The organism is Tsukamurella pseudospumae (assembly GCF_001575195.1).
Taxonomy (GTDB): domain Bacteria; phylum Actinomycetota; class Actinomycetes; order Mycobacteriales; family Mycobacteriaceae; genus Tsukamurella; species Tsukamurella pseudospumae.
The window spans coordinates 1-112,519 of record NZ_LSRF01000012.1 but is presented as its reverse complement, the minus strand read 5'-3'; the positions used below and the strand labels follow the sequence as shown (position 1 = coordinate 112,519).

Here is a 112,519-nt window from a genome sequence, read left to right as displayed (position 1 = left end):
CCCGAGGAGAGCCGGTAGGCGGGGATCGGGTCCTCCGCGCCCACCGCCCCGAACAGCGCCGAGCCCACCGCCAGGCGGGCGTCCGCCTTCGCGCGCTGGGCCTTCGTCAGTCCGCGCACGTCCAGTGCGTCGTAGAGCACGCCCGTGTACTGCTCGATCGCCGGGCGCGTCGGCGCGGTGCGCAGGGCGCGGTTGCGCTCCAGCTCGTCGGTCTGGCCCTCCGACAGGCCCAGCGCGGCGCGGGCGGCACCGTCGTCCTGCGAGAGCGCGACGAGGGCGTCGAGAAGGCGCCCGCGGGTCGGTGTCAGCGACGGGAAGGTGAGCGTCTCGAGGTCGAGGGGCGCACCGGAACCGCCACCGGCCTTGGTTTCGGACGGGGGAAGCAGGATCAGCACACCGGACACACTAAGCTGTGGCGTCGTGATCACCCGATTCTCCCAGCTGTTCCTGCGCACGCTCCGCGACGACCCGGCTGACGCCGAGGTCCCCAGCCACAAGCTGCTCGTCCGCGCCGGCTACGTGCGCCGCATCGCCCCCGGCGTCTACTCGTGGCTGCCGCTGGGCCTGCGGGTGCTGCGCAACGTCGAGCAGGTCGTGCGCGAGGAGATGAACGCGATCGGCGGCCAGGAGATCCTGCTGCCCGCGCTGTTGCCGCGTGAGCCCTACGAGACCACCAACCGGTGGACCGAGTACGGCGACAGCCTGTTCCGACTGCAGGACCGCAAGGGCGCCGACATGATGCTCGGTCCGACCCACGAGGAGATCTTCGCCCTCACCGTGAAGGGCGAGTACAACTCGTACAAGGACCTGCCCGTCATCCTGTACCAGATCCAGACCAAGTACCGCGACGAGGAGCGGCCCCGCGCCGGCATCCTCCGCGGCCGCGAGTTCGTGATGAAGGACAGCTACAGCTTCGACACCACCGACGAGGGGCTGTCGGAGGCGTATGCGAAGCACCGCGCGGCGTACCAGCGGATCTTCGACCGGCTGATGGTCGAGCACGTCATCGTCTCCGCGACATCGGGTGCCATGGGCGGCAGCGCGTCGGAGGAGTTCCTCGCGGTGAGCCCCGTCGGTGAGGACACCTACGTGCACTCGACCGAGTCGGGCTACGCCGCGAACGTCGAGGCCGTCGTGACGCCCGCGCCGCCCGCGATCCCGCTCGACGGCCTGCCCGCCGCGCAGGTCTACGACACCCCGGACGCACCCACGATCGACTCGCTCGTGGCCTGGGCCAACGAGGGCGCCGACGGTGCCTCCGTCCTCGGCCGCGAGGTAGTCGCGGGGGACACGCTCAAGAACGTCATGGTCAAGACCCGCGCCCCGGGCGGCGACTGGGAGCTCCTCGGTGTCGGCGTCCCCGGCGACCGCGAGGTCGACGTCAAGCGCCTCGAGGCCTCGCTGGAGCCCACCGAGGTGGCGCTGCTCGAGGCCGAGGACTTCGCGAAGTACCCCTTCCTCGTCAAGGGTTACATCGGCCCGAAGGCGCTGCTCGCGAACGAGGTCCGCTACCTCGTCGACCCGCGTGTCGTCGACGGCACCGCCTGGATCACCGGCGCCGACGCGCAGGGGCAGCACGTGGTGAACCTCACCGCGGGTCGTGACTTCGTCGCCGACGGCACCATCGAGGCCGCCGAGGTCCGCGACGGCGACGCCTCGCCCGACGGCAAGGGCGTGCTGAAGTCCGCACGCGGCATCGAGATCGGCCACATCTTCCAGCTGGGCCGCAAGTACACCGACGCCTTCGAGGTCGACGTCCTCGGCGAGAACGGCAAGCCGGTGCGGCTGACCCAGGGTTCGTACGGCGTCGGCGTCTCGCGGCTGGTCGCCGTCATCGCCGAGCAGCGGCACGACGACAAGGGCCTGCGCTGGCCCAAGGGCATCGCCCCGTTCGACGTGCACGTCGTGATCGCGAACAAGGACGAGGGCGCCTGGTCCGGCGCGGAGGAGCTGGCGGGCGCGCTCGACGCCGCGGGCCTGCAGGTGCTGCTCGACGACCGCAAGGCCTCGCCCGGCATCAAGTTCAAGGACTCGGAGCTGCTGGGTGTCCCGACGGTGGTCGTGGTCGGTCGCGGCTGGGCCGACGGGGTCGTCGAGCTCCGCGACCGCCTCAGCGGCGAGGCCCGGGAGATCCCCGTCGCCGACGCCGCCGCGGAGATCACCGCCGCCGCGCGCTAGATCGTCACCAACAGCGAAGGCCCGCACCGGAAGTCGGTGCGGGCCTTCGCCGTTGCGCGCCGCTCAGCCGAGCAGGCCGAGCACGTAACCGGTGGACGAGGTGTCGGCGCTGATCCCGATGATGATCAGAATCAGGATGGCGAGGCAGACGAGGATGCCGATGCCACCCGTGATGATGCCGGCCAACGCCATGCCGTGCCCCTGTTGGCCGGTCACCTTGATCTTGTTCATCGCGATGACACCCATGACCACGGCGGCGATGCCGGGAACGATGCCGATGCCCCAGGCGCAGAACATGGCGATCGAGACGATGCCGCAGACCATGGCCGCGATCGCGAGGCCGTTGGTCCCGGCGGTCGGCTGGCCGTAACCGGGCGCGGGGTAGCCGGGCAGGTTCTGGCCCGGGTACGCGGGGAACCCGGGCTGCTGCCCGAACTGCTGCTGGCCGTAGGCGTTCTGCCCGAACTGCGGGTCGCCGGGGTACACCGGCGGGGCGGCGTACGGGTCCGCGCTCGGCGCGGCGTAGGGGTTCGACGGTGCGGCGTAGGGATCGGCCGGCGCGCCGTAGGGGTTCGGGACCGCGTAGGGATCGGCGGGCGGCGCGTACGGGTTCGACGGTGCCGCGTACGGGTCCGGCTGCGCCGTCGGGTGCACCGTGGTCGCCGCGTCGGGATCGCCGCCGACGTCCGACGCGGTGTCGCGCTTGGTGAGGTCCGGGCTGGAGGAAGCCGGCTCAGCGGGACGGATCACCGTCGGATCGTAGGTCCCGTCGCCGGGCTGCTGCGGATCGTTGGACGTCATGCTGCGAGTGTAAAGGTCTCGCAATCCGCGGTGCCGCGGCCGAGCGCACCGTCGAACGGAACGCTACGTGCGGATCCCCGGGAACGGGGCGGTCACCGGCGCGACGCCGAGCGCGGCGCGCCATCGTGCGCCGCGCACGGCGGCGCCGCCGAGACCGGTGACGCCGAGGTGACGCACCCCGTCGCCGTCGCCGTGGGTGAGCACGCCGCGGTGGGCGGCCGCGCTGTCGTCCTCGGCGGCGGCCGCCACCTTCGCGGCGCTCACCGGGTCGGTCACGGGTTCCGGCGGGTTGTACGCGGCCGCGGCGACGGGCACCTCGACGCCGGCGGCGCTGAGCACGCGGGCCAGGGCGTCGCGCTGGGCGCGGTGCTCCGCCGCGTACGTGGCGATCTCGGCGCGGCGGGTGGGCGCGGCGAAGGCCTCGACCACGCCGTACAGGTACACCGCCGCGTGTTCCGAGGTCAGCGCCGCGGCGACCGCCTCCTGTGCGGGCGTCATCCGAGCACCACCTCGGCATGCACGCGGGTGGCCGCGGCGACGGAGCCGAGCAGCGCGGCCTGATAGCCGGACGCGGCGACGGCGGCATCGCCCGCCTCCCGGGCCGACCGGGTCAGCTGCGCGCGCAGCGACTGCCGGGTCACCGGGGCGGGTGCGGCCGCGGTGGACGACGGTGCCGCGGTCACCGAGGTGGGGCGCTCCACGTAGCGGGAGAGCTCGTCGGCGAGGGCGTTGGCGTGCTGGCCCCGCTGGTCGGCGATGAGGCTCAGCTGGGGGCCGGCGGCACCGTCGAGCACGGCGAGTCCGCGTGCGAGGTCGGCGTCGGCCTGGGCCCGGGCGGCCGCCGCCTGCAGGCGCACGGCCTGCGGATCGTCGGCGCGGTCCTCCGGCGTGGTGCACCCGGCCAGGGCGGCACCGCCCACCAGGGCGCCACCGGTGACCAGCGCGGATGTCAGGGCGGTGCGCCGGTCGATGCCGCGGCGCGCGCGGTGGGGTTGGTCGATCACGGGCACGAGTCTATGGGGTCCGGCTTCCGACCGAAGGCGCGGCGGTCGGCCCGCGCGCCATGAGTACACTGGTCGCAGCGTTCGACACCGTGGGCGAGGTGCCCCGGGACAATTTCACAGGGAGGCGCGTATGGCATACGACGAAGCGGCGGTGAGAGCCGTCATCACGCCTCACCTGGAAGCGGCGGGCCTCGATCTCGAGCAGGTGAAGATCAACAACGCCGGCCCGAAGTCGTCCATCGCGGTGGTGGTCGACAGCGACGCCGGCCCCACGCTCGACGGCCTGGCCGAGGTCGCCCGGGCGCTGTCCGCGGCGGTCGACGAGGCGGACGAGGTCTTCGGCGGCCAGGCGTTCACCCTCGAGGTCACCACGCCGGGCGCGGAGCGCCCGCTCGCCGAGCCCCGCCACTGGCGCCGCGCCCGCGGCCGCCAGGCCGCGATCGAACTGCGCGACGGCACGACCCTGCTGGCGCGCGTCGGACCGCTCGCGGACGACGGGACCACGGTCACCGTCGTCCTGCCCGGGGCGAAGGGCGCCGCCCCGACGACCCGGGACCTCGACCTCGGGGACGTGGCCGCGGCCACCGTCCGGGTCGAGTTCCGCAGGCCCAACCCGCAAGAGATGGAGCTCTCGGGCATCACGCCCGGGCGCGTGGAGTCGGGCGCCGAGCCCGAGGATCTGACCGGCGACGACGCCGACGAGGAATGAGGACGTAGATGAACATCGACATGGCGACCCTGCGGGCGATCGAGGCGGAGAAGGACATCTCCGTCGACACCGTGATCGAGGCCATCCAGGTCGCGCTCCTCACCGCGTACAAGCACAGCGAGGGACACGAGCCGCACGCCCGGATCGACGTCGACCGGCGCACCGGCCAGGTGAAGGTGCTGGCGCAGGAGCTCGACGCCGACGGCAACATCATCACCGAGTGGGACGACACCCCCGAGGGCTTCGGCCGCATCGCCGCGGACTCGGCGCGCCAGCTGATCATGCAGCGCCTGCGGGACGCGGAGAACGACCGCACGTTCGGCGAGTTCGCGGTCTACGAGGGTGAGGTCGTCTCGGGCGTCGTGCAGGCGGACGCCCGCGCCGCGGCCCGCGGCTTCGTCGTGGTCCGGATCGGCAGTGAGCGCGAGGGCCACGAGGGTCTGCTGCCGCCGGCCGAGCAGGTGCCGGGGGAGAGCTACAACCACGGCGACCGGATGAAGTTCTACGTCGTCGGCGTCAGCCGCGGCCAGCGCGGCACGCAGATCACCCTGTCGCGGACGCACCCGAACCTGGTCAAGAAGCTGTTCGCGCTCGAGGTCCCGGAGATCGCCGACGGCAGCGTCGAGATCACCTCGGTCGCGCGGGAGGCCGGCCACCGGTCCAAGATCGCCGTGCGCACCTCCGTGCAGGGTCTCAACGCGAAGGGCGCGTGCATCGGCCCGATGGGCCAGCGTGTGCGCAACGTGATGAGCGATCTCGAGGGCGAGAAGATCGACATCATCTCCTACGACGACGATCCGGCGGTGTTCGTGGGCAATGCGCTCTCGCCGTCGTCCGTGGTTTCGGTCACAGTGGTCGACGCCAAGGAGAAGGCCGCCCGCGTGGTGGTCCCCGACTTCAAGCTGAGCCTCGCGATCGGCAAGGAGGGGCAGAACGCCCGCCTCGCGGCCCGCCTGACCGGCTGGCGCATCGACATCCGCTCCGACGCGGAGAGCAGCGAGCCGCAGTGAGCGAACCGGTCCGCACCTGCATCGGGTGCCGGGGCCGGGCCCCCGCGGGGGAGCTGATCAGGGTCGTCGCGGTTCCCCGGGCCGACGGTGCGCCGCACGTCGTCGTGGACGACCGGCACCGTCTCCCGGGGCGGGGCGCCTGGCTCCACGACGACCCGCGGTGCCGCGAGCTGGCGCGGAAGAAGAACGCGTTCCGCCGGGCGCTGCGGGTTTCGGGCGCACTGGAGGAGTCCCTGGGGTGAAACGACTTGCCCGACGCGCTACTATTATGAGCGGTCTGAAGACGGTTGGTCTTTCCCAAGGCCCACCCACTCGGAGATGAAGGAATCGAGCTGAAGACATGAGCACACCGTGAAGCACCAGCGATGAACGGCAATCGGAGTAACTAACCGAGGTCGGCGGGATGAGCAATGCCCTCGACCTCACATTTGAGGAGAAGAGTGGCAGGCAAGGCCCGCGTGCACGAGTTGGCTAAGGAACTCGGTGTCACCAGCAAGGAAGTTCTCGCACGTCTCAGTGACCAGGGCGAGTTCGTGAAGTCCGCGTCGTCGACGGTGGAAGCACCCGTCGCGCGACGCCTGCGCGAGTCGTACGGACCCAAGTCCGACGGCGGCGCGAAGTCCGAGAGCGGCGCGAAGCCCGGTCCGGCGCGCAAGCCGGCCGCACCGGCCGCTCCCGCGACCCCCGCGGCGAGCACCCCCGCAGCGTCGGAGCCCGCGGCCCGTCCGGCCGCTTCCGGCGCACGTCCGGGCCCCCGCCCGGCCGCCCCGGCGGCGCCCGAGCCCACCCCGGCTCCCGCTGCGCCGGCCGCTCCTGCCGCCCCCGCGGCGAGCGCGGCACCGTCGGCCCCCGAGGCTGCAGCGCCGTCGGCACCGTCGGCCCGCCCGGGCCCGCGTCCGGCCGGTCCGAAGCCCGGCCCGCGCACCCCGAAGGTCGGCAACAACCCGTTCTCCTCGCAGGCTCCCGTCGAGCGTGCGCCCCGCCCGCAGCCGGGTCCCGGTGGCCCGCGCCCGCAGGGCGGTCGTCCGGCTCCCGGCCAGGGTGGCCCGCGTCCGCAGGGCGGCGCCCGTCCGGCTCCCGGCCAGGGCGGTCCCCGTCCGCAGGGCGGCCGTCCGGCCGCCGGTCCCGGCGGTCCCCGTCCCACCCCGGGCAGCATGCCCCCGCGCCCGAACCCGGGTGCGATGCCCGCGCGCGCCGCGCGTCCGGCCGCACAGGGCCGTCCCGGCCCCGGTGGTCGTGGCGGGCCCGGCGGTCGTCCCGGTGGCGGTGGCGGCGGCTACCGCGGTGGGCCCGGCGGCGGTGCCGGTGGTGGCACCGGTGCACCCGCAGCGGGTGGTTTCCGCGGTCGTCCCGGCGGCGGCGGTCGTGGCCGTCCGGGTGGCACCGCGGGTGCCTTCGGTCGTCCCGGTGGCGCTCCGCGTCGTGGCCGTAAGTCGAAGCGCGCGAAACGCGCCGAGTACGAGAGCATGCAGGCGCCGATCGCCGGTGGCGTGCGGTTGCCCCGCGGCCAGGGCGAGACGATCCGTCTCGCCCGGGGCGCGTCCCTGAGCGATTTCGCCGAGAAGATCGACGCCAACCCGGCGTCGCTGGTCCAGGCGCTGTTCAACCTGGGCGAGATGGTCACCGCGACCCAGTCGGTGAACGAGGAGACCCTCGTCCTGCTGGGCGAGGAGATGAACTACGTCGTCCAGGTCGTCAGCCCCGAGGACGAGGACCGCGAGCTGCTCGACAGCTTCGACCTCACCTACGGAGAGGACGAGGGCGACGAGGACGATCTCGAGCAGCGTCCGCCGGTGGTCACCGTCATGGGCCACGTCGATCACGGTAAGACCCGACTGCTCGACACGATCCGCAAGGCCAACGTCCGCGAGGGCGAGGCCGGCGGCATCACGCAGCACATCGGTGCCTACCAGGTGCTCACCGAGCTCGAGGGCAACGAGCGCCTGATCACGTTCATCGACACCCCGGGTCACGAGGCGTTCACCGCCATGCGTGCCCGCGGTGCCAAGGCCACCGACCTCGCGATCCTCGTGGTCGCGGCCGACGACGGCGTCATGCCGCAGACGGTGGAGGCCATCAACCACGCGCAGGCGGCCGACGTGCCGATCGTCGTGGCGGTGAACAAGATCGACAAGGAGGGCGCGCAGCCGGAGAAGATCCGCGGCCAGCTCACCGAGTACGGCCTGGTCCCCGAGGAGTACGGCGGCGACACGATGTTCGTCGACATCTCCGCGAAGCAGGGCACGAACGTCGACACGCTGCTCGAAGCGGTGCTGCTGACGGCCGACGCCTCGCTGGACCTGCGGGCGAACCCCGACATGGACGCGCAGGGCGTGGCCATCGAGGCGCACCTCGACCGCGGTCGCGGCCCCGTGGCCACCGTGCTCATCCAGCGCGGCACCCTGCGGGTCGGCGACTCGATCGTGGCCGGCGATGCGTACGGTCGCGTCCGCCGCATGGTGGACGAGAACGGTGACGACATCACCGAGGCGTTCCCGTCGCGTCCGGTGCAGGTCATCGGCTTCACGTCGGTGCCCGGCGCAGGTGACAACCTGCTCGTGGTCGACGAGGACCGCATCGCCCGGCAGATCGCCGACCGGCGCGCGGCGCGCAAGCGCAACGCCCTGGCGGCACGGTCGCGCAAGCGCGTCTCTCTGGAGGATCTGGACGCCGCGCTCAAGGAGACGAGCCAGCTCAACCTCATCCTCAAGGGCGACAACTCGGGCACCGTCGAGGCCCTCGAGGAGGCCCTGCTGGGCATCGAGATCGACGACGAGGTGCAGCTGCGCGTCATCGACCGCGGTGTCGGTGGCGTCACCGAGACCAACGTCAACCTGGCGTCCGCGTCGAACGCGATCATCATCGCCTTCAACGTGCGGGCCGAGGGCAAGGCCACGGAGCTCGCCAACCGCGAGGGCGTGGAGATCCGGTACTACTCGGTGATCTACCAGGCCATCGACGAGGTCGAGGCCGCGCTCAAGGGCATGCTCAAGCCGGTCTACGAGGAGAAGGAGCTCGGCCAGGCCGAGATCCGCGCGATCTTCAAGTCGTCCAAGGTGGGCAACATCGCGGGTTGCATGGTCCAGTCCGGCATCATGCGTCGCAACGCCAAGGCGCGGCTGCTGCGCGACTCGACGGTCGTGGCCGAGAACATCACGGTCACCTCGCTCAAGCGCGAGAAGGACGACGCGACCGAGGTCCGCGAGGGCTACGAATGCGGTCTCACGCTCTCGTACTCCGACATCAAGATCGGCGACGTGATCGAGACCTACGAGCTGGTCGAGAAGGCCCGCGATTAGTCAGGGGTCACCGCCCGGGTGCCGATGCGCCCGGGCGGTGGCTCCCCAAGCCCCTGGGCCGGGTGGCCCGCACGATGTTCATAGGAGCTCTGGAGTTCGATCTCCTGCTGGGTGACGTCCATTCGCTCAAGCAGAAGCGATCCGTCATCAGGCCCGTCCTCGCCGAGCTGCGGAGGTTCTCCGTCAGCGCGGCCGAGGTGGGCGAACAGGACCTGCACCGCCGGGCGACGCTCGGCGTCGGCGTGGTCGGACCCGATCACGCGCACGTCGTCGAGGTCCTCGACCGGTGCGAGCGCACCGTCGCCGCGCATCCCGAGACCCAACTGCTCTCGGTGCGCCGCAGGCTGTTCGGCCCGGAGGACTAGCGGGACTTGAGCGAGGTCGGCGCAGGACACATGTCCTTCGCCGCCGACCGGGATATGCTCGCTGTCCACCGATCGTTCGCGGCGCGCGAGGTGTCGCCGATCGATCGTCAGAGGTTTTTCAAGGGAGGGAAGAGGCCATGGCCGACCCGGCACGGGCAGCTCGGCTCGCCAAGCGGATCGGCACGATCGTCGCGACGGCGATCGAGCACGACATCAAGGATCCGCGTCTGGACCACGTGACCGTCACCGATACGCGGGTGACGAACGACCTGCACGACGCGACGGTGTTCTACACCGTGATGGGGCCGACGCTCGACGTCGAGCCGGACTACGAGGCCGCCGCAGCGGGCCTGGAGAAGGCCCGGGGCCAGCTCCGCAGCAAGGTCGGCGCGGGCACGGGTGTGCGGTTCACGCCCACGCTCCGGTTCGAGCTCGACGGGGTGCCCGCCGCGGTCGCGAACATGGAGGCGCTGCTGGCGAAGGCCCGCGAGCAGGACGAGCGGGTCGCCGCCGTGGCGGCCACCGCGCAGCCGGCGGGCGACGCCGATCCGTACAAGCACGACGAGGACCCGGACGACGAACCGGGCGAGGACCCGCGGTGACCGACGCCCTCGCGGCCGTCGCGGCCGCGCTCGACGGTGCGCCCCGCGTGGCGGTGTACTGCCACGTGCGGCCCGACGCCGACACGCTCGGCTCCGGCCTGGCACTGGCTCGGGTGCTCCGTGCCCGCGGCGCCGAGGTGTCGGTGAGCCATCCCGGCCCGGACCTGCCGTCCGGCATCGACGGTCTGGCGGGCGCCGACGGTTTCTCGGCCCCGATCGATGCCGAGGTCGCGGTCGCCGTCGACTGCGCCAGTGCCGAGCGGCTCGCCGGACTGGAGGACTCGTTCCGGGCGCACCCGGTACGGGTGGTGATCGACCACCACGCCACGAACGGCGGGTTCGGCACCGTCGACCTGATCGACGCGGCGGCCAACAGCACCACGGAACTGGTGCTGGCGGTGATCGACGCGCTGGGCGCCGAGCTCGACGCGGAGACCGCGGACTGCCTGTACGCCGGTCTGGTCACCGACACCGGCTCGTTCCGCTGGGCCTCGCCCGCGGGGCACCGGATGGCGGCCCGGCTGCTCGACGCGGGCGCGCACGGCCGTGAGCTCACGCGGGAGCTGCTCGACAGCCATCCCCGCGCCTGGTTCCCCATGGTCGCCGCGGTACTCGGTTCCGCGACGGCCGTGCCGGAGGCCTTCGGCGGCCGCGGCGCGGTCTACGCCGTGTGCCGCGCCGTCGATCGCGGGCCGCTCGGCTGGGACGCCGCGGAGTCGCTCATCGACCTGCTCCGCACGGCGGACGACTGCGAGGTCGCCGCGCTGTTCAAGGAGAGCGACGGCGGCGAGTGGTCGGCGTCGCTGCGGGCCCGTACGGACGTGGACGTCTCGGCGCTCGCGCGCGGCTTCGGCGGCGGCGGGCATCGGCTCGCGGCGGGCTACTCGGCCATCGGCACCGCCGAGGACGTGGTGGCCGCCTTCCTCGCCCGCACATGACGGAGGCCGTCGCCGCCGTACCGTCCGGTCTCGGTAGGCGGATCGTCGGACAGGCGCTGCCCGCCCTCGGCGTCCTCGCCGCCGAACCCCTGTATCTGTTGTGGGACACGGCGATCATCGGTCGGCTGGGCGCGCTCCCGCTGGCCGGCCTCGCCGTGGGCGGGCTCATCCTGGCGACGGTCTCGACGCAGCTGACCTTCCTCTCGTACGGCACCACCTCGCGCTCGGCGCGCCGCTTCGGCGCGGGGGATGCCGACGGTGCCGTCACAGAGGGCGTGCAGGCAACCTGGCTCGCGCTCGCGGTCGGCGGTGTCCTCCTGTCCCTGGTGCAGATCTTCGCGGGGCCGGTGACGCGGGCCCTCGCCGGTCGCGACGAGATCGCCGTCGCCGCGGAGTCGTGGGTGCGGGTGGCCTCCTTCGGCATCCCGCTCATCCTGGTCACGATGGCCGGCAACGGCTGGTTGCGCGGCGTGCAGCGGCCCCGGGCCCCGCTCGTGTTCGTGCTGGCGGGCCTGGGCCTGTCGACGGTGCTGTGCCCCGTGCTCGTGCACGGCTGGCTCGGCGCGCCGGAACTCGGCCTGGTCGGCTCGGCGTGGGCGAACCTCGCCGGGCAGGTCGTCAGCGGCCTGCTCTTCCTGGGTGCGGTGATCCGTGCGGCACCGGCGGGCGGACTCCGGCTCCGGCCCGCCCTGGTGCGGGCGCAGCTCGTGCTGGGCCGCGACCTGATCGTGCGCAGCCTGTCCTTCCAGATCTGCTTCATCTCCGCCGGTGCGGTGGCGGCCCGCGCGGGCGCGCAGTTCGTGGGGGCGCACCAGATCGCGATGCAGCTGTGGAACTTCGTGGCCCTCGTCCTCGACTCGCTCGCGATCGCCGCGCAGACGCTGGTGGGCGCTGCGCTGGGCGCGGGGAACACCGCCGCGGCGCGGACGCTGGGCCACCGGGTGACGGCCTGGTCGACGGCCTTCGCGATCGCCATCGCCGCGGCGCTGGCGGGCCTGGCCGGCATCCTGCCGCACGCCTTCACCTCCGACCCGCAGGTCCTCGACGCGCTGACGGTGCCGTGGTGGTTCCTGGTGGGGATGGTGCCGATCGCCGGGGTCGTGTTCGCGCTCGACGGTGTGCTGCTCGGCGCCTCCGACGCGGCGTACCTGCGTACCGCGACCATGTTCTCGGCGCTGGTCGGGTTCCTGCCGCTGATCTGGCTCTCCTACGCCTTCGACTGGGGGCTCACGGGTATCTGGTCGGGCCTGGCGGCGTTCATGGTGCTGCGCTGCGCCGCGGTCGCGCTGCGGTTCGCCGGGAGCCGGTGGGAGCGGGTTGGGACCGCTCCGGCGTGACGGCTTGCATTGCGCGGCCGAATACGATCGGATGTTGCATATGGCATTCACTGTGATTACGCGCACGTCCGCGTTCCGCCGGATCCTGGCCGGCACCGCCGTCGTCGCCGGGCTCGGGGCGATGGTGGCATGTGCACCGTCCGATTCGGGTTCGGTGCCCTCGTTCACCGTGAACCCGAGCGCGGGCTCGGGCCCGTCGTCGGCACCCTCGTCCGCGCCGTCCGCGAGCGCCTCGTCGTCGGCCGCCGCGACCACCACGACCGCGCCCGGCCAGGCGGGCACGCCGGAGCAGCCCTACGTCGCCCCGTACACGCCGGAGACCACCACCACCACCACGAACCCCGCGTACGGCACGACGGCGGACACCACCGCCCCGCAGACGACGCAGCCCTACCCGACCACCGTCGTGATCCCGCCGGGCATCGACGTGCCGCCGGGCGTGCCGCGCACCATCACCATCCCGCCGAACCTGCCCTTCCCGCGCTGACCGAGCCCTCTGCACGACCCGGCCCCGGGACCCGGCGACGGAGATCCGTCGCCGCGTCCCGGGGCCGAGATGTCGGTCGGGGCCGGTCAGCGTGACGCGCGCGGCGCACCCTGACCGGGATCGATCTGCACCGGCCCGTCCTTGCCGGGCGTCACGTCGAAGTCGAAGATCGACGTCGGGATGTACACGGTGGCACACGAGTTCGGGATGTCGACGACGCCCGAGAGGCGGCCCTCGATCGGCGCGGCACCGAGCAGCAGGTAGGCCTGCTCCGGGCTGTAGCCGAACTTGGTGAGGTAGTCGATCGCGTGCAGGCAGGCCCGCTGGTACGCGAGATGGCTGTCCAGGTACCGCTGTTCGTCGTCGAGGGTCACCGACGTGCCCGAGAAAGCGAGGAACTGCTCGTACCGCGGGCCCACGTCGCCGCCGGGCAGGAAGATCGCGTTCTCGCTGACGCCGTAGGTCTCCATGCCGCCCGAGATGATGTCGACGTGCAGGTCGATGAACCCGCCCATCTCGATGGCGCCGCAGAAGGTGATCTCGCCGTCGCCCTGGCTGAAGTGCAGGTCGCCGACCGACAGGTTCGCGCCGTCCACGAACACCGGGTAGAAGACGCGGGTGCCGCGGGTGAGGTTCTTGATGTCCTGGTTGCCGCCGTTCTCGCGCGGCGGGGCGGTGCGCGCGGCCTCGGCGGCGGCCGCGGTGAAGGCGGCGCCCGTGAGGGTGCCGAGGATGGCGTCGTTCGGCTCGGGCGGCAGCGCCAGCGGCGGCACGCGGTCGGGATCGGTAGCGATGAGCGCCGCCTCGCGGGCGTTCCACCGGGCGAGCAGGTCCTTCGACGGTGCCGTGCCCATCAGGCCCGGGTGGATGATGCCGGTGAAGCTCACGTGCGGCACGTGGCGCGAGGTGGCGGTGTGGCCGGTGAAGTCCCAGATCGCCTTGTAGGCGTCGGGGAACTGGTCGGTGAGGAAGCCGCCGCCGTTCTCCTTGGCGAAGATGCCCGTGTAGCCCCAGCCCTGGCCGGCCAGCGGGCCGCTGTCCTCCTGCGGGATCGGGCCCACGTCCACGATGTCGACGATGAGCAGGTCACCCGGCTTCGCGCCCTCGACAGCGATCGGCCCCGACAGCGTGTGCACGGAGGTCAGCGGCGCGTTGAGGATGTCCTCCGCCGAATCGTCGTTGTGGATCGCACCGTCGAACCACTCCCGGCAGTGCACCCGGAAGGTGTCGCCCGGCTTGACGGTGACGGCCGGCGGGATGGCGTAGTGCCACCGGTTGTGGCCGATCTTCTCCTGATCGGTGAACTTCTTGCTGGAGTCGAGCGGAAAGACGACTTCGGGCATGGAACTGGCCTTTCTTCTACGGTGAACGATCGGGGGATTCAGGGGCGGGGGAGACCCGCGTGCCGGGGGTTCGACGGTGCGCCGCCCCCGCCTCCGCGCGTCCGCCCGGTCGGGGCGGAGACGACGGCCGGCTTCTCGGCGGTGGCCTTGGTGGCGTCGAGCAGCTTCATCGCCCCGGACGCGCCGCTGCCCAACCGGGGCGCGGTGATCCCGCGACGCGCCGGGGACCCGCAGCGACACGGCGTCGCCTCGGGGACGTCGCGCATGCTGAAGACGGCGTCGAAGGGTCCGCAACTGCTGCAGCGGAATTCGTAGGTGGGCATGACTGGACCGTATTCCTTTCGTCCGGTTCCCGGGCGGAAACTACCGAATCGGTATCGTTTTCGGTGGGTAACGTGTGCCCGTGCCCCCGAAGTCGACTGCGCCGCGCGCGCAGACCCGCAAGGCCCGGGTCGCCCGCCGCCGCGCGCGTCGGGTGGCCGCCGCCGACAACGACCTCACCGTGCCCGAGTGGGACGAACTGGTCGCCCTGTGGGGCGCGTGCGCGTACTGCGGCGGGGCGGGCCCGTTCCAGAAGGACTGCGTCCTGCCGATCTCGCGGGGCGGCCGTTACACGCAGACCAACGTGGTGCCGGCGTGCCGCTCCTGCAACGCCAGCAAGTGCAACTCCGAGGTCACGGGGTGGATGCGCCGCAAGAAGCTCGACGAACGGGCCTTCCTGCAGGGGCACGCCGAGATCCTGATGCACCTGCGGGAGCGGAACGCGGACGACGGTGCGCCGGCCCCGGAGGGCGGCGCACCGTCGGATCCGGTGGGGTGAGGGGTGCGCCTAGCGCACCGGCGGGTCCGCGGGCAGGACGTGCGCGCCGGACCTGTCCGTCGAGAGTGCCAGCGAACTGATGTACTGATTCTCGCCCTCGGGGCCGGGCACCGCGGAGGCCACCATGTCGGGCCGCTCGAACTCGACGCCGGTCACGCAGCACAGGAGCTTCTCGCCCGACGGGTTGCCGTACTCGTCGAACATCGGCAGGTCGATGCCGTCGTCGGAGCGGCGCAGGTAGTACCTGCCGCGGGTGGCGAGAGCGAGCACCGGCGGCAGCACCAGCGCGAGGACCAGGGCGACCAGCGGCGAGTAGGGCTGCAGGCCCGAGCCGAGGAGCCCGAAGAACGCGGCGATGGACAGGCCCGCCGCGACGATCACCGAGACGAAACCGACGGGGTTGACGTCGTAGAGCATGCCGCGGCGGAACTCCGGGACCTTCGGCGAGATCTTCAGGAAGTACTTGTTGATCGCGATGTCACTGGCCACCGCCACGATCCACGCGATGCCGCAGTTGGCGTAGAAGTTCAGCAGGTTGTTGAGGAAGCTGAACATGTCGGCCTCCATCAGGACGATCGCGATGACGACGTTGAACACGAGGAACACCAGGCGGCCCGGGTAGGTCTTCGTGACGCGGGTGAAGCTGTTGGTCCACGCCAGCGAGCCCGAATAGGCGTTGGTCACGTTGATCTTGATCTGGCTGATCACCACGAGGATCACGGCGAGCGTGAGCGCGAGCCAGTGCGGCAGGAAGTCCTGGTAGATCTCCACGAACTGGTGCACGGGCTGGTTGGCGATGCCGGCGTTGTCGATCGTGATCCCGATCAGGTAGACGGCCAGGAAGAGGCCGACGATCTGCTTGACGGCGCCGAAGAAGACCCAGCCGGGGCCCGCGGTGATCACGGCGGTCCACCAGCGGCGCGAGTTCTCGGGCGTCTTGGGCGGCATGAACCGCAGGTAGTCGATCTGCTCGGCGATCTGGGCGATGAGCGACAGGCACACGCCTGCGGCGAGCATGGTGCCGGCGAAGCTGACGCCCTTGTGCAGGGGCTCCCCGGTGGCGGTGTCGATGCCGCCGAAGGCGAAGAAGTCGCCGATCGCCTCGGGGTGCTTCAGCAGCAGGTAGCCGAAGGGCAGCACCATCATCACGAGCCACAGCGGGGTGGTCCACACCTGCAGCTTGGCGAGTGTGTTCATGCCGTAGACGACCAGCGGGATGATCAGCACGGACGAGAGCAGGTAGCCCAGCCACAGCGGGATGCCCAGGCCGAGCTGGAGCCCCTGCGCCATGATCGATCCCTCGAGCGCGAAGAAGATGAACGTGAAGGACGCGAAGATCACGTTCGTCAGGACCGAGCCGTAGTAGCCGAAGCCGCTGCCGCGCGTGATGAGGTCGAGGTCGATGTTGTACCGCGCGGCGTAGTAGGCGAGCGGATATCCGGTCAGCACGATGACCAGCGCGAAGAAGCCGATGCCCCAGAGCGCGTTGCCGGTGCCGTTCGCGATGCCGATGTTCGCGCCGATCGCGAAGTCGGCGAGGTAGGCGATGCCGCCGAGCGCCGAGGTGGCGACCACTGCGGGGCCCCACTTGCGGTAGCTGCGGGGCGCGAACCGCAGGGTGTAGTCCTCGAGCGTCTCGCGGGAGGCGCTGTCGCGGAGCGGGGTCGACGGTGCGGTCGTCGCCTCCGGGGGTTGCAGTGCGGTCACGAAAGATCCCTTCCGGCCCGGCCGTGCGGCGCGGGGTTGGAAGGAATCGTGCTGGGGAGGCGTTGGGCGGCGGTGTCCGAGCCGTAACGGGTCGGTTACGGGACCGGGTGCGGTGTGACGGCCGTGTTGCCCGCCTTCGTCCGTGCCGCCGCGTCCTCCTTGCGCTTGACGGAATCCCGGATCTGGTCGATGTTCTCGCGCAGCATGTCGGAGACCAGCTCGTCGGTGCGCTCGTCGGCGAGCACCTGCAACACCATGCGGAACGAGGTGTCCACGATGAGCTGGATGATCTCGTCGTGGAAGGGGATGTATTTGACCGCCTTGGTCTGCGGATCGTTCTTGACCATCTCCTGGATCATCCCGCTCATCTCGGGCCGGTTCTCCTCGAGTGCCAGGGCGATGTTCTTGGTGTAGTGGCCGGTCCTGAGAACCTCGGTCACCTCGTCGAGCACGGCGACGGTGATCGGCCGTTTCACCGCGTCCACCACGGCGTCGGTCGCGCGTCCCACGACGACCGCGGTGATCCGGTCGCCGTAGGCGCGGTCGATCGCGGTGGCGAGCCGCGCGATCACCAGGACGAGGCGGAGGAACTTGAAGGCGGACGGCAGCGCCATCGTGACCACGAACGCGGGCACCATGCCGAGCAGCTCGTACCAGTTGAGCAGCAGGAACCTGCGTGACCAGTGCGCCGCGCGCCAGCGGGCCAGGAACTCCAGGAAGAAGATCAGGCAGATCCCGGCGTCGATCCACAGCGCGGTGATGTAGAGCCCGCGCGGCAGGTGCACGAAGGTCATCACCGTGATCAGGACGAGCGAGACGATCGCCAGGGCGATCATCGCCCAGTCCATCCAGTCGACGGGACGGCGGCGGCCGGTGGTGGCCGCGGGGGCAGTGGGCTCAGTCATCGTCCTTGAGACTACTGAGCCGCGGCCGCATCGCCCCGGATTCAGCCCTTCGGCTTCACCAGGCGCTGAACGTCGTCGATGATCCGCCCCGCGCCGATCACGCCGATGCCGACCATCCAGGTCTCGTCGTCCACGGCGAAGGCGCGCCCGGCGGCGACGGCGGGCAGCGCGCCCCAGCGGTCGGTCACGGTCTGCTGCGTGGCGGTCGAGTTGGCGCCGGGCGTGTGGAAGACGTAGTCGCCGTTGATCTCGCCGAAGTGCTCCAGGGAGGGCTCGATCATCGAGTACTCGCTCCACGGCTTCGACGGGATGGTGAAGCCCATCGCGGTGATCACGCTGCCCGAGAACGTGCCGGGCCCGTAGATCCGGAAGGTGCCGTTGGCGCGCCACCGCACGATCGAGACCGACGTGCCGGCGGCCCCGACCTTCCGGCCCACCTCGGCGGCCCTGGCGTCCAGCTGCGCGAGCTGCTCGGTCATCTGCGCGGAGCGGTTCACCGACAGTGCGGTGATGTTCGCCTGCTCCTTCCAGTTGGTGCCCGTGTCCACCGAGTACACCGTCGGGGCGATGGCGGAGAGCTGCTGGTAGAGCTTGGCGTGCCGGACCTTCGATCCGATGATGAGATCGGGCTTGAGCTTCGCGATCTCCTCGATGTCGGGGCTGGCGATCAGGCCCACGTTCGCGGTGCCGTCGAGCTTGTCGCGCAGGTAACCGGGGAAGCCCTCGTTCGCGGCGGCGACCGCCGCACCGACCGGCTTGATGCCGAGCGCGACCAGGGCGTCCGTGTGCGGAGAGTCGATGACGACGATGCGCTGCGGGTTCGCGGGCACCGTCGTCTCGCCCATGGCGTGCCGGACGACCCGGGTGTCCGCGGCCGAGCTGTCGGTGTCGCCCGACCCGCAGGCCGCGAGCGTGGCGGCGGTGGCCACGGCGAGGGTGGCGGCGAGGAAGCGGCGGCGGTTCGGGGGCGGTGCGATGGTCATGGCGGTAGACGCTAGCAGGTTAGGTTAGGGTTACCTGTCCTAAGGTTCGTCGTGTTCGCGACGGGCGAGATCGGCGACCGTGACCGACCGGTAGCGTGGAGGGGTGGCGAACCTCTGGGCGATCAGTGACCTGCACGTGGGGCACCGGGGGAACGAGGGCGTCGTCGACAAGGTGTGGCCCACGTCCCCGGACGACTGGCTGATCCTGGCCGGCGACGTCTGTGAGCGCACCGACCAGCTCGATGAGGTGCTCACGGCCCTGGCGCCGCGGTTCGAGAAGGTCATCTGGGTCCCGGGCAACCACGAGCTGTACACCACGTCCAAGGACCCGATGCAGGTCTTCGGCGAGGCTCGCTACGACCACCTGGTGGAGATCTGCCGGCATCACGGCGTGCTCACGCCCGAGGACCCGTTCCCGGTGTTCGACGACCCGGACGACCCCGAGACAGCGCCGGTCGCGATCGTTCCCATGTTCCTGCTCTACGACTACACCTTCCGCGACGAGGGCCTCACCACGCTGCAGGCGCTGGCCCGTGCGAAGGAGAAGAGCGTCGTCGCCACCGACGAGTTCCTGCTCTCACCCGAGCCCTATGCGACCCGTGACGCGTGGTGTCGGGCGCGACTGGAGTACACGCGCCGTCGGCTCGCCGCGCTGCCGGCCGGCACCCGGACGGTGCTGGTGAACCACTGGCCGCTGCGCCGCGAGCCCACCGAGGTGCTGTTCTACCCGGACTTCGCGCTGTGGTGCGGCACCGTCGAAACGGCGGACTGGCACCGGACCTACAACGCCGAGGCGGCCGTGTACGGGCACCTGCACATTCCCCGTACCACCTGGTACGACGGCGTCCGGTTCGAGGAGGTCTCGGTGGGCTACCCGCGGGAGTGGCAGGAGCGCGGCCTGCCCGAGCCGCTGCTGCGGCGGATCCTCCCGGCGCCGGCGTACACGGAGGAGTCGTTGGGACACTACGGCGTCCACTTCGAGGTGGACCCGAAGTACCGGGACGATCCGGAGCGGTTCGCCGCGGAACGCGCTGCCGCGCAGGAGCGGCTGAGCGACCGCCGCGTGGCGGCGCGGGAGCGGATCGCCGAGCGTCGAGCGGCGCGGGAATCCGGTGCCGGACCCGGACGGGGCGGCGGCCCCGGGGATTCCGGCCGCGCCGCTCGCGAGAAGGAGTCGGAGAAGTGATCCTGCAGTCCATGCTCCCGCGCGGACTCGTCGCGCGGGAGGCGCACGGCGATGTCGACGCGCAGCTGCACCCGCGCGAGGCGGCGCAGATCGCGCGGGCCGTGCCCAAGCGGCAGGCGGAGTACGCGACGGTGCGCCACCTCGCTCGGGAGGCGCTGGGGGAGTTGGGCATCGACGACGCCGTGCTCGTCAAGGGCGAGGGCGGCGGGGTGGACTGGCCGCGCAACGTGGTGGGCGCGCTCACGCACTGTGACGGCTACCGCGGCGCGGTGGTCGGCTACCGGATGGGGGTGCGCACCGTCGGCATCGATGCCGAGCCGCACCTTCCCCTGCCGGACAAGGTGCTGCCCACCGTCTCGGTGGAGTCCGAGCGGGAGGTGCTCGCCGCCCGCGACGCGGACGGCCTGCACTGGGACCGGCTCCTGTTCTGCGCGAAGGAGGCCACCTACAAGGCGTGGAATCCGATCACGGGCCGCTGGCTCGGCTTCGAGGACGCGGAGATCACCTTCGGCCTCGAGTCGCGCACGGACGATTCCGCCGAGGGCACGTTCCGCTCCCGCATCCTCATCGACGGCAGGACCACCGACGGCGGCCCACCGGTCGCGTCCTTCGACGGCCGGTGGCGGATCACCGACGGCCTCATCGTGACCTCGATCGCGGAGGTGTGAGATGACCGTTCCCCACCGGGGCTTCCTCGAGCCCGACGGTGCCGGGCTGATCATCGTCGACAAGCCCGCCGGACTGACCAGCCACGACGTGGTCGCCCGCTGCCGCCGAGCCATGAGCACCCGCAAAGTCGGTCACGCGGGCACCCTCGACCCGATGGCCACCGGCGTGCTCGTCATCGGGATCGAGCGGGCCACGAAGCTGCTGGGCCACCTCGCTCTGACCACGAAGGCGTACTCGGCCACCGTCCGGCTCGGCGCCTCCACGACGACCGACGACGCCGAGGGCGAGATCACCGGCGGCGCCTCCGCCGCAGGGCTTTCCGACGACGCCGTCCGCGCCGCCATGCTCCCCCTGACGGGTGCGATCGAACAGGTCCCGTCGACGGTGAGCGCCATCAAGGTCGACGGTAAGCGCGCCCACCAGCTGGTCCGCGAGGGCGCCGAGGTCCAGCTCAAGGCGCGCCCGGTCACCGTCGACGAGTTCGCGGCGCACGCCTTCCGGCGCGAGGGCGAGTACCTCGACCTCGACGTGACCGTGGAGTGCTCGTCGGGCACGTACGTCCGGGCGCTCGCCCGGGATCTCGGCGCGGCGCTCGGCGTGGGCGGGCACCTGACGGGCCTGCGCCGCACGCGGGTCGGGCCGTACGGACTCGACCACGCGATCACGCTCGACGACCTCTTCGAGGCTCCGCGCCTGTCGTACGGCATCGACGAGGCGATCGCCACGGGATTCGCGACCCGGGAGATCACCCAGGCGCAGGCCGTGGATCTGTCCCTGGGCAAGTGGCTCGACCCGATCGGGATGGACGGCGTCTACGCGGCCGTCACGCCGGACGGGCGCGCGTTCGCCCTCCTGCAGGAGAACGGCAAGCGCGCGAGCTCGGTCTTCGTGGTGCGGCCGTCGGCCTGAGCGGCGCTCACCGCTCCAGGACGAGGGTCCAGCTCTCCCGGGGCGTGGATTCGTCACCGCGGGTCGGCAGGGTCGCGCCCTCGGACGCGAAGCCCAGCGCGGCCAGGTCCGCGGCGGCGCCCGCATGGCGGTCCGCCAGCGCGATCGTGAGCCGCCGGGTCCGCTGACCCTCCGCGACGGCCCGGCAGACGGCGACGACGGCCGCGGTCGCGCCGTCGACGTCCACATCGCGGTCCAGGCGATCGATGATCTCGGTCGTCGAGCTGCCGCCGTCGACGTGAACGTTGATCGCGCCGATGGGCCGACCGTCGACGGTGACGGTGTGCTCGCCGGCACGGGTGGGGAGGAAGCCGATGTCATGGCCTCCGACGGCGCGGGCGGCGCCGAACGTCGTGTCCGCAGCCGGGGTGGCGCGGGCGGCGCGCGCCCGGGCGCGCAGCCGGCGGACCCCGTGCCGGGCCAGCCCGAGGGCCGCGCCGAGTGACGGCCGGTCCGCGGGCCGAGGCGGCAGCGGCTCGGCGCCGATCGAGGCGAGGACCGCGGCCAGTTCGGCACGCGCCGCATCGGTGTTGTGCCGGACGTGGATCGAGTGATCGGTCGGCCGGCCGTCGTACTCGCGGAGCCCGCGGAGCGTCTGCAGGTACGTGAAGCCGACCGATTCGGCGAGGGCGATCGGCGGTCGGTTGTGCACGGCCATCGGCGCGACGACGACGGGGAGGTCGGGGTGCGCGGTGAACACGTCGAGGACGCACGCGGCCGTGAGGAAGGCGGTGACCTCGTACGAGTGCGGCAGCCCGGCGACCCACGTCGACGCCTCGGCGTGCCCGGTGCGGGGATCGCGACCCGCCCACACCTGGTAGCCGACCACCCGGTCCTCGGCGCCGTCCTCGACCGTGAGCACGCGCGCGATGCGCACGTTCGGGTCGTGGGTCGCCGCCCACCAGGTCTCCGCCCATGCGGCCGCGGAATGCTCCTCGTCCCAGTCCGTGTCGGGGCTGCCGAACGCCGGCCGCAGGCGCTTCTCGTGCTCGAGGTTGGTGCGACGCCACGATTCCGCGTCGGAGAGCCGTGGTGCGCGGAACTCGACGACGTGCTCCCCGATGCGGTAGCGGCCGACGTTCGACTGGGTGGTCACTGCACGATGCTACTGCAAAATTTCCCCGACGTAGCGGGCCGACGGCCGGATGATCTTGCCCTGGTGGACCTGCTCGAGGATGTTCGCCGTCCAGCCCACGACGCGGGCGACGCCGAAGGTGGGTGTGAACATGGACGGCGGCAGTCCCGCCTCACTCATCACCACGCCCGCGTAGTACTCGACGTTGGCGTAGAGCCGCCGGCCCGGCTTGAGCTCGTTGATCGCCGCCTCGATCTCCGATTCCACCGCGAGCGCCTGCCGGACCAGCGGCGAGTCGTACCGCCGTGCGACGCCCTTGAGCAGTTCGGACCGCGGGTCGTGCGTGCGGTACACGGCGTGCCCGAAGCCCATGATCTTCTCGTCGCGGGAGATCTTGCCGCGCACCCATTCCCGGGTGTTCGCCGGGTCGCCGATCTCGTCGAGGGCGGCCAGTGCCCGGCTGGGAGCGCCACCGTGCAGCGGCCCGAGGAAGGCGCCCAGGGCGCCGAGCAGGCACGACGCCATGTCCGACCCGGTGGACGCGATCACCCTGCCCGCGAAGGTCGAGGCGTTGAAGCCGTGGTCGATGGCGGCCACGAGGTAGGTCTGCAGCGCCGCGGCGTCGTCGCCATCGGTGTTCCCCGTGGCCATGCGGAGGTAGTCGGCGGCGTGGCCGGCGTCCGGATCGGCCTCGACGGGTTCCTCGCCCCGGGTCAGACGGTGTGCCGCCGCCAGGATCGTCGGCGTCACCGCGGCGGATCGCAGCGCCGCTGCGGTCCGTTCGTCCTCCGGCAGGTCCATGAGGGGGCGGTCGCCGAGGCCCTGGGCGGCGAGGGCCACGCGCAGCGCGTGCATGGGCTCGGTCCCGGGCCGGACGGTCGCCCGCAGCAGGTCGACGGTGCCGCCGTCGAGCGCCCGGAGCGCGCCCACCTGCCGGCGGAAGGTCGCCGCCGCTGCAGGCCCGGGGAGCGAGCCGAACAGCATGAGGTGCCACGCGTCCTCGAAGCCGACGGTCGCCGCGAGGCGCGCGGCGTCGTGGCCGCGGTAGTGGAAGCAGCCCTCCTCGCCTCGGACATCGCCGAGTTCGGTGTCGGTCACGATGACGTTCTTGAGCCCCGCCGGGGCGATGAGCGGTGTGGTCATGAGCCGAGTGTGGGCGATGTTGATCAACATCCGCAATGTTGATTGAATCAAGGTCGTGGACAGATGGATCACGACCTCCGAGGCGGCGGAACGGCTGGGCGTCAAGCGCGGGACGCTGTACGCGTACGTCAGTCGGGGAGTGCTGCATTCGCGGCGCATGCCGGGGCAGGCCGAGTCGCTGTTCGACCGCACCCAGGTGGACTCGCTGGCCGCCGGCAAGCACGACGGCCGGCGCGAGGCCGACCGCCTCCTGCGGTTCCGGGCCGTGACCACCCGGGTCTCGGCGCTCCGCGGGGATTCGCTACGCCTGCGCGGCCGCCCGATCGCGCAGGTGTGCGCGGAGATGGACTTCGCTGCGGCGGCGCGCTTCACCCTCGAGGTCGACGGTGCCGTGCCCCCGCCGCGGGTCGACCTCGGCCCGGCGCGGGGCGTGGCGCTCGAGCGCCGGATCCCGCTGGCGGTAGCGCTGCTCGCGGCGTGGGATCCGTTGCGCGCGGACCGGTCCGCGGTCGCTGAACGCACGCTGGGCCTCCTGCCGGTCCTCGCCGATCTCGTGCCCGAGGTGCGCCTGGAGCATCCGTGGGTGCAGGCCCAGGCGACGTGCCTCATCGACAACGGGCTCGCGGCGTCGACCACGGCCGCGCGGGTCGCGGCCTCGGCCCGGGCGGGGCTCTACGACACGCTGCTCGCCGGGTACGGCGCGATGGCCGGCGTGCTGCACGGCGGGGCTCCCGCCGCTGCGTACGCCATGCTCGGGCGGATGCTCGAGGGCGGGGATGTGGACGCGGCGATCGCGGACGCGTCGTGGGGCGGCCACCTCGCCGGCTTCGGGCACATCGTGTACACGGGTGAGGACCCGCGGGCCACCGTCGTTCTCGACCTCCTGCGCGCCGACCGGCCGGACGCGCCCGCCCTGCAGGCGGTCGCGGAGCTCGCGGATCGGGTCGGGCGTGCGGTGAACATCGACCTCGCCGGCGCCGCGGTCGCGCACGAACTCGGCCTGCCGGCCCGCTCGACGGAGGTGCTGTTCCAGTACGGGCGCACCGTCGGGATGGCGGCGCACATCGCCGAGGAGTACGAGGAGGCGCCGCTGCGCTGGCGCGGCGCGAACAGTGGCGGCGTGCGGTGAGGGCTGTGGTTCACTAGGTTAGCCGAACCTTAGGAGCTGTCGCATGTCCATCGTCCTTCCGACGGTCCGCCGTACCACCCGTCGCGACCTGTTCCGCGGGTCCGGCCTGCTCGGCGCCGCAGTGCTCGCCGCTGCGTGCGGGACCGACGGCGGCGCCACCGAGTCGGGGCGGCGCACCGTCGAACACGTGCGGGGGAGCACGGCCGTCCCCGACGACCCGCGGCGGATCGTCACCGTCGGCTTCAGCGACCAGGACCCCGTACTCGCGCTCGGCGGGCGGCTCGTCGGTGTCACGGACTGGTACGGGGACTACGAGTACGCGACGTGGCCGTGGGCGCAGAAGGCGCTGGGCGATCAGAAGCCCGCCGTGCTGAACAAGGGGAAGTTCACCGGCACACCCGATTACAAGTACGAGGAGATCGCGGCGTTGAAGCCCGACCTGATCCTCGGGTTGTACACGAAGATGAGCCCGGACCAGTACGAGCAACTCTCGCGGATCGCGCCGACGGTGGGACCGCCCCGCCGGGCACAAGGAGTTCACGGCGCCCTGGGACGTGGCGACCCGGCTCACCGGCGACGCGCTGGGGCGGCGCGACGTCGCCGACCGGGCGATCGCCGCGGTGAACGAGAAGATCGCGCAGGCCCGCGCCGCGCATCCGGAGTTCGCCGGGCGCACGGCCCTCGTGGTGGAGCGGTTCAAGCAGGGATCGAGCTTCGTGCGCTCGCCCGGCGACCCGCGGTCGCGCCTGCTCGCCGCGCTCGGCTTCACGGTGCCGGAGGTCGAGGGCAGCGCGGGCAGCGGCAACGACGGCGTGGACCTCGCGGACGAGCGGATGGCCGAACTCGACCAGGACGCGCTGGTGTGGAACGTGGGGAGCAAGCCCTCGCGGCGGGCCGAGATCGAGGCCCTGCCGATCTACCGGACGGTGCCCGCGGTGCAGGCGGGCCGCTCGGTCTTCGTCGACGATCCACTGGTGTCCGGGGCGTGGACCTGGGGAACCGTGCTGAGCATCCCGACGGTGGTGGACGCACTCGCGAGTAGCATCGCGCCCGTGATGAAGCGATGACGGATCTCGCCGCGGCGATCCGTGCCGAGTTGCGGGCCGCGGCGGACCCCGAGCGGGCGCCGAAGATGCAGGCGTACATGAAATCCGCGATGCCCTTCCTCGGCGTGCCCTCACCGGCCGTGCGCACGATCACCGCAGCCGTCCGGCGCGAGCACCCGCCCGCTGACCTCGACGAGCTGCGGGCGGCGGTGCTGGAGCTGTGGGACCACGCGGCGTACCGCGAGGAGCGCTACGCCGCGCAGAACCTGCTGCGCTACCGGCTCGGCAAGGGCGATCCGGCTCTCCTACCCCTGCACGAGCACATCGCCGTGACCGGCGCCTGGTGGGACCACGTCGACGAGACCGCCCGCCACATCGCCGATCTCCACGATGCGCACCCCGAGGACACCGCGGCGGTGGTGCGGGCGTGGAGCCGGGGCGAGGACCTCTGGCTCCGCCGCCTGGCGATCATCTCCCAGCTCGGCCGGAAGGACCGGCTCGACACGGACCTCCTGACGGACGTGATCGAGCCGGCCCTGGCATCGTCGGAGTTCTTCCTGCGCAAGGCGATCGGCTGGGCCCTCCGGGAGCACGCGAAGACCGATCCGGACTGGGTGCGCGCCTATGTCACGGCGCACGAGGACCGGCTCAGCGGGCTCTCGCGGCGCGAGGCCCTCAAGCACCTGTGAGGCAGTCCTCCGGGTGATCCGCAGCGGTGCGACGCGCGGCGCGGGCGGCAGCGCTGTCCCGCACCGCGAGCGCAATGGCGACGACGGCCAGCGCGGCCCCGGCGAGGGGGAGCGCACGGTAGGAGGCGCCGAGGTCGAGGAGCGTCCCACCGAGCCAGGGGCCGATGGCGATCCCCGCGTTGAACGCCGCCACGGTGAACGCGGGGGCGAGCGTCGGTGCGCCGGGGGCGAGCATGAAGACCCGCGAGTTCAGTGCCGGGTTCGTGACGAAGCCGGCCGCGCCGAGGAGTGCCGCGGCGGCGCCGGCGGCGCTGGGATGCGGTAGCGCCACCGCGAGCGCGGTCGATGCCACGGCCAGGGTCGCGGTACCGCCCACCAGCACCGATGCGGGTCTCGTGTCGGCGAGACGGCCGCCGACGGCGATCCCCGCCACCGCGCCCGCGCCGTAGAGGGCGAGCACGATCGGCACCGTCGACGGGGCGGCGTGCGAGGTCTCCAGGAGCATCGCGCCGAGGTAGCCGAACGAGATGAGCAGCGCGGCGATGGAGAACGCCGTGATCGCGTACGACACCCACAACCGGCCGGTCCGCAGCGCGCGCACCTCCTCGCGCGGACGGGTGACGGCCCCCGTCGTGACGTGTGCGGGCACCGTCGTCGCGATCGCGGCGCCAGCCACCACCGTCGCGATCGCCACCGCGACGAAGGTCGCGCGCCAGCCCGCGTGCTGGCCGAGCAGGGTCCCGAGAGGGAGACCGATGACCGTCGCGAGGGTCAGGCCACCGGCGACGACACTCATCGCCCGGCCGCGGCGGTCCTCCGGGACGAGCGCGATCGCCGTCGTCGCGGCCACCGACCAGAAGCCGGCGTAGACGAAGGCCCCGACGAACCGGGTCGCGAGGAGGACCGCGAACGAGTCGGTGGTCGCGGCCACGAGATGCGTGACGGCGAACACTCCGGTGAAGACCAGCAGCGCACGGCGTTTCGGCCAGCGCAGTGTCGCGAGCGCCAGCACGGGTGCACCGACCATCATCCCCAGCGCGAAGCCGGAGATGAGCAGGCCGGCCTGCGGCACGGAGACGTGCAGGTCCGCCGACACCTCCGGAATCAGCCCCGCGAGCATGAGCTCCGAGGTGCCCTGCGCGAAGATCCCGAAGCCGAGGACGAACACGGCGAGCGGCATCACAGCAGCGACCCGCCGCTCGCGTCGATCCACTGGCCCGTCACCCGGCCGGCCGCGTCGGAGACGAGGAAGCCGACCACGCCCGCCACGTCCGCGGGCTGCCCGATCCGCCCGAGCGGCGAGTCCGCGGCCATCGCGGCGCGCCCCTCCTCGGTGGCCAGCCGGGCCGCGTTCATGTCCGTCGCCGTGCCGCCCGGCCCGACCGCGTTGACGGTGATGGCGCGGGGCGCGAGCTCCTTGGCCAGGGCGAAGGTGAGCGCGTCGATCGCGGCCTTGGACATCGAGTAGGGGAGCAGCGCGGGGTTGTAGGAGCCGTGGGTGAACCGGGTCGAGATGTTCACCACCCGGCCGCCGTCGGTCAGCCGCGGGAGCCCGTGCTGCAGCACGAAGAACGGTGCGCGGGTGTTGACCGCGAGCACGCGGTCGAAGGTCGCGGCGTCGACCTCGGTGAACGGCGTTCGGCCGCCCAGGATTCCGGCGTTGTTGACGATGATGTCGGCGTGCGGCGCGTTCCGGTCGTACTCCTCCCACAAGCGCGCGGGCGCGTCCTCGGCCGCGAGGTCGGCGGCAAGGGGGAACGCCCGTCCGTCGCGCTCCTCGATGGCGCGGACCGTCCGCTCCGCGGCGTCGCGGTCCGCGCCGTGGATCGCCACCGTCGCCCCGCGGTCCGCGAGGCCGTCGGCGATCGCCCTGCCGATGCCGCGGCTCGCTCCCGTGACCAGTGCGTACTTGCCTGCCAGATCGTCGTGCACCGTGTTCCTCCTGAATTACGTAGTGATCGCTACAGAAAAACGGTAACACTGATCCGTAGTGATCGCTATACAATGAGGTCATGGCGATCGGTACCCGCGGCAGGCCGCGCTCCTTCGACCGCGACGCGGCGCTGGACGCCGCCGCGCGCCTGTTCTGGGAGAAGGGATTCGAGGCGACCTCGATCCGTGATCTCACAGACCGGCTCGGCATCGAGGCGCCCAGTCTGTACCGCGCGTTCGGCGACAAGCGGCGGCTCTTCGAGGAGGCCGTCGGCGAGTACGACCGCACCTACGGCGGATTCATCGACGACGCGTTCGCGGAGGAGTCCACGGCGCGCACGATCGCGCTGCGGCTGCTCGCGGAGGGGCCCGCGCGGTACACCCGCGCGGGACTGCCGCGCGGCTGCCTGGTGGTGAGCGGCGACGCCGGCACCACGGACGCCGAGGTCATCGGCTACATGATCGCGATGCGCTCCGCGAACGTCGCGCGCCTGGCCGACCGCATCGGCCGCGACGTGGAGTCCGGGGTGTTGCCCGGCACCGTCGATCCGCTCGCGTTGGCGCGCTTCACCTTCGCGACCCTGAACGGGCTCGCCGAGGCCGCCCGCGAGGGCGTGCCGGTACAGGAGTTGGAGGCCGTGGCCGCGGTCGCCGCGGGCGCCTGGCCCGTCAGCTCCTGACCCAGATCGCCTGCGCGGCGATGTCGCCCAGGTCGAGGGGGGCACCGTCGTCCACCGTGACGGCGACGGTCCCGAGGAACTTGCGCAGCTCCACGACCTCGATCCGGGCGTCGGGCGCGATGCCGACCTCCTGGAAGTAGCGCAGCATCTCGGGGTCGGAATCGGAGATCCGGGCGACGGTGCCGGACTGCCCGGCCTCGAGTTCGGACAGCAGGCACGCGTCGGGGGTGGGCACGGTGCCGTCGGGCTGCGGGATCGGGTCGCCGTGCGGGTCGCGAGAGGGGAAGCCGAGCCGCTCGTCGAGGCGCGCCAGGAAGCGCTCGGAGACCGCGTGCTCGAGGACCTCCGCCTCGTCGTGCACCTCGTCCCAGCCGTAGCCGAGCTCGGAGACGAGGAACGTCTCGAGGAGCCGGTGGCGGCGCACCATCGCGGTGGCGGCGGAGCGGCCGTCGTCGGTGAGCGTGACCGCACCGTACTTCTCGTGGTCGACCAGCCCCTGGTCGGCCAGCTTGCGGATGGCCTCGGAGGCGGTGGACGCGGAGACGCCGAGCGCATCGGCGAGCGACTTCGTGGTGACCTTCACGTCGGACCACTCCTGCGCGGTCCAGATCTGCTTGAGGTAGTCCTGCGTGACCGCGGACAGCTCGCTCACGGGGCGCGGCGAATCGGGCAGGGGAGGCTTACTCACGCACCCACCATAGGCCGTCCGATAGGGTGAGTGCGTGCTTCGCTGGCGAGGGCTCGATGACGTTCCCGCGGACTGGGGACGCTGTGTGGTGACGATCGGCGTGTTCGACGGTGTACACCGTGGACACGCCCAATTGATCGCACGCGCGACCGCGGAGGCCCATGAACGTGGGCTCCCGGCGGTCCTGATGACGTTCGATCCGCATCCCGCCGAGGTGGTGCGCCCCGGTTCGCATCCTCCGCAGCTCACGACGCTGACCCGGCGCGCCGAGCTGGCCGAGGAACTGGGCATCGACGTCTTCTGCGTGATGCCCTTCACCGCGACCGTCATGGCGCAGCCGGCCGAGGACTTCGTCCACTCGATTCTGGTCGAGCGGCTGCACGCCGCGGCCGTCGTCGTCGGCGACAACTTCACCTTCGGCTACCGCGCGCTCGGCAACGTCGAGATGCTCGGCCAGCTCGGCCAGAAGTTCGGCTTCTCCGTCGACGCGGTCCCGCTGCTCACGGAGCACTCGGTCACCTACTCCTCGACGTACATCCGCTCGTGCGTCGACGCGGGCGATGTGGCCGCCGCCGCCGAGGCGCTCGGCCGGCCCCACCGGGTCGAGGGCGTCGTCGTCCGCGGCGACGGTCGCGGTCGCGAACTGGGCTTCCCGACGGCGAACGTCGCGCCGCCGATGTTCGCCGCGATCCCCGCCGACGGCGTGTACGCCGCGTGGTTCACCGTCCTGGGGCCCGGTCCGGTCGTCGGGCAGGTGACGCCGGGGGAGCGGTATCCGGCCGCGGTCTCGGTCGGCAGCAACCCGACCTTCTCGGGGCGCACGCGCACCGTCGAGGCCTTCGTGCTCGACACGTCCGCCGATCTGTACGGCCAACACGTGGCCGTGGACTTCGTGGACCGGGTGCGCGGGATGGAGCGGTTCGACTCGATCGAGGACCTGCTCAAGGCGATGGGCGGCGACGTGGACAAGACCCGCGCGATTCTGGGAATCGCCTGACTCCTGGTAGCGTGGCCTCTCGTGCCTGCTGCGGTTCGCGGTGGCGGCACGGATCCATGACGACGCGATACTGAGAAGGAGCTCATCCATGTCGCTCACCACCGAGCAGAAGAAGTCCATCCTCGCCGAGTACGGCCTCCACGAGACCGACACCGGTTCGCCCGAGGCGCAGGTCGCGATGCTCACCAAGCGCATCACCGACCTCACCGAGCACCTCAAGCAGCACAAGCACGATCACCACAGCCGCCGCGGCCTGCTGCTGCTGGTCGGCCGTCGTCGCCGTCTGCTGAAGTACGTCGCCTCGGTCGACATCAACCGCTACCGCACGCTCATCGAGCGCCTCGGCCTGCGTCGCTAAGAGCTTTCGCCAGCGGCCCGCTTCCGGATTTCCGGGGGCGGGCCGCTCGCGTTTGTCGGGTTCGACGGTGCGCCGCCCGTCCGGTGGGGGTGCGGACCCGGGTGCGGGGTGTGTCGCTTCCGCGAGCGATGCGCGCGGCGCATACCGCTCTGACCTGCGACGATGCGGCGCGGGTTATGCGGCGCGCGGATACCCTGGCGGTTCGGTAGACGGGGCGAGCCGTCCCTCATCCAGCGGACCGCGGTCCAGCCATCACGTCAGACGCGGTCAGCCGTGGATTCACAGATCACTGTGGGCGCGGGCGCAGGACACCGTCGCCCTGCCGAGGCCGGGGGTATGCGGCGCGCGTATAGCCCCGTCGGGAAAATTTCCCATTTGACCTGCAGGTATTCAGCAATGCGTGCCGCGCATGGCCTGCGCGACCGACACCACTCTCCGAGAGGCGTCAGCGGTCCTGGGGCTTCACGAAGGGGAAGGCGAGGGTGGCGCGGATGTTCACGCCGGCGAGCAGCATGATGATCCGGTCCACGCCGATGCCCAGGCCGCCGGTGGGCGGCATGGCGTAGGACAGCGCGTCGAGGAAGGACTCGTCGAGCTCCATCGCCTCCGGATCGCCCGCGGCCGCGGCCATCGACTGCTTCGTGAGCCGCTCGCGCTGATCGATCGGGTCGGTCAGCTCGGTGTACGCGGTCCCCAGTTCGGCGCCGAAGCCGACCAGGTCCCACTGCTCCGTCAGCCGCGGATCCGACCGATGTCGGCGCGCCAGCGGCGAGACCTCGACCGGGAAATCGCAGTAGAACGTGGGGAACTCGGTCTGCTTCTCGACCAGCGCCTCGTACAGCTCCATCACCAGCTTGCCGGCCGTCGCGCCGCGCGGGATCGCGACGTGCCGGCGTTCGCACACGGCCGCGACCTCCTCGAGCGTCGACGCCGAGGTCAGCGTCGTCCCCGCCGCGCGGGACACCGCGGAATGCACGGTGACCATCGGCCACTCGGCCGTGAGGTCGACCTCCCGAGTGCCGCCGGCACCGTCGGGCCGCACGGCCACCGGCCGGCCGTTCACGGCGACCGCGGCGGCGAGGATCACCTCGCGCGTGAGGGTTCGCATGGTGCTGTAGTCGCCGTAGGCCTCGTACGCCTCGAGCGCGGTGAACTCGGGGTTGTGCGTGGCATCGGCGCCCTCGTTGCGGAAGTTCCGGTTGATTTCGAAGACGCGTCCCATGCCGCCCACGGCCAGCCGCTTGAGGTACAGCTCGGGCGCGATGCGCAGGTAGAGGCCCATGTCGTAGGCGTTGATGTGCGTCGTGAAGGGCCGCGCCGCGGCACCGCCGTGCACCGACTGCAGCATCGGTGTCTCGACCTCGGTGTATCCGCGGCCCACGAACGCCTCGCGCATCGCCGCGACCGCCCGGGAGCGGCGGTACAGCAGGTCGACGGCACCGTCGTCGGTGATGAGCTCCAGGACGCGATTGCGGGCCCGCGTCTCGTCGCCGAGGCGCACCCCGGGTTTCGGCACGGGGGACAGGCACTTGCCGGCCATCGCCCAGGACGCGAGGAGCACCGAGGGCTCGCCCGTGCGCGACCGGATCGGCTCGCCCGTGACCGACACCAGATCGCCCATGTCGATCGAGGTGCGCCACAGGGCCCGGGCGTCGTCGGGCGTGCGCGAGCGCTCCGCGACCACCTGCAGGGTGGTCCCGTCCTCGTGGAGTTCGACGAACGTGACGCCGCCGTAGTCGCGCATCGCGCGCACCCGGCCGGTCACGGAGACGACGGTGCCCGAGGCACCGTCGGGCGGGAGGACGGAGCACTGCTCCCGGGCGGAGGCCAGGGAGGAGGTGCGCGGCACCGACGGGGGGTAGCCGGGCATGCCTGCGGCCTCGAGGGCCTCGAGCTTGCGGCGGCGGACGCGCTGTTGCTCCGACAGGCGCACGGGCGGAGCCTCACGGCGCAGCAGCCGTTCCTCGTCGGCCAGGAGGCGGTCGACGAACTCGGGGTCGCGGGGCGTCTGTTCGGGGATCGACGGTCCCGCCAGGAACTTCGGCCCGATCTGCGGCAGGAAGCCCTCGGCGGTACCGACCGCGATGCCGGCCCGCACCGCGGTGAGCACGGGGTCGTAGCAGAGGATCCGGGGCACCCACTCGGGGCGGTACTTGTCGTTGGACCGGTACAGCGTCTCGAGCTGGTAGAACTTCGACGCGAAGCTGAGCACGGAGTCGACGAGCCGGGTGATCGGGCCGGCGCCCACGCGGTCGGCCTCGGAGAAGACCGAACGGAAGACCGCGAAGTTCAACGAGATCCGCCGGATGCCGACCTCGCCGCACTGCTCGATGAGCTTGGCGACCATGAACTCGTTGAGGCCGTTCTCGGCGTCGCGGTCGCGGCGCATGAGGTCGAGCGAGAGGCCGCGGGTGCCCCACGGCACGAAGCTGAGCAGTCCCCGCACCGCGCCCTCCGCGTCGTGCGCCGAGACGAGCACACAGCGGCCGTCCACGGGATCGCCGACGCGGTTGAGCGCCATGGAGAAGCCGCGTTCGGTCTCCTCCCCGCGCCACGTCTCGGCGAGCTCCTCGACCTGCTTCAGCTCGTCGGCGCTGAGATCGCCGTGGCGCCGCACGCGCAGGGTGTAGCCGGCGGCGCTCACCCGGGTGACCGCCTGTCGGACCGCGCGCATGTCGCGGCCCTTGAGGGTGAACCGGTCGACGTGGATGATCGCCTCGTCGCCGATCGTCAGCGTGCGCAGGCCCGCCGCCTCGTAGACCTGCGCACCGTCGGCGCTCGCTGCCAGCACGGCGGGGTAGAGGCTGTGCCGGCGGCAGTCCTCGATCCACGCGCCGACGGCCGCGGGCCAGGAATCGCGGTGACCGATGGGATCGGCGCTGGCCATCGACACCGGGCCGACGGCGCGGCAGGTCACCACCGCCTTGCGGTCGGGCGCGGAGATCACCGCCTTGTCGCGGCGGGTGGCGAAGTAGCCGAGCGAGTCGTCCTCGCCGTACTCGAGCAGCAGGCGCCGGACCTCGAGCTCCTCCGGTTCGGTCATCAGCTCGTCACCACGGCCCGCCCGCCAGAACGCCATGAGGGCGAGGATCAGCACCGACGCCGACATTACGCCTGCGAGCGAGTAGATCCACAGCGGGCCGGAATGGCCGCCGAGCGCCACGTCGATCTGGCGCGGAACCGCGACGCCGAAGGTCGAGCGCAGCGACCACAGCAGGATCTCGACGGTGCCGTTCAGCCGCGAGGCGCCCCGCCCCGGGAAGGTCGACGCGAGGCCCACCACGATCACGTACACGGCGAGGAAACCGCCGACGAGGACACCGATCGCCGCCCGTCGCGAGCCGTGGGCGAGTCGTGCCGGGAACCGCGGACGGGCGATCACGACGAGCCCGAGCACCACGAGGCTGATGGCGGTCGCCAGTGCCGCGCCGGGCAACGAGTAGCGGATCGAGACGTACGCCTCGAGGAACGACGGGAGGTGCCGCGCCTCGTCGGGATCGAGTTGGTCGGTCGCGATGATCACCAGCGTGGCGGCGTTCACCAGCACCTGCAGCGACATCACGATCACCGCTACGGTGTGGGCGGCGCGCAGCCGGCGGCGCAGGGCGCCGCTGAGCACCGTCAGGGCCGCGACCAGTAGCAGGCTGGGATGCGAGGGGATGCCGAGGATGCCGAGCGCGTCGGAGACCAGCGGCAGCACGCGATCGCCGCGGATCACGGCCATGAGCAGCGACACGAACGCGGCCACCAGCATCATCCGCGCGATCCACACGGCGGTGTACTCCTGCGTCCGCTCCCGAGCGGTCTGTGACATCCCGTTCCTCTCCGCTCGTGTACGGCGTGTGCGAATCACCTGGAAAAGACTCCCGATGATAGCCTTGATGGCGGTCCGTCCGACGTCGGCGCCGGAAGATCCGGTCGCCGACATCTGCGGTGCGCCTTCTCGGTGTCACTCCCCGCGGGGTGGTCCTCGGTAGTGGTCGCCGGAACGGCCTGCATGACGCAGGCGCGAGTCCGGCGGCTTCGATCGATGACCGCGCCAGAGCGCCCGCCGCCAACGTCGAACGACGGGGCCACGCGCAGCATGCGCGCCGCCCGGCGAGGACGAGCCGCACGACAGAGAAGGTCACTTCACACTTCATGACTGATAACAACCAGGTCGAGTTCGACGACGACATCACCGAAGCCGTCGCCGTCATCGACAACGGTTCCTTCGGTACGCGCACCATCCGGTTCGAGACCGGCCGCTTCGCGCAGCAGGCCGCGGGCTCCGTCGCCGCCTACCTCGACGACGAGACGATGCTGCTCTCCGCCACGTCGCACAGCAAGCATCCGAAGGAGCACTTCGACTTCTTCCCGCTGACCGTGGACGTCGAGGAGCGCATGTACGCCGCGGGCCGCATCCCCGGCTCGTTCTTCCGTCGCGAGGGTCGCCCGTCGACCGACGCGATCCTCACCTGCCGCCTCATCGACCGGCCGCTGCGCCCGTCCTTCGTCGACGGTCTCCGCAACGAGATCCAGGTCGTCGTGACGGTCATGTCGCTCGACCCGAACGACCTGTACGACGTGGTGGCGATCAACGCCGCCTCGGCGTCGACGCAGATCGCGGGCCTGCCCTTCTCCGGCCCGGTCGGCGGCGTGCGCGTCGCGCTGATCGACGGCCAGTGGGTCGCCTTCCCGACCGTCGAGCAGCTCGAGCGCGCCGTCTTCGACATGGTCGTCGCGGGCCGCATCGTCTCGGGCTCCGGCAAGGACGCCGATGTCGCGATCATGATGGTCGAGGCCGAGGCCACCGAGAACGTCATCGAGCTCATCGCCGGCGGCGCCACCGCGCCCACCGAGACCGTCGTGGCCGAGGGCCTCGAGGCCGCCAAGCCCTTCATCGCCGTGCTCTGCGAGGCGCAGAAGCAGCTGGCCGCCGGCGCCGCCAAGCCGACCGGCGAGTTCCCGCTGTTCCTGCCCTACCAGGACGACGTCTTCGCCGCCGTCGAGGCCGCGGGCGCCGCGGGCCTCAACGAGGCGCTGTCGATCGCCGGCAAGCAGGAGCGCGACAATGCCACCGACGCCGTCAAGGCGCAGGTGCTCGAGGCCGTGGGCCCGCAGTTCGAGGGCCGCGAGGGCGAGATCGGCGCGGCCTTCCGCTCGCTGACCAAGAAGCTCGTGCGTCAGCGCATCCTCACCGACCACTTCCGCATCGACGGCCGTGGCATCACCGACATCCGCTCGCTCAGCGCCGAGATCGCCGTGATCCCGCGCGCCCACGGCAGCGCACTGTTCGAGCGCGGCGAGACCCAGATCCTCGGCGTCACCACGCTGGACATGGTCAAGATGGCGCAGCAGATCGACTCGCTCGGTCCCGAGAAGTCGAAGCGCTACATGCACCACTACAACTTCCCGCCGTACTCGACCGGTGAGACCGGCCGCGTCGGTTCGCCGAAGCGCCGCGAGATCGGCCACGGCGCGCTCGCCGAGCGCGCCCTCGTCCCGGTGCTGCCCTCGGTGGAGGAGTTCCCCTACGCCATCCGACAGGTCTCGGAGGCGCTGAGCTCGAACGGCTCCACGTCGATGGGCTCGGTCTGCGCCTCGACGATGTCGCTGCTCAACGCCGGCGTGCCGCTCAAGGCGCCCGTCGCGGGTATTGCCATGGGCCTCGTGTCCGACGAGGTCGACGGCCAGGCCCGCTACGTGGCCCTGACCGACATCCTCGGTGCCGAGGACGCCTTCGGCGACATGGACTTCAAGGTCGCCGGTACGTCCGACTTCGTCACCGCCCTGCAGCTGGACACCAAGCTCGACGGCATCCCGTCGCAGGTCCTGGCCGGCGCGCTGGGCCAGGCGAAGGACGCCCGCACCACGATCCTCGAGGTCATGGCCGAGGCGATCGACGCTCCCGACGAGATGAGCCCGTACGCCCCGCGGATCACCACCATCAAGGTGCCCGTGGACAAGATCGGCGAGGTCATCGGACCCAAGGGCAAGACGATCAACTCCATCACCGAGGAGACCGGCGCCAACATCTCGATCGAGGATGACGGCACGGTGTTCGTCGGTGCCGCCGACGGCCCGTCGGCGCAGGCGGCGATCGATCGCATCAACGCGATCGCGAACCCGCAGCTGCCCAAGGTGGGCGAGCGCTTCCTGGGCACCGTGGTCAAGACCACGGCGTTCGGCGCCTTCGTCTCGCTGGTGCCCGGCCGCGACGGCCTGGTCCACATCAGCAAGCTGGGCAACGGCAAGCGCGTGAACAAGGTCGAGGACGTGGTCAACGTCGGCAGCAAGCTGCAGGTGGAGATCGCCGACATCGACGAGCGCGGCAAGATCAGCCTGATCCCCGTGGTGGAAGACAAGGCGGAGGAGGCGACTTCCGCCGCCGCTCCCGCTGGCGAGGAGTAGGAACTGAGCAGCCTGACATCCCGGGCTGCGCGGACGGGGGCATCCGGATCGGGTGCCCCCGTTCGTCGTAGCGTGCTCCCCGGCGGCCTGCGGGTCGTCACGGAGACGGTGCCCGGTTCCCGTTCCGCGGCGGTGGGCCTCTGGGTCGCCGTCGGCTCGCGCGACGAGCACCCCGCCTCGGCGGGGTCCGCGCACTTCCTCGAGCACCTGTTGTTCAAGGCGACGCCCCACCGCGACGCGGCCTCCCTGGCCGCCGAGGTGGACGCCGTGGGCGGTGAGATCAACGCGTTCACCTCGAAGGAACACACGTGCTACTACGCGCACGTCCTCGACGTCGACCTCGAGCTCGCCGTCGACGTGGTGACGGACGTGGTCCTGGGCGGCCTGTGCCGTCCCGCGGACGTGGACGTCGAGCGCGAGGTGGTGCTCGAGGAGCTCGCCATGCGCGACGACGATCCGGAGGACCTGGTCAACGAGGCGGCCACCACGGCCCTGCTCGGTGATCATCCGCTGGCGCGGCCCGTGCTCGGCACGGAGGAGTCCGTCTCCGCGATGACGGCGGCGCGCCTGCGGGGCTTCCATCGCCGGCGGTACACGCCGGAGCGGATGGTGCTCGCGGTCGCCGGGAACGTCACGCACGCGCAGGTGGTCAAGCTGGCGCGCAGGGCTTTCGCCGGCAGGCTCGACGGTGCCGCCGAGTCGGCTCCGATCCGGACGGGGATCCGGCGCACGCCGGGTGCACCGTCGCTCGAGGTCGTGAACCGCGATGGCGAGCAGTCGCACCTCGTCGCGGGCACCCGGGCCTACGGGCGGTTCCACCCGGACCGCTGGGCGCTGTCGGTGCTCAACACCGCGATCGGTGGCGGCCTGAGTTCGCGCCTGTTCCAGGAGATCCGGGAGCAGCGCGGCCTGGCGTACACCGTGTACTCGGCGGTGGACACCTACGCCGATACGGGGCTGTTCTCCGTCTACGCCGGGTGCTCGCCGGAGCGGCTGGGCGAGGTGGCGACCGTCGCGCGGAAGGTGCTCGAGGACGTCCGCGACGACGGCCTCACCGTCGAGGAGCTGGCGCGGGCGAAGGGCTCCCTCCGGGGTGGGCTGGTGCTCGGGCTCGAGGACGCGCAGTCGCGCATGCACCGGATCGGGCGGAGCGAGGTCAACTACCAGAACCAGCGGACGATCACGCGCACGCTCGCGGCGATCGACAGGGTCTCGGCGGCGGACGTGAACCGGGTCGCGCGGGACCTGCTCTCGCAGCCCTTCGGCGGCGCGGTCCTCGGCCCGCACCGCGGCAAGCGCGGCGTCCCGGCCTCGGTGCGGACCTGGCTGGGCTGAGCCGGACGCGCGGACGCGGACGCGGTTTTGCCTCGTTTTGACATCGTTATAGACTTTGCGAAGTCAAAATCGACTCGTCACGACCAGAGGACTGCCCATGAACTCGTTCGCCCGTCGCGCGATCGCCGCTGCCGCCGTTGCCGGCGCCGCGATCACCTTCGTCCCGGCGGCGGCCAACGCCTCCGGTTCCGTCGTCTTCCGCGGCACCGTCACCGGTGGCACGTCCATCCGGACCGACGCCCCGAACGCCACGGTCACGTGGGTCGGCGACTACGACGACGCCGGCAACCTGGTGATCCGCACCAACTGCGTCATCGCGCGCCACGAGCTCGGGGTGATCGGCATCCCGCCGTCGCCGCTGCCCAAGGAGCGGTGCGAGTCGATCAAGGGCATCGACCTGTCGGACCGCCTCCTCGTGTGGGAGAACGCCACCACCGGCGCCACCGGCACCGCCCGCTCGGAGTACGACGGCACCTTCATCGTCAAGCCCGGCAAGGGCAGCGTCAACGTCGCGATCACCGGCATCGTCGGCACCGCGGTCGCGACGTACGTCGCCTGACGGATCCCACGCGAACGGCGGCCCACCGGATCACCGGTGGGCCGCCGTTCGTCGTCGTGACTACCGCGCGTACGCGCGGGGCAGTGGCTCGCCCTCCGCGGCCAGGACGCCCCGCAGGCGCGTCGGGTAGTCGGTGATGATGCCGTCCACGCCGAGCGCGAGCTGCGTCCGCATCGCGGCCGGCTCGTTGACCGTCCAGGGGATCACCTTCAGGCCCGCGGCGTGGGCGGCGGTCACCGTCTTCGCATCGGACAGGTCGGCATCGGGCGAGAGGACGTCGAACCCGGCCGACTTCGCGGCCCGGACCACGTCACCGTCGAACTGCTCGAAGGTGACCGGGCCCAGCCAGGCCGAGCGGGGCTTCCACGTCGTGGCGTCGTAGAGCGCTACCAGCGGGACCGACGGTGCCTGTGCCCGGACCAGCGGCAGGGAGCGCCAGTCGAAGCTCTGGATCTCGATGCGGTCGAGCACGCCGGCGCGGCGCGCGGCGCCGAGGATCTGCGTGACGAACGCGGCGGGCTCGGCGGATTTCGACCGCGCCTCGGCCTCGATCTTGGTCTCGATGTTGAATCGCACGGCGTTGCCCTTGTACTGCGCGGCCAGGTCGAAGAGCTGAGGCAGCGTCGCGATCCGGTTGCCGTCGACGACCTTCGCGTCGGGGAAGCCCGCCAGCTTCTTCGCGCACACGAGCGTCTGTACCTGCGCGTAGCTCAGGTCGTGGATCGTCTTGCCCACGTACGGGAACTGCGTGTCGCCGGGCGTCGCCGGTGCGGTGTCGGCGCACTTGTCTGCCTGGATCGTCGGGTCGTGCCAGATCAGCGGCACCTGATCCTTCGTGAGCACGATGTCGAGTTCGAGAGTGGTGACGCCGAGTTCCAGCGCGCGGGCGAAGCCGTACAGCGACTCCTCGGTGTGCTCGCCACGGCCGCCGCGGTGCGCCTGCAGGTCGAAGGAGTTCGACGGTGCCGCCTGGGCGGGCGCGGTCAGTACGCCCCCGCCGAGGGCGACGACGGTGGCCGCCGCGAGCGCGCAGAGCCGGGGGAGGAGACGGGAGCCGATGGTCATGGCGGCACCCTAACGGCGGCCCGTGAACCCCCGGTGAATGCGAGACGCCCGCCGGGGGACCGGCGGGCGTCTGCGGGTTTCGGGCGGTTACTTCTTGTCGATGTCCACGTTGGGCGCGTCGTCGAGCGACCACGCCGCGGCGAGGTCGCCACCCGTGTGCTCGATGACCGCGGGCTTGACCGCGAACCAGCCGACCACGAGGACGACGACGAAGACCGGGATGCCGACGACGACCACGATGAAGTTGGTCTTGTCCCAGAACTCGGGCGCGCCCTTCCAGCCCGAGTACGCCATGCCGACCAGGACGAGCAGCAGGAAGGCGAGGCCGACGTAGCTCATGAACGGGGCGAGCGGGGCGCGGAAGGGGCTCTTGGTGACGATGCCCGCGTCGGAGAGGCGCCGGTAGCGGATGTGGCACAGGAAGATCAGCGACCACACGCCCACCACGGCGATGGCGGAGGCCTCCAGGGCGATGTCGAAGGCCTTGCCGGGCACGAGCACGTTGAGGACGGCGCCGAAGACGTAGAAGATCGACGTCACGAGGATGCCGTTGGCGGGCACGCCGGACTTGCTCATCTGCATGAACATCTTCGGCGCCTCGCGGCTGGCGGAGAGACTGCGCAGCATGCGGCCGGTGGTGTAGAGGCCTGCGTTGAGCGAGCTCATGGCGGCCACGATGAGGACCGCGTTGATCAGGGTGGCCATCCAGCCGATGCCCATCTTCTCGAAGACGGTCACGAACGGCGAGGTGTGGCCGGCGGCATCGAACTCGGAGGTCGGGAGCATGCACACGAGCAGGAAGATCGAGCCGCAGTAGAACACGCCGATACGCAGGATGACGGAGTTGACCGCCTTGGGGACCTCGCGCTGCGGGTTCTGCATCTCGCCGGCGGCGATGCCGACCATTTCGATGGCGGCGTACGCGAAGACGACGCCGGACATCACGACGATCGGTCCGAGCCAACCGAAGGTGCCGTCGGTCGGCCAGAATCCACCGGGGTTCTTCCACAGGTTGGAGATGCCCGCGCGGTGGCCCTCGTCGCCGATCTTGATCTGGCCGACCACCATGACGACGCCGACGACGAGGAAGATCACGATGGCGCCGACCTTGAGCACCGAGGCCCAGAACTCGAACTCGCCGAAGGCGCGCGCCGAGAGCAGGTTGATCACCAGGACCACGGCGAGCGCGATGATCACGGACACGCCCTGCGGCAGGTCCCACCACTTGCGCACGTACAGCGCGACGGCCGAGAGCTCGGCGACGCCGGTGAGCGCCCAGAACACCCAGTACAGCCATCCGGCGGCGAATGCGGCGGCCTCGCCGAAGAACTCGCGGGCGTAGGAGACGAAGGCGCCCGAGCTCTGGCGATAGAGCACCAGTTCGCCCAGGGCGCGCATGAGGAAGAAGGCGATGACGCCGACGAAGGCGTAGCTGAACAGCAGGGCGGGGCCGGTGCTGTGCAGCCGGCTGGCCGAGCCGAGGAACAGGCCCGTGCCGATGGCGCCACCGATGGCGATCATCTGCACGTGTCGCCTGCCGAGGGTCTGCTTGTAGCCCTCCTGCTCGGCCGCGAACTTACTGGCGGGTTGAGTCATGGGTGAATCGTTCTCCTCAACGTGCTGGGGCGCGTGTGGGTTGTGCGCTGGATGGGAATGTAGACCTCGCAACGCTTCCGTGGACGCGTTACTGAGAGATGACTTGCGGATGTCGATCGGTGCGGGCGTGTAAACATAGGTCCATGACCGACTTCTCGGACCTGGGGGAGCTGTTCACCTTCCTGTCCGGCCACCCGCCCTTCGACGGCCTGCCCGACGATGTCCGCGCCCGTCTGGCTGCGGAATCGTCGGTTCGGGAGTTCGGCGAGGGCACCACGATCCTCGACGGTCTGTCCGCGTCTCCCGAGCACGCCTTCGTCGTCCTGGCCGGCCGGGTCGGTGTGTGGAACTTCCCGGCCAAGGCGGCCACCGAACCCGGCGACGTCGACGAGGTGGTCGGTCCCGGAGGCGTGTTCGGGTACGTGGTGATCCTGGTCGGCGCGAAGGGCGGTCCCCGCGCGGTGGCGCTGACCGACGTGACGCTGCTGCGCCTTCCGGCGTGGGCCGTGGCCGACATGTTCTCGACCCCCGCGGGCGCCGCCTTCCTCGCGACGGAACTGGCGCGACCGGTCACGCCGCTCGCGGCCGACGAGGTCCGCGAGCGCACCGCGGGGCAGATCGTGCGCCGCGCGCCGATCACGTGTCCGCCCACGGTCACGATCCAGGAGGCCGCCACCACGATGACGGAGGCGAGGTCCGGCTACATCGTGGTGGAGAACGCCGCGCGCGAGCCGCTGGGCATCCTCACCGACCACGATCTGCGGGCCCGGGTGATCTCGATGGGGCGGCCGGTGACCGATCCCGTCTCCGCGGTGATGACCGCTCCGCTGGCGGCCGTGCCCGAGGCCGCGTTGTCGTCCGACGTGCTCATCGAGATGCTCGACCGCAAGATGCACTACATGGCCGTGCTCGACGAGCAGGCCGCCGTCATGGGCGTGGTACAGGACGTCGATTTCCTCACCGTGCCCACCACGTCCACCTTCGCGCTGCAGCGCCGGATCGAGCGTGCGGCGGCGTCCGAGCTGCCGGAGATCGGCGCGACGATCCGCTCGATCTTCCCCGTGCTGTGGGGGCAGCAGGCGCCGGTGCGGCACATCTCGGGCGTCGCCGCCGTCGCGATCGAGGGCATGGTGCGCCGCTGCATCGAACTCGAGCTGCCCGTCCATCCCGAGCTGAAGGAGGGGGATTTCACGTGGCTGTCGCTGGGGAGTGTGTCGCGCCGCGAGGTGGTGCCCAGCTCGGACGTCGACAGTGCGATCATCCTCAAGGACGTGCCCGGCGCCTCGGCGGAGGAGATCGAGGTCCGACGGTCCGCCGCGCTCGCCCTCGCGGCCGCGGTCCATGCGCGCCTGGAGGAGTGCGGCATACCGTCGGACACCAATGGTGCGACGGCCGCCAAGCCGCGGTTCTGCCGGACGGAGTCCGAGTGGCTGTACGCCGCGAGCGAGTGGATCGACGCCCCGCTGTCGAACAACGCCATGATGATGGCGTCGCTGCTGGTCGACGGCCGACCCGTCTGGGGCGACCTGACGCTGCAGCCGGTGGCCGGTGTGTACCAGCATCTTTCGGAGCATCCTCGGGCCTTCATCCTGATGCTGCGGGAGGCGCTCACGGCGAAGGCGCGACTGCGCTCGGTGCGTGATGTGATCTCCCTGCGGGGCGGCACCTTCGACATCAAGGCGCACGCGCTGGTCCCGGTCGTCAACATCGCCCGGTGGGCGGCGCTGAGCCGGGGGTCGACGAAGCTGCAGACCCGCAACCGGCTCGCCGCCGGCGCGGATTCGCCGGTCCTGCCGGACGATTCGGCCGAGGTGCTGCGGGAGGCCTTCTCCGTCCTGGAGCGGATCCGGATGGAGCACCAGGTCGGGCAGATGGCGGCGGACCGCCCCCCGAGCGATGTCGTGTCGATCCGGAGGCTGTCGTCGCTGGACCGCGGCCTCCTCGAGCAGTGCGTGCGCGAGGTGGCCGCGGTGCAGCGGCGCATGGCCAACCTCGCCCAGTACCTCGACGCGGGCGAGTGGTGACGATCAGACCAGGACGGACTCCGGCGTCTTCGACGGGATGTCCAGGGCGGCACCGACGCTGGCGTTGAGCAGCACGCCGTCGTGGGTGGACAGGCCGGCGGCGAGCGCGGGGTCGGCGGCGCAGGCACCCTGCCAGCCCTGGTCGGCGATGCGCAGGACGTACGGCAGTGTCGCACCGGTGAGCGCGAAGGTCGACGTGCGCGGCACGGCGCCGGGCATGTTCGCGACGCAGTAGAAGACGGTCTCGCCCACGGTGAAGGTCGGATCGTCGTGCGTGGTGGGGCGCGAGTCGGCGAAGCAGCCGCCCTGGTCGATGGCGATGTCGACCAGCACGGCGCCGGGGCGCATGCGGTGCACGAGCTCGGTCGAGACGAGCTTCGGCGCGGCGGCGCCGGGGATGAGGACGGCGCCGATCACCAGGTCGGACTCGACGATCGCCTCCTCGAGGGCGAGGGAGGTCGAGTAGCTGGTGTGCACGCGGCCGCCGAACTGCGCGTTCACGGCGCGCATCTTGCGCACGTCGAGGTCGAAGACCGTGACGTCCGCGCCCATGCCCGCGGCGATCTGCGCGGCGTTGATGCCGGACACGCCGCCGCCGATCACCGTCACCTTCGCGGGCGCGGTTCCGGGGACGCCGCCCATGAGCACGCCGCGGCCGCCCTTGGAACGCATGAGGTGGTAGCTGCCGACCTGCGGGGCGAGGCGGCCCGCGACCTCGGACATCGGGGCGAGAAGGGGGAGCGAGCCGTCCTCGAGCTGGACCGTCTCGTAGGCGATCGACGTGGTCTTCGACGCGAGCAGGGCGTCGGTGCACGGCCGCGAGGCGGCGAGGTGGAGGTAGGTGAAGATCGTCTGGTCGGCGCGCATGCGGCCGTACTCGGCCTCGATCGGCTCCTTCACCTTGAGCAGCAGGTCGGCCTCGGCCCACACCTCGTCGGCGGTGGGGACGATGCGGGCGCCGGCGGCGACGAAGTCGTCGTTGCTGATCGCGGAACCGACACCGGCACCGTCCTCGATGAGGACGTCGTGGCCACGGCGGGTGAGCTCGGCGACGCCGCCGGGCGTCATCGCGACGCGGTACTCGTTGTTCTTGATCTCGGTGGGGATTCCGACGCGCATCGTGTGCTCCTGTTCGGCGGTGGCTTGTGTCACATAGTGTGAAGAAACGTCGATATTCGATCAAGCACTCGGAAGAAGATTCTGTAGAATCCCGATATGACTGCCGGAGGTTCTGCGAAGTCGGCGTATCGACCCGCGCCGACGAATGATCATCGCCCGTTGCTCGACGACGCCGACCGGCGCATCCTCCTGGTGCTGCAGCGCGACGGCCGCGTCTCGAACGCCGCGTTGGCGGAGGAGGTGGGGCTCGCCCCGTCGACAGTGCACACCCGCGTGCGGCGCCTGACGGACGCCGGCGTGATCCGCGGGTTCTTCGCCGACGTGGATCCCGCAGCGGTCGGCCGGCCCCTGCGCGCGATGATCGCGGTCACGCTGCGGTCCACCGCGCGGCACCGGATCCGCCAGTTCGTGGAGTCGGTGATCGACCTGCCACCCGTGATCGACGCGTACTTCCTGGCCGGTGGGGATGACTACCTGCTGCACATCGCGGCGATCGACACCGAGGACCTGCGGCACCTCGTCGAGTATCTCAGCGCCCGCGAGGAGGTCGCGGGCACCAACACCTCGCTCGTGTTCGAGCACGTCCGCGGCTCGGCTCCGCTCTAGCCGGGGTCCTGCATCGTCGGAGCGGTGCAACCCGCTGCAACGATCGACGGGGCGAACCCGTGCGGGCGACTGTGGGACGGATCACAGGTCCCGACCCGGAGGTGTCCCCATGCGTGCAGCGCGCTACTACGACCGCAACGACGTTCGGATCGAGGACGTGCCCGAACCCGAACTCGCGCCCGGCACCGTCGCGATCGACGTCGCCTGGTGCGGCATCTGCGGGACGGACCTGCACGAGTACGTCGACGGGCCGATCTTCGTGCCGCCGCACGGCCATCCGAACCCGGTGAGCGGCGAGGCGGCGCCGCTGACCATCGGCCACGAGATGTCCGGCGTCGTCGCCGCTGTGGGTGCGGGCGTCGACGACCTGGCCGTGGGCGATCACGTCGTGGTCGAGCCGTACATCATCGCCGACGGCGTCGACACCGGCCCGGAGAGCCGCGACTACCACCTCTCGCCGAACATGAACTTCATCGGCCTCGGCGGCCGCGGTGGAGGGCTCTCGGAGAAGATCGTGGTGCAGCGGCGCTGGGTGCACCGGATCTCCAACGACGTTCCGCTCGACCAGGCGGCGCTCATCGAGCCGCTCGCCGTCGGCTACCACGCGCTGCAGCGCTCCGGTGCCGGCGCGGGGGCCTTCGCGCTCATCACCGGCGCGGGTCCCATCGGCCTCCTCACCGCCGCCGTGTGCAAGGCCCGCGGCCTCACGGTCGCGATCAGCGAGCCCAGTTCCCTGCGTCGCGAGCGGGCCGCCGAGACCGGCGTGGCGGACCACGTCTTCGACCCGACGCGCGTCGACGTCGTCGCCTCCGTGCGAGGGCTGACCGGCGGTCGCGGCGCCGACGTCGGCTTCGAGTGCACCTCGGTGCAGCCCGCGCTGGACACTTTGTTCGACGCACTGCGCCCGCAGGCCGTGCTGGTCGTCGTCTCGATCTGGGGGCATCCGGGCACCGTCGACATGCAGAAGCTGGTGCTCAAGGAGATCGACATGCGCGGCACCATCGCGTACGTCAACAACCACGCCGAGACGATCGCCCTGGTCGAGAGCGGCACCGTCGACCTGGCGCCGTTCATCACCGGGAGGATCGGCCTGGACCAGCTCGTCTCGGTCGGCTACGACACGCTCCTGCACCACAACGAGACCGCGGTGAAGATCCTCGTCTCGCCGTCCGGAGCGGGCCTGCCCACAGGAGTCTGACGGTGCGCCCCGGCCTACGCTGATCCCGTGAGCGAGAGCAGGATCGTCCGGGCCGCGGATCGGACCCATTGGGAGGGCGAGGGGCTGTACACGCGGCAGTCGATGCCCTTCACCGGGAACTTCGACCTGGGCGAGAACGCCCACGGCCAGCTGCTGGTGCACAACGACGACCTCATCGACCCCGGGTCGGGCGTCGACCGGCACTTCCACCGCGACGCCGAGATCGTGACCTGGGTGATCGCGGGCGAGGTGCACCACGACGACTCGTCGGGGTCGACGGGCCTGGTGCGCGCGGGCCAGGTGCAGGCCATGAGCGCCGGCACCGGCGTGAACCACCGGGAGCAGAACCCGCGCGCCACGCGCACCGTCGCGCGGGTGATCCAGATGTGGCTCCCGCCGGACGAGCTCGGCGGCGAGCCCGAGTACCGCACCGCCGACGTGCCCCTCGACGGCCGCGGTGCCGTGCTCGTGGCCTCCGGCGTTCCCGGCGACGAGCCGGCGGTGGCGATCCGCAACGACGCCGCGGCCCTCTACGCCGCGCGCCTCGGCGCGGGCGAAGCCGTGACCCTCCCGGCGGCGCCCTACGGCCACCTGTTCGTCGTCACCGGCGCGATCGTCGTCGCGGGCCCGAGCGCTGTCGACGGTGACCGGCTCGCCGAGGGCGACGCGCTGCGCACCGTCGGGTCCGGGGAACTGCAGGTGCGCGCCGAGGAGGACGCCACGGAGATCCTCTACTGGGCGATGCGGGCGCAGGCGGTCTCCGCGCTCCGGTAGTCGCGGGTGTACCACTGCTGCGCTGCGGGAATGCCGCGGACCGTCGAAACCGGGTGCCCGCCCCCCGACCGCGCCGCGTGTAGGAAGATTCTCGGGTGGAGCACACCGAGACGACCGCCGAACACCGCCGCCTCGCCGAGAGCCCCGGCCCCGACGGTGCGTGGCGCCTGTGGGGCCCGTACCTGTCCGGCCGGCAGTGGGGCACGGTCCGCGAGGACTACAGCGGCAACGGGGACGCCTGGGGGAGCTTCGGGTTCGAGCAGGCGCACCGTCGGGCCTACCGCTGGGGCGAGGACGGACTCGGGGGCATCTGCGACCGTTACGGGTTCCTCAATCTCTCGGTGGCGCTGTGGAACCACAACGACCCGATCCTCAAGGAGCGCCTGTTCGGTCTGACCAACGAGCAGGGCAATCACGGCGAGGACGTCAAGGAGTACTGGTGGCCCGTGGACGGGACGCCGACCCACAGCTGGATGCACTGGATGTACCGGTACCCGCAGGCGGAGTACCCCTACCAGCAGCTGCGTGACGCGAACGCCGCCCGCGACCGCACAGGGCGCGAGTACGAGCTCGCCGATACCGGCGTGCTCGCCGACAACCGGTTCTTCGACGTGCACGTGCGCTACGCCAAGGCCGCGCCGGACGATGTCTGCGTGGAGATCGAGGCGGTGAACAACGGGCCCTCGCCCGCGCCGCTGGACCTGCTGCCGCAGGTGTGGCTCCGGAACACGTGGACGTGGGGCCACGACGGTCGTCGCGGCGCGATTACTCGGCTCGACGGCCCCGAGCTCGGCGCGGGCGGCCTGCAGGCCGTGCGGGTGTGTCACGAGTGGCTCGGCGAGTACCACCTGTCCGCGGAGGGATCTCCGGAGGTCCTGTTCTGCGACAACGAGACCGATGCGGTCGCGCTGTTCGGCAGCGCCGCGAACGCCTCGCCCTACCCGAAGGACGGGATCGGCCGACGGGTCGTGAACGGCGACGAATCGGCGGTGAACCCCGAGGGGCGCGGCACCAAGGCCGCGTTCTGGTTCCGGTTCGCGTCGGTGCCGGCGGGGGAGAGCGTCACCGTCCGGCTGCGGCTCTCGCATCCCGCCCCGTCGCTCGACACCTTCGGACCGGGCTTCGACGCGGTGTTCCGCGACCGCCGCGAGGAGGCGGACGAGTTCTACGGCACCGTCATCCACGAGGACGTGCCGGACGCGGACCGGACGGTGGCGCGGCGCGCCTACGCGGGGATGCTGTGGAACAAGCAGCTCTACCGCTACGACGTGGAGTCCTGGCTCGAGGGCGACCCCGACGTGGACCCCGCTCCCCGCGAGCGCGCGGATCCGGGCCGCCGGAACACCACCTGGAAGCACTTCTCCCTGGCCGACGTGATCTCCATGCCCGACGAGTGGGAGTACCCGTGGTTCGCGGCGTGGGACCTGGCCTTCCACTGCATCCCCTTGGCCCGGGTGGACCCGGAGTTCGCCAAGGAGCAGCTCGTGCTCATGTGCCGCGAGTGGGCGATGCATCCGAACGGGCAGCTCCCCGCCTACGAATGGGAGTTCGGCGACGTCAACCCGCCGGTGCACGCGTGGGCGGCGTGGCACGTCTACCGGCTGGACGGCTGGCGCGACCAGGACTTCCTGATCCGCGTGTTCACCAAGCTGCTGCTCAACTTCTCGTGGTGGGTCAACCGCAAGGGTTCCGACGATGCCGGGGTCTTCGAGGGCGGATTCCTCGGGATGGACAACATCGGCTTCTTCAACCGCTCGGCGCCGCTGCCGCCCGGCTACCGGCTCGAGCAGTCCGACGCCACGAGCTGGATGGCCTTCTACTGCCAGCAGATGTTCAAGATCGCCATCGAGTTGAGCCGGCACGACCCGGTGTGGCAGGACTGCGCGACCAAGTTCCTCGAGCACTTCCTTCAGATCTCCAAGGCCACCTACAACTTCGGCTCGCACAGCCTGTCACTGTGGGACGACGAGGACGGCTTCTTCTACGACGTCCTGGTGCGGCCCGACGGCAGCGCCCAGCCGATGCGCGTGCGGTCGATGGTGGGCCTGCTGCCCCTGCTCGGCGCCACGGACGTGCCCGCCTGGGTCGCCGAGAAGTGCCCCGATGTGACCGCCCGACTGAACTGGCTGCGCTCGCGCCGCCCCGAGCTGGTCGAGCCCGTGCTCTCCGGCAGCGACGCCGACGGAGGGGGCCGCATGCTGCTCTCGCTGGTCGGTCCCGAGCGGCTGCGCCGCGTCCTGGAGCGGATGTTCGACCCCGCGGAGTTCCTGGCGCCCTACGGCATCCGGTCGCTGTCGAAGGCGGAGCAGCAGGTGACGGAGGACGTCGAGGGCAACACCGTCTCTATCCAGTACGAGCCCGGCGAGTCCACGACGGGCATGTTCGGCGGCAACTCCAATTGGCGTGGCCCCGTGTGGTTCCCGGTGAACGTGCTGCTCGCCGACAAGCTCCGTACCTACGGCCGGCACTTCGGCGACGACTTCACCATCGCCATCCCCACGGGCTCCGACAACCTGTGCACACTGGAGGAGGCCGCGGACGTCATCGACGAGGGCCTCGTCGGGCTGTTCCGCCCGGTCTCGCGGCCCGACGGTGCCGGCGCGCGCCGCCCGGCCGACGCCGCGCGGATCGAGGGCAGCGACAACCCGCTGTGGTCGGAGCACCCGACCTTCTACGAGTACTTCGACGGTGACACCGGCGAGGGACTGGGCGCGACCCATCAGACCGGGTGGACCGGCCTCGTCGCGCACTTGCACAACCCGCGCCTGCCGCTGGAGCCGCCCGCGTAAATCGGCAACACCCGTTGTAACCATGGCTGTTTAAAACGGTGTACGTGATCTTTCCGGGAGTACTATCCGTCCAGGCGGTCGGCGACAGGCGCGTCCGCACCGGCGACGAGAGTTCACGATGCGTTCCAGACCAGGGGCGGATGTCGATGGGGGTCGCGTCGACGTGCTCGGCGTCGGGTTCGGCCCGGCGAATCTCGCCCTGGCGATAGCGCTCGGCGAGACCGCGGTCCCCGGGCGCACGGTCCGGTTCCTCGAACGCCGGCCCGAGTTCGCGTGGCACCCGGGCATGCTGCTGCCCGGGACTTCGATGCAGATCGCGTTCCTCAAGGACCTCGTGACACTGCGGAACCAGACGAGCCCGTTCTCCTTCGTCGCCTACCTCGGCGCGCGCGGCCGGCTCGTGGACTTCGTCAACCGTGCCGTCCTGACCCCCGAGCGGGCCGAGTTCGCCGACTACCTCGCCTGGGCGGCATCGTCGTTCACCGGGCTGGTGGCCTACGGGCAGGAGGTGACCGACCTGTCCGAGAGCGCCGACGGCGCGCGATTCGCCGTCCGGCACCGCGGCCCCGACGGCGTGGAGCGCACCACTCGGGCCCGGTCGGTGGTCGTCGCGCGCGGCCTGCGCCCGGTACTGCCCGAATGGGCCCGGGCGCAGACGGATACGGACCGGATCCTGCACAACATCGATCTGCTGCCGCGGCTCGACGACCTCGCCCGCGAACTCCCCGGCGGGCTGCCCGCCGCGCGGATCCTCGTGGTCGGCGGGGGACAGTCCGCGGCCGAGGTCACGATCCACCTGCACGACGCCGGCGCGGCGGTCGACCTCGCCTTCCACGGCTTCGGGCTGGCCGCGGTGGACGAGAGCCCGTTCGTGAACCAGGTCTTCGACCCCGGCGTGGTCGATGAGTTCGACGCCGCGCCGGACGAGGTCCGCACCGAGCTGCTGCGCCGGCACGGCAACACCAACTACGCGGCGGTCGAGCACGCGCTGACGCACGAGCTGTACGACCGCTGGTACCGCGAGGCGGTCACCGGGCCCCGGCGCCTGCGCGTGCACCGGACCACCGAGGTGCGCGCCGCGCGGACCGGCCCGGGAGGCGTCGAGGTCACCCTGCGGCGCGTCACCACCGGGGAGACCAGCACCAGCGTGTTCGACGCCGTGGTGTGCGCCACCGGTTTCGAGCCCGGCGGCCTCAGTGGGTTGAGCGGGATCGCGCCGCCCGGTGCCGAGGTCCGGGTGGCGCGCTCGCACCGCGCGGTGATCGACGGCCGCGAGGTCCCCGGGCTCTACGTGCAGGGCGCCGACCTCCCGGGCCATGGTCTGGGGACCACACTGCTGTCGAATGTCGCCGTCCGCGCGGGCGAAATCGCCCGCGCGCTGGATCGGGAGGAAGCGCCATGACGTCTCGGGAGACCTCGGTCGCGGGCACCGTGTTGTTCCGCGCCACCGATCGCACCCCCTTCACCGTGTTCGTGGCGCAGGACCCGCGCGATGTCGAACGCGCGCAGGCCCTGCGGTACGACGCGTTCTCCACCGAGCTGGGCGCGCCTTTGCCGGGCGCCGTGTTCAGCGAGCGCCTGGGCAGACTGATCGATGTGGACCGGTTCGACGACTACAGCGCGCATCTGCTCGTGCGGCACGACCCCACGGACGAGATCGTCGGCTGCTACCGGATCATCCTGCCCGCGCCGCGCGGCGAGCGGGAGGTGTTCACGACCAGCATGTTCGAGCTGAGCCCCGCGTTCGCGGCGATGGCCGACGACGTGGCCGAGTGGGGCCGAGCGACCATCGCCGCGGATCATCGCGGCGGCGTGGTCTCGGTGCTCCTGCGGATCGCGCTGCTGGCGTTCTACGAGCGCGCCGGGTTCCGGTTCGCCATGGGCTGCATGTCCGTCCGGATGGAGGACGGGGTGCACCCCCGCGCCGCGCTGGTCCGCGCCGCGCTCGGCTTCCTCGCCGACAACCACGCGCTCGCCGACGGCGACGTCCGTGCCACTCCGATCCGGCCGGTCGCCGTCGGCGGGGTGCCGCTCGCCGAGCTGCCGCGGCCCGAGGGCACCGACGAGGACCTGGTGCCGCCCACCATCCGGATCGCCGTCCGCTACGGCGGCGTCGTGTGCGGGATGCCCTCGTACGATCCGGACTTCGAGATGGCCGACTTCCTCGTGATCTTCGAGGACGAACGGATGCGGCGGGCGGGGTGCCTCGACGAGGTCCGCTCGTTCCTCGCGGCGCTGTGATCGCGCGCCTGAGCCGGTGGGTCGCTGCGCGGCCCCGCACCGTGCTCGGCGCGGCGGTGCTCCTGCTCGTCGTCCTGGGTGCTCTCGGGGCCGGCGTCGGCGGGGCGCTCAAGAGCGGTGGCAGTACCGACCCGCGCGCCGAATCCGCCCGCGCCCAGCAGATCCTGGCGGACGACTTCCGCCGCGGCGGGTCCTCGCTGGTCCTCTCCGTGCGCAGCGACGCGGAGGCCTCCGATGCCGCGGCCGCCGAGTACGGCCGCGCCCTGACCGAACGGCTGCGGGCCACGCCCGCGGTCCAGTCCGCCGTGTCCGCGTGGTCCGACCCCGCCGCGGCGGCGCGATTGACCTCCGGCGACCGGCGCACCGGCCTGGTGGTGGCGAGCATCGCCGGCGGCACCGGCGAGGCGCCGAACCACGCGCGGGAGATCGTCGACTCCCTGCCGCGCCCACCCGACGGGGTGCGCGTCGTGGCCGGCGGCGAGGCGATGACCTACGTGCAGATCAACGAGCAGTCGGGGCGGGATCTGGTGCGCGCCGAGCTCATCGCGCTCCCGCTCACCTTCCTCGTGCTGGTCTGGGCCTTCGGCGGCCTGGTCGCCGCGGCGGTGCCGGTGGTGGTCGGCGTCGCGGCGATCATCGCCACCTCCGGGCTGCTGCGACTCGTGGCCGAGGCCACCGACGTCTCCGTGTTCGCGCTCAACCTCATCACCGCGATGAGCCTCGCGCTGGCCATCGACTACACGCTGCTCGTGGTGAGCCGCTACCGCGAGGAGGTGCCAGAGCGGGGCCGCGAGGAGGCGCTCGTCGTCGCGATGGCGACGGCGGGGCGCACCGTCGTCTTCTCCGCCGTGACGGTCGGGCTGAGCCTCGCCGCGATGGTGCTCTTCCCCATGTACTTCCTGCGGTCCTTCGCCTATGCGGGCATCGTCGTCGTCGCGTTCACCGCCGGCGCCACGCTGCTGGTGACACCGGCGATCCTGACTCTGCTGGGGGATCGGATCGACCGCCTCCGGGTCGGTGGCGGGCCGCGGCCCACCGACGAATCCCGGTGGTACGGCATGGTTCGCGCCGTGCAACGCCGCGCCGTCCCGCTCGCGATCGCCGTCGTGGTGGCGCTGCTCGCGCTCGGCGCGCCCTTCCTCGGCGCGAAGCTCGGCTACCCGGACGACCGCGCGCTGCCGACCGCGGCATCGTCGCACCGGGTGGGCGACGAGCTGCGAACGGCCTTCCGCCCCAACCCGACCGCCGACGTGCTCGTCCTGGTGGAGGGCGCACCGTCGGGATTGGAGGACTACGCCCGGGAGCTGTCCCGGATCACCGGCCCCGTCGTCGGGCCGGACGGGACGTGGCTGCGCGGCGAACGCATCGCCGACGGCGACCCGACCTCCCGGTCCGGCGGTCGGGTGCTGATGACGGTGGCCGGCGAGCACGACCCGCGGTCGGGGGAGGGGAGCGCGGAACTCGACGCGCTGCGCGCCGTGCCCGCGCCGGGGGCGACGCTGTTCGCCGGTGCGGCGCAGGCCGACCGGGACGCCGTGGACTCGATCCTCGGAGCGGCGCCGCGGGTGCTGGGGGCGATCGCGGTCACGACCCTCATCCTGCTGTTCCTGCTCACCGGAAGCGTACTGCTGCCGCTGAAGGCGCTGGTGCTCAACGTGTTGTCGCTGTCGGCGACCTTCGGCGCGATGGTGTGGATCTTCCAGGAGGGGCACCTGGGCGGGCTCGGGACGACGGTGACCGGGCACCTCATCGCGGACATGCCGGTGCTGATGTTCTGCATCGCCTTCGGGCTGTCGATGGACTACGAGGTCTTCCTGCTCTCGCGGATCCGGGAGGAGTGGCGGGCGGCGCCCGGCAGGGACCGCGAGGCGAACGACGAGGCCGTGGCCCGCGGCATCGCGAGCACGGCCCGGGTGGTGACCGCGGCGGCGCTGCTCATGGCCGTGGTGTTCGCGGCGATCGGCCTGTCGGAGGTCTCGTTCATGCGGATGCTCGGGGTGGGGCTCGCGATCGCGGTGCTACTGGACGCCACGCTCGTGCGGCTGGTGCTGCTGCCGGCCTTCATGCGGATCGCGGGCACGGCGAACTGGTGGCCCCGCGGCGGGTCAGGAGTTGAGCATGACGATCGAGTAGTTGAGCGCCGTGGCGAACAGGATCCAGCCCAGGTAGGGGACCAGTAGCAGCGCGGCGATGCGCCGGACCGCGCTGAACGCGGCGATGGTCGCGATCACCAGCACGTCGAGCAGGACGATCACCCCGAGCGCGACGGCGCGCAGCTCCAGTGCGAAGAACAGCGGCGTCCACACGAGGTTCACCAGCAGCTGCACGGCGTAGAGCTGGATCGCCCGGCTGTTCCAGGACGGGTTCCGTCGCCAGACCAGCCACACGGCGATCGCCATCAGCAGGTACAACAGACCCCACGCGGGGCCGAAGAGCCCGCTGGGCGGGGCCCACGGCGGCTGGGCCAGACGGGCGTACTCGTCGGCTGCGTCCGCGGAAGCCAGGCCGCCCAGCAGCGCGACCACCGCGACCGCGGCGAGCGAGATCACCAGCGCGAGCGGGTGCCACCGCGAGCGCGAATCGGACGATCCGGTCATCCTCCGAGAGTAGGCGCGTCATCGCCGTCCCGCTCGGCGAGCGGGCGGCGCTCAGAGCCAGCGGCGCTTCTTGAACGCCACGTAGAGGCCGCCGGCGATCGCCGCCATCACGAGCAGGCTGAGCCAGAAGCCCCACTCCTTGCCGAACCCGGGGTACGGGACGTTCTGGCCGAAGTAGCCGGTGATCGCCGTGGGGACGGCGATGATCGCCGCCCAACTGGTGAGCTTCTTCATCACCGTGTTGAGCTGGTTGTCGACGAGCGCGAGATTGGTCGAGCGCACCGATTCCACCGCGTCGCGCAGGCCCTCGGTCCAGTCCGCGGCGCGCATCGTGTGGTCGTAGACGTCCTCGGCGTAGGGGAGCAGGTCGTGCTTCTCCGTCGCCGCGGACACGCGGCGCAGCAGCGAGCCCACCACGTCGCGCATCGGCAGCACGATCCTGCGAAGCTCACCCACGTTCTTGTGCAACTCGAAGGCGACCTGCGAGACGCGGTCGCTGGAGCGGTTGTCGAACAGGATCGACTCCACGTCGTCGAGTTTCTCGTCGACCGCGGTGATGCGCGCGGTGTACCCGTCGACCACGGCGTCGAGCAACATGAGCTCCAGGGCGTGCGGGCCGAAGCGGAGCAGGTCGGCGTTCTCGGCAATGGCATCGGCGACGCCCTCGACGTCGAAGCCGGGGCCCAGCCGGACGGTGAGCACGCCGTGCGCGAACAGGAACATCGAGATGCGGCTCGTCGAGCCGTCCTCCGTGACCGTGTAGGCGGTGACGAACAGGATCTCGCCGTAGCGCAGCGACTTCGGGCGCTCGTGCACGGTGAGCGCGTCCTCCACCGCCAGCTTGTCCAGGTGCAGCGCCGAGGCCAGCGGCGCGAACTGCGCCTCCGTCGGGTCCAGCACGTCCACCCAGGTCAGGCCGGACTTCCGCGTCAGCGCGTCCTCCGCGGTGACGACCTCCGCGTGGTCGGAGCGATCGAAGCAGGGCTCACCGGTGGCACCCTCGTTCCACGTGCGGATGGTCACGTCCATGCGCGCAACCCTAGGACCCGGCCACGGGCGGGCGCTCGACGAGTTCCGCCAGGGCCGCGGGAGCCTGCACGCAGTAGGAGTCGGTGAGGAGCTCGGCGACCTCGTCCCAGTCGGTGGCCTCGTCGACGAGGATCCCGACGGTGCTCTCGCCCCAGTTCACCCGGAAGTACGGGTCCCCGAGGTTCTCGAACGCCGGGACCTCGCCCGGTTCCGCGCGGAAGATCAGGCGGAACAGCTGGTCCTCCCCGCCGAAGACGTGGGCCACCGTCGAACCGCGGACGCGCCAGCGCGTGCCCACCCAGGCACGGTCGGCGACGCACTCGGGGAAGGCCTCGAGGATGCCGGCGAGGCGGTCGATCCACGCGTCGGGAACGTCTGGTCGGGCGGTCACCGGCCCAGGGTATCGTCGGGCGCATGCTGAACGTGGGTGTGTTGGGGTCCGGTGGCAAGGTCGGCCGCGCGATGGTCGACGCGGTGGAGGCGGCCGACGATCTATCGCTGAGTGCGGCGGTGGACGCGGGTGACATGCTCACCGGCCTCCTCGACTCGAACACGCAGGTCGTGATCGACTTCACCCACCCCGATGCGGTGATGGACAACCTGAAGTTCCTCATCGACAACGGGATCCACGCCGTGGTCGGCACCACCGGTTTCACGGACGACCGCCTCGACACCGTGCGCGAATGGCTCGCCGAGAAGCCCGAGGTGGGCGTGCTGATCGCCCCGAACTTCGCCATCGGCGCCGTCCTGTGCATGCGCTTCGCCGCGCAGGCCGCGAAGTACTTCGACTCCGTCGAGATCATCGAGCTGCACCACCCGCACAAGGCCGACGCGCCGTCCGGCACCGCCAGCCGCACCGCCGAGCTGATCGCCGAGGCCCGCGAGGAGGCCGGTCGCGGCAAGATGCCCGACGCCACCTCGGCCGAGTTCGACCGCGCGCGCGGCGCCCGGGTCGACGGTGTCCGGGTGCACTCCGTGCGCGTCGCGGGCCTCGTCGCCCACCAGGAGGTCCTGCTGGGCACCCAGGGCGAGACCCTGACCATCCGGCACGACTCGCTCGACCGCAGCTCGTTCGTTCCCGGTGTGCTGCTGGGGGTGCGCGGCATCTCGACGCGGCCCGGCCTCACGGTGGGCATCGAGCCGTTCATGGATCTGTGAGTGGCATGACACAGCGCGAGCGCGGCAACCTGGGGCAGCTCCTGGTCATCGGGTTCCTCGCGGTCGCGATGCTCCTGTACATCGGGCTGATCGGCGTGTGGGCGTCGATGATCGCCGGCCGCGGCGGCGCGGTGAACATCGGTCTCGCGATCGGCATGGTGCTCGTCGGCGTGATGGGCCTGTGGATTCTGTGGTCCGTGCTGCGCAACGGCTACGCGCACCAGAGGCTGGCGGCGTCGGCGAAGGCTTTGGGGCGCGACCTGGACGTCTCGGACCTGCCGAAGATGCCGTCCGGCCGGGTTCAACGGGACGCCGCGGACGCGCTGTTCGCCGAGGTCAAGGCGGAGTACGAGGCCGATCCCGACTCCTGGGTGAACACCTACCGGCTGGCCCGCGCCTACGACTACGCCGGCGACCGGTCCCGGGCGCGGGACTGGATGACCAAGGCCGTCTCGCTGGAGAAGAAGTCGCGCTGATGGCCGCGGTGGACGTGCTGACCGACGCCGAGGCGTACTGGGCGGGCACGGTGGCCGCTGCGGGCGAATCGCTGGATCAACCGAGCGGTTGCGACGGGTGGGACAACCGTGAGCTGATCGATCACGTGGTGGGCGGTGGGCACCGGTACGCGATGCTGCTCGATGGTGCGAGCGCTGCGGACACCGCGACCACGCGCGAGAACGACTACGTCGGAACCGACCCGATCGGCGAGTTCTGGCGCTACGAAAGGCTGTTCCGCGCGGGTCTCGATGCGGCCGATCTCGACGCGACGGTCGATCACCGGGCCGGGCCCCGACCGGGCCGGGACCTCCTGACGATGCGGATCATGGAGCTGGCCCTCCACACCCGGGACCTCTGCGTGGGGCTGTCGCTGCCGTGGGCACCGTCCGCCACCGTCACCGAGTACCTCCTCGAGGAGGGCGCGACCGTCATCGAGGACCTGCGGGCACACGGCATGTTCGCTGCGGCGGGTGTGGCTGCTTCCGATGCGCCTGCCGATCGCCTGCTCGCGTTCGCGGGACGGTCCTGATGGATACGCAGCGCCGGCTCCTGATCGTGCATCACACGCCGTCTCCGCACTGCCAGGAGATGTTCGAGGCGGTGATCGCCGGGTCCACCGATCCCGAGATCGAGGGCGTGGAGGTGGTGCGGCGAGCCGCGCTGTCGGTGACCGCGTCGGACGTGCTCGCCGCCGACGGGTTCGTCCTCGGCACACCCGCGAACCTCGGATACATCTCGGGCGCGCTCAAGCACGCCTTCGACACGATCTACTACCCGTGCCTCGACGCCACCCGCGGCCGGCCGTTCGGGCTGTACCTGCATGCGAACGAGGGTGGCGAGGGTGCCGTGCGCGCCGTCGACTCCATCACCGCCGGGCTCGGGTGGGAGAAGGTGACGCCGCACGTCGTGGTGTCGGGGAAGCCCACGAAGGCGGACCTCGAGGCGTGTTGGAATCTCGGTGCCACCGTCGCCGCGCAGCTCATGTCAGTGTGACAACTCGGTGGCCCGTACATTCGATGCGGGATTTCACCTCGAAAACTTGTCAGTGGGTCCGGGTAGCGTCCTGGTATGGATGAAAACATTGCGGTAGAGGAAGATCCGCCTCCTGATGGTGCCGTGGGTGCGGAAGTGGTGGACCGGTTGCGTTCGAGTGAAATCCAGCGGTGCCGGTTGGCGGTCGAACAGTACGCGCTCGCCGCGGACCTGCTCCGGCAACGGGTCTGCGAGCGGGTCGCGGCGGGCGTGCCGCAGGATCGGTGGCAGCAGGGCGTCGCCGGGGAGGTCGCGCTCGCCTTGCACATCTCTCCGAACACCGCCAGCCGGGTGCTGGCGCGGGCGGTGGAGTTGGAGAACTACATGCCGCACACCCGCGCCCGCCTCTACGACGGGGACCTGTCCCCGGAAGCGATACCGGCGCTGCTGGCCGGACTGTCGCATTTGGACATCTCCGAGCGACAGCAGGCCGATGTCGAGCTGTGCGCGGATCCAGCGGTGCTGGCCGGGTTGGGATTGAAGCAGCTGGCGGCGAAGGTTGAGCAGGTCGCTTACCGCTTGGATGCGCAGGCCACGGTGGACCGGAATGCGGCGGCGGAGAAGGACCGAAAGGTCACTCTGCGGCCGCAGCCGGAGGGCATGGCCCGGCTATCGCTGTTGCTGCCGATGGCGCAGGCCGTCGGCGCCTACGCCGCGCTGCGCAAGCACGCCGACACTCATGTGGGTCACGATCAGGAACTACGGACCCGGCCGCAGCTCATGGCCGACACCGCGTTCGCCCGCCTCACTGGCCGCGACGCCGCAGACGGCCAGCCGGTCGCCGTCAACCTCACTGTCTCGGCGGAGGTGCTGCTGGGCGATCAGCCCGGCACCGCGCATCTCGACGGTGGCGGGATCATGCCCGTGGAGATCGCCCGCAACCTCATCGGGAAGGCCACCGCGAAGGGCGTCGCCTGGGTGCGCCGCTTGTTCATAGCGCCGGAGACCGGGGCGGTGGTGGCGATGGACTCGCGGCAGCGGCTCTTCCCTGACGGGTTGGCGGAGGTCATCCGGGTGCGGGATCGGTACTGCCGCACCCCGTACTGCGACGCACCGATCGCGCACACCGACCACGTCACCCCGCACGCGAAAGGCGGAGCGACGAGTTTGGAGAACGGGCAGGGCCTGTGCGCGGCGTGCAACTACGCCAAGGAAGCCCCCGGCTGGCGCAGCGCAACCGTTGACGACCCGTCAGGGCGGCACACCGTCGAAACCCGAACCCCGACAGGGCATGTCCACCGATCCACCGCCCCGAACCAGGCGGCATAGCTCTTCCGGAGTGAGGACGCTGGGGAGTCGACGCCGATAGGCTTCAGCCGTGGCTGACTCGCGTCTCGACCTCCTGCGCCGGCAGTTCGACCTGACCTGGGCGCTGGGGGAGGTGCACCTCGCCGAACTGACGCCGGACGACTTCCTGTGGGAGCCCGCGCCGGTGTGCTGGACGATGCGGTGCGCCGGCGGCGGCGAGTGGGTCGCGGACTGGGTGGATACCGAGCCCGACCCGATCCTGGTGCCGACCATGGCGTGGCTGAGTTGGCACATCGGTTGGTGGTGGAGCACCACCGGGGATCACGTGCTCGGCCGGCCCATTCGGACCCGCGAGGACGTCCGGTGGCCGGGACCCGACGATGCCGTCGCCTGGTTGAACGGCCTCCGCGACGAGTGGCTGACGGTGCTCGACGGCTTGACCGATGCGTGGCTCGACGAGCCGTCCGCCTATCCGTGGCCGGGCGACGCGGGGCTGACCGTCGGCGACCAGATCGCCTGGGTCAACGCCGAGTTGATGAAGAACATCGCCGAGATCGGGCAGCTGCGGCTTATCCGTGCAGCCCGCGTCAGCGTGGCGTGAACGTCGCGGTGCGGTTGCTTCGCCGACTCCTGAAGGTGCTCGGTATCGGTGTACTGGTGATAGTTGTCATCGTGGTCGGTGCGCTGGGCGTCGTGTGGTTCCTCGGCCCGCCCGTTGCGAAGGCGGGCGACGCCGTTGTGCCGCCGATCGACTGTCGTGCGACGCCGGAACGTCCGCACCCCGTCGTCGTGCTGCCGGGAGGCGACGGCACCGTCGACCAGACCGACGCGCAGTGGCGCACCACGACGGATGCGCTGCGAGGTGCTGGGTATTGCACGCTGGTGTTCCAGGTTCGCGGCTCGGACGGAAATCGTTGGGCGGCGGATGTGCCGACTGCCGGCCGGGACCTGAACGCGTTCGTCGACCTGGTGCTCGTCCGTACCGGCGCCCAGCAGGTGGCGATCGTCGCGCATTCGGCGGGCAGTGTTGTGGCGAATCACTTCCTCAAGGTGGAGCACGGTGCGCCGAAGGTCGCCGACGCAGTGTTCCTCGCACCCGAGACCTCACACTGTGACGGGCGGGGTTTCGCGGAATCCATGGGACTGCCGACGTCGCCGTTCCCCCTGTTCCGGGCGGTGCCCGCAGTGCCGGCGTTGCTCGCCCGTCTGATGCCGTCCGCGGCGGGACCGCTGCAGCTCGCTCCGGGATCACCCGTTTTCGACGCGATCTTCGACGGTGCGCTCGCTCAGCCCGGTGTGCGGTACTCGGTGATGGCGACGAAGCGCGATGTGGTCGCGACCCCGGCGGGCACGTGTTCGTTCATCGAAGAACCCGGTGTGACGAACGTGTTCTACGAGGATGCGTTCCCCGCCGCGCCCGCCGTCGACCATGGGTCGCTGCGGTCGAGTCCCCAGGTCGCGGGGTGGGTGATCGGGCGGCTCGCCGCGCCGTGAACGAACGTGTCAGGGGTCGCCTCTAGACTGACGTTGTGATCGCGACGCCCTATGAAGACCTGCTCCGCGACGTGATGGAGAACGGCACGCACCGCCCGGACCGCACCGGTACCGGGACGCGCAGCGTGTTCGGTCGCCAGCTCCGGTACGACCTGTCGCAGGGTTTCCCGCTCATCACCACCAAGCGGGTGCACATGAAGTCCATCGCGTACGAGCTGCTGTGGTTCCTGCGCGGTGACTCGAATGTGAAATGGCTCCAGGACAACGGCGTCACGATCTGGGACGAGTGGGCCTCGCCGGAGGGTGAACTCGGCCCCGTCTACGGCGTGCAGTGGCGCAGCTGGCCCACGCCGGACGGCCGTCACATCGACCAGATCAGCACCGCGATCGAGACGCTCCGTACCAACCCGTCCAGCCGGCGCAACATCGTCTCCGCGTGGAACGTCGCGGAGATCGAGAACATGGCGCTGCCACCGTGCCACGCCTTCTTCCAGTTCTACGCGGCCGACGGGAAGCTCAGCTGCCAGCTCTACCAGCGCAGCGCCGACCTGTTCCTCGGCGTGCCCTTCAACATCGCCAGCTACGCGCTGCTCACCCACATGGTCGCCGCGCAGGTCGGCCTCGAGCCGGGTGACTTCGTCTGGACCGGTGGTGACTGCCACATCTACGACAACCACGTCGAGCAGGTCACCGAGCAGCTGAGCCGCGACCCGTACCCGTACCCGCGGCTCGAACTCGCCGAGCGGCCCAGCATCTTCGACTACGAGTACAGCGACATCACCGTCCGCGACTACGTGCACCACCCCGCCATCAAAGCCCCGGTGGCCGTGTAGATGATCGGCCTCATCTGGGCGCAGGCACGCGGGGGAGTGATCGGCGCGGACGGCGGGATCCCGTGGCACATCCCGGAGGACATGAAGTTCTTCCGCGAGACCACCGCGGGCGCCACGGTCCTCATGGGGCGCCGCACGTGGGACTCGCTCCCGCCGCGGTTCCGGCCCCTCCCGGGCCGCACCAACATCGTCGTCACTCGGGACCGGTCCTGGCAGGCCGACGGTGCGGAGGTCCAGCACGATCTCACCCTCCCGGACGGCGACGTGTGGGTCATCGGCGGCGGCGAGATCTACACCGCCGCACTGCCTCTCGCTGATGTCCTGGCCGTCACCGAGGTCGACGCCGCGATCGAGGGTGACACGACGGCACCGTCGGTCCCGGAGGGATTCGCGCTCGACGACGAGCCGGGGTGGAGCGAGTCATCGTCGGGACTGCGCTACCGGCACCTGACCTACCGGCGCAACCACTAGCCAATAGCAGCTTTCCGCAGTCGGGTGGGTAGCCTTGACACTTATGAGTGCGACACCGCCCACCACCCCGTTCGGCACGATCTCCGTGGCGATGGTGACCCCGTTCAAGGCCGACGGCACGCTCGACCTCGAAGCAGGGCAGAAGCTGGCGTCGCACCTGGCCGATCAGGGCTGCGACGGACTGATCGTCGCGGGCACCACCGGCGAGTCGCCCACCACGCAGCCGTGGGAGAAGATCCAGTTCCTCAAGGCGGTCATCGAGGCCGTCGGCGACCGGGTGAAGATCACCGCGGGCGTCGGCACGTACGACACCGACGAGTCCGCCGTTTTCGCGCGCGACGCCGCCGAGGCCGGCGCGCACGGACTCCTCGTGGTCACCCCGTACTACTCCCGTCCGCCGCAGGCCGGCCTGCTCGCGCACTTCACGACGGTGGCCGACGCGACCGACCTGCCCGTGCTGCTCTACGACATTCCGCCGCGCTCCGTCGTGCAGATCGAGACCGACACGCTGCGGAAGCTGTCGGAGCACAAGAACATCATCGGCGTGAAGGACGCGAAGGGCGACCTCGGCGCCGGCGCGCGGCTCATCGCCGAGACCGACCTCCAGTTCCTCTCCGGCGACGACCCGCTGAACCTGCCCTGGCTGTCGGTGGGCGCGCTGGGCTTCGTCTCCGTCATCGGGCACGTCGTCGCGCCGCAGCTGCGCGCGATGCGCGACGCCTATTACGCGGGCGATAACGCCCGCGCCAGAGACATCAACGCCTCCCTCGGGCCCGTCTACGAGGCCATGGCCGGCCTCGGCGGCGTGACCTTCTCGAAGGCGGCACTGGCCCTGCAGGGCCTTGATATGGGGGTACCGCGCCTGCCGCAGGTGCCGCCCACCGGTGAACAGCGCGACCGGCTCGCAGCGCTACTGACCCAAGCGGGGGTGCTCTAAACAATGACCGACGGTGCAGCAGGTGGAGCCCGACGGGGCCGTAAGGCCACCCGACAGGCGGGTCCGCCTGCCGAGCCCAAGCCGGTGATCGCCACCTCGGCGGCGCGTGTCGTCGTCGAGGACAAGGCCCCGGCAGCGAAGGCCCCGGTGGCTCAGGCCTCCGAGGCGACGGCGGCGAAAGCCCCCGCGCAGCAGCCGCAGAAGGCTGCGGCGAAGGACGGCGGTGGTCGCCGCGGTGGCGGGCGGCGCGGCAACGACCGGCAGAAGGCACCGTCGGCGCCCGTCGAACGGTTGGGCGCCCCGCCCAAGCTGCCCAAGGGCGGCATGCGGATCGTCGCGCTCGGCGGCATCAAGGAGATCGGTCGCAACATGACCGTCTTCGAGTACGACGGCAAGCTGCTCATCGTCGACTGCGGCGTGCTCTTCCCCGAGGACCAGCAGCCCGGCGTCGACCTGATCCTCCCGGATTTCCGGTACATCGAGGACCGGATCAAGGACGTCGAGGCGATCGTCCTCACGCACGGCCACGAGGACCACATCGGCGCCGTCCCGTTCCTGCTGCGTCTGCGGCCCGACATCCCCGTGGTGGGCGCGAAGTTCACGCTGGCGCTGGTCAAGGCCAAGTGCGACGAGCACCGCCTGCGGCCGAAGCTCGTCGAGGTCCGCGAGGGCGAGTCGACGAGCCACGGCCCCTTCGAGTGCGAGTACTTTGCGGTCAACCACTCGATCCCCGACGCGATCGCCGTCGCGATCCACGCCGGCGGTCAGGTGGCGCTGCACACCGGCGACATCAAGCTCGACCAGCTGCCGCTCGACGGCCGCCTCACCGATCTCGCGGGCTTCTCGCGGCTCGGCGACGCCGGCGTGGACCTGTTCCTCGTCGACTCGACCAACGCCGAGGTGCCGGGCTTCGTGACCCCCGAGCGGGAGATCGGCCCCGTTCTCGACAACGTGATCGGTCGCGCCAAGGGCCGCGTGATCGTGGCGTCCTTCGCCTCGCACGTGCACCGCATCCAGCAGATCGCCGAGGTCGCCGTCGCGCACAACCGGCGGATCGCGTTCGTCGGCCGCTCGATGGTCCGGAACATGGCGCTCGCGCAGGAGCTCGGCTACATGCACCTGCCGGAGGGCGTCGAGGTGGACCTCGACACCGCCGCCTCGCTGCCCGACGACCGCGTCGTGCTGATCTCCACCGGCTCGCAGGGCGAGCCGCTGGCCGCGCTGTCGCGGATGGCCCGCAGCGAGCACCGCAACATCACCATCTCGCCGAACGACCTGATCGTGCTGGCCAGCTCGCTCATCCCGGGCAACGAGAACTCCGTGTTCGCCGTGGTCAACGGGCTGTCGAAGCTGGGTGCCAAGGTGATCACCCAGCAGAACGCCAAGGTCCACGTGTCCGGCCACGCCAGCGCCGGTGAGCTGCTGTACCTGTACAACGCGGTGCGCCCGCGCAACGCCATGCCGGTGCACGGCGAGTGGAGGCATCTGCGCGCCAACGCCGCCCTGGCCGAGGCCACGGGTGTGCCGAAGGACCGCATCATGCTCGCCGAGGACGGCGTCGTGGTGGACCTCGTGAACGGCGTCGCCAAGATCGTCGGGCAGGTGCCCGTCGGCCATGTGTACGTGGACGGCAACTCGGTGGGCGACGTGGGCGAGTCCACCCTGTCCGACCGGCTGGTTCTCGGCGAGGGCGGCTTCATCTCGATCAGCGTCGCCATCGACAAGGAGGGCAACGCCGTCAGCAAGCCCGAGGTGTCGGGCCGCGGCTTCTCCGACGATCCGACCGCGCTCAAGGAGGCGGAGCAGCTCGTCGAGGACGTGCTCGCCGACCTGGCCGCCGAGGGCGTCAAGGAGGCCCACCGCATCGCCCAGGGCGTTCGACGGGCCGTGGGTCGCTGGGTCGACAAGGCCTACCGTCGCCGGCCGATGATCGTGCCGACCGTGATGGTGGTGGGGGAGTAGCGAACATCTTCTTCAAGCGTTCTGCGAGGTTTCTTCCGGGAGATCTCGCAGAACGCTTCGAATGATGTTCCTTACGCCGCCGCTTCGACCTTCGCGATCTGAGCGCGGAACACCTTCCAGAAGTCGCCGGGGTCGACGGTGTCGGCCGGGGCGTCCGCTTCGTCGGCCCACAGTGCGCGATTCATCAAGAACACGTCGACCGATCGACCGTCGATGTCGACGAATCCGTGCATCGCGGCGAGTCGGCCGTTCCCGGTGCGGTATTCGAGTACCGATGGCGGATTCGCGAGCATGTCTTCGGGCGTCGGCGCCAGCCGAGCCTTCTCGTCGCACGCCAGCTCGACGTTCGTGTTCTGCATCGCGAGCCGGACGTTGACGACCTCGGCGCGGATCCAGATGTGCTGCTTCATGGCGGACGATGATGCGACCGCCGCACCGTCGCGCGAACGCTCGCGGTTGCGTGAAGCGGTATGGCAGGGCTCCTCGGTTCCGCCCGTCACGGTGGTGCCGTACTGACTCTCGTTCGATCTGAACGCGGTGATCCCGGTCGGTAGGTCGGATTCGACGAGCGCGAGTCCGTGGAGCGGGTGCGGTGGCGGCCCGGAGGGCCGATCGCAGCCGGCAGCGGCCAGCACGACGATCGTGATCACCGCTGCGGAAGCGAACCGCCGGCAGGTCACGGTTGTCTCTCCACCTTGGCGACCTGAGCGCGGAACACCTGCCAGAACGTATCGAGGCTCAGTGGCCTGTCATCCGGCGACGAGGCGATCACCCCCACTGTCGCACCGCGGACATCGGCCATGCCGGTGATTCGGTGGGTGTTCACCCGCAGGAGAACCGGGTCGAGTCGTACCAGGTCGGCCGGGACCGGAAGCCTCGTGGCGTTGGCCGTCTCACCGCACGCCGAGTCCTGAGCGGTGAACTTCGCTGTCGCGGCGCGGCCGACCACGCTCGCGTAGAAGTGCGTGTCCCCGTGCCACGCCTCCGCCTCCACCGCGGGCACACCGGCAAGTGACGTCTGCAGCGCATGGGACGCCGTCTCGCACTGCGAGGACGTGTTGGGAGCGGGCCCCGTCGGGGCGGGCAATGCTGCGATCGGGAAGACCATGTAGTCCTTGCTCCCGGAGGGGAGCTCCGCCGCGGTGAGTACGGCGCGCGCCGGGACGACGGGCGCGGCGTACGCGGTCGCCGGGAAGATCGAAGCGATCGCCGCGCCGATCACTACGGTTGCCAGGGCTCGACGAGCGGTCATCGCTGCCTCTCGATCTTGGCGATCTGGGTGCGGAACAGTCGCCAGAAGGTGTCGTAGTCAGGGGGATTCGGGCTCGCGTCCACCACCACCTGGACGGTGACCCCACGGACCTCGGCCCAGCCGTTCAGCTCCTTGCCGTGTGACGCGGCGCCGGCGATCAGTCGGTATCGGGTGAACTCCGCGGGTGTGCCGATGAGCACCGGCACGTCGGCGTCCGGTGTCGTCCGGCACGCGTCCATCACCGCGCGGATGGGAGTCACCAGAGCACGGTCCGTCAGTTCCACCGATGCGTAGGTCTTGCCCTGGAACGACATTGCCTCCGTGGATCGCGATCCCGCGGCGGCGCTCATCATCCGCACGCCGGCGAGTTCGCAGCCGTCGCTGGTGATGCCCGATGCCTTGGTCGGCGCACGATTGACGGTGTGCGTGACCCGGTACGACGCGTCGTTGCCGATGGGGAACTCGGCCGCGGACAGGATCGCTCGGGCCGGATCGACCGGGGCCGCGGCACTCAGTGCGGGGACGGCACTGGCCATCAGTAGTGCGAGCGCGCCTGCGGCGGCGAACCGTCGGGCGATCACGGCTGCCGCTCCACCTTGGCGACCTGAGCCCGCAAGACCTGCCAGAAGATCGAGGAGTCGACCGAGCGATCCATGTTCACGACATAGACGGTGACGCTCACGCCGCGGAGGGCGATCGTCGCCTGCAGCAGTTTGCCGTCTCGAGTGCGAGTGATGAACGGTGCGAGGCGGGCGAGGTCGGAAGGGGCTCCGACGGTCGCCTGGGGCACGACGCCGGGATCGGTGTTGCATGCGGTGATCACGTCGCGGGCGGTGCTGACGCCCGACCCTTCGGAGATACCCACGTGGATCTCATCGGTGCCTCGTGTCGCCGACACCTCGACGGTCGTGCTCCCGGCGAGTGCGGTCTCGATCCGGTGCGCCATGCGATCACACGGGGTATCGCGAGCGGGCTTCGTCGGCGGCTGTGCGACTTTCGTCGACAGTGTGTAGCCCGAACTGCCCGCCGGTAGTTCACCGGCGGACACGATCGCGGCTCGCGGTTGTACGGGAGCGGCGTTCGCGACGCCCGGGAGCACCGTGGCGGCGCCCAGAGCGAGTGCGCCTGCGGCGGCGAACCGTCGGGCGATCACGGCTGCCGCTCCACCTTGGCGACCTGAGCACGGACGAGCTGCCAGAACACGGCCGCGTCGGCGGGTGCTGTCGATGTGCCTTCGACCTGGACGCCGACGGACGCGCCGCGGACCTCGACGACGGCGATCAGAGTCTGGTTGTCGCCGGTGCTGACCGTGAAGCCCTGGTGGCGGCTCAGGTCGGCCGGAAGTGGCTTCACGATCGCGCGGGTGCCGTAGCGCAGCTTCGCCGAACACGTCGTGATCACATCACGCATCACGGTGGCCATCGGACGCTCGATGACACTCGTCTCCAGGTCGAGTGCACCGCGGCGGGCCTTGGCGTCGGTGCTGTGGGCACCTGCGAGGGCCTTGTCGACGCGGTGTTCCGCAGCCCCGCACGCGGTGTCGGAGATCAGCTCTCCGGCCGGCTCGCCGACCTCGGACCGGACGGAGTAGCCGGTCGTTCCCGCCGGGAACTCGTGTGCGGCCAGAACGGCGCGTGCCGGAACCACCGGCGCCGCCTGCGCGATCGCGGGGAGGCCCGCGAAGGCGAGGAGGGTCACCGTCGAACCCACCAGAACGTGACGGGCGCGCATCACCGGGCCGCCTGCACCTTCTGGATCTGCGCGCGGAACACCTGCCAGAACTTGGCGGCGTTGGCGGGGGTGTCGGACAGGCCGCGGACGAGGACGTTGACGGTGTGGCCGTTGACATCGGCCGCGCCCTCGATGGTGGAGTCGGTCTTGCCGCCGTAGGTGATCACCGCGGGGTTGTAGCGCGCGAGGTCGCCGGGGACGGCGAGTTCGGAGACCCGGCCGGAGCAGGCCTGCGCCATCGAGCGCCACAGGCCGCCCTGCATCGGGGAGATGACGATGCTGACCATCGAGGAGTAGCCGTTGCGGGCGGCGGCGCCGGCGTTCTGTGCGGTCGTGGTCGCGGCGTTGAGCCGGTTCGCGGCGTCGACGCACGGCTGCGGAGCGCCCGCCCTGATGTTGATGGCGCCGCCGCGGAGTCGCCCGGCGCGGTAGTCGGTGGAGCCGGCCGGGAACTGCGCCTGCGTGAGCACCAGGGCGCTGTTGACCGGTGCGGCGGAGGCCGCCGGTGCGGCGAGTGTCGCGCCCGCGGCGACAGTGGCGACGATCGCGGTCGCCGAGGCGAACCGCGTACGGATGGACGTCTGCGTGGTCTTCGCAATCATGCGCGAAGTATACGACAGTGCATCTGAATTTCACTACAGAACCCCGTGTCTTTCGGACGCGGTCGGGCCCCGTCGCGAGGCGATAGGGTGGCGACGTGAAACCTGCTCGCATACAGCGCGCTGCACTCGTCGACGCGGCCCGCGCCGCCGGCCCCGACGCCCCGACGCTCTGCGGGGACTGGACGGTGCGCGAACTTCTCGCCCACCTCGTCCTGCGCGAGGGGCGGCTCGACGCCGTCGCGGGGATCATGGTCCCGCCGCTCGCGGGCTACACGGAGCGGGTCCAGGCGGGCATCGCCGCCCGTCCGTTCGACGAGCTCCTCGCCTCGGTCGCAGGCGGACCTCCCCGGTTCTCGCCGTTCCGGCTCGTCGACGAGCAGGCGAACCTCGGCGAGTACTTCGTGCACGCCGAGGACATCCGCCGTGCGACGCCCGGCTGGACGCCGCGTGCCCTCGACGAGCGCGTCCAACGCGGTCTGACCTCGGTCGTCGCGCGGATGGCGCGGATGACGCTGCGCGGCGCGCCGCTGCGGATCAGCCTCACGACGGAGACCGGCACGGTCGCGACCGTCGGACGCGGACCCGAGGTCGCCGTGATCGGCGCGATCGGCGAGGTCGCCATGTGGGCCTTCGGGCGCGACGAGGCGCTCATCACGTTCGAGGGCGCCGATGCCGACATCGATCTGCTCGGTTCCGTCGTCAGGTCCATGTAGCGACCCGCCGCTCTCGCTGCTGTTACATGTGTGGCACTTGATACGGGTGGGGTTAATGTCGATAGACTGCCCCCATGGCATCGAAGACCACCAGTCGCGCGCAGTCGAGCAATCGCGCCGCCACCTCCCGCGGTTCCGCCCGCGGCGGCAGCCGCGCGGCGAGCCCGACTCGCAGCCGGCAGGCGGCTCCGCGGACCCGTGCCAAGCAGGGCGGCGCGGGCGCGGCGAAGAGCTCGGGGGTCGCCTCGGCGGCCGGTAGGGGAGTGGGCCGCGGCCTCGGCGCCGGCTGGAAACTGCTGGCCAAGGGCGTCGGCGGGGCCGTCCGTACCGGAAGCGGCCCCGGTGAACCCGCAGCTGCCGCCGCTCCCGCCGTGACCGGGGAGATTCCTCGCCCCACCCATTCGCGCGACGGACTGGCGCTGGCCCTGTTCGCGATCGCGATCATCCTCGGCGCGGCGGTGTACTTCGACGCCGGTGGGCCCGTGGGCTCCTTCTTCTCCACCGGTGTCCGCGCCGTGGTCGGGTGGTTCGCCGTTCTCGTTCCGCCGCTCGCGATCGCGCTCGGCGTGATCATGATGCGCCGCCCCGACAATCCGTCCGCGCACGTCCGGCACCGCGTCGGCGGAGCGCTCATCGTGCTGCCCTTCCTCGGACTGCTGCACATCGGCTCGGGCGGACCGTCGACCTTCGACGGCCGCTGCGCCGCCGGCGGCTACCTCGGCTACGTCGTGGGCGGCCCGCTCACCGACGGCTTCACGGCGTGGATCTCCGTCCCGCTGCTCGTGCTGGTCGCCGCGTTCGGGCTGCTGCTGGTCAGCGGGATGACGGTGCGCGAGATCGTCGACCGGCTCAAGTTCTACTTCGGCGTCGACATGCGTGAGCAGTACGGCGACGAGGAGCCGCTCGACGGCGACCTCGACGTGCCCTTCGACTTCGACACGGGCAACGACAACGCCACCCGCGCACTCTCGCCCTACGGCGATCCGTACGACAACTACCCGGCCGACCCCGAGCCGCCCAAGCGTCCCGCGCGTCGCCGGAAGGCTGCGGAGCAGGTCGAGGAGGCACCGTCGGACCAGGTGACCGCACCGATCACGCCGGAGCCCGAGCCCTCTGACGAGCCCACGGTGGAGGTCGAGCCGGCGGCCCCGCCCGTCCGCGCGCGCCGCGCCGCGCCGGTGGTCAAGGACCACACGCCCCCGCCCGCGCCGAAGGCGAGCGAGTTCACGGTCGCGCGGACGATCGACAGCGAGGACTACATCCTGCCCCCGGCGGACCTGCTCATCGAGGGCGAGCCCGCCAAGGCCGGGACCAGTGCCAACGACGCCATGATCGACGCGATCACCGGCGTCATGGAGCAGTTCAAGATCGACGCGGCCGTCACGGGCTACACCCGCGGCCCGACGGTGACGCGGTACGAGCTCGAGCTCGGCCCCGGTGTGAAGGTGGAGAAGGTCACCCAGCTGCACCGCAACATCTCCTACGCCGTCGCGACCGACAACGTGCGGCTACTTGCGCCGATCCCCGGCAAGTCCGCCGTGGGCATCGAGGTGCCGAACACCGACCGCGAGATGGTCCGCCTCGCGGACGTGCTCGCCGCGGACAACACGCGCAAGGACACCCATCCGCTCGTCATCGGCCTGGGCAAGGACATCGAGGGCGAGATGGTCAACGCCAACCTCGCCAAGATGCCCCACCTGTTGGTGGCCGGTTCAACGGGCTCGGGCAAGTCGAGCTTCGTGAACTCGATGCTGGTCTCGCTGCTCGCCCGCGCCACCCCGGACGAGGTGCGGATGATCCTCATCGACCCGAAGATGGTCGAGCTGACGCCCTACGAGGGCATCCCGCACCTGATCACGCCCATCATCACCGATCCCAAGAAGGCCGCCGCGGCGCTGTCCTGGCTGGTCGAGGAGATGGAGCAGCGGTACAAGGACATGCAGGCCTCGCGCGTGCGGCACATCGACGACTTCAACCGCAAGGTCAAGTCGGGCGAGATCACCACGCCGCTGGGGTCGGAGCGGGTCTACCGGCCGTACCCGTACATCGTCGCCATCGTCGACGAGCTCGCCGACCTGATGATGACCGCCCCGCGCGATGTCGAGGAGGCGATCGTCCGGATCACGCAGAAGGCTCGCGCCGCCGGCATCCACCTGGTGCTCGCGACGCAGCGACCGTCGGTCGACGTCGTGACCGGCTTGATCAAGACCAACGTGCCCTCCCGTCTGGCGTTCGCGACCTCGTCGCTGACGGACTCGCGGGTCATCCTCGATCAGCCCGGCGCCGAGAAGCTCATCGGTATGGGCGACGCGCTGTTCCTGCCCATGGGCGGCAAGTCGACCCGCATGCAGGGCGCGTTCATCACGGACGAGGAGATCACCTCCGTCGTCGACTTCGTGCGCACGCAGGCGGAGCCCGACTACGCCAACGGGGTCACCGAGACGAAGGTCGAGAAGAAGGACGTCGACCCCGACATCGGCGACGATCTGGACGTCTTCCTGCAGGCCGTCGAGCTGGTGGTGTCCTCGCAGTTCGGGTCGACCTCGATGTTGCAGCGCAAGCTGCGCGTCGGGTTCGCGAAGGCCGGGCGGCTCATGGACCTCATGGAGAGCCGGGACATCGTCGGGCCGTCCGAGGGCTCGAAGGCGCGCGACGTGCTGGTCACGCCCGACGAGCTGCCCGGGTTGATGATGGTGCTGCGAGGCGGCGGCGAGGTCGCTCAGGAAGCGGACGAACCGGACTTCTGATACAGTTCTGCTTGCATGCGTGAGGGGAGTATCCCGCTCGCGGCGTGAACGTCAACACGGTGGATCCACATCCACCCGGGCACGCCGGACCCGCTGGTCGGGTCGGGAGAGACCTCCGGATCTGTACCGGAGGTGTATGCAATGCACGTTTCTGCGCTCGTCTGGATCGTCTCGATCCTGGTCGTTCTCGGGTTGTTCGTCTTCGACTTCTACAGTCACGTCCGAACGCCGCACGAGCCCTCGCTCAAGGAATCCGGCTTCTGGTCGGCGGTGTACATCGGGCTGGCTGCGCTGTTCGGCCTCGGGGTGTGGGCGGTGTCCGGGTCGACGTACGGCGGGGAGTTCTTCGCGGGGTTCGTCACCGAGAAGGCGCTCTCGGTGGACAACCTGTTCGTCTTCGTCATCATCATGGCGAAGTTCGCGGTGCCCCGGATCTACCAGCAGAAGGTCCTGCTGATCGGCATCGTGATGGCTCTCGTCATGCGCGCTGGGTTCATCGCCGTCGGCGCCGCCGCGATCTCCGCGTACTCCTGGGTGTTCTACATCTTCGGCGCGTTCCTGCTGTACACGGCGATCAAACTGGTCCGCGAGGCCTCGTCCGAGGAGGGGCCGGTCGAGGACGAGAAGGAGCGCGAGGGCCGCGTCGCCGCCCTGTTCAAGAAGATCGTCCCGACCACCGAGCAGTACGACGGCGATCGCCTCGTGACCCGCATCGACGGCAAGAAGGTCGCGACGCCGCTGCTCCTGGCACTGGTCGTCATCGGCTTCACGGACGTCCTCTTCGCCCTCGACTCGATCCCCGCGATCTACGGCCTCACCCAGGAGCCCTACCTGGTGTTCATGGCGAACGCCTTCGCGCTCATGGGGCTGCGCCAGCTGTACTTCCTCATCGGCGGCCTGCTCGACCGCCTGGTGTACCTCTCGTACGGCCTGTCGATCGTCCTCGGGTTCATCGGCGTCAAGCTGGTGCTGCACGCCCTGCACGAGAACACGCTGCCCTTCCTCAACGGTGGACAGCACGTCGCGGTGCCGGAGATCTCGACCGGCCTGTCGCTGGCCGTGATCCTCGGCGTGCTGGTGATCACGACCGTCGCGTCGCTGATCAAATCCAAGCGGGACAGCCGGAGGGCGCTGGCGGACGGCGACTCGGGTTCGGACTCCGGCAGCGGCACCAGCACCCGGGAGAACTAACCGAGATCGCTGTGCTCCGAACACCACCTGGCAGGTGATGTTCGGAGCACAGCGCCGGTGGCGGAACCGCGCTCGTCACCGGTGCGTCCAATTGACATGGGGGAATCGACTCGTCTCTGGACGATCCTGGCTGACAACGATGGCGTGATCACCGCCACCCAGGCCAGGGAATGCGGACTGACACCCCGCGCGATCGGGGGCCGGCTCGCGCGAGGTGAGTGGATCGCCCTAGGGCGAGGGGTGTACCTGGTCGCGGCCCACCACTTCACCGACGCGGCCCGCATCCGCGGGGCGGTGGCGCTGACCGGTGGAGTCGCCGACGCCCAGACCGCGCTGTGGTGGCACGGCATGGTCGAGGATCCGCCTCTGCCCACCACCGTCTCCGCGCCTACGAAACGGCATCGGTCACCGCGATACCTCGCGCCACTCGAGATCCACCGGCGCGACCTGCTCGCGGACGACATCGAGGTGGTTCGCGGGCTGTCGGTGACGCGCCGACCTCTCACCCTGCTCGACTGTGTCGGCGTGCGCTCGGACGCCACGACGCTCATGGATCGCTCGCTGCAGACCGCCGAGGTCACTGTCTCGAGTCTGACCGGTGCTTTGGATCGAAACGCCGGTCGGCGCGGCATGGCGGAGGCTCGGCGCGTCGTGGAGGTCGTCGAGTCCGACACCGAGTCGGAGGCGGAACGCGAGTTCGCCGACCTCATGCGCGCCGAGGGGATCAGCGGCTGGGAGACACAGCTGCCGATCGGGCGGTACCGCGCCGACTTCACGTGGCCGGAGGAGAACCTGGTCGTCGAGGTGGACGGGTGGGCCTTCCACAAGGACGCCGTCCGCTTCCAGCGCGACCACGACAAGCGCAACGACTTCGCCCGTCGCGGCCTCACCGTCCTCGCCTTCACCTGGCACGACGTCGTCAACGATCCCGTAGGGACCGTCGAGGCCGTGGTCGCCGTGCTCCGCGAGCGCCGGGGCGCGGCGTCCTGACGGTGCGGATCAGGGCATGACGCCGACGGCCACCGTCGCCTGCCGCTCGTCGTCGATCTCGATGTGGGTCCGCAGGCCCACGGCCCGCATCGCCGCAACCGTGTACGTGGCCTGCTGACGACCGGTCTCGATGACGACGCGCCCGCCCCGTCGCAGCCACCGCGGCGCGTCCCGCACGATCCGACGGTGCAGCGCGAGACCGTCCGGGCCGCCGTCCAGCGCGCGATGGGGCTCTCTGTCGCGAGCCTCCGCCGGCATCGTCGCGATCGCGGCGGTCGGCACGTACGGCGCATTCGCCGCGATCACGTCGACGGTGCCGCGCAGCGCGCCCGGCAGGGGCGCGTACAGATCGCCGACGAGGATCGTCGCCGTCGGCGCGTTGCGTGCCGCGTACTCGGCGGCGGTGCGGTCGATGTCCACGCCGTACGCCTTGGCCGAGGCGGTGGTCGAGACGACGGGGCCCACGCCGCAGCACAGGTCGACCAGGATCCCCGTGCCGTCCGCGAGCTCGGACAGCAGTTCCGTCCGGAGGCGGGGGACGAACACTCCGGGGCCGATCCGGAGCCGTCGCCCCCGGAATTCCACCCAGCCCAGGAGGTGCTCGAGCGGCTCGCCGGCGCACCGTCGACGGACCAGGGCCTCGAGGTCGTCGCCCGACGCGGCCTCGGTCAGCAGCGCCGCCTCCCGTTCGGCGAACACGCACCCCGCCGCTCGCAGTTCGCCGATGACATCCACCGGGGAAGTCAATCACGGTTATGCGTGATTCACCACACTCCCGCGATCCGGGTACGGGCTGGTTCACACCAGTGCGGTTCGTCGTCCGAGTGGATGAATCTCGACGGTGCGCCGCTCCCGCACCCTCCGCACTCGGGACGACCGGATCGCGCCGGTTCGCGGTGTTTGCCCAGTTCAGAATGCTCGTCGTGGTCGCGGAGGCGCTACGCTCCTCGCATGTCGCTCGCCAGTGAGAAGACCATTTCCGTCGCGACCTTCCGCCGCTCGGGCGAGAAGGTGGCGACCCCGGTGTGGGTCGTGCCCGTCGACGGCGACCGTTTCGGCTTCTGGACCTCGTCGACCTCGGGAAAGGCCAAGCGCCTGAAGAACAACCCCGCGGTCGAGATCACCCCGTGCAACCAGCGCGGGGCCGTCTCAGCCGGCGCGGTGACCACCGCGGGCACCGCCGAGTTGGTGACCTCGGGCCCGGAGTTCGATGCCGTGCAGGCCGCGGTGAAGGCCAAGTACGGCTTCCAGGTGCCGATGTCCAAGTTCTTCAACACGATCGGCGCGAAGTTCAAGGGTCGGGACCAGCCCTACGGCGACACGGTCGTCGTGATCACGCCGCAGCGTTGACCGGCCGGCGGCGTCGTCCGAACGGATGACATCCACGCCCGTGCCGCTGCGCCGACCGCGATCCGGGTCTATTCTGCCGTCGGCGCCGGTGACGACCGGCGGAAACGGGGGAGTCGTGTACGGACAGCAACAGGGCCCGAGCATGCCGCCCTACGTTCCCGTGGGTTCTCCGGCCGGGCCGAAACCTCCGAAGCCCGGTCCGACGGGGACCGGGGTCGCCATCGCATCGGCAGCCGTGTTCGGTGCCGTGCTCGTCGCCAATCTTCTCGTGCGGATCGTGTGGCGCGAAGTGGGTGCCTTCAACCACTGGGCGTTCTTCCTCAGCCTGGTGTCCGTCGACTTCATCTTCGTCGTGTATCTGTTCGTCGTCGGGCGGGGGACGATGGGAAAGCTCGTCGGCGGTGGGCTACAGGCGTTCTCCTTCCTCGTAGTGGTGGGAACCGTTGTCCTGTCCCTGTCGATCGACTCGAACGGTGCGGTGCCATCCGGCGTCTACGACGTGCTCGACGCGCTGTCCGTGGTCACTGCCGTGGCCGCATGGGGGATCGCGCGACGAAGTGGTTGGCTGTGGTCGGTGTCGATTCCGATCAGCCTTGTCACGTGGGCGTTGTACCGCTACGTGATCGTGGATCTGTTGAGCGACCCCATGGGCCCGCGCACCGACAGCGTGGACCAGTGGATGTTCAATGTCGTGCCGTGGCTCCTGATCACGACGGCGATTCCGATTCTCATCGGCTGGGGCCTCGAGCTGCTCACGCGCACGGCATCGTCGAACACCCGGCCCGGACCCGGGGCACCCCAGGCGCCCCGCCCCGCCGCCCAGATGCCTCCGCAGCCCCAACAGGGCCACTGGCAGTGGCACCCCGGGCCGCAGCAGGTGCAGCGCCCGCAGGCGCCGCAGCAGCCGCCGAGTCATCCGCCCCGGCAGGGTTAGAGCGTCACGAGCATGCGGGTGTTGCCGAGGGTGTTGGGCTTGACGTACGACAGGTCCAGGAACTCGGCGACGCCCTCGTCGTAGCTGCGGCACAGCTCGTTGTAGACCTCGGCGCTCACGGGCGTCCCGTCGATCTCCTGGAAGCCGTGCCGGCCGAAGAACTCGGTCTCGAAGGTCAGCACGAACACCCGGTGCAGTTCCAGCGACCGGGCCTCGTCGAGCAGCCGCGCGACCATCTTGTGGCCGATCCCGTGCCCCTTCACGGTGGGGTTCACCGCGAGCGTCCGGATCTCGCCCAGATCCGACCACAGCACGTGGAGTGCGCCGCAGCCGACGATCTCGCCGTCCACCTCGTACACCCAGAACTCCTGCAGGGACTCGTACAGGGTCACCAGGTTCTTCTCGAGCAGGATCTTGCCCGCGTACACGTCGATGAGGCGCTTGATCCCGGGGACGTCGGAGGTCCGGGCGCGGCGCAGCACGTCGTCGTGGTCGGTGGTCACGGACGAAACTGTAGCGCGCACGGCCGCGGATTCGGCGTACCGATAGGGTGATCATCGTGAGTGCAACGGACGGCGTGCAGCATCCCGCGAGCACACCTGTTTCGAACGTCAACGTCGCGAACGGGTTGACGGTGCTCCGGATCGTACTCGTGCCGGTGTTCCTGGCGGCCCTGTTCGTCGACGGCGGCCATACGACGCTGTGGCGCTGGATCGCCTTCGCCGTGTTCGCGGTCGCGATGATCACCGACCGCATCGACGGTCAGATCGCACGCCGCTACGGCTTGATCACCGACTTCGGCAAGCTCATGGATCCGATCGCGGACAAGGCGCTCACCGGCGCCGCCTTCGTCGGACTGTCCGTCCTCGGCGAACTCCCCTGGTGGGTCACGCTGGTGATCCTGGCCCGGGAGTTCGGCATCACCGCCTTCCGGTTCGCCGTCATCCGCGACGGAGTCATCCCGGCGAGCCGAGGCGGCAAGCTCAAGACCCTGCTGCAGACCATCGCGATCGGCCTGTACCTCATGCCCCTGCCGGGCTGGATGGACGTGCCCAGCCAGGTCGCGATGGGCGCGGCGCTCTTCGTCACCGTCGCGACGGGCGTCGACTATCTGATCAGCTGGTGGCGTGGCCGCGCATAGCGCCGACCGCCTGGTCGCCGCGCTCGCCGAGCGCGGCCAGACCGTCGCCTCCGCCGAGTCCCTCACCGCCGGACTGTTCGCCGCCACGATCGCCGACGTCCCCGGCGCCAGCGCAGTGCTCCGCGGCGGCCTCATCGTGTACGCGACCGACCTCAAGGCGAGCCTCGCGGGCGTACCGTCGGGCGATCTGGAGCGCAACGGGCCCGTCCATCCGGACACCGCACGTGCCCTGGCCGACGGTGCGCGGTCGCGCTGCGGCGCGGACTGGGGCGTCGGGCTGACCGGCGTGGCCGGACCGACCGAGCAGGACGGCGTGCCCGTCGGCACCGTCCACCTGGGGATTTCCGGGCCGTCCGGCACGACCGTCACCACGCTCGCGCTCGACGGTGACCGCGCCGCGGTCCGGCGCGGGGCGGTCGACGCGGCCGTGCGGGAGCTGACGGAACGGGTTTGCGCGAACCGGGAACCATCCGGGCCCCTCCGGCGTTGACTGGACAAGATCAAGACGGAGGTGAGCATGGCTCTACTGCTTCGCGAGGCGATCGGGGAGAACCTGCGGAAGACGCGGGTCCGCCAGAGTCGCACGCTGCGTGACGTGTCGTCGTCGGCACAGGTCAGTCTCGGCTACCTGTCGGAGGTCGAGCGCGGCCAGAAGGAGGCGTCCAGCGAACTGCTGGCCGCGATCTGCGGCGCGCTGGCCGTCGAGGTGGCCGACGTGGTGGCTCAGGCGAGTGTGTCGATGCGCCCGATCCCCACGATGGTGATCCCGGCGCCCGCTCTTGCCGCTGCCTGACCCTGAGACGGGCGATCCGCGGATTCGGGGATTTCCCCGGACCCGCGGATCAGGGCGGCGCGCCGGACCGAATACCCGATAGATTGGTAAGCACGAGTCCGGCGTCGCCGGACGGCCGGACGATGATTCGGCGATGAACGCATCGAGGCGGAGGAGAACTGACGATGGCTAACCCGTTCGTCAAGGGGTGGCGCTACCTGATGGCGCTGTTCAACGCGAAGATCGACGAGAACGCCGATCCCAAGGTCCAGATCCAGCAGGCGATCGAGGACGCGCAGCGGCAGCACCAGGCACTGTCGCAGCAGGCGGCGGCGGTCATCGGCAACCAGCGCCAGCTGGAGATGAAGCTGAACCGCCAGCTGGCGGAGGTCGAGAAGCTGTCCGCCAACACGCGCCAGGCGGTGCAGCTGGCGGACCAGGCGACCGCTGCGGGTGACGCCGCCAAGGCCACCGAGTACACCAACGCCGCCGAGGCCTTCGCCGCGCAGCTCGTGACCGCCGAACAGAGCGTCGAGGACCTCAAGGGCCTGCACGACCAGTCACTCCAGGCCGCCGGCCAGGCCAAGCGCGCCGTCGAGCAGAACGCGATGCAGCTGCAGCAGAAGCTCGCCGAGCGCACCAAGCTGCTCAGCCAGCTGGAGCAGGCCAAGATGCAGGAGCAGGTCTCCGCGTCGCTGAACCAGATGGGCCAGCTCGCCGCGCCGGGCAACACGCCGAATCTCGACGAGGTCCGCGAGAAGATCGAGCGGCGCTACGCCAACGCCCTCGGCTCCACCGAGCTCGCGCAGAACTCGGTCCAGGGCCGCATGGCAGAGGTCCAGCAGGCCACGGTCCAGATGGCGGGCCACTCGCGTCTCGAGCAGATCCGCGCGTCCATGCAGGCCAGCGGTCAGATCGCCGGCGCTCCCGCGGCCCCGCAGGCGGCGCCTGCGCCGCAGGCCCCGCAGCAGGTGCCGAACCCGAACCTGCAGAAGCCCTGAACCGACGAGGAACCATGACTGACCAGCGAGGCCGCTACCGCACCGACTTCTCGGCGGTGGCGGCCTCTGCTGGTCGGATGGCCGCCTCGGCGATCACGGCGGCGTCCGCGGCGATGGAGACCGCCGCCCGCGCGGCCGACGAGGCGCGCGACAGGGCGGCCCGCCGGAAGGATCCCAAGGCCGCCCACCAGCGGTCGATCACGAAGGCCCGGCACACCGTGAACGGGTGGGCCGCGACCACTTCCACGTCGGCGGTGGTCGCCGTGGGCGGCTTCGCCACCGCGGCCCCCGTCGTGGGCGGCACCGCGACCGCGGTCACGGCGGTCATCGCCGTCCCCGCGGCCTACGCCGTCCGGAAGCTGCGGCGCCTGCGCCGCACCCCGGCCCCGCCGCGCACCTATGCGCGGCGCACCCTGCCGGCCGGCTCGTCGGCGCTGTACAAGCCGGTGCGCGCCCTCGCCGAGTCGGAGCAGGAGTTCCTCGCGCTGATGGCCGTGCTGTCGCGGTCCGGCGCACTGCCGCCCGATGCGCTCAGTGAGCTCGACGACGACGCGGAGGCCTCGGCCGACGCCATCGCGTCCTACGCGGAACAACTGGCTGATCTCGAGCGGGTCGTCGCCGGCGGCGGCGGGTCGGCCGCGTACCTGCGTGAGACCTTCGACGAGGGGCGCGCCAGCCTGGACGAGGGCGTCGATGCGTACCGCGAGATGGTCCGGTCCGCGGCGACGACGGTGGCCGCCGCACGCAGGTCGCTCGGCTCGCCCGCCCGATTCGATGAGCTCAGCATGGCCACGCCGCGCCTGCAGGAGACCGCGGAACGGCTGCGGGCCTGGGCGTACGGCATCGCCGCGCTGCCGCCCGTGCCGTCAGGGTATTCCCCCAAATCTCCCTGAAACCCCTGTTCAGAGGGTGACTTTCGGCACCGACGGGGGCATGGTGGAAGAAGAAAGACCTCCACGGAAATCCTCGAAAGGTGCTCGCAATGTTCTGGAAGATCCTCGGCGCCATCGTCGTCATCTGGCTCGCCCTGATGGTGGCCTCGGCGATCATCAAGTCCCTGTTCCCGCTGGCGATCATCGCGCTCGTCGTCATCGGTATCGTCACTGTGGTCAAGTGGCTGGGATCCGGGAAGAAGACCACCAGCACGTTCTAACGTGCGGCGTACCCGGCAGCCCGCCGTCGCGGGAGGAGCACGGGTGCGCGTAGCGATCGTCGCGGGATCCGAGGCCGGGCATGCACTGCCCGGCCTCGCCCTCGCCCTCCGCCTGATCGGCGCCGGCCACGTGCCGGTCGTGTTCACGGGCCGGCAGTGGTCGGAGGTGGGAGCCCGGTACGGCGTCGACACCCGCGAGCTGCCGGGCCTGGCCGCGCGCCCCGGCGACGACGACGAGGACGCGGGCTCGAAGATCCACGCCCGCGCCGCGTACATCGGGACGTGCGTGCTGCCGGGTATCCAGGAGTTCCGCGCCGATCTGGTGGTGGCCGACATCCTCACCCCGGGCGGCGGCATGGCCGCCGAGCTGCTTGGCCTGCCGTGGCTCGAACTCAGCCCCCACCCGCTGTACCTGTCCTCGAAGGGCCTGCCACCGATCGGATCCGGTCTCGCCCCCGCGCGGACGCCCCGCGAACACCTGCGCGACGCCGTGCTCCGCGCGTTCACCGCCCGCGACCTGCGCAACGGCCGGTGCCAACGGGAGGCCGCCCGCGCCGGGATCGGCCTGCCCCCGCCCGATCCCGGACCCGACGGCCGGCTCGTCGCCACCATCCCCGCCCTCGAGCTGCCGCGCCCCGACTGGCCGGCGCACACGCACCTCGTCGGGCCGCTCACCCTGGAGCCGACCGACGCGCAGTGCCCCGTCCCCAAGGGCTCCGGGCCGGTCGTGATGGTGGCACCGTCGACCGCGGCGACGGGGGAGCAGAACCTGGCGGAGGTCGCCGTCGACGGGCTCCGGGGGGCCGGCGTGCGGGTCGCGGTCAGCGGCCTGCACCCGCCCGTCTTCGACGGTGAGCCGTGGGTCGCCAGTGGATTCGGCCGGCAGGACCGGCTCGTCGCGCAGGCCGACGCCGTGGTCTGCGGCGGCGGGCACGGCATGCTGACCAAGGCGCTCACCGCCGGGAGGCCCGTCGTGGTCGTCCCTGGTGGCGGCGACCAATGGGAGCTCGCGAACCGCGTCGTGCGGCAGGGGAGCGGCGTGCTGGTCCGGCCCGCGACGCCGGAGGCGATCCGCGACGGTGTGCGGCGCGTCCTGGACGATCCGTCGTTCGCGCGCGCCGCCCGCGCTGCCGCGCGCAGTGCGCACCGCGTGGCCGACCCGGTGGTGGTGTGCGAGACGGTTGTGCATCGGTAGCCTGGTCCGGTGCGTCTCACCGACTTCCGCGAACTGCTCTACGCCGAGTTCGGCACCCTCCGCGGCGACACCCTCATGAGCGACCACCGCCTCGCGGCCTTCGGTGCCACCGGCGACCAGGCCATCGAATCCGGCGCGGACCCGCGGGACGTGTGGCGCGCTCTGTGTTCCGAGTTCGACGTTCCCCGGTCCCGCTGGTAACCGGGCCGCCGGCCCGGCGCGTGCCCTCTGTTCCGACCCCGACGTTCCCAAGGCCCGCTGGTAGCTACTTCTGCTGCGGCGTCTTCCCCGGCGACCACAGGCCGGACCGGATGACGTCCGTGCGGCTCAGCTGCGCGGCCGGCGCGTCGACGTACGGCACGTACCGCTCCAGCGCGCCCCACTCCCGGCCCCAGTCGTTGTTCAGGTAGGTCGGCACCGTCTGCGCGGTGGCGAGCAGGAGCGCCCAGCCCAACGGGCCGCCGGCGTCGCCGCCCTCCCACGTCGTGGTCGCCGCGGCGGCGAGGTCGCGCTCGGGCAGGATCCGCCACTTCGGCAGCTCCGCGACGCCGCCGTTCTCCTGCCACTGCCGCTGGCAGGGGAAGCCGATGCCGGCACCCCAGTCGACGAGGGTCGGGTCGTCGCCGAGCAGTTGCTGCAGCGTCTCGAGCTTCGGCGCGCGCGGCGGCGTGTAGGCGACCCAGGTGTTCTCGGACGGTGCGCTGATGTTCGCGACCACCCGGACCGCGGTGGCGGCCCGCGGGATGCGATCCGACGGTACGCGCAGGTTGCGCCACGCGGGGGCGGGGCCGATGTCGATCGGGATGACCATCCCGGCGGGCGTGATCGTGCCGGTGCCCGTGCCGAACTCGAGCTGCAGGTCCGCGGGGCCGAACCTGCCGGCGACGCTGATCGTCAGCAGCCGGTCGACCCCGCCCGCGGGTAGGGCGTACCAGCTCGAGGTCGCGTTCGCGGAGCGCTGGACGCCGGTCTGCCGGCTGCCGACCATCGGGACCCGCGCCGGGTCCAGGCCGAAGGGCAGGGCCGCCGTCGAGCCGTTGACGCCGGGCTTGTCGAGCGTTCCGCCGCCGGTGCCGCCGGTGTTCGACGGGGTGTTGTCGGCATCGCCGGTACGCACCAGGTCGGCCGCGCCGCGCGAGCTCGACGAGAAGCTTCCCGCGATGCCGTTCGGCGTGAAGTTCGCGTTCTGCTCGCCGACCAGCGGGTCGCGGGCGTTCCCGAGCGGCGTGAGGACGCCGGCGGTGGCGTCGCGTTCCACGAGCACCGCGTCGGCCATGCCGCACGGGTTTCCGGCGAGCGAGCGCAGGTTCTGCTGCCCGTACGAGTACGCGGGCCGCTGGATCATGATCGACGCGGCATTGGTGGCGCCGATCATCGCCAGGATGAGGACCGCGACCAGCGTGATCGGTGTGGCGAACCCGGGCAGGCGCCCGCCGATGTCGGGCAGGCGCGGCGTCCATCCCGTCACGTGCATCACGAGAGCGGCGAGCAGCAGGACCACCGTGATCGCGCCGAAGACGTTCGCCAGCTTGATCCCGGCCACCACGGGTTCGGTGCCGCCCCACGGGATGCCGAAGTTGCCGGGGTAGAACCAGCCGTTGGTCGACTCGAAGGCAAGCGTCGCGCAGCCGGCCGTCGCCGCGAGGACGAGCAGGCTGAACTGCGGGCGCCGGATGGCGCGCGGCCGCACGGCGACCACCGCGATCGCCGCGACCATGGCGCCGAGCGTCGCGAACGCCCCGAAATGGTGCGTCCACTTGGTCGGGTTGAACGCCATCACCAGCAGCGAGACGCCGATCGCGGCGACCACCCGCCGCGCGGGACCGGACGCGATGCCGGGGATCCGGCGGCGCCACAGCAGCAGCGTCGCCGTGAGCGCCGCGGACAGGAACATGGCGAGCATGGCGAACCGTCGGGCCACCGAACCGTTGGGGTTCTGCTGGAAGAGGGCCTCGTACCGGATGATCTCGCGGTGCCACTGCTCGCTGGGGCCGACGTCGCCGAGCAGCTTCGTGGACTGCAGCATCTCGACGAGGCCGTGGTCGGCGAAGATCAGGTACAGCACGGACGCCCCGGCCGCGGCCAGCGGCAGCAGCGACGCGGCCCACCCGTTGATCGAGACATGGGACCGGACGGCCTTCCACAGCGGCGCCGCTGCCACGAGGAAGACCACGAAGGCGAAGCTGCCCGTCGGTGCCGCGGACAAGGTGAGCCCCGCGACGACCAGGCCGATGCCCGCGGGCGCGAGCCTGCGGGTCGCGACGGTGCGTTCCACCAGGCACCAGGTGACGACGGTGCCCAGCGCGACGATCGGCTCCGGGCGCAGGCCGGGGTTGTAGGTCAGCCAGAACAGCGTGAAGACCGCGGCGGCCGCCCACAGCGCGCGGGAGTAGTCCGTCGGCGCGCGGCGCTTGCTGAGCCCCAGTCGGGGCAGGACCTCCCGCGAGAGCAGGAACCAGGCCAGGATGCCGGACAGCAGCGCGGGCAGGCGCAGCCACGGGCTGGACACGCTCAACTCGGCCATCCACGAGACCACGTAGAAGGGCATGCCGAACGGCGCGTAGGGGGCGTCGTAGTACCGGAACACCTCGGGCATGTACCCGGAGTTCGGCGCGGCCTTGATCATCCCCAGGATGTAGCCGTCGTCGGAGGTGGGAGCCCCGATGATGTGCCAGACCAGCAGGCTGCCGACCACCGCCGCGTCCGCGAGCCGCACGTGCAGCCACCGTCGGGGGATCAGGTGCCTGCCACGGCGCCCGTCCGCGCGGTCGAGCAGCGCGAGTGCGAACAGCGAGATCAGCACGCACAGCACGCCGACCAGGATCGCGACGCCCTTGAGCGTCGACGGCGACGAGGTGTAGCGCGAGTCCACCGCGATGTGCATCGAGGGCTTGGCGCCCCGCAGGTCCGCGGGGAGGTCCGAGAACACTCCGACCACCTGCGGTCGCAGGTCACCGGGCACGTCCGCGCCGCCCGCCGACTCCGCGCGGCCCGATCCGGCGGTGGTCGCGGCGGTCGCGTGCTTCTCGTCGATCCTGATCGACAGCGTGTCGCAGGCCGCCAGGTCCGCCCGGGGGATCGAGCGCACCAGTGCGCCGGCCGAGCGGACCGTCAGAGCCTCGCCGTCGACCGTCACGAACAGGCCGACGGTGCGCGCGCGGTCCCCGGCGGGCGGGGGCGTCGTGGCCGCGAGCACCGTCTCCTTGCCCGACGGTGCCGCCGCCGCGACCGCGCACGGCACGGTCAGGTCGACCTCGAGCGGCTTGTACATCGTCAGCGGTGCCGTGACCGGCGCGAGCGAGCCGGACTGCGGCCAGTCGATCGTCACGGCGGTCTGCTTGATCGGCAGCAGCGGCGTGGCGATCGCCAGCACGAGGCCGAGCAGGCCGGTCACGACGGCGGCGATCCGGGCGGTTCGGAGGTTCACGATCACTGAGGGTATCGGCCCGTGCCCCGCGATCGGTGCGCCCACGGCGAGTCTGGGGAGACGGCTGTGAAATCTGCCGCATCAGACGTTAGGCTGTGACTACCGACACAGCCCGCGCTGCGTTCCGACACCCCTGGAACAGGCGCAATGAACGAAAGCACGGTGGTTTCAGTGACCCTTGACGCCAATTCGCCGATCGACAAGCTTCCCGGCACCGCCGGTGAGGCCGCCGAAGGTCAGCACGACGCGGACCCTCGGGGCGGGCAGTCGGCCGCCGTGCAGTCCTTCTCGCTGGATGATCGGTACACGCGCGAAGAGGGCACGATCTACCTCACGGGCATTCAGGCCCTCGTCCGCACGGTGCGTGACCGGGCTCGCCTGGACCGCCGGCAGAACCTGAAGACGGGTTCGTTCATCTCGGGCTACGAGGGCTCGCCGCTGGCCGGTTACGACCTCGAGATCGCCAAGCGCGGCAAGTACCTCCAGGACTTCGACACGGTGCATCGCCCCGGGCTCAACGAGGAGCTCGCCGCGACCTCCGTCATGGGCTCCCAGATCGCCGCGCAGGTGGGGCATCTCGCCCGCGGCCTCGACGGCGTCACCGGTTACTGGTACGGCAAGGCGCCCGGCCTCGACCGTGCGACCGACGCGCTGCGGCACGCCAACATGATCGGCACCCACCCCACGGGCGGCGCCGTCGCCCTCGTCGGCGACGATCCGGGCGCCAAGAGCTCGACGGTGCCCTGTGCCTCCGAGATGGCCCTGGCCGATCTCTACATGCCGATCCTGTACCCGGCGGACTCACAGGACATCCTCGATCTCGGCGTGCACGCCGCGATCATGTCCCGCGTCTCGGGGCTGTGGACCTCGCTCAAGATCTCCGCACACGTCGCGGACGGCTCGTCGACCGCCGACGTGCACCCCGACCGCATCCTGCCCGTCTACGGCGACTTGGGCACCAGCCCGCACGTCCCGTCGGGTCAGCTGCTCGGCGCGAAGCTCATGGAGCTCGAGCAGAATCAGCTCACGGTCCGCATGCCGCGTGCCACGGAGTACGCCCGGATCAACCGTCTCAACCGGATCACGGTGCGTTCGAGCGACGACCGGATCGGTATCGTCTGCGCCGGCAAGACCTACCTGGACGTGCGGGAGTCGCTGCGGCTCATCGGCATCGAGGACGACGAGCTGAACGGCCTCGGCATCCGCATCCTCAAGATGGGCATGGTCTACCCGTTCGAGCGGCAGATCATGCACGAGTTCATCGACGGCCTCGACGAGGTCATCGTCGTCGAGGAGAAGCGCGACTTCCTCGAGACGATGATGCGCGACATCCTCTTCCGTCACCCGGGCGCGCCGAACATCGTGGGCAAGACCCACGAGGACGGCTCCACCCTGTTCTCCCGCTTCGGCGAGCTGGACGTGGACTCGGTCTCCCGCGGTCTGGCCGCGCGGCTCGCGCGCGTCCACGGCGTGGCCGCCGCGAAGGACTGGCTCGATCGCAAGGCGCAGGTGCGCACCCGGATCGAGCTGCCGCTGGCCGCGCGCAGCCCGTACTTCTGCTCCGGCTGCCCGCACAACACCTCCACCAAGGTCACCGACGACACGCTCGTCGGCGCCGGCATCGGCTGCCACGCGATGGTGCTGCTCATGGACCCGCAGCAGGTGGGTGAGGTGACCGGTGTCAGCCAGATGGGCGGCGAGGGCGCGCAGTGGGTCGGCATGGCCCCCTTCGTCGATGAGAAGCACTTCGTGCAGAACATCGGCGACGGCACGTTCATGCACTCGGGCTCGCTGGCGCTGCGCCAGTCGGTGGCCTCGGGGGAGCGGATCACCTACAAGCTGCTGTTCAACGGCACCGTCGCCATGACGGGCGGCCAGGACCCGGTCGGCCAGATGTCCCTGCCGCAGATCTGCGCGCTGCTGCAGGCCGAGCGGGTCGCCAAGATCATCGTCACCTCGGACAACCCCAAGCAGACCGCGGTGGGCCTGCCGAAGGGCATCGAGGTGCGGGATCGCGCCGACATGCTCGACGTGCAGCGCGAACTGGCCGAGGTGCCGGGCGTCACGGTCCTCGTGCACGACCAGTACTGCGCCGCCGAGAAGCGGCGCAAGCGCAAGCGCGACAAGTACCCCACGCCGAACCGGCGTGTCGTGATCAACGAGCGCCTCTGCGAGGGCTGCGGCGACTGCGGTCAGAAGAGCAACTGCCTGTCCGTGCACCCCGTCGAGACCGAGTTCGGCCGCAAGACGCGGATCGACCAGAGCTCCTGCAACCTCGACTTCTCGTGCCTCAAGGGCGATTGCCCGTCGTTCGTGACGGTCACCCCGGGCGTGCAGGGCAAGATCCGCAAGTCGGTGCCCGACATCTCGGCCGAGTCGATCCCGCAGCCGAAGAAGGCCCGGCGGGAGGCGGACGGCATGGCCATCCGCGTCACCGGCATCGGCGGCACGGGCGTGGTCACGGTCTCGCAGATCATGGCCACCGCCACGGTGCTCGACGGTCACTCGGCGCGCACCGTCGACATGACCGGCATGGCGCAGAAGGGCGGCGCCGTCGTCTCCGACATCAAGGTCTCCGCCACGTACGTCGACCAGGCGGCGAAGGTGGCCTCGGGTGACTGCGACGTGTACCTGTCCTGCGACAGCCTCGTCGGTGTCGACCCGGCGAACCTCAAGGTCGCCTCGCCGGAGCGCACCACCTCGATCGTCTCGACCACAGAGGTGCCCACGGGCCAGATGGTGATCGACACGTCCGTGGGGTACCCGGACGCGCGGAGCATCCACCAGGCGATCGACCGGGCGTCGCTGCGCACCGTCTACCTCGATCCGGGCGATCTGACGCTGCAGCTGTTCGGCGACGAGCAGTACGCCAACCTGTTCATGGTGGGCGCCGCGTTCCAGACGGGCGCGCTGCCGATCAGCTCGGCGTCGCTGGAGCGGGCCATCGAGCTCAACGGCGTGGCCGTGGAGAAGAACCTGCAGGCCTTCCGTCGCGGACGTCAGTCGGTCTCCGACCCGGCCGGCGTCCGGGCCGCGATCGATGCGCTGCATCCGCTTCCCGCTCCGATCGCGGCGAGCGCGTACGCGTCGGCGCAGGCCGCCAAGCTCGACGGTGCCTCGCCCGAGGTGCTGCGCCAGGTGGCGCTGCGCGTCGACGAGCTGGTCGCGTACCAGGACAAGGCCTACGCCGAGCGCTACATGGACGATGTCGCGCGCGTGTTCCGTGCCGAGAAGTCCTGGGGCTCGGAGGATCTCACTGCCGCGGTCGCACACAACCTGCACAAGCTGATGGCCTACAAGGACGAGTACGAGGTCGCCCGCTTGTCGCAGGACGCCGGTTTCGCGGCGACGGTGGCCGACGAGTTCGGTGCCGACGCGAAGAAGGCCATCCGCCTGCATCCGCCGACGCTGCGCGAGATGGGTCTGAAGAACAAGCTCGCGCTGGGCGAGTGGGTGAACCCGGGCATGAAGACGCTGGCGAAGATGAAGCGCCTGCGCGGCACCAAGCTCGACTTCTTCGGCATGACCGAGATGCGGAAGATGGAGCGCACGCTCGTCGCCGAGTACCGCGCGCTGGTGGGCCTGATGATCGCCGCCGCCGAGGGCGGCCGGGTCGCCGAGGACCAGCGTGCGCAGGTCGTCGCCCTGGCCGAGCTGCCGGACATGGTCCGCGGCTACGAGTCGGTCAAGACCGACAATGTCGAGAAGTACCGCGCCGCGGTCCAGGCGCAGTTGGAGAAGCTGGGCTGGTAAGCCCCGGTTCTTCTGGTTCGACGGTGACCGTCCCTCCGCTCGGAGGGGCGGTCACTGTCGTCTCGACGCCCCCGTCACGGGTGCATGCGTGCGCCCTTGAGGATCCGGTCGACGGCGTTCTTCGGCCCATGGACGCCGATGCCGACGAGGTCCAGCTCGGCGGTCCCGATCGCTCGCACCGCGGCGCGGTTGTCCCTGTCGTTCCCGGTCGAGAAGAGCTCGCTCGTGAAGACGGAGACGGTCAGGCCCCGGCCCAGCGCCCTCTCGTGCGCGGTGCGGAGGGTCTCGGCGTCGCCCTCGAAGACGAGGACGGGTTGGCGGAACATCGGCAGGTACGCGACGCCGTCGGCATCGGCGTAGGGCTCACCGACGACCTCGGGGACCGTGGCCGCGATCCCGCTCACGAGGAACGCCGTGGTGTTGAGCCGCTGCCACCCGGCGAGGTCGTCGCGGAGCAGCACCGCGATCTTGGTGTCGAATCGAATCGTCTCGGTCATGCCTCCAGCGTCGCCGTCGCGCACGCCGGGGTCTTGTACATACTTGATGGATGTCCGCGGAGTCGAGCGTCGCGTGGCGGCCTCGCGTCGAGGGGATCGCCGAGGTGTTCCGGGCGCACTTCGAGGCGCACGCCTACCCGATGCACACGCACGAGGTCTGGACACTGCTCACCGTCGACCGCGGACGCATCGGGTACGAGCTGGGCGGTGAGCGGTGTGATTCGTCGACCCGCTCCGTGACGCTCCTGCCTCCGCACGTCGCGCACGACGGGCACAGCCTCACGGCGGGCGGGTTCGACAAGCGCGTGATCTACCTGGAATCGCGGGTGCTCACCGGCGTCGGTCGTGCGGTGGGCAGGCCCACGCTGCTCGACGGCCCGCTCCGGCGGCGCGTCGACCGGCTCAATCGGGCGCTCGCCGTGCCGGGTGAGGAGTTCGAAGCGGCGAGCCGGCTGGCCCTGATCGTCGAACGGCTGCAATGGCACCTGGACGGCAACCCCGAGCCGTCGCGAGCGCCGCGGAACCGGCCGCTCGCGCACGCCCTCCGCGACCTGCTCGACGGCTGCGTCCGCGAGGGCATGACCCTCGAGGAGGCCGGCCGTGTGCTCCACGTGGACCCGACGCACCTGGTCAGGGAGTTCTCCCAGGAGTTCGGGCTCCCGCCGCACCGGTACCTCATCGGCCGGCGGGTCGAGCTCGCCCGCAGGATGCTGCTGGCCGGCGGAGCTCCGGCGGACGTCTCCGTGGAGGTGGGCTTCCACGACCAGTCGCACCTCAACCGTCACTTCAAGTCGATGGTCGGGACCACGCCCGGCCGCTTCGCGCGGAGCGGCGAAACCGCAGCTCGGATGTGATCTCCGCGAGGTGCCCGGACGCGGCCGGACCGCTGCGCGGCGTGTCGCGCGTTCGATACTTGCTTCGAACGGTCGTTCGCCTATAGTCGGTGGTGTTCGACGCGAGAGCGAGCCGGCAGGGCGCGCATCCGATGCGGATGCGAAAACTTGTCAGTGGGTCCCTCTAACGTCCGTGGCAACTGAAGAACCCAGCGCCGGCAGCGTCTTCCCCGCTCCGGCCTTCAAGGACGGAGAGTCCCATGGCACCTGCGGCACCGGATCGCGACAAGGCCCTCGAGCTGGCCCTCGCACAGATCGACAAGAACTACGGCAAGGGCTCCGTCATGCGCCTCGGAGACGAGGTGCGTCAGCCCATCGCGGTGATCCCCACCGGCTCCATCGCGCTGGACGTGGCGCTGGGCATCGGCGGCCTGCCGCGCGGCCGCGTCATCGAGATCTACGGCCCGGAGTCCTCGGGTAAGACCACGGTGGCGCTGCATGCGGTCGCGGAGGCGCAGGCCAACGGCGGCATCGCGGCGTTCATCGATGCGGAGCACGCGCTCGATCCCGACTACGCCGCGAAGCTGGGCGTCGATACCGATGCCCTGCTGGTCTCACAGCCGGATACGGGTGAGCAGGCGCTCGAGATCGCGGACATGCTGATCCGCTCCGGCGCGCTCGACATCATCGTCATCGACTCGGTGGCGGCCCTGGTGCCCAAGGCTGAGATCGAGGGTGAGATGGGCGATAGCCACGTCGGCCTGCAGGCCCGCCTCATGAGCCAGGCACTCCGCAAGATGACGGGCGCGCTGAACAACTCGGGCACCACCGCCATCTTCATCAACCAGTTGCGCGAGAAGATCGGCGTCATGTTCGGCTCGCCCGAGACCACCACGGGTGGTAAGGCGCTCAAGTTCTACTCGTCGGTGCGTCTGGACGTGCGCCGCATCGAGACCCTCAAGGACGGGACCGACGCGGTCGGTAACCGTACTCGCGTCAAAGTCGTCAAGAACAAGGTCTCACCGCCGTTCAAGCAGGCCGAGTTCGACATCATCTACGGCCAGGGCATCAGCCGCGAGGGCTCGATCATCGACATGGGCGTCAATGAGGGCTTCATCCGCAAGTCGGGTTCCTGGTACACCTACGACGGTGACCAGCTGGGCCAGGGCAAGGAGAACGCCCGCAAGTTCCTGCTCGAGAACCCCGACGTCCGCGACGAGATCGAGAAGCGGATCAAGGAGAAGCTCGGCGTGGGCGCGGATATCACCGTCGATGCCGACGAGATCGCGCCGGCGCCCGTCGACTTCTAGGCCGCGATGTCCGACTACTCGGACGACGAGGTCGTGTCCCGGGGCCGTCGGCGATCTCACCGACCCCGGGACGACGGTGACGGGGAACCTCGGTGGCGGCAGGAGGTCGAGCAGGATCCGGCGAAGCGCGAGGCGCTCGCCCGCGACCTGATCTACCGTGCCCTCGGCATGCGGGACCATTCCCGGGCTGAGCTGCGGGCGAAGCTCGCCAAGAAGGGGTTCGACGAGGAGCTCACCGAGCGCATGCTCGACAAGTTCGTCGCCGCCGGCCTCATCGACGATGCGGCCTTCGCGGAGCGCTGGGTGCAGTCGCGGCACCAGTTCTCCGGCCGCGGGCGGCGCGCGTTGGCGCAGGAGTTGCGCAGTAAGGGCGTCGGCGCGGAGGAGGCAACGGCGGCCCTCGACACCGTCAGCCGCGAGGATGAGCGGGAACGGGCCGCGGAGCTGGTGGAGCGCAAGCTCGCCCGCGTGGAGATCCCTGAGGACCGAGCGGAGCGGGACAAGCTGACGCAGCGGCTGGTCGGCATGCTGGGCCGCCGTGGCTACCACCCGTCGCTCGCCATGTCGGTGGTGCTGGACGCCGTCCGCGAGAAGGCCGACGCAGGCCGCGGCTGAGGCCGCGTGAATAGACCAGGGGGGGCTTCGCTGTCTGATCTGTGGGAACCGATCTGGAGGCTGGTGCGTCCAATTCATAGGGACGTCCGTCAGAGCGGCGCGACAGTGAGGGGTGCCATGGCCGATGGGGAACTGACCCAGATCATCGAGGCGGCGCGAGAGGAGATCGCAGACCGTCCCTCGATGGTGTCCGACGGCAATCCACAGGAGGAGTTGGCCCGCGCCCTTGAGCGACACGCTGATCGGCTGGAACAAGGTGCCCTGGGACTCTACGAGGTCGGCGACCAGAACAACCTCGGCCCGACAGTGGAAGGTGAGGCCGCTACATTCAACATTCGCCTGGGAGCTGTCGAACACGAACGCTCGTTGTACAAGACGATTCTCGCCCAAGCCGCCGAGGCGCGATCGCTGGCCGCAACCTATCGTGAGATCGGCCGCTGGATCCTACGAACCGAGGGGGCCAGCGAGGAGCAGATCAGCCGAGTCATAGGTCACTCGTGAGGGCTGGTGCGCTGGTTCTGGCGCTGGCTGTGGTTCTCATCGGGGGCGGTTGCACCGTCGCGGTGTCTGGAGACCCCGTCGCGGCCGGAGAATCACCCTCCTCGTTGAGACCATTGCCGTTCACCCCAACGATCAACGATCGCACGAACGATCGGACCGACGGCACCACGTTCGAGCCTTGCAACGCGTACACCGACGCGGAGCTCATTGCCTTGAACATCAACCCCGAAACGATCACCGATGCGGCGCAGGTCGATTCTGCCAACTATCGCGGTTGCAGGTGGCGGGCACAGAACTACACGGCCGCCCGCGGTGGCGGACAGTACTCGCAGATCGTCGGCCGTGAGATGACGCTCGATCAGTACAAGCGCTACTTGAGTACCAAGGTGTGGCAGACCGACCGTATGGCAAGCGGTCGGCCCATCGCCGTCGCTGCTGAGAACAACGGCTGCTCGGCGTCGTTCTCCTCAGAGCAATCGATCGTGACGACGATAGCCACGTCGACCAATCCCTCACCGGGCAACGTGCTTGAGTGCGATCGCGCCGTCGCGTTCGCATCCCTCGCGATCAGCAAGGCGCCGTGACCGAGGCTCGACCTCGGGATCGGCAACGGGTACGGTCGCTCCCATGACTGCCGGAACGGCCTCGGGCCACGCACGGACGGGTGATCCGGCGAACGGTTGACGGCGCGGTCTCCGCCGGGCGGGTACGGACGAGCACCTCACCGAACCCAGCCTAAGGAGATTCCATGTCAGCACGTTTCAACCACACCATCGTTTTCGCGACGAACAGCGAGGAATCGGCGGCGTTCTACCGCGACTACCTCGAGGCGAAGCCCGTCGAGTCCTGGGGCCCGTTCACCAACCTCGAGATCGAAGACGGCGTCCTGCTGCAGATCGCGGCGCCGCCGATCGACGTCCAGCCGCAGCACTACGCCTTCCTCCTCGACGACGAGCACTTCGATCGGGCGTACGCGCTCATCACCGAGCGCGGCGTGGACCACGCCGCGGATCCGTTCTGGAAGGAGCCGGGCCGCATCAATCACGGCCACGGCGGCCGCGGGGTCTACGTCCGCGACCCCGCGGGCCACGGCATCGAGTTGCTCACGAGTCCGTACCTCTGAGCTCAGCGAGCAGCGCAGGGGGAGTTCGTCGCGGACAGGAACGAAAGGTCGCCGATCCGCGCGAGGGACTCTGCGGCGCCGCCGTCTCGCCCAAGGGTGCGCGCTGCTTCCTCATCCCCGACGGCACGCCGTAGCGACCGCTCCCACTCGCCGCTCTCGAGCATCGACCGCAGGGCGGCGTTGACGGCGTCGCGGGCCGCGGAATCGTCGCGGCCGAGCCCGATGCCGTAGCGCTCGACCGCGAACGGCGCGCCGGCGGCCCGTAGTCGCCCGTCGATGCAGCTGTCCTTGGGCACACTCATGTCGATGAGCCGGAAGACCGCGGGCCGCTGCGCGGCGAAGCCGGCCAGGATCACCTCGTCGGTCGTCACAGCGTCGACGTTCTTGCGTGCCAACGCGTCCACGCACGCCGAATAGGTGTCGAACTCGACGAGCCGCACGCCGGGAAGCAGGGCCTTCACCGCACGGGCCGACGTCGACCCGGTGACCGAACACAGGGACCGGTCGCGGCCCAGGTCCGAGACCGTGCTGATCGCCGACTCGTCGCGCCGCACGAGCAGTCCCTGCCGGGTCACGAGGTACGGACCGGCGAAACCGACCGTGCCGCCGCGGGCACCGTCGATCGAGTACGAGGCGACGACGGCGTCCACCTCACCGTTCTCGATGAGTTGCTCGCGCTGCGACGACGGCGTCTCCCGCCAGGTGATCCTCGGTTCGGCTTTCCCGCGCGCCGCCGCGACCGTCCGGATCACGTACCGTGCCACGTCGATGTCGAAGCCGGACAGCGCACCGTCGGAGCCGCGGAGCCCGAGCCCGGGCTGGTCGACCTTCACCCCGACGAGGACGGCACCGTCGTCGATCGAGGACAGCAGGTTCCGCGGCGACGGCCCCGAACACGCGCAGAGCGCGGCCACGAGCACCGTCACCAGTGCCGTGGCCGCGCTCCGACGCGCGGAGGATCTCGGAAGCACGGCGTTCAGTCGCCGAAGTCCTGCCGCAGATCCTTGTGCTTCGGGTCGGGATGCGTGGTCTCCAGGACCTCCTTGGACATCAGCCCGGGTTCCGGAAGCGGATGCGGCGCATCGATGATCAGCTTCTTCTTGCGGCCCTCGCGAAGGTTCCGTTCGATGTTCGACGCGAGCGCCGACAGACCGAAGTTGATGAGGATCATGATGATCGCCACCATGATCAGGGACGGGATCACGTTGCCCCAATAGGTGCCGGCCTGGATGCCCTTCTTCACCACCTCGACATAGCCGATCTGGTAGCCGAGCGCGCTGTCCTTGAGCGCGATCACCATCTGCGAGATCAGCGCGGGGAGCATCGCGGCCACGGCCTGTGGGAGCAGGATCAGTCGCATGGTCTGGGTCTTGCGCAGCCCCAGCGCCTTCGCGGCCTCGAACTGGCCCTTCGGCAGTGAGTTGATGCCCGACCGGAGGATCTCGGCGATCACCGAGCCGTTGTACAGGGTGAGGCCGAAGACCACGGCGAAGAACGCGATGTAGTCGGTCGTGAACACCTTGTAGACGCCGAACACGATGTACAGGAAGTAGATCAGGATCAGCACCGGGATGGCGCGGAAGAACTCCACGATCGCGCCGGTCGCCCAGCGGACCGAGCGGTGGTCCGAGAGGCGGCCGATGCCGAGCAGCGCGCCCATGACCATCGCGAGCACGATCGAGGCGAACGCCGCCTTGAGCGTTCCCCACAGGCCCAACAGGATGTAGTTGACCCAGTAGTCCCTGTCGGTGAACGGGGCGAGCTTGTCGTGATCGAACTGGCCGTTGTTGGCCAGCACGGCCACGACCCACGCCAGGAGCGCGGCGAGCACCACGATGAAGACCACCGCGATGATGTTGTTGCGGACCCGCGCCTTGGGGCCCGGCGCGTCGTAGAGGACCGTCGAGGTCGACTTGGCACTCATCGCTTCACCGCCAGTCGCTGAGCGAAGTAGCCGAACACGGCGCCCTCCAACAGAGTGATGATCATGAAGCCGACGGCGAAGATGACGAAGATCACGATCAGCTGATCGCCGTACTTCTCCAGCTGGCCCTTCATCAGCAGGGCAGCTTCGCCCACGCCGATGATGGAGGCCAGCGTCGTGTTCTTCGTGAGGGCGATGAGGACGCTGCCCATGGGAGCGATGACCGCCCGCGCCGCCTGGGGCAGTACGACGAGCGTGAACACCTGCATGAAGTTCAGCCCCAGCGAGCGCGCCGCCTCGGCCTGGCCGAGCGGAACGGTGTTGAAGCCCGACCGCAGCGTCTCACAGACGAAGGTCGCCGTGTAGACGACCAGACCGACCGTCGCGAGCCAGAAGTTGTTGTTGTCGATGAAGTTCGCGTTATCGGGGGCGAGCGCGAACCCCATGTTCTGGTACAGACCCAGCGACAGGAACAGGATGATCAGCGTCAGCGGCGTGTTGCGGACGATGTTGACGTACCAGGTGCCGAACACCCGCATCGCGGGTACCGGCGAGACGCGCATTCCTGCGAGGACCGTGCCCCAGATCATGGCGCCGATGCCGGAGAAGATGGTCAGTTTGATGGTGACCCAGAAAGCGGGCCACAGCTTCGGGCCGAGGTCGGCCCACATGGTGGACATCTAGCTGCCCTCCTTCGCGCAGACGGGGGCCAGCGTCACCGGCGTGGTCGGAGCCGGGGTCGGCGTGGCGGTGGTGAGCAACCAGGTCTGGTCGCCGGGAGTGGGAATGAGCGCCGACGCGGGCTTGCCCGTCGCCGGGTCGATCCGGCCCTGGTCGATCATCGTGGTGGCGTAGTCGCCGAGGTTCTCCCGCAGGATCTGGAACAGCCTGTTGTTCGGGTCCGCGTAGGCGGCCTCGGTGTAGGCGGTCGTGGTGTCCTTCGACACCTGGCAGGTCGGCTTCGACGGGATCGCCGTGGCGGCGAAGCGCGCCGCGGCCTCGTCGCCGAGCGTCATCTGCTCGAGCGCCCTGTTGATCTGCGTCATCGCGGCGCCGTCGCCCTTGCGGATGCCGATGCCGTACCGCTCGGTCGAGAACTGATCGCCCTTCTTCTTCTTGGTCCCGTCCTTGAGCGTCGTGTCCTGCGGGTAGGTCATCGGGACGATGTCGAACTCGCCGGGGTACTTCGCCTGGAAGCCGGCGAGGATCGTCGCGTCGGTGGTCAGTGCATCGAGCACACCGCGACGCACGCCCTCGACGCACGAGGCGTATCCGTCGTACTGCTGCAGCTGGACGTTCGGGAGCGCGCTCTGCACGTTGAGCGCGGATGTCGACCCCGACACCGAGCACAGCTTGCGGCCCGAGTTGAGGTCCGTGAGCGTCTTGATCGGGTTCGTGGACTTCTTGCTCACCAGGAGTGCCTGGTAGGTGATCAGGTACGGGCCCGCGAAGTCGGCCTTCGCCTTGCGCGCCTTACTGATCGAGTAGGTGGCGGCGATCATGTCGACCTCGCCGTTCTCGATCATCCGCTCCCGTAGCGGGGACGGGGTCTCCTTCCAGGTGATCTTCGGAGCCGCCCACCCGTTGTTCTTGGCGATCTGGTTGACGACGAACTCGGAGACCTGCACATCGGAGCCGGTCTGGGACTTGTTCGGATTCTGGATCGCGAGACCCGGCTGGTCGAATTTCGTGCCGAGCACCACGTTGCCGCTCTTGATCGAGTCGAGCAGGCTGCGCGGGGTGTCCGTGCCGCACGCGGAGACGAGGGGGAGCGTGACGGCGACCGCCGCTGCGGCGGCGATCGCACCCCGCCACCGCCGGGGTCGTGTGTTCTGCGGTGATGTCATCAGTGCCCCAGGATCTTGCCGAGGAAGTCCTTCGCCCGGTCGGACTTCGGTGCGGTGAAGAAGGACTCGGGGTCGGTGTCCTCGACGATCTGGCCGTCCGCGAGGAACAGGATCCGGTCCGCGGCCTTACGGGCGAAGCCCATCTCGTGGGTCACACAGACCATCGTCATGCCGTCCTTGGCGAGGCCGACCATGACGTCGAGGACCTCGTTGACCATCTCGGGGTCGAGCGCCGAGGTCGGCTCGTCGAACAGCATGACCTTCGGCCCCATCGCGAGCGCGCGGGCGATCGCCACGCGCTGCTGCTGACCGCCGGACAGCTGGGCGGGGTACTTGTCCTTCTGCGCGACGATGCCCACGCGGTCGAGGAGCTCGAGCGCCCGCTTCTCCGCGTCGGCCTTGTTCATCTTGCGGACCTTGAGCGGGCCCAGCGTCACGTTGTCGAGGATCGTCTTGTGGGCGAAGAGGTTGAACGACTGGAACACCATGCCGACCTCGGCGCGGAGGTTCGCCAGGCCCCGCCCCTCGGAGGGGAGTAGCGCACCGTCGATCTTGATGGTGCCGGAGTCGATGGGCTCGAGCCGGTTGATGGTCCGGCACAGTGTGGATTTGCCGGACCCCGACGGGCCCAGCATGACCACGACCTGACCCTTCGGGACGGTGAGGTTGATGTCCTTGAGCACGTGCAGGGCGCCGAAGTGTTTGTCGACGGACTCGATCTCGATCATCGGGACCGCGCCGGTGGGCCCGGTCGCTGCGGGAGTAGTCATGGGGACGACCCTATGTTCGGTCAGGTTTCGTCCGCGTAAAGTCCGCAGTATTGGTATCGGAAATCTACCTTCGGGGCCGGATTTGCGGTCGCCGATACCCTGGAGGGGTGATCGACGCAGCTCCCGCCAGCCGAACGTACGAGGTCCGCACCTACGGGTGTCAGATGAACGTGCACGATTCCGAGCGCCTCTCGGGCCTGCTCGAGGACGCCGGCTACGTGCGCGCGGACGGCGGCGAGCAGGCCGATCTGGTGGTGTTCAACACCTGCGCGGTCCGTGAGAACGCCGACAACAAGCTCTACGGCAACCTCAGTCACCTGGCGCCGGTCAAGAAGGAGCGCCCGGGGATGCAGATCGCCGTCGGCGGCTGCCTGGCCCAGAAGGACCGCGGCACCGTCGTGAAGAAGGCGCCGTGGGTCGACGTGGTGTTCGGCACCCACAACATCGGCTCGCTCCCGACGCTGCTCGAGCGCGCGCGACACAACGAGAAGGCCGAGGTCGAGATCAAGGAGGCGCTCGACGCCTTCCCGTCGACGCTGCCCGCCCGCCGCGAGAGCGCGTATGCCGGATGGGTCTCCATCTCGGTCGGCTGCAACAACACCTGCACCTTCTGCATCGTGCCGAGCCTGCGCGGCAAGGAGGTCGACCGCCGCCCGGGTGACATCCTCGCCGAGGTGCAGGCCCTCGTCGACCAGGGCGTCTCCGAGGTCACCCTGCTCGGCCAGAACGTCAATGCCTACGGCGTCAACTTCGCCGACCCCGAGCTCGGCCGCGACAGGGGCGCCTTCGCCGACCTGCTCCGCGCCTGCGGCCGCATCGAGGGACTCGAGCGCGTGCGGTTCACCAGCCCGCACCCGGCCGAGTTCACCGACGACGTGATCGACGCGATGGCCGAGACCCCGAACATCTGCCCGCAGCTGCACATGCCGCTGCAGTCGGGATCCGATCGCGTGCTCAAGGAGATGCGGCGCAGCTACCGCAGCACGAAGTTCCTCGGCATCCTCGATCGCGTCCGCGAGAAGATCCCGCACGCCGCCATCACCACCGACATCATCGTCGGCTTCCCGGGGGAGACCGAGGAGGACTTCCAGGCGACCCTCGACGTGGTCGAGAAGGCCCGCTTCTCCAGCGCCTTCACCTTCCAGTACTCGATCCGCCCCGGCACCCCCGCCGCGGACCTGCCCGATCAGCTGCCGAAGGCGGTCGTACAGGAGCGGTACATGCGGCTGATCGAGCTCCAGGAACGGATCACCCTGGAGGAGAATCAGAAGCAGGTGGGGCGCACCGTCGAACTGCTCGTGGCGCTCGGGGAGGGCCGCAAGGACGCGGAGACCAAGCGCATGTCCGGACGCGCCCGCGACGGCCGGCTCGTGCACTTCACCGGGCGGGAGGGCATCCGCCCCGGCGACGTCGTCGAGGTCGAGATCACCGGCGCGGCCCCGCACCACCTGGTCGCCGACGCCGGCGTGCTCACCCATCGCCGGACCCGCGCGGGCGACAACGTCGAGGCGGAGATCACCCCCGTGACGGCCCCCGTCGGGGTCGGCCTCGGACTGCCGCCCGTGGGCCGCCCCGAGGCCGCGTCCGCGCCGGCCCAGTCGGGCTGCTCGACCTGCTGACCCGCTGTCCGACGGTGCGCTACGACGACCTGTAGGAGACAAGTCCGGGCACGGGGTGGACAATGGACCCCATGAACGCGGACAGCGAGAACCCCCGGAGCGCCGACGAGCTGGACGGCCTGCGCACGCAGGTCGAGTCGGTCGAACGCAAGCTCGCCGGCGAGTTCCAGGTCGGTCCGCGCATCCTAGTCGCCGCGATCGCGGTGGTCGTGGTGATCGGCTCCCTCGCGCTCCCGCACACCGGATCGGTCACGGGCATCGAGATCATCACCGGTGACCCGCACATCCAGGGCAGCTCGCTGGTGATCGTCTCGAAGATCTTCGTCTGGCTCGAGGTGCTGTTCGGCGTCTTCGCCTCCGGCGCTGCGCTCCTCACCCGCCGCTGGGTGCTCGCGGTGATCGCGGGCGCGGGCAGCGGCGTCGCCGTGGTCTTCGGCCTGCTGTCGGTGTGGTCCCGGCAGACCAACGGTCTGCACGGCGAGCCGCCGAGCGGCGCGGGCATCGGCCTCTACCTGGGCTGGCTGGCGATGGTCGTGCTCGCCGTCGTCTGGATCAAGACGATCTGGGCCCGCTCGCCGTTCCAGCTCGCGGCCGAGCAGGACCGACGGGACGCCGCGCAGGAGTGGGAGGACTTCGCACGGTCCAACCGCATCGGCAATCGCGCGCCGCGAGCGCAGCGCCCCACCGACGAGGCGTAGCGACCCGTAGACGCAGAACCGCCCGGCGGATCGCCGGGCGGTTCTGCGTTTCGTCGTGTCGGGCCGGGATCAGCGGTTCTCGACCGCGCCCTCCGCCGCGTCCGGCTCTCCTTCCCGCGACCGCGGTGGGTCAGCGGTTCTCGACCGCGCCCTCCGCCGCGTCCGCCCACTCGCGCCACTGGCTGGCCTGCTCGCGCAGCCGCACCGCGTCCTTGGTCTTGCCGGCCTTCTCGGCCTTCTCCGCCTGGTCCTCGAACTGCGCGACGCGGTCGCGGAACTGCGCCGCGCGAGCCGTCGCCTCGGGGTCGGTGCGCCGCCACTGGGTGTCGTCGGCGGCCTTGATCTTCTTCTCCAGCGCGCGGATGCCCGCCTCGAGCGAGCCCATCTGGTCGCGCGGGACCTTGCCGATCGCCTCCCACTTGTCCTGCAGTTCGCGCAGGGCGGACTTCTGCGCGGCGAGGTTCGCCGCGGACTCGATCCGCGGGGTGTACTCGTCGAGCAGGGCCTGCTTCGCCTTGCCGTTCTCGGTGAACTCCGCGTCCCGCTCGTCGGCGGCGGCGTTGCGCGCCGAGAAGAACTCGTCCTGGATGCCCTTGAACCGTGCCCACAGCGCGTCATCGGTGTCGCGCGGCGCGCGGCCGGCGGCCTTCCACTTGGCGAGCAGGTCGCGGAACTTCGCGGAGGTCTCGCCCCACGCGGTGTCGTTCTTGAGCTTCTCGGCCTCGGCGATCAGCTCCTCCTTGCGCGCCTTCGCGCCGGCGCGCTCCCGGTCGAGCTCGGCGAAGTGCGCGCCACGCCGCTTGTTGAAGGCGTCGCGCGCCTTCGAGTAGCGCTTCCACAGCGCGTCGTCGGTCTTGCGGTCGACGCCCTTGATCGTCTTCCACTCGTCGAGCAGCGCCCGCATCCGGTCGCCCGCGGTCTTCCACTGGGTGGCGTCGGCGGCGATCGTCTCGGCCTCGGCGGCGAGCGCCTCCTTGCGGGCGATGCCCTCGGATCGGCTCTTCTCGCGGTCGGCCTGCGCGGTCACGATCGCGGTGTCGGCGCCGGTCAGAAGCGCGCCGACGCGGGCGGCCAGACCGTCGAGATCGCCGACCACGGCCGCGGTCGGCAGCGTGTCCGCCACCTGCTGCGCCGCCGCGCGGACCTTCTTCGGGTCGCTCGTGCCGCTGGCCAGGCGCTCCTCGAGCACCTCGACCTCGGTCGCGAGTTCGTCGTACTTGCGGCCGTAGTGCGCGAGCCCCTCGGCGCCCTCGCCGGCCTGCCACGATCCGACGGCGCGCTCGCCCGCGGAGGTGATCACGTAGACGGTGCCGTCCGCGTCGACCCGGCCGTGCTTGCTCGGGTCCGAGGCGGGGTGCACGCGCGGTGCCTGCGCCGCCGCGGGGGCGTGCGGGCGCGGACCACCGGGCCGCGGGCCGGGGTGGGGCCCCGGATGCGGCTTGGGGCCGGGCCGGGCGCCCGGGGTGGGCTTCGGAGCGGCGTTCTCGATCGGAGTGGTCTCGGCGATCGGGTCGTTCTCGGCCACGGGGTTCCCCTTCGTCTGCGCCGCGCGTCACGGCTGCCGTCGTCATGGACCCGCGCCGTACGCGGACCCTTCGATCCATTGAAGCACTCCGCGGGCCCGTCGGCGCGATCGATTAGCGTTCTTCTCGTGCACTCGTCCCAGCGTCACCGGCCCGTCGTCGTGATCCCCGGCGCCCCGCTGCTCGTTCCCGAGCTGGTCGGGCTACCCGGCGACCCCGATGCGGACCGTCTGCGGGAGCGCGTCCTCGCGGCCGGGTACTGGCTCGGCGAGCGCGCACGCACCTGGCGTGTCGTCGGTGCCGAGCCGCTGACCAGGGTCGACGGTGCCGACGTGCCCGCTTCCGGGACCTTCGTCGGATTCGGTGCGGACGTGCTCGTGACGACTGCGCCCGGCGCACCGTCGAACGACCTGCCGCCGAGCCCCGACCTGCCGCTCCCGCTGCTCATCGCCGCATGGCTGCGGGGGAGTGCGGCACCGTCGGCGCGGATCGTCGCCGCGGACGACGAGGCAGAGGGCCTGCTGTTCGTGCTCGACGGTCCGAACACGCTGACCGCCCGCGCGCCCGGCGGCCACCGTCCCGAGGACGAGGCCGTCTTCGACGCCCAGGTCGCGGCCGTGACGGGCGGCGCACCGTCGGACGGGCTCGACGGTGCCTGGCGCACCCTCGCGGAGGCCGTGGACGGCCGCGCCGACGTGCTCTACCGGGGTGCGCCCTTCGGCGTCGGCTACCTGGTCGCGACCGGCGGCGGAGCCGAGTGAGCGCCGCGAGACCCGTCGCCGTCGTCGGACCCACCGCCACCGGCAAGTCCGACCTCGCGCTCGACCTCGCGCAGCGCCTCGACGGCGAGATCATCAACATCGACGCCATGCAGATGTACCGCGGCATGGACATCGGCACGGCGAAGCTGCCGGTCGCCGAGCGCCGGGGCATCGAACACCACCAGCTCGACGTGCTGGAGGTGACCGAGACCGCCACCGTCGCCGCCTACCAGGAGCGGGCCCGGGCGGACGTCGAGGCGCTGCTCGTGGCCGGCCGGACCCCGGTGATCGTCGGCGGCTCGATGATGTACGTCCAGGCCCTCCTCGACGAGTGGAGTTTCCCCGCGACCGACCCGGACGTGCGCGCCCGGTTCGAGAGCCGGCTGGCCGAGGTCGGACCGCTCGTTCTGCACCGCGAGCTCGCGGCCCTCGATCCCGCGGCCGGCGCGAAGATCCTCACCACCGACGGCCGCCGGATCGTCCGGGCACTCGAGGTCGTGACGATCACCGGCGAGCCCTTCGCGGCGTCGGCGCCGCAGATCGGGCCCGCCCGCTGGGACACCACGATCGTCGCGCTGGACCGCGACACCGAGCAGCTCGACGCTCGCATCGACCTGCGCACCCGCCTGATGTTCGAGGGCGGTCTCGTCGACGAGGTCCGCGCCCTCGAGGCCCGGGGACTCCGCGACGGCGTGACCGCGTCCCGGGCGATCGGGTACGCGCAGGTCCTCGCCGCCCTCGACGGCGAGTACGACCTCGACCACGCCCGTGAGCTGACCTTCATCGGCACGCGCCGCTACGTCCGGCGGCAACGGTCCTGGTTCCGGCGCGACCCGCGCGTGACCTGGCTCGACGGCGCCGCCCCCGACCTGCTCGACGGGGCCCTGGCCGCGCACGCCGCCCCGCCGTGGCGCCCGTAGACTGGCGGCATGGGCGTGACGGGTGCGGTCGACTTCCTCAAGGGGCACGGCACGGAGAACGACTTCGTGATCCTGCCGGATCCGGGCGTCGACATCGACCTCGTGCCGGAGCTGGTGGCGGCGCTGTGCGACCGCCGGGCCGGGATCGGCGCCGACGGCGTGCTGCGCGTCGCCCGCGCCGGTGATCTGCTCGACGCGGGCGTCCTCGACGCGCTGCCCGACGGAGTGTCCCGCGAGGACTGGTTCATGGACTACCGCAATGCCGACGGCTCCATCGCCGAGATGTGCGGCAACGGCGTTCGCGTATTCGCGCACTTCCTCGCAGCGTCGGCGCTGGTCGCCGGTGACGAGTTCGTCGTCGGCTCGCGGGCGGGTGCCAAGCCCGTGCGGGTGCACCACGCGGATCCCGAGGCGGCGGAGGTCTCCGTTTCGATGGGTGCGCCGCGTGTCTTCGGCACGTCCTCGGCCGGGGTCGACGGTCGGGACCTGGCGGGCATCGCCGTCGACGTCGGTAACCCCCACATCGCCTGTGTCGTCCCCGGCCTCACCGCCGAGGACCTCGCGGCCCTGGATGTGGCCCGCCCGCCCACCTTCGACCACGGCCTGTTCCCGCAGGGGACGAACGTGGAGGTCCTGACGCCGCTGCACGACGGTGCCGTCCACATGCGGGTGCACGAGCGCGGCTCCGGGGAGACCCGGTCCTGCGGGACGGGCACCGTCGCCGCCGCGGTCGCCGCACTGCGCGCCGCGGGCGCCGAGACCGGGGAGGTGGACGTGCACGTGCCCGGCGGGGTCGTGACCGTCACCGTCGAGGCCGACGGTGCCGTGCTCCGCGGGCCCAGCCGCATCGTCGCCTCCGGGACGGCGCGCCTCTCCGCGCTCTGAGCGGTTTCGCCTTGCGAAAACTCGCGTGACCCGCGTCGCCCCGACGTGCGAGAATGGGTCCCATATGACACAGACAGACACCTGGGAACCGACCGACGCGCAGCAGCCGACCGTCGGTGAACTCCAACTCCAGGAGCGGTCCTCGCTCCGCCGCGTCGTCGGCCTCTCCACCGAGCTCGACGATGTCACCGAGGTCGAGTACCGGCAGTTGCGCCTCGAGCAGGTCGTGCTCGTCGGCGTGTGGACCGAGGGGTCCGCCGCGGAGGCGGACTCGTCGCTCGCCGAGCTGAAGGCCCTCGCCGAGACCGCGGGCTCCGTCGTCCTCGACGGCGTGGTCCAGCGTCGCGACCGTCCCGACCCGGCCACCTACATCGGCTCGGGCAAGGCGCACGAGCTGCGCGAGGTCGTCCTCGCCACGGGCGCCGACACGGTGATCTGCGACGGCGAGCTCACGCCCGCGCAGCTCAACGCACTGGAGAAGGTGGTGAAGGTCAAGGTCATCGACCGCACGGCTCTGATCCTCGACATCTTCGCCCAGCACGCCACCTCCCGCGAGGGCAAGGCACAGGTCAGCCTCGCGCAGATGGAGTACATGCTGCCGCGGCTGCGCGGCTGGGGTGAGGCGCTGTCCCGGCAGGCCGGCGGCCGCGCCGGCAGCAACGGCGGCGTGGGCCTGCGCGGCCCGGGCGAGACGAAGATCGAGACCGACCGTCGCCGGATCCGCGAGCGGATGGCCAAGCTGCGCCGGGAGATCAAGGGCATGAAGCAGGCCCGCGACACCAAGCGCGGGCAGCGCCGCCGCTCCGGCGTGCCGTCGGTGGCCATCGCCGGGTACACCAACGCGGGCAAGTCGAGCCTGCTCAACGCGCTCACCGACGCCGGCGTGCTGGTCCAGAACGCGCTGTTCGCGACTCTCGACCCGACCACCCGGCAGAGCACGCTGGCCGACGGTCGCGACGTGGTCTTCACCGACACCGTCGGGTTCGTGCGGCACCTGCCCACCCAGCTCGTCGAGGCCTTCCGCTCCACGCTGGAGGAGGTGGTCGACGCCGACCTGCTCCTGCACGTGGTGGACGGCAGCGACCCCATGCCGCAGCGCCAGATCGACGCGGTGCGGCACGTGCTCCGCGAGGTCGCGGGCGAGCGGGAGGCGACGCTGCCGCGGGAACTCCTGGTGGTCAACAAGATCGATGCCGCCGACCCGATGGTGCTCGCGCAGCTGCGCGTCGCGTTGCCGGGGGCGGTGTTCGTCTCCGCGCACACCCGTGAGGGCATCGCGGAGCTGCTCGACGCGCTGACGGGGCTGATCACCGCGGGGGATGTCGAGGTGGCCGCGCTACTGCCGTACGAGCGGGGCGACCTGGTCGCCCGGATCCACGCCGAGGGCACGGTGGTCAGTGCGGATCACGAGGCCGACGGTACGCGGATCGTCGCGCGGGTGCCCGGCGCGCTCGCGGGGCTGCTGGCCCGCTTCGCGCAGTAGTCGCGCACAATCGAGACCATGACTCGTCGGGCCCCGGGGCCATTGCTGTCCGTCTCCGCGCGCGCGGGGATCGCGCTGGTCGTCGGTGCGATCGCCGCGGTGATCGTGGGCGCGCTGCTCGACGGCACTCTCGGCGTCCTGGTCGGGATCGGTGCGGCCGCAGCGGTGTTCGTGGTCACGGGGTGGGCGATGCTCTGGCCCCTCGGCGCCGAGGCGACGCGGGCGACGGTGCAGCGGGAGAACTTCCGGCCGCGTGTCGCCGAGCTCGCCGTCGCGGTGATCGCGCTGAGCGGCCTCGTCGCCATCGTGGCGCTCCTCGTCGTGGGCAAGTCCGTGAACAAGGACGCCGGTGCCGCCGCCGCGTTGTTCGCGGCGTTCGCGGTGTGGGCGTCGTTCATTAGGCAACAGTGGCTGTCGACTTTGGTTTGTCGAACGTCAGGTGACGGTCCCCGTCAAGTTCGTCGCGGTCATCATCATTCACCCGATATCCATCTGGTGACCCTAGCTATCGGTTCTGTTCTGGGCGGGTGAGGAAGATGGGTTTGCCGAAGGTGGTGAGGGTGTCGTCGGTGGCGTCGGTGCTGATGGCGACGGTGGCGTAGGTGCGGACTTGGACGCCGCCGATGCAGTTGTCGACGGCGATGCGGATGTCGCGGGACATGACCTGGGCGTTGGGGCCGACGACGGCCTTCTTGGCGTAGGGGATGTCTTTGGTGGTGCCGGGCTTGAGAACTCCGGAGATGCTTCCGGTCTCGGTGACGGTGTCCGAGAGGGTGCCGGAGAGGCTGCCGGTTCCGGTGCCGGAGACGCTGCCTCCGCCGGAGCCGCCGTTGGAGCCGCCCTGTCCTTGCCCGGTGGCGGTGCCGGATGCGGTGACGGTGGGGGTGATCGAGGCGGTGGTCGCGTTCGACAGCGACCCGCCAAGGGTCAGGCTGTCGGCGGTCACGGCGCAGCCAATTTGTGTACCGGTGGTCAGTGTCGCGGACTTGATCTTGCTGCTGGGCTTGCGCTTTGGGTCGTTCGGATAGGCGGCCTCGATCTTCGCCTCACCGCCGACGGAGCTGAAGCCTTCGAAACTTTGGGGCGATCGGTTCAGCGGCGGGACGGAGTCGAGCTTCTCCCCGAACTTGCTGACGGTGACTTTCCAGCCGTCGCGGGTGACTAGCTCGCGGCTGGTGTCGGCGAACTCGCCCTCGCGGATCTGCCCGGGGATGGGGACGCGCATGCGGGGTGCGGGCGGCGGGGTGACAGCAGCCGGGGTGGCGGGCTTCGCGGCAGCCGCTGCGGGGGCCGGCTTGGGTGCCGGCGTGGGGGTAGCCGAGATGGGGCCGGCTGCCACGGTGGTGGCGGTCGCGGCGGCGCAGAGTGCGATGAGCACCTTCGATGCCCGAGGCATGCGGGTATGGGTGGGCATGTCGGAAACGTCTCCCCCTGTGTGAAGTCAATCAACGATGTCACATCATTAACACTGGCCCCAATAGCAACATACGTAACATGGTTTGGCAACCCGGCGGGGTAGTGGTCTATCTGTCTCAGATGCGTCGGGTGGAGCGTTTTAGCTGGTGAGCGCGCCTGCTATGGCGGCGGTGATCACTGCGAGTGCGATCACTGCGATGACGGTGGCCATGATGAGGCGGTGCACGGTGAGTTGTCGTTCGGCGGCGGTGTGGGAGGCGTCCCAGAACGGTAGTGCGGGGCTGGGGATGTGTTCGGCGGTGGCTCCGTCGCCGAACCGGTATGCCCGTGTCGGGGGCTGGGCGGCGAGTGCGGTTGTTCCTTCGGTGGTGGTGACGATTGCCGGTGGCAGGGTGTGCAGGTGGCGGCCGCAGGTGGTTAGTTGTTGCCAGGTGTAGAGGGTGTGCGGGTCGGGTTGGGCGTGCCAGCGGGCAGCGTCGGCGAGAAGTCCGGTCCGTGCTGCTAGGGCGAGGTGGTGCCGCTCGATCAGCGGTGCCGCTCTGTCCCAGAGGAGGGGGATTGATGCATCGGCCCACCGCACCAGCTCTGCGGTGTGGGTGGAAGCCGGTGCCGTGATGGTGAGGCCGGCTGCGGAGAGGAGGTCTGCGGCGTCCGCCGGCAGTGCGGTGGCAGGAACGTCGGTGGCGACCGGTTCGCCGGTGGTCGGGTCGATGCCGGTGAGCTGCACGATCGCTGCCGCGATCTGTTCTTCGGCCAGGTGCGCATCAACGCCGGGGTCGGGGTGCGCGAGGAGGAGCTCGGCGGCCCCGATCGCGGCGGTGTGGTCGCCGGAGGTGGTCGGGGCTTTCGCGGTGGTGAAAAGCCGGTACCAGTGGCGTATCGACCCTGGCCCCGCCGGCGCCTCCGCAGCCCGTGCTTGCCCAGATGAGGCGGCAAGGGCCTGGTCGCGAGCTCGGACGATCAGCCACACCAGGACGGGGGCGATGGTGTCGAACCGGTCGGGTAGGTGCCGGCCGGAGCACCAGTTCGACAGCTTCTGCACACTGACCCGATCGCCGCCGCTCACGCTCACCGCGGCGGCGGTCGCCGTCAACGTCGGGTTGCCCGCCGCGGCGAACAGGGCGCGTAGCGCCTGCCCGAAATCCTCCGCCGAGCCGCCCTGTACCCGCAGGTCCGCCGTGCCACTGCCTGTCACACCGTCACCGTCAGCGGCAGGCGGCGGTGGCTGAGCTGGTGGTTCTTGGGCGGGGGTCGGCATCAGCGTCGCAGGGCCTGCCACAACGCGGTGACTCCGGAGACGGTGAAGTGGCTGGCGATCATCATCGCGAGCACGAAGGCGAGGAACACCCACGGCATCCCGATCTTCTCACCCCACGAGGTGAGATGGGAGACGGTGAACGCGCAGCCGACGAGCAGGAGCCCACCGAAGAGCAGCCCGACCAACTTCATCGCCACCTCGCGCTGCGCCGCCGCGGCCTCATCGGCGGCAGCCGAACCACCACCGCCCGGCGGATTCGAACCCGCCGATACTTCGTCAGACACTGCGCGAAACCCCCACCGTCAACTGTCGGAAAAGCCCTAGGTACGACTTCCCCACTAGTGAACCACGTCTTGTTAAACACTGAACACGATGAACCGTACACACCGCCCGCCGCCACACCCACCGACGACACTAGATGTCTGAAATGCCGGAGTTACAGACCCTTCGGAAAGCCCTGTAATTTACAGACCGGGGTCTGTAAATCGGCAGTTTTATACCGATCTACCTGCGTCGATGCGGTTCTGTTCTGTTTTGGGGGTTGACAAACTCCTGTGGTGTGGTTGATTGCCGGGCATCACGCGGCGTATCCGCCGGATCTTCACCCCCTTGCATCCCCGTTCGAGGAGCTTGTTCGTGTCTGACAGCAGTCCCAGCAGCCCGGCCGCCGGCGGCAACGATGGTCCCGCGGGCCGTCCGCCCCGCCCCGCCCCGACGCCTGACCCGCTCCCTGAAGGCGCGCCGCGGCACGCCCGCACCGCACCCGCAGCCGGGGACACCGCCCAGTTCCCCATCCAACGGCCACCAGCCCCGCCGGCCTACTCGCCGGCAGATGCGCCGAGCCTGCTGCAGCAGCGCCTCCAAGGGGCGTTCCTGACGATCATCGGCCTGGCCGGAGTGTTCGGAGGTGTCCTGTTCTCCATCGAGGCACCCCGGTTCACCCCCGTCCCGGTGGTGTTCCTGACCTTCTGGCTCGTCATGGTCATCGTCGGGAAGATCCTCTTCGCCGGTCTGGGCAAGCTCCGCGAAGCCGGCATCAGCGCCGCTCCCGCGCCCTCCCAGGTTCGCGCAGCTGCTGCGGTCGCCGCGATCGTCGTCTCGGTCGGGATGATGGGCTTCGCCGCGACCAGCGCCGGCAGTGGTGTGGCGTCGGCGGCGCCGTGCCCGGGTGGTGGACCCGCCACCTGCGGCCCGACCGCACCCGAGCTGACCTTCACCCCACCCCCCGCCCAGACCGGCACCCCCGGCGGCCAACAAGGCGGCCAGCAAGGCGGGCAAGACCAGCAGGGCATCGCCACCTCCCCCGCCGGGAGCGGCGGTGACAACGGACCCGGCATCCAAGCCCAAACACCCGAGTTCGGCACCCCCGGACAGCAGGCCCCGAACATCCCCGGCAACGAACAACCCGGCCAAGGCAACAGCCAGGCCGGACAGCAACCGGCGCAGGGCCAACAGCAGACCGGCCAGCAGAACCCCGTGCGCACGACCGCACCCGGACGCCCCGCCCAGAACCAGCAGCCGACCGACGATCAGCAGCCCAACTCCGGGCAGTCCAGCAGCCCCACCGTCACGGTGACCAAGACCGAGTCCCAGTGCGCGGTCCCCGGCGCCGGAGCACCCGGCAGTAATGGTGGTGGCGGCCCCGGCGCACCCGGTAGCGAGGGCGGCAACAGCGGCGGCCCCGACAACAGCGGCAGCGGCGAAGACGAAGAGGGCGCGCCCTCTTGGTCCTACCTCGTTGCAGAAGTCACCGCACTGATGACCGGCCGCCGCCGGCCCGGCAGCGCAACGCCAGGCGCTGGAAACCGTCCCACCACGGCGCGGGATTCGATGTCACCGGTGGTGGGCCGCCGGGAAACAAAGAATCGGAGTGCGGGCTCCTCTACCGAGAGTTCGACGACGCGGCGGTCAAGCAGCATCGGGTCGCTCTTCGCATCCTCCGCCGGCGGCGATGACCGGCAAGGCATCATTCCAGGGTCCGTGGTCAACGAGGACGACACCATCTACCTCAACCCGCCAACGACAACTGGAGGCGTAGGCCAGTGGGGCCCCTCCAGGGAAGGCGGACTCGGATCGTACTGGGCGACCTTCCAGGCTCTGGCTACCCGGATCAATCCCCGCCACTCGTACATGGTCCCCTCGCTTGACCGCAAAGGCGGGCTGATCAAGATCGACGGCTTCGGATACTCCGGCTCCCGCGCGCTGTATGTAGAGGCCAAAGCCGGATACATACGGGCACTGAACGCAGTCCTCGCCGGAACAGCAGGAAAAGCAGATCAGAAGACGGCACTCAGTCTAGCCTCGGCCTTTCGCGGGTGAGGTCGTGTCGGACATGAAGAAAGGTGCTCTGAGCTGGAAGAATAGGGGTTACCACACCAACCTATTTCCAGTCTCGAAGGAGCACCTTTCTGGTGAGTCAGTCTACGTCCTGCTACCCGAAGGTGTCGGTCGACGCGGCCGGAACGAACCTCGTCTCGCATGCCGGGACAGTGCTGTTGCTTCGTACCGCCGAGACGGTCGGTCTGACCGCGGCTCTGACCAGTGCGTTGATGCCGTGGCGCAAGCCGAACGCGATCCACGATCCGGGGAAGRCGGTGC

Annotated in this window: 111 protein-coding genes and 2 pseudogenes (1 of these 113 cut by a window edge); 73 read left to right on the top strand and 40 right to left on the bottom strand. The window is 70.6% G+C overall.

Translation table 11 applies throughout. From position 1 onward, the window contains the following. On the bottom strand, positions 1-395 hold the 5' portion of the coding sequence (yaaA, locus tag AXK60_RS08425; protein ID WP_068570666.1) for a peroxide stress protein YaaA. Its footprint begins 352 nt before the window's first position; 395 of the gene's 747 nt are visible here — the first part of the coding sequence; its start codon is at positions 393-395; the stop codon falls past the left edge of the window. Positions 396-420: 25 nt separating this feature from the next. Here yaaA and AXK60_RS08420 point away from each other — a divergent pair, with 25 nt between their 5' ends. Then, the gene (locus AXK60_RS08420; RefSeq protein ID WP_068570605.1) at positions 421-2,178 is read left to right on the top strand and encodes a proline--tRNA ligase; all 1,758 of its coding nucleotides are present in this window, start codon (positions 421-423) and stop codon (positions 2,176-2,178) included. 63 nt (positions 2,179-2,241) lie between these two features. On the opposite strand, the gene AXK60_RS08415 is transcribed toward AXK60_RS08420, so the two are convergent. From AXK60_RS08415 to AXK60_RS08405, 3 genes are all read right to left on the bottom strand, one after another. Further along, positions 2,242-2,979, bottom strand: a complete 738-nt coding sequence (locus tag AXK60_RS08415) for a DUF4190 domain-containing protein (RefSeq protein ID WP_068570604.1) — start codon at positions 2,977-2,979, stop codon at positions 2,242-2,244. Positions 2,980-3,042: 63 nt separating this feature from the next. Then, entirely contained in the window at positions 3,043-3,477 is a 435-nt protein-coding gene (locus AXK60_RS08410; protein ID WP_068570603.1) for a ferritin-like domain-containing protein, read from the bottom strand. Then, positions 3,474-3,983 carry a hypothetical protein gene (locus tag AXK60_RS08405; protein ID WP_139057825.1) on the bottom strand — a complete coding sequence of 170 codons (510 nt, stop codon included), beginning with the start codon at positions 3,981-3,983 and terminating at the stop codon, positions 3,474-3,476. Before AXK60_RS08405 ends, AXK60_RS08410 begins: the two co-directional genes overlap by 4 nt. Before the next feature lie 130 nt (positions 3,984-4,113). Between AXK60_RS08405 and rimP the strand changes: the two genes are divergently transcribed. The 9 genes from rimP (at position 4,114) to AXK60_RS26290 (ending at position 12,730) form a co-directional block, all read left to right on the top strand. Continuing rightward, positions 4,114-4,692 carry a ribosome maturation factor RimP gene (rimP, locus tag AXK60_RS08400; RefSeq protein WP_068746391.1) on the top strand — a complete coding sequence of 193 codons (579 nt, stop codon included), beginning with the start codon at positions 4,114-4,116 and terminating at the stop codon, positions 4,690-4,692. Between the two features lie 8 nt (positions 4,693-4,700). After that, positions 4,701-5,702, top strand: a complete 1,002-nt coding sequence (gene nusA, locus AXK60_RS08395; protein WP_068570600.1) for a transcription termination factor NusA — start codon at positions 4,701-4,703, stop codon at positions 5,700-5,702. After that, complete coding sequence (locus AXK60_RS26295) at positions 5,699-5,944, top strand: YlxR family protein (protein ID WP_068570599.1); 246 nt, start codon at positions 5,699-5,701, stop codon at positions 5,942-5,944. Before nusA ends, AXK60_RS26295 begins: the two co-directional genes overlap by 4 nt. 198 nt (positions 5,945-6,142) lie before the next feature. Beyond that, entirely contained in the window at positions 6,143-9,001 is a 2,859-nt protein-coding gene (gene infB / locus AXK60_RS25720) for a translation initiation factor IF-2 (protein ID WP_244881063.1), read from the top strand. A gap of 74 nt (positions 9,002-9,075) precedes the next feature. Further along, complete coding sequence (locus tag AXK60_RS08380) at positions 9,076-9,366, top strand: DUF503 domain-containing protein (RefSeq protein WP_068570664.1); 291 nt, start codon at positions 9,076-9,078, stop codon at positions 9,364-9,366. Between the two features lie 137 nt (positions 9,367-9,503). Next, complete coding sequence (rbfA, locus tag AXK60_RS08375; protein WP_068570597.1) at positions 9,504-9,968, top strand: 30S ribosome-binding factor RbfA; 465 nt, start codon at positions 9,504-9,506, stop codon at positions 9,966-9,968. After that, on the top strand, positions 9,965-10,906 hold the full coding sequence (locus tag AXK60_RS08370; RefSeq protein ID WP_068570596.1) for a DHH family phosphoesterase: 942 nt from the start codon (positions 9,965-9,967) through the stop codon (positions 10,904-10,906). The genes rbfA and AXK60_RS08370 overlap by 4 nt, the downstream gene beginning before the upstream one ends. Next, entirely contained in the window at positions 10,903-12,243 is a 1,341-nt protein-coding gene (locus tag AXK60_RS08365; protein ID WP_068570595.1) for an MATE family efflux transporter, read from the top strand. The genes AXK60_RS08370 and AXK60_RS08365 overlap by 4 nt, the downstream gene beginning before the upstream one ends. Positions 12,244-12,283: 40 nt before the next feature. Next, positions 12,284-12,730, top strand: a complete 447-nt coding sequence (locus tag AXK60_RS26290) for a hypothetical protein (protein WP_068570594.1) — start codon at positions 12,284-12,286, stop codon at positions 12,728-12,730. Positions 12,731-12,816: 86 nt separating this feature from the next. Here the strand turns inward: AXK60_RS26290 and fmdA are convergent, their stop codons facing one another. Continuing rightward, positions 12,817-14,073 (bottom strand): formamidase, encoded by a 1,257-nt coding sequence (fmdA, locus tag AXK60_RS08355; RefSeq protein ID WP_068570593.1) that lies wholly within the window; start codon positions 14,071-14,073, stop codon positions 12,817-12,819. A 38-nt stretch (positions 14,074-14,111) separates the two neighbouring features. Continuing rightward, a complete protein-coding gene (locus tag AXK60_RS08350; protein WP_068570592.1) occupies positions 14,112-14,396 on the bottom strand; it encodes an FmdB family zinc ribbon protein in 285 nt (94 codons plus the stop codon). An 80-nt stretch (positions 14,397-14,476) separates the two neighbouring features. On the opposite strand from AXK60_RS08350, the gene AXK60_RS08345 reads away from it, so the two are divergent. Next, positions 14,477-14,893 carry an HNH endonuclease gene (locus tag AXK60_RS08345; protein ID WP_068570663.1) on the top strand — a complete coding sequence of 139 codons (417 nt, stop codon included), beginning with the start codon at positions 14,477-14,479 and terminating at the stop codon, positions 14,891-14,893. A gap of 9 nt (positions 14,894-14,902) precedes the next feature. On the opposite strand, the gene AXK60_RS08340 is transcribed toward AXK60_RS08345, so the two are convergent. From AXK60_RS08340 to AXK60_RS08330, 3 genes are all read right to left on the bottom strand, one after another. Further along, a complete protein-coding gene (locus tag AXK60_RS08340; RefSeq protein ID WP_068570591.1) occupies positions 14,903-16,600 on the bottom strand; it encodes a purine-cytosine permease family protein in 1,698 nt (565 codons plus the stop codon). Between the two features lie 95 nt (positions 16,601-16,695). Then, the gene (locus AXK60_RS08335) at positions 16,696-17,505 is read right to left on the bottom strand and encodes an ion transporter (RefSeq protein ID WP_068570590.1); all 810 of its coding nucleotides are present in this window, start codon (positions 17,503-17,505) and stop codon (positions 16,696-16,698) included. 41 nt (positions 17,506-17,546) lie between these two features. Continuing rightward, positions 17,547-18,488: an ABC transporter substrate-binding protein gene (locus AXK60_RS08330; RefSeq protein WP_217491765.1), complete on the bottom strand. Its 942-nt coding sequence runs from the start codon at positions 18,486-18,488 to the stop codon at positions 17,547-17,549. 103 nt (positions 18,489-18,591) lie between these two features. Here AXK60_RS08330 and AXK60_RS08325 point away from each other — a divergent pair, with 103 nt between their 5' ends. From AXK60_RS08325 to truB, 3 genes are read left to right on the top strand one after another with little or no spacing between them, the layout of a single operon-like run. Beyond that, complete coding sequence (locus AXK60_RS08325; protein ID WP_082777907.1) at positions 18,592-19,674, top strand: metallophosphoesterase family protein; 1,083 nt, start codon at positions 18,592-18,594, stop codon at positions 19,672-19,674. After that, positions 19,674-20,342, top strand: coding sequence for a 4'-phosphopantetheinyl transferase family protein (locus AXK60_RS08320; protein WP_068570659.1), 669 nt, complete (start codon positions 19,674-19,676; stop codon positions 20,340-20,342). Before AXK60_RS08325 ends, AXK60_RS08320 begins: the two co-directional genes overlap by 1 nt. Before the next feature lies 1 nt (position 20,343). After that, on the top strand, positions 20,344-21,252 hold the full coding sequence (gene truB, locus AXK60_RS08315) for a tRNA pseudouridine(55) synthase TruB (protein ID WP_068570589.1): 909 nt from the start codon (positions 20,344-20,346) through the stop codon (positions 21,250-21,252). Between the two features lie 7 nt (positions 21,253-21,259). Here the strand turns inward: truB and AXK60_RS26285 are convergent, their stop codons facing one another. Together AXK60_RS26285 and AXK60_RS08305 are read right to left on the bottom strand one after the other, a co-directional pair. Continuing rightward, a complete protein-coding gene (locus tag AXK60_RS26285) occupies positions 21,260-22,387 on the bottom strand; it encodes a GNAT family N-acetyltransferase (protein WP_068570588.1) in 1,128 nt (375 codons plus the stop codon). 9 nt (positions 22,388-22,396) lie between these two features. Beyond that, a complete protein-coding gene (locus tag AXK60_RS08305) occupies positions 22,397-23,509 on the bottom strand; it encodes a citrate/2-methylcitrate synthase (RefSeq protein WP_068570657.1) in 1,113 nt (370 codons plus the stop codon). Positions 23,510-23,564: 55 nt separating this feature from the next. On the opposite strand from AXK60_RS08305, the gene AXK60_RS08300 reads away from it, so the two are divergent. The 4 genes and pseudogenes from AXK60_RS08300 (at position 23,565) to AXK60_RS08290 (ending at position 26,373) form a co-directional block, all read left to right on the top strand. Further along, positions 23,565-24,638 carry a citrate synthase gene (locus tag AXK60_RS08300; protein WP_068570587.1) on the top strand — a complete coding sequence of 358 codons (1,074 nt, stop codon included), beginning with the start codon at positions 23,565-23,567 and terminating at the stop codon, positions 24,636-24,638. Positions 24,639-24,681: 43 nt separating this feature from the next. Beyond that, a pseudogene (locus tag AXK60_RS28005) lies at positions 24,682-25,098 on the top strand (iron-siderophore ABC transporter substrate-binding protein); the annotation flags it as partial. A 94-nt stretch (positions 25,099-25,192) separates the two neighbouring features. Beyond that, the gene (locus AXK60_RS27575) at positions 25,193-25,705 is read left to right on the top strand and encodes an ABC transporter substrate-binding protein (protein WP_244881062.1); all 513 of its coding nucleotides are present in this window, start codon (positions 25,193-25,195) and stop codon (positions 25,703-25,705) included. Beyond that, the gene (locus AXK60_RS08290; RefSeq protein ID WP_068570586.1) at positions 25,702-26,373 is read left to right on the top strand and encodes a DNA alkylation repair protein; all 672 of its coding nucleotides are present in this window, start codon (positions 25,702-25,704) and stop codon (positions 26,371-26,373) included. The genes AXK60_RS27575 and AXK60_RS08290 overlap by 4 nt, the downstream gene beginning before the upstream one ends. Here AXK60_RS08290 and AXK60_RS08285 read toward each other — a convergent pair. Continuing rightward, positions 26,360-27,553, bottom strand: coding sequence for a Cmx/CmrA family chloramphenicol efflux MFS transporter (locus AXK60_RS08285; protein ID WP_068570585.1), 1,194 nt, complete (start codon positions 27,551-27,553; stop codon positions 26,360-26,362). The genes AXK60_RS08290 and AXK60_RS08285 overlap by 14 nt on opposite strands. Continuing rightward, a complete protein-coding gene (locus AXK60_RS08280; RefSeq protein ID WP_068570584.1) occupies positions 27,553-28,305 on the bottom strand; it encodes an SDR family NAD(P)-dependent oxidoreductase in 753 nt (250 codons plus the stop codon). The genes AXK60_RS08285 and AXK60_RS08280 overlap by 1 nt, the downstream gene beginning before the upstream one ends. 80 nt (positions 28,306-28,385) lie before the next feature. Between AXK60_RS08280 and AXK60_RS08275 the strand changes: the two genes are divergently transcribed. Beyond that, the gene (locus AXK60_RS08275; RefSeq protein ID WP_068570583.1) at positions 28,386-28,985 is read left to right on the top strand and encodes a TetR/AcrR family transcriptional regulator; all 600 of its coding nucleotides are present in this window, start codon (positions 28,386-28,388) and stop codon (positions 28,983-28,985) included. Here the strand turns inward: AXK60_RS08275 and AXK60_RS08270 are convergent. Continuing rightward, positions 28,975-29,637 (bottom strand): metal-dependent transcriptional regulator, encoded by a 663-nt coding sequence (locus tag AXK60_RS08270; protein ID WP_068570582.1) that lies wholly within the window; start codon positions 29,635-29,637, stop codon positions 28,975-28,977. The two genes, AXK60_RS08275 and AXK60_RS08270, sit on opposite strands and share 11 nt — an antisense overlap. A 70-nt stretch (positions 29,638-29,707) precedes the next feature. On the opposite strand from AXK60_RS08270, the gene AXK60_RS08265 reads away from it, so the two are divergent. Then, positions 29,708-30,670 (top strand): bifunctional riboflavin kinase/FAD synthetase, encoded by a 963-nt coding sequence (locus AXK60_RS08265; protein WP_068570581.1) that lies wholly within the window; start codon positions 29,708-29,710, stop codon positions 30,668-30,670. Positions 30,671-30,758: 88 nt separating this feature from the next. Then, positions 30,759-31,028: a 30S ribosomal protein S15 gene (gene rpsO / locus AXK60_RS08260; protein ID WP_068570580.1), complete on the top strand. Its 270-nt coding sequence runs from the start codon at positions 30,759-30,761 to the stop codon at positions 31,026-31,028. A 445-nt stretch (positions 31,029-31,473) separates the two neighbouring features. On the opposite strand, the gene lysX is transcribed toward rpsO, so the two are convergent. Beyond that, positions 31,474-34,842, bottom strand: coding sequence for a bifunctional lysylphosphatidylglycerol synthetase/lysine--tRNA ligase LysX (gene lysX, locus AXK60_RS08255; RefSeq protein WP_068570579.1), 3,369 nt, complete (start codon positions 34,840-34,842; stop codon positions 31,474-31,476). 326 nt (positions 34,843-35,168) lie between these two features. Between lysX and AXK60_RS08250 the strand changes: the two genes are divergently transcribed. From AXK60_RS08250 to AXK60_RS08240, 3 genes are all read left to right on the top strand, one after another. After that, positions 35,169-37,421 carry a polyribonucleotide nucleotidyltransferase gene (locus AXK60_RS08250; protein ID WP_068570578.1) on the top strand — a complete coding sequence of 751 codons (2,253 nt, stop codon included), beginning with the start codon at positions 35,169-35,171 and terminating at the stop codon, positions 37,419-37,421. 3 nt (positions 37,422-37,424) lie between these two features. Further along, positions 37,425-38,756 (top strand): M16 family metallopeptidase, encoded by a 1,332-nt coding sequence (locus AXK60_RS08245; protein WP_068570577.1) that lies wholly within the window; start codon positions 37,425-37,427, stop codon positions 38,754-38,756. A gap of 97 nt (positions 38,757-38,853) precedes the next feature. Continuing rightward, positions 38,854-39,315, top strand: coding sequence for a hypothetical protein (locus tag AXK60_RS08240; protein ID WP_068570576.1), 462 nt, complete (start codon positions 38,854-38,856; stop codon positions 39,313-39,315). 60 nt (positions 39,316-39,375) lie between these two features. Here AXK60_RS08240 and AXK60_RS08235 read toward each other — a convergent pair whose 3' ends face one another. Together AXK60_RS08235 and AXK60_RS08230 are read right to left on the bottom strand one after the other, a co-directional pair. Next, positions 39,376-40,380 (bottom strand): glycerophosphodiester phosphodiesterase, encoded by a 1,005-nt coding sequence (locus tag AXK60_RS08235; protein ID WP_082777906.1) that lies wholly within the window; start codon positions 40,378-40,380, stop codon positions 39,376-39,378. Positions 40,381-40,467: 87 nt separating this feature from the next. Next, positions 40,468-41,976 (bottom strand): amino acid permease, encoded by a 1,509-nt coding sequence (locus tag AXK60_RS08230; RefSeq protein ID WP_068570575.1) that lies wholly within the window; start codon positions 41,974-41,976, stop codon positions 40,468-40,470. Positions 41,977-42,119: 143 nt separating this feature from the next. On the opposite strand from AXK60_RS08230, the gene AXK60_RS08225 reads away from it, so the two are divergent. Next, positions 42,120-44,000, top strand: coding sequence for a putative nucleotidyltransferase substrate binding domain-containing protein (locus AXK60_RS08225; protein ID WP_068570574.1), 1,881 nt, complete (start codon positions 42,120-42,122; stop codon positions 43,998-44,000). 3 nt (positions 44,001-44,003) lie between these two features. Here AXK60_RS08225 and ald read toward each other — a convergent pair whose 3' ends face one another. After that, a complete protein-coding gene (gene ald, locus AXK60_RS08220) occupies positions 44,004-45,119 on the bottom strand; it encodes an alanine dehydrogenase (RefSeq protein WP_068570653.1) in 1,116 nt (371 codons plus the stop codon). Between the two features lie 96 nt (positions 45,120-45,215). On the opposite strand from ald, the gene AXK60_RS08215 reads away from it, so the two are divergent. The 7 genes from AXK60_RS08215 to AXK60_RS08185 all read left to right on the top strand — a co-directional run bounded on the left by AXK60_RS08215 (position 45,216) and on the right by AXK60_RS08185 (position 54,907). Beyond that, positions 45,216-45,725: an Lrp/AsnC family transcriptional regulator gene (locus AXK60_RS08215; protein ID WP_068570573.1), complete on the top strand. Its 510-nt coding sequence runs from the start codon at positions 45,216-45,218 to the stop codon at positions 45,723-45,725. Positions 45,726-45,834: 109 nt separating this feature from the next. Beyond that, complete coding sequence (locus AXK60_RS08210; RefSeq protein WP_068570572.1) at positions 45,835-46,923, top strand: 2,3-butanediol dehydrogenase; 1,089 nt, start codon at positions 45,835-45,837, stop codon at positions 46,921-46,923. Between the two features lie 27 nt (positions 46,924-46,950). Then, positions 46,951-47,697 (top strand): pirin family protein, encoded by a 747-nt coding sequence (locus AXK60_RS08205; protein ID WP_068570571.1) that lies wholly within the window; start codon positions 46,951-46,953, stop codon positions 47,695-47,697. A gap of 95 nt (positions 47,698-47,792) precedes the next feature. After that, positions 47,793-50,486 (top strand): MGH1-like glycoside hydrolase domain-containing protein, encoded by a 2,694-nt coding sequence (locus AXK60_RS08200; protein WP_068570570.1) that lies wholly within the window; start codon positions 47,793-47,795, stop codon positions 50,484-50,486. Positions 50,487-50,604: 118 nt separating this feature from the next. Further along, positions 50,605-51,888, top strand: a complete 1,284-nt coding sequence (locus AXK60_RS08195; protein ID WP_068982506.1) for a lysine N(6)-hydroxylase/L-ornithine N(5)-oxygenase family protein — start codon at positions 50,605-50,607, stop codon at positions 51,886-51,888. Beyond that, positions 51,885-52,727, top strand: a complete 843-nt coding sequence (locus AXK60_RS08190) for a GNAT family N-acetyltransferase (protein WP_068570568.1) — start codon at positions 51,885-51,887, stop codon at positions 52,725-52,727. Before AXK60_RS08195 ends, AXK60_RS08190 begins: the two co-directional genes overlap by 4 nt. After that, positions 52,724-54,907 (top strand): MMPL family transporter, encoded by a 2,184-nt coding sequence (locus AXK60_RS08185; protein ID WP_082777905.1) that lies wholly within the window; start codon positions 52,724-52,726, stop codon positions 54,905-54,907. Before AXK60_RS08190 ends, AXK60_RS08185 begins: the two co-directional genes overlap by 4 nt. Here AXK60_RS08185 and AXK60_RS08180 read toward each other — a convergent pair. From AXK60_RS08180 to AXK60_RS08170, 3 genes are read right to left on the bottom strand one after another with little or no spacing between them, the layout of a single operon-like run. Then, positions 54,833-55,324, bottom strand: a complete 492-nt coding sequence (locus tag AXK60_RS08180; protein ID WP_068570567.1) for a TspO/MBR family protein — start codon at positions 55,322-55,324, stop codon at positions 54,833-54,835. The two genes, AXK60_RS08185 and AXK60_RS08180, sit on opposite strands and share 75 nt — an antisense overlap. Positions 55,325-55,375: 51 nt before the next feature. Continuing rightward, on the bottom strand, positions 55,376-56,353 hold the full coding sequence (locus AXK60_RS08175; protein WP_068570566.1) for a magnesium transporter CorA family protein: 978 nt from the start codon (positions 56,351-56,353) through the stop codon (positions 55,376-55,378). Positions 56,354-56,363: 10 nt separating this feature from the next. Next, positions 56,364-56,744 carry an MmcQ/YjbR family DNA-binding protein gene (locus AXK60_RS08170; RefSeq protein WP_068570565.1) on the bottom strand — a complete coding sequence of 127 codons (381 nt, stop codon included), beginning with the start codon at positions 56,742-56,744 and terminating at the stop codon, positions 56,364-56,366. A gap of 23 nt (positions 56,745-56,767) precedes the next feature. Here AXK60_RS08170 and dapB point away from each other — a divergent pair, with 23 nt between their 5' ends. The 11 genes from dapB (at position 56,768) to AXK60_RS08115 (ending at position 65,986) form a co-directional block, all read left to right on the top strand. Continuing rightward, positions 56,768-57,511 (top strand): 4-hydroxy-tetrahydrodipicolinate reductase, encoded by a 744-nt coding sequence (dapB, locus tag AXK60_RS08165; protein ID WP_068570564.1) that lies wholly within the window; start codon positions 56,768-56,770, stop codon positions 57,509-57,511. 5 nt (positions 57,512-57,516) lie between these two features. Next, on the top strand, positions 57,517-57,987 hold the full coding sequence (locus tag AXK60_RS08160; RefSeq protein ID WP_068570563.1) for a hypothetical protein: 471 nt from the start codon (positions 57,517-57,519) through the stop codon (positions 57,985-57,987). Then, on the top strand, positions 57,987-58,538 hold the full coding sequence (locus tag AXK60_RS08155) for a maleylpyruvate isomerase N-terminal domain-containing protein (protein ID WP_068570562.1): 552 nt from the start codon (positions 57,987-57,989) through the stop codon (positions 58,536-58,538). The genes AXK60_RS08160 and AXK60_RS08155 overlap by 1 nt, the downstream gene beginning before the upstream one ends. Next, a complete protein-coding gene (locus AXK60_RS08150; protein ID WP_068570561.1) occupies positions 58,538-59,002 on the top strand; it encodes a flavodoxin family protein in 465 nt (154 codons plus the stop codon). Before AXK60_RS08155 ends, AXK60_RS08150 begins: the two co-directional genes overlap by 1 nt. A gap of 75 nt (positions 59,003-59,077) precedes the next feature. Further along, positions 59,078-60,310 (top strand): HNH endonuclease, encoded by a 1,233-nt coding sequence (locus AXK60_RS08145; RefSeq protein ID WP_082777904.1) that lies wholly within the window; start codon positions 59,078-59,080, stop codon positions 60,308-60,310. Between the two features lie 49 nt (positions 60,311-60,359). Continuing rightward, on the top strand, positions 60,360-60,890 hold the full coding sequence (locus AXK60_RS08140) for a DinB family protein (protein ID WP_068570559.1): 531 nt from the start codon (positions 60,360-60,362) through the stop codon (positions 60,888-60,890). Between the two features lie 35 nt (positions 60,891-60,925). Beyond that, positions 60,926-61,783 carry an esterase/lipase family protein gene (locus AXK60_RS26870; RefSeq protein ID WP_217491764.1) on the top strand — a complete coding sequence of 286 codons (858 nt, stop codon included), beginning with the start codon at positions 60,926-60,928 and terminating at the stop codon, positions 61,781-61,783. Between the two features lie 35 nt (positions 61,784-61,818). Then, on the top strand, positions 61,819-62,616 hold the full coding sequence (locus AXK60_RS08130; protein WP_082777903.1) for a thymidylate synthase: 798 nt from the start codon (positions 61,819-61,821) through the stop codon (positions 62,614-62,616). Next, entirely contained in the window at positions 62,617-63,087 is a 471-nt protein-coding gene (locus tag AXK60_RS08125; protein WP_068570557.1) for a dihydrofolate reductase, read from the top strand. It abuts the gene before it with no gap. Between the two features lie 43 nt (positions 63,088-63,130). Beyond that, complete coding sequence (gene dapA / locus AXK60_RS08120; protein WP_068570556.1) at positions 63,131-64,024, top strand: 4-hydroxy-tetrahydrodipicolinate synthase; 894 nt, start codon at positions 63,131-63,133, stop codon at positions 64,022-64,024. A gap of 3 nt (positions 64,025-64,027) precedes the next feature. After that, positions 64,028-65,986 (top strand): ribonuclease J, encoded by a 1,959-nt coding sequence (locus AXK60_RS08115; protein ID WP_068570555.1) that lies wholly within the window; start codon positions 64,028-64,030, stop codon positions 65,984-65,986. Positions 65,987-66,057: 71 nt separating this feature from the next. Here AXK60_RS08115 and AXK60_RS26270 read toward each other — a convergent pair whose 3' ends face one another. The 6 genes from AXK60_RS26270 to AXK60_RS08085 form a co-directional block, all read right to left on the bottom strand. Next, positions 66,058-66,396, bottom strand: a complete 339-nt coding sequence (locus AXK60_RS26270) for a hypothetical protein (protein WP_139057821.1) — start codon at positions 66,394-66,396, stop codon at positions 66,058-66,060. Positions 66,397-66,662: 266 nt separating this feature from the next. Next, positions 66,663-67,238: a hypothetical protein gene (locus AXK60_RS08105; protein WP_139057820.1), complete on the bottom strand. Its 576-nt coding sequence runs from the start codon at positions 67,236-67,238 to the stop codon at positions 66,663-66,665. After that, entirely contained in the window at positions 67,235-67,819 is a 585-nt protein-coding gene (locus AXK60_RS08100) for a hypothetical protein (RefSeq protein ID WP_068570552.1), read from the bottom strand. The genes AXK60_RS08105 and AXK60_RS08100 overlap by 4 nt, the downstream gene beginning before the upstream one ends. After that, entirely contained in the window at positions 67,816-68,391 is a 576-nt protein-coding gene (locus tag AXK60_RS08095; protein ID WP_068570551.1) for a hypothetical protein, read from the bottom strand. Before AXK60_RS08095 ends, AXK60_RS08100 begins: the two co-directional genes overlap by 4 nt. Beyond that, positions 68,388-68,969 (bottom strand): hypothetical protein, encoded by a 582-nt coding sequence (locus AXK60_RS08090; RefSeq protein ID WP_068570550.1) that lies wholly within the window; start codon positions 68,967-68,969, stop codon positions 68,388-68,390. The genes AXK60_RS08095 and AXK60_RS08090 overlap by 4 nt, the downstream gene beginning before the upstream one ends. Continuing rightward, positions 68,969-69,571, bottom strand: a complete 603-nt coding sequence (locus tag AXK60_RS08085; protein WP_068570549.1) for a hypothetical protein — start codon at positions 69,569-69,571, stop codon at positions 68,969-68,971. The genes AXK60_RS08090 and AXK60_RS08085 overlap by 1 nt, the downstream gene beginning before the upstream one ends. 95 nt (positions 69,572-69,666) lie before the next feature. Here AXK60_RS08085 and AXK60_RS08080 point away from each other — a divergent pair, with 95 nt between their 5' ends. The 4 genes from AXK60_RS08080 (at position 69,667) to AXK60_RS08065 (ending at position 75,212) form a co-directional block, all read left to right on the top strand. Further along, positions 69,667-70,284 carry a TIGR03085 family metal-binding protein gene (locus AXK60_RS08080; protein WP_068570548.1) on the top strand — a complete coding sequence of 206 codons (618 nt, stop codon included), beginning with the start codon at positions 69,667-69,669 and terminating at the stop codon, positions 70,282-70,284. A 74-nt stretch (positions 70,285-70,358) separates the two neighbouring features. Next, positions 70,359-73,031 carry an FtsK/SpoIIIE family DNA translocase gene (locus AXK60_RS08075; RefSeq protein ID WP_175399962.1) on the top strand — a complete coding sequence of 891 codons (2,673 nt, stop codon included), beginning with the start codon at positions 70,359-70,361 and terminating at the stop codon, positions 73,029-73,031. A 141-nt stretch (positions 73,032-73,172) separates the two neighbouring features. Then, the gene (locus AXK60_RS08070; protein ID WP_068570547.1) at positions 73,173-74,222 is read left to right on the top strand and encodes a TerC family protein; all 1,050 of its coding nucleotides are present in this window, start codon (positions 73,173-73,175) and stop codon (positions 74,220-74,222) included. 96 nt (positions 74,223-74,318) lie between these two features. Beyond that, the gene (locus AXK60_RS08065) at positions 74,319-75,212 is read left to right on the top strand and encodes a DUF559 domain-containing protein (RefSeq protein ID WP_068982505.1); all 894 of its coding nucleotides are present in this window, start codon (positions 74,319-74,321) and stop codon (positions 75,210-75,212) included. Positions 75,213-75,221: 9 nt separating this feature from the next. Here the strand turns inward: AXK60_RS08065 and AXK60_RS08060 are convergent, their stop codons facing one another. Continuing rightward, positions 75,222-75,947, bottom strand: a complete 726-nt coding sequence (locus AXK60_RS08060) for a putative protein N(5)-glutamine methyltransferase (protein ID WP_139057819.1) — start codon at positions 75,945-75,947, stop codon at positions 75,222-75,224. Positions 75,948-76,163: 216 nt separating this feature from the next. On the opposite strand from AXK60_RS08060, the gene AXK60_RS08055 reads away from it, so the two are divergent. Together AXK60_RS08055 and AXK60_RS08050 are read left to right on the top strand one after the other, a co-directional pair. Then, entirely contained in the window at positions 76,164-76,562 is a 399-nt protein-coding gene (locus AXK60_RS08055; RefSeq protein WP_068746417.1) for a PPOX class F420-dependent oxidoreductase, read from the top strand. A 115-nt stretch (positions 76,563-76,677) separates the two neighbouring features. Further along, a complete protein-coding gene (locus AXK60_RS08050) occupies positions 76,678-77,496 on the top strand; it encodes a hypothetical protein (RefSeq protein WP_139057818.1) in 819 nt (272 codons plus the stop codon). Here the strand turns inward: AXK60_RS08050 and AXK60_RS08045 are convergent. Continuing rightward, positions 77,493-77,975, bottom strand: a complete 483-nt coding sequence (locus AXK60_RS08045; RefSeq protein WP_068570646.1) for an amino-acid N-acetyltransferase — start codon at positions 77,973-77,975, stop codon at positions 77,493-77,495. The two genes, AXK60_RS08050 and AXK60_RS08045, sit on opposite strands and share 4 nt — an antisense overlap. Positions 77,976-78,055: 80 nt before the next feature. Between AXK60_RS08045 and pgsA the strand changes: the two genes are divergently transcribed. The 8 genes from pgsA to AXK60_RS08010 all read left to right on the top strand — a co-directional run bounded on the left by pgsA (position 78,056) and on the right by AXK60_RS08010 (position 82,959). Then, positions 78,056-78,637 carry a CDP-diacylglycerol--glycerol-3-phosphate 3-phosphatidyltransferase gene (gene pgsA, locus AXK60_RS08040; RefSeq protein ID WP_082777912.1) on the top strand — a complete coding sequence of 194 codons (582 nt, stop codon included), beginning with the start codon at positions 78,056-78,058 and terminating at the stop codon, positions 78,635-78,637. After that, a complete protein-coding gene (locus AXK60_RS08035) occupies positions 78,624-79,127 on the top strand; it encodes a CinA family protein (RefSeq protein WP_068570542.1) in 504 nt (167 codons plus the stop codon). Before pgsA ends, AXK60_RS08035 begins: the two co-directional genes overlap by 14 nt. A gap of 27 nt (positions 79,128-79,154) precedes the next feature. Next, the gene (locus AXK60_RS08030; protein WP_068570541.1) at positions 79,155-79,430 is read left to right on the top strand and encodes a helix-turn-helix domain-containing protein; all 276 of its coding nucleotides are present in this window, start codon (positions 79,155-79,157) and stop codon (positions 79,428-79,430) included. Between the two features lie 164 nt (positions 79,431-79,594). Then, a complete protein-coding gene (gene pspA / locus AXK60_RS08025; RefSeq protein WP_068570540.1) occupies positions 79,595-80,410 on the top strand; it encodes a phage shock protein PspA in 816 nt (271 codons plus the stop codon). A 14-nt stretch (positions 80,411-80,424) separates the two neighbouring features. Next, positions 80,425-81,303, top strand: coding sequence for a phage shock envelope stress response protein PspM (gene pspM, locus AXK60_RS08020; protein WP_139057817.1), 879 nt, complete (start codon positions 80,425-80,427; stop codon positions 81,301-81,303). 89 nt (positions 81,304-81,392) lie between these two features. After that, positions 81,393-81,563, top strand: coding sequence for a hypothetical protein (locus tag AXK60_RS26865; RefSeq protein ID WP_168545204.1), 171 nt, complete (start codon positions 81,393-81,395; stop codon positions 81,561-81,563). 43 nt (positions 81,564-81,606) lie between these two features. Then, a complete protein-coding gene (locus AXK60_RS08015; protein WP_068570538.1) occupies positions 81,607-82,758 on the top strand; it encodes a glycosyltransferase in 1,152 nt (383 codons plus the stop codon). Positions 82,759-82,767: 9 nt separating this feature from the next. After that, positions 82,768-82,959, top strand: a complete 192-nt coding sequence (locus tag AXK60_RS08010; RefSeq protein WP_068570537.1) for a DUF3046 domain-containing protein — start codon at positions 82,768-82,770, stop codon at positions 82,957-82,959. A 64-nt stretch (positions 82,960-83,023) separates the two neighbouring features. Here the strand turns inward: AXK60_RS08010 and AXK60_RS08005 are convergent, their stop codons facing one another. Continuing rightward, entirely contained in the window at positions 83,024-86,185 is a 3,162-nt protein-coding gene (locus AXK60_RS08005; protein ID WP_244881060.1) for an arabinosyltransferase domain-containing protein, read from the bottom strand. Positions 86,186-86,356: 171 nt separating this feature from the next. Here AXK60_RS08005 and AXK60_RS08000 point away from each other — a divergent pair, with 171 nt between their 5' ends. Then, the gene (locus AXK60_RS08000) at positions 86,357-89,938 is read left to right on the top strand and encodes an indolepyruvate ferredoxin oxidoreductase family protein (RefSeq protein ID WP_068570535.1); all 3,582 of its coding nucleotides are present in this window, start codon (positions 86,357-86,359) and stop codon (positions 89,936-89,938) included. A 74-nt stretch (positions 89,939-90,012) separates the two neighbouring features. Here the strand turns inward: AXK60_RS08000 and AXK60_RS07995 are convergent, their stop codons facing one another. After that, positions 90,013-90,435 carry a DUF2000 domain-containing protein gene (locus tag AXK60_RS07995; RefSeq protein WP_068570534.1) on the bottom strand — a complete coding sequence of 141 codons (423 nt, stop codon included), beginning with the start codon at positions 90,433-90,435 and terminating at the stop codon, positions 90,013-90,015. Positions 90,436-90,485: 50 nt separating this feature from the next. Between AXK60_RS07995 and AXK60_RS07990 the strand changes: the two genes are divergently transcribed. The 6 genes from AXK60_RS07990 (at position 90,486) to AXK60_RS07965 (ending at position 94,817) form a co-directional block, all read left to right on the top strand. Next, the gene (locus tag AXK60_RS07990) at positions 90,486-91,289 is read left to right on the top strand and encodes a helix-turn-helix domain-containing protein (RefSeq protein WP_068570533.1); all 804 of its coding nucleotides are present in this window, start codon (positions 90,486-90,488) and stop codon (positions 91,287-91,289) included. Between the two features lie 239 nt (positions 91,290-91,528). Then, a complete protein-coding gene (recA, locus tag AXK60_RS07985) occupies positions 91,529-92,578 on the top strand; it encodes a recombinase RecA (protein WP_068570532.1) in 1,050 nt (349 codons plus the stop codon). 6 nt (positions 92,579-92,584) lie between these two features. Next, a complete protein-coding gene (locus AXK60_RS07980; protein ID WP_082777901.1) occupies positions 92,585-93,193 on the top strand; it encodes a regulatory protein RecX in 609 nt (202 codons plus the stop codon). 117 nt (positions 93,194-93,310) lie between these two features. Then, a complete protein-coding gene (locus AXK60_RS07975) occupies positions 93,311-93,694 on the top strand; it encodes a hypothetical protein (RefSeq protein WP_068570531.1) in 384 nt (127 codons plus the stop codon). Further along, a complete protein-coding gene (locus AXK60_RS07970; RefSeq protein ID WP_082777900.1) occupies positions 93,691-94,278 on the top strand; it encodes a DUF3558 domain-containing protein in 588 nt (195 codons plus the stop codon). The genes AXK60_RS07975 and AXK60_RS07970 overlap by 4 nt, the downstream gene beginning before the upstream one ends. Before the next feature lie 164 nt (positions 94,279-94,442). Next, complete coding sequence (locus tag AXK60_RS07965) at positions 94,443-94,817, top strand: VOC family protein (RefSeq protein ID WP_068570529.1); 375 nt, start codon at positions 94,443-94,445, stop codon at positions 94,815-94,817. Positions 94,818-94,819: 2 nt separating this feature from the next. Here the strand turns inward: AXK60_RS07965 and AXK60_RS07960 are convergent, their stop codons facing one another. Genes AXK60_RS07960 through AXK60_RS07940 form a run of 5 tightly spaced genes read right to left on the bottom strand, consistent with a single transcriptional unit; the run spans position 94,820 to position 99,316 of the window. Continuing rightward, on the bottom strand, positions 94,820-95,788 hold the full coding sequence (locus tag AXK60_RS07960) for a glutamate ABC transporter substrate-binding protein (RefSeq protein ID WP_068570528.1): 969 nt from the start codon (positions 95,786-95,788) through the stop codon (positions 94,820-94,822). Between the two features lie 5 nt (positions 95,789-95,793). Then, on the bottom strand, positions 95,794-96,741 hold the full coding sequence (locus tag AXK60_RS07955; protein WP_068570527.1) for an amino acid ABC transporter permease: 948 nt from the start codon (positions 96,739-96,741) through the stop codon (positions 95,794-95,796). Continuing rightward, positions 96,738-97,421, bottom strand: a complete 684-nt coding sequence (locus AXK60_RS07950; RefSeq protein WP_068570526.1) for an amino acid ABC transporter permease — start codon at positions 97,419-97,421, stop codon at positions 96,738-96,740. The genes AXK60_RS07955 and AXK60_RS07950 overlap by 4 nt, the downstream gene beginning before the upstream one ends. Beyond that, entirely contained in the window at positions 97,422-98,588 is a 1,167-nt protein-coding gene (locus AXK60_RS07945; RefSeq protein WP_068570525.1) for a transporter substrate-binding domain-containing protein, read from the bottom strand. Then, positions 98,588-99,316 carry an amino acid ABC transporter ATP-binding protein gene (locus AXK60_RS07940; RefSeq protein WP_068570645.1) on the bottom strand — a complete coding sequence of 243 codons (729 nt, stop codon included), beginning with the start codon at positions 99,314-99,316 and terminating at the stop codon, positions 98,588-98,590. Before AXK60_RS07940 ends, AXK60_RS07945 begins: the two co-directional genes overlap by 1 nt. A 149-nt stretch (positions 99,317-99,465) precedes the next feature. Between AXK60_RS07940 and miaB the strand changes: the two genes are divergently transcribed. After that, the gene (miaB, locus tag AXK60_RS07935) at positions 99,466-100,977 is read left to right on the top strand and encodes a tRNA (N6-isopentenyl adenosine(37)-C2)-methylthiotransferase MiaB (protein WP_068570524.1); all 1,512 of its coding nucleotides are present in this window, start codon (positions 99,466-99,468) and stop codon (positions 100,975-100,977) included. Positions 100,978-101,048: 71 nt separating this feature from the next. After that, positions 101,049-101,675, top strand: coding sequence for an Rv2732c family membrane protein (locus AXK60_RS07930; protein WP_244881059.1), 627 nt, complete (start codon positions 101,049-101,051; stop codon positions 101,673-101,675). 130 nt (positions 101,676-101,805) lie between these two features. On the opposite strand, the gene AXK60_RS07925 is transcribed toward AXK60_RS07930, so the two are convergent. Beyond that, a complete protein-coding gene (locus AXK60_RS07925; protein WP_082777899.1) occupies positions 101,806-103,200 on the bottom strand; it encodes a DUF349 domain-containing protein in 1,395 nt (464 codons plus the stop codon). Between the two features lie 126 nt (positions 103,201-103,326). On the opposite strand from AXK60_RS07925, the gene AXK60_RS07920 reads away from it, so the two are divergent. From AXK60_RS07920 to AXK60_RS07900, 5 genes are all read left to right on the top strand, one after another. Beyond that, positions 103,327-103,959 (top strand): class III extradiol ring-cleavage dioxygenase family protein, encoded by a 633-nt coding sequence (locus AXK60_RS07920; RefSeq protein ID WP_068570523.1) that lies wholly within the window; start codon positions 103,327-103,329, stop codon positions 103,957-103,959. After that, positions 103,956-104,879, top strand: coding sequence for a tRNA (adenosine(37)-N6)-dimethylallyltransferase MiaA (miaA, locus tag AXK60_RS07915; protein WP_068570522.1), 924 nt, complete (start codon positions 103,956-103,958; stop codon positions 104,877-104,879). Before AXK60_RS07920 ends, miaA begins: the two co-directional genes overlap by 4 nt. Before the next feature lie 9 nt (positions 104,880-104,888). Beyond that, the gene (gene dapF / locus AXK60_RS07910) at positions 104,889-105,764 is read left to right on the top strand and encodes a diaminopimelate epimerase (protein ID WP_068570521.1); all 876 of its coding nucleotides are present in this window, start codon (positions 104,889-104,891) and stop codon (positions 105,762-105,764) included. Positions 105,765-105,828: 64 nt separating this feature from the next. Then, entirely contained in the window at positions 105,829-107,247 is a 1,419-nt protein-coding gene (gene hflX, locus AXK60_RS07905; protein ID WP_068570520.1) for a GTPase HflX, read from the top strand. A gap of 18 nt (positions 107,248-107,265) precedes the next feature. Continuing rightward, the gene (locus tag AXK60_RS07900; protein ID WP_244881058.1) at positions 107,266-107,778 is read left to right on the top strand and encodes a DUF1345 domain-containing protein; all 513 of its coding nucleotides are present in this window, start codon (positions 107,266-107,268) and stop codon (positions 107,776-107,778) included. Here AXK60_RS07900 and AXK60_RS07895 read toward each other — a convergent pair. The 3 genes from AXK60_RS07895 to AXK60_RS07885 all read right to left on the bottom strand — a co-directional run bounded on the left by AXK60_RS07895 (position 107,753) and on the right by AXK60_RS07885 (position 110,205). Then, positions 107,753-108,661, bottom strand: a complete 909-nt coding sequence (locus AXK60_RS07895; protein ID WP_139057816.1) for an MspA family porin — start codon at positions 108,659-108,661, stop codon at positions 107,753-107,755. The genes AXK60_RS07900 and AXK60_RS07895 overlap by 26 nt on opposite strands. Before the next feature lie 141 nt (positions 108,662-108,802). Next, positions 108,803-109,858, bottom strand: a complete 1,056-nt coding sequence (locus tag AXK60_RS07890; RefSeq protein WP_068570518.1) for a hypothetical protein — start codon at positions 109,856-109,858, stop codon at positions 108,803-108,805. A gap of 62 nt (positions 109,859-109,920) precedes the next feature. Beyond that, positions 109,921-110,205 (bottom strand): hypothetical protein, encoded by a 285-nt coding sequence (locus AXK60_RS07885; protein WP_139057815.1) that lies wholly within the window; start codon positions 110,203-110,205, stop codon positions 109,921-109,923. A gap of 352 nt (positions 110,206-110,557) precedes the next feature. On the opposite strand from AXK60_RS07885, the gene AXK60_RS26265 reads away from it, so the two are divergent. Next, entirely contained in the window at positions 110,558-112,240 is a 1,683-nt protein-coding gene (locus tag AXK60_RS26265) for a hypothetical protein (RefSeq protein ID WP_139057814.1), read from the top strand. 92 nt (positions 112,241-112,332) lie between these two features. Beyond that, a pseudogene (locus AXK60_RS26260) lies at positions 112,333-112,519 on the top strand (IS1380 family transposase); the annotation flags it as partial.

What these genes read in the sequence shown, in the direction of transcription:
- AXK60_RS26865 (WP_168545204.1), top strand. Translation starts at nt 81,393, where the DNA reads ATGTTCTGGAAGATCCTCGGCGCCATCGTCGTCATCTGGCTCGCCCTG.
- rimP (WP_068746391.1), top strand. Translation starts at nt 4,114, where the DNA reads ATGGCATACGACGAAGCGGCGGTGAGAGCCGTCATCACGCCTCACCTG.
- AXK60_RS08125 (WP_068570557.1), top strand. Translation starts at nt 62,617, where the DNA reads ATGATCGGCCTCATCTGGGCGCAGGCACGCGGGGGAGTGATCGGCGCG.
- dapF (WP_068570521.1), top strand. Translation starts at nt 104,889, where the DNA reads ATGGGCGTGACGGGTGCGGTCGACTTCCTCAAGGGGCACGGCACGGAG.
- AXK60_RS08285 (WP_068570585.1), bottom strand. Translation starts at nt 27,553, where the DNA reads ATGCCGCTCGCCGTGTTCGTCCTCGGCTTCGGGATCTTCGCGCAGGGC.
- AXK60_RS08065 (WP_068982505.1), top strand. Translation starts at nt 74,319, where the DNA reads ATGGGGGAATCGACTCGTCTCTGGACGATCCTGGCTGACAACGATGGC.
- AXK60_RS08410 (WP_068570603.1), bottom strand. Translation starts at nt 3,477, where the DNA reads ATGACGCCCGCACAGGAGGCGGTCGCCGCGGCGCTGACCTCGGAACAC.
- nusA (WP_068570600.1), top strand. Translation starts at nt 4,701, where the DNA reads ATGAACATCGACATGGCGACCCTGCGGGCGATCGAGGCGGAGAAGGAC.
- fmdA (WP_068570593.1), bottom strand. Translation starts at nt 14,073, where the DNA reads ATGCCCGAAGTCGTCTTTCCGCTCGACTCCAGCAAGAAGTTCACCGAT.
- AXK60_RS08305 (WP_068570657.1), bottom strand. Translation starts at nt 23,509, where the DNA reads ATGACCACACCGCTCATCGCCCCGGCGGGGCTCAAGAACGTCATCGTG.
- AXK60_RS07895 (WP_139057816.1), bottom strand. Translation starts at nt 108,661, where the DNA reads ATGCCCACCCATACCCGCATGCCTCGGGCATCGAAGGTGCTCATCGCA.
- AXK60_RS07975 (WP_068570531.1), top strand. Translation starts at nt 93,311, where the DNA reads ATGGCCGATGGGGAACTGACCCAGATCATCGAGGCGGCGCGAGAGGAG.
- AXK60_RS08365 (WP_068570595.1), top strand. Translation starts at nt 10,903, where the DNA reads ATGACGGAGGCCGTCGCCGCCGTACCGTCCGGTCTCGGTAGGCGGATC.
- AXK60_RS08105 (WP_139057820.1), bottom strand. Translation starts at nt 67,238, where the DNA reads ATGACCGCTCGTCGAGCCCTGGCAACCGTAGTGATCGGCGCGGCGATC.
- AXK60_RS07990 (WP_068570533.1), top strand. Translation starts at nt 90,486, where the DNA reads ATGTCCGCGGAGTCGAGCGTCGCGTGGCGGCCTCGCGTCGAGGGGATC.
- AXK60_RS08275 (WP_068570583.1), top strand. Translation starts at nt 28,386, where the DNA reads ATGGCGATCGGTACCCGCGGCAGGCCGCGCTCCTTCGACCGCGACGCG.
- AXK60_RS08115 (WP_068570555.1), top strand. Translation starts at nt 64,028, where the DNA reads ATGACCGACGGTGCAGCAGGTGGAGCCCGACGGGGCCGTAAGGCCACC.
- lysX (WP_068570579.1), bottom strand. Translation starts at nt 34,842, where the DNA reads ATGTCACAGACCGCTCGGGAGCGGACGCAGGAGTACACCGCCGTGTGG.
- AXK60_RS08090 (WP_068570550.1), bottom strand. Translation starts at nt 68,969, where the DNA reads ATGCGCGCCCGTCACGTTCTGGTGGGTTCGACGGTGACCCTCCTCGCC.
- ald (WP_068570653.1), bottom strand. Translation starts at nt 45,119, where the DNA reads ATGCGCGTCGGAATCCCCACCGAGATCAAGAACAACGAGTACCGCGTC.
- AXK60_RS08350 (WP_068570592.1), bottom strand. Translation starts at nt 14,396, where the DNA reads ATGCCCACCTACGAATTCCGCTGCAGCAGTTGCGGACCCTTCGACGCC.
- rpsO (WP_068570580.1), top strand. Translation starts at nt 30,759, where the DNA reads ATGTCGCTCACCACCGAGCAGAAGAAGTCCATCCTCGCCGAGTACGGC.
- pspM (WP_139057817.1), top strand. Translation starts at nt 80,425, where the DNA reads ATGACTGACCAGCGAGGCCGCTACCGCACCGACTTCTCGGCGGTGGCG.
- AXK60_RS08195 (WP_068982506.1), top strand. Translation starts at nt 50,605, where the DNA reads ATGCGTTCCAGACCAGGGGCGGATGTCGATGGGGGTCGCGTCGACGTG.
- AXK60_RS08150 (WP_068570561.1), top strand. Translation starts at nt 58,538, where the DNA reads ATGGATACGCAGCGCCGGCTCCTGATCGTGCATCACACGCCGTCTCCG.
- AXK60_RS08160 (WP_068570563.1), top strand. Translation starts at nt 57,517, where the DNA reads ATGACACAGCGCGAGCGCGGCAACCTGGGGCAGCTCCTGGTCATCGGG.
- AXK60_RS08225 (WP_068570574.1), top strand. Translation starts at nt 42,120, where the DNA reads ATGACCGACTTCTCGGACCTGGGGGAGCTGTTCACCTTCCTGTCCGGC.
- AXK60_RS08210 (WP_068570572.1), top strand. Translation starts at nt 45,835, where the DNA reads ATGCGTGCAGCGCGCTACTACGACCGCAACGACGTTCGGATCGAGGAC.
- AXK60_RS08290 (WP_068570586.1), top strand. Translation starts at nt 25,702, where the DNA reads ATGACGGATCTCGCCGCGGCGATCCGTGCCGAGTTGCGGGCCGCGGCG.
- AXK60_RS07980 (WP_082777901.1), top strand. Translation starts at nt 92,585, where the DNA reads ATGTCCGACTACTCGGACGACGAGGTCGTGTCCCGGGGCCGTCGGCGA.
- AXK60_RS08415 (WP_068570604.1), bottom strand. Translation starts at nt 2,979, where the DNA reads ATGACGTCCAACGATCCGCAGCAGCCCGGCGACGGGACCTACGATCCG.
- AXK60_RS08330 (WP_217491765.1), bottom strand. Translation starts at nt 18,488, where the DNA reads ATGACCATCGCACCGCCCCCGAACCGCCGCCGCTTCCTCGCCGCCACC.
- AXK60_RS07900 (WP_244881058.1), top strand. Translation starts at nt 107,266, where the DNA reads ATGACTCGTCGGGCCCCGGGGCCATTGCTGTCCGTCTCCGCGCGCGCG.
- AXK60_RS07965 (WP_068570529.1), top strand. Translation starts at nt 94,443, where the DNA reads ATGTCAGCACGTTTCAACCACACCATCGTTTTCGCGACGAACAGCGAG.
- AXK60_RS08240 (WP_068570576.1), top strand. Translation starts at nt 38,854, where the DNA reads ATGAACTCGTTCGCCCGTCGCGCGATCGCCGCTGCCGCCGTTGCCGGC.
- AXK60_RS08070 (WP_068570547.1), top strand. Translation starts at nt 73,173, where the DNA reads ATGCACGTTTCTGCGCTCGTCTGGATCGTCTCGATCCTGGTCGTTCTC.
- AXK60_RS08190 (WP_068570568.1), top strand. Translation starts at nt 51,885, where the DNA reads ATGACGTCTCGGGAGACCTCGGTCGCGGGCACCGTGTTGTTCCGCGCC.
- AXK60_RS07930 (WP_244881059.1), top strand. Translation starts at nt 101,049, where the DNA reads ATGAACGCGGACAGCGAGAACCCCCGGAGCGCCGACGAGCTGGACGGC.
- AXK60_RS08030 (WP_068570541.1), top strand. Translation starts at nt 79,155, where the DNA reads ATGGCTCTACTGCTTCGCGAGGCGATCGGGGAGAACCTGCGGAAGACG.
- AXK60_RS08145 (WP_082777904.1), top strand. Translation starts at nt 59,078, where the DNA reads ATGGATGAAAACATTGCGGTAGAGGAAGATCCGCCTCCTGATGGTGCC.
- AXK60_RS08155 (WP_068570562.1), top strand. Translation starts at nt 57,987, where the DNA reads ATGGCCGCGGTGGACGTGCTGACCGACGCCGAGGCGTACTGGGCGGGC.
- dapB (WP_068570564.1), top strand. Translation starts at nt 56,768, where the DNA reads ATGCTGAACGTGGGTGTGTTGGGGTCCGGTGGCAAGGTCGGCCGCGCG.
- AXK60_RS07945 (WP_068570525.1), bottom strand. Translation starts at nt 98,588, where the DNA reads ATGACATCACCGCAGAACACACGACCCCGGCGGTGGCGGGGTGCGATC.
- AXK60_RS08175 (WP_068570566.1), bottom strand. Translation starts at nt 56,353, where the DNA reads ATGGACGTGACCATCCGCACGTGGAACGAGGGTGCCACCGGTGAGCCC.
- AXK60_RS08215 (WP_068570573.1), top strand. Translation starts at nt 45,216, where the DNA reads ATGACTGCCGGAGGTTCTGCGAAGTCGGCGTATCGACCCGCGCCGACG.
- AXK60_RS08085 (WP_068570549.1), bottom strand. Translation starts at nt 69,571, where the DNA reads ATGATTGCGAAGACCACGCAGACGTCCATCCGTACGCGGTTCGCCTCG.
- AXK60_RS07955 (WP_068570527.1), bottom strand. Translation starts at nt 96,741, where the DNA reads ATGAGTGCCAAGTCGACCTCGACGGTCCTCTACGACGCGCCGGGCCCC.
- pspA (WP_068570540.1), top strand. Translation starts at nt 79,595, where the DNA reads ATGGCTAACCCGTTCGTCAAGGGGTGGCGCTACCTGATGGCGCTGTTC.
- AXK60_RS08055 (WP_068746417.1), top strand. Translation starts at nt 76,164, where the DNA reads ATGTCGCTCGCCAGTGAGAAGACCATTTCCGTCGCGACCTTCCGCCGC.
- AXK60_RS07950 (WP_068570526.1), bottom strand. Translation starts at nt 97,421, where the DNA reads ATGTCCACCATGTGGGCCGACCTCGGCCCGAAGCTGTGGCCCGCTTTC.
- AXK60_RS08230 (WP_068570575.1), bottom strand. Translation starts at nt 41,976, where the DNA reads ATGACTCAACCCGCCAGTAAGTTCGCGGCCGAGCAGGAGGGCTACAAG.
- AXK60_RS08075 (WP_175399962.1), top strand. Translation starts at nt 70,359, where the DNA reads ATGGCATCGAAGACCACCAGTCGCGCGCAGTCGAGCAATCGCGCCGCC.
- AXK60_RS08180 (WP_068570567.1), bottom strand. Translation starts at nt 55,324, where the DNA reads ATGACCGGATCGTCCGATTCGCGCTCGCGGTGGCACCCGCTCGCGCTG.
- AXK60_RS07995 (WP_068570534.1), bottom strand. Translation starts at nt 90,435, where the DNA reads ATGACCGAGACGATTCGATTCGACACCAAGATCGCGGTGCTGCTCCGC.
- AXK60_RS08235 (WP_082777906.1), bottom strand. Translation starts at nt 40,380, where the DNA reads ATGACCATCGGCTCCCGTCTCCTCCCCCGGCTCTGCGCGCTCGCGGCG.
- rbfA (WP_068570597.1), top strand. Translation starts at nt 9,504, where the DNA reads ATGGCCGACCCGGCACGGGCAGCTCGGCTCGCCAAGCGGATCGGCACG.
- AXK60_RS26290 (WP_068570594.1), top strand. Translation starts at nt 12,284, where the DNA reads ATGGCATTCACTGTGATTACGCGCACGTCCGCGTTCCGCCGGATCCTG.
- AXK60_RS08335 (WP_068570590.1), bottom strand. Translation starts at nt 17,505, where the DNA reads ATGACTGAGCCCACTGCCCCCGCGGCCACCACCGGCCGCCGCCGTCCC.
- AXK60_RS07940 (WP_068570645.1), bottom strand. Translation starts at nt 99,316, where the DNA reads ATGATCGAGATCGAGTCCGTCGACAAACACTTCGGCGCCCTGCACGTG.
- AXK60_RS08380 (WP_068570664.1), top strand. Translation starts at nt 9,076, where the DNA reads ATGTTCATAGGAGCTCTGGAGTTCGATCTCCTGCTGGGTGACGTCCAT.
- AXK60_RS08250 (WP_068570578.1), top strand. Translation starts at nt 35,169, where the DNA reads ATGACTGATAACAACCAGGTCGAGTTCGACGACGACATCACCGAAGCC.
- truB (WP_068570589.1), top strand. Translation starts at nt 20,344, where the DNA reads ATGACCGTTCCCCACCGGGGCTTCCTCGAGCCCGACGGTGCCGGGCTG.
- dapA (WP_068570556.1), top strand. Translation starts at nt 63,131, where the DNA reads ATGAGTGCGACACCGCCCACCACCCCGTTCGGCACGATCTCCGTGGCG.
- AXK60_RS26270 (WP_139057821.1), bottom strand. Translation starts at nt 66,396, where the DNA reads ATGAAGCAGCACATCTGGATCCGCGCCGAGGTCGTCAACGTCCGGCTC.
- recA (WP_068570532.1), top strand. Translation starts at nt 91,529, where the DNA reads ATGGCACCTGCGGCACCGGATCGCGACAAGGCCCTCGAGCTGGCCCTC.
- hflX (WP_068570520.1), top strand. Translation starts at nt 105,829, where the DNA reads ATGACACAGACAGACACCTGGGAACCGACCGACGCGCAGCAGCCGACC.